This window comes from Halalkalibacter sp. HAAS-P013, from assembly GCF_056619925.1.
The window spans coordinates 113,439-228,781 of the sequence record NZ_JBWQTU010000011.1 but is presented as its reverse complement, the minus strand read 5'-3'; the positions used below and the strand labels follow the sequence as shown (position 1 = coordinate 228,781).

Sequence of the window (115,343 nt, the reverse complement as noted above, 5' to 3'; positions counted from 1 at the left end):
GAACTTTCTAATGAGCAAGATGTAACGGTCGAAACGAAGCGTCGCTTAGCTGCAAAAGTATATAGACATACAGCAGCTTATGATGCATTAATAGCCGAATATTTAACGGAAGCTGTAGGTGAAGAGGAGCCTGAAACATTTACAGTGACATATGAGCGTAAGCAAGGTTTACGTTATGGAGAGAACCCTCATCAAAAGGCAACATTCTTTAAGAAGCCTTTAGCTGATGAAAGCTCGATTGCTAGTGCGGTTCAACTTCACGGAAAGGAACTTTCATATAACAACATTCATGATGCTGATGCAGCTCTTGCTATTGTAAAAGAGTTTGATGAGCCTGCTGTTGTGGCAGTTAAGCATATGAATCCATGTGGAGTTGGTACAGGGCAGTCCATTGAACAAGCTTATGGGCGTGCATATGAAGCTGATCCTGTTTCAATTTTTGGTGGTATTGTCGCTGCAAACCGTGAAATCGACGAGGCAACTGCAGTAAAAATGAAGGACATTTTCCTTGAGATTATTATCGCTCCTGCTTTTACACAAGAAGCACTTGATGTTTTAACAGCAAAGAAAAATTTACGTCTTTTAACTGTTCCAATGACTAAGCAAGAGCAACCTGAAGCGATGCTGACATCGATTCATGGTGGTCTTTTAGTTCAAGATGAGGATCATTATGGAATCGACGAAGCAACGATTTCAATCCCAACAGATCGCAAGCCAACCGATGCAGAGTGGGAAGCTCTTAAATTAGCATGGAAAGTTGTTAAACATGTGAAGTCAAATGCAATTGTATTAACAAATGGACAAATGACTGTCGGTGTTGGAGCAGGACAAATGAACCGTGTTGGTGCTGCTGATATTGCTATTACGCAAGCTAGTGAGCGAATTGAAGGAGCTGTAATGGGTTCAGATGCCTTTTTCCCAATGGGGGACACTGTAGAGCTTGCCGGTAAAGCAGGTGTAACAGCTATTATTCAACCAGGTGGTTCAATCCGTGACGAAGAATCCATTGAAATGGCTAATAAATACGGAATTGCAATGGTTATGACAGGAGTAAGACACTTTAAACATTAAAGGAGTGTTCAAATGAAAGTTCTTATTATTGGTAGTGGCGGTCGCGAACATGCCATTGCTTGGAAAGTTGCTCAAAGCAATCAGGTTTCAGAAGTGTTTGTCGCACCAGGAAATGATGGAATGATTGATGTGGCGAAACCAGTTCAGATTAATGAAAATGATTTTGACGGACTTATTGCTTTTGCAAAAGAACAAGAAATTGGATTAACGATCGTAGGTCCAGAGGTTCCTTTACTTGGAGGAGTCGTTGACAGGTTCCAAGAAGAAGGATTGCGTATTTTTGGCCCGAAAAAAGAGGCTGCTATGTTAGAGGGTAGTAAATCTTTCGCCAAATCGATTATGAAAAAATACAATATTCCAACTGGCAGCTATGAAACATTCACGAATTATGATGAGGCCGTTGCTTATGTGAAAAAGCAAGGGGCACCAATCGTGATAAAAGCTGATGGATTAGCAGCTGGAAAAGGCGTTGTTGTAGCGATGACGGAAGAGGAAGCTATCAATGCTCTATCTTCCATGTTAAAGGATCTTGTGTTTGGAGAAGCAAGTGCACAAGTTGTGATTGAAGAGTATTTAGAAGGTGAAGAGCTTTCGCTTATGGCATTCGTTCATCATGACACAGTTATCCCTATGGTAGGCGCTCAAGATCATAAGAGAGCGCTTGACGGTGATCAAGGTCCAAATACAGGGGGAATGGGAGCATACTCACCAGTGCCGCAATTTTCTAGTGAGGATGTGGCTGAAGCGGTAGAAAAAGTCCTTCAACCAACAGCCGATGCTTTAATTAAAGAAGGTACTCCATTTACAGGAATATTATACGCTGGATTAATGATGACGTCAGCTGGGCCAAAAGTGATTGAGTTTAATACTCGATTTGGTGACCCGGAAACACAAGTGGTCTTGCCACGTTTAAATTCGGACCTTGTAGAAGTGTATACTTCTTTATTAGATGGAAAAACACCTACATTAGAATGGTCAGAAGATGAAGTTGTTGGAATTGTTTTAGCGAGTGAAGGATATCCTGGGTCCTATAAAAAAGGGACAGTTATTAAAGGATTAGAGGAACTTGATGAAGATATGCTAGTCTTCCATGCTGGTACAAAGAAAGAAGAAGACGAATGGAAGACAAATGGCGGAAGAGTTTTGTTAATTGCAACAAAAAAAGCGTCATTGCTAAAAGCGCAACAACGTGTGTATGATCAAGTGAAGAAAGTAAGTAAAGACGGCTTATTTTATCGTAAAGATATCGCACATAGAGCTATTTCGCGCGTCTCTTCCTCATAAACAAATAAATAAGAGCAACGATACTTCCAATGACCATAATATAAATAAAAAGAGTATCAGTTGCATATTCCTGAATATTAAACATAGAGATTTCCTCCTAAAAAGATTGAATCATAAGCCGTATAAGATCACGTATGATGATCTTATACGGCTTCTTTTTGTGTTACATATTACTCACTCTGACTGTGACTATCATGGTCTTGTATCGTTTCCATTTTCTGCTCTGCCAAGTAAGTTAGAGGACAGAACCTTGTAATCCCTTCCGCGGCTTTCATACTTCCGCATATCGCAGCAATTAGGGGTATGTTGTCGTTTGGTCTCTTAACAAGTTTAGAGGTAGACCAAGCAAGGATAGTGAAACCCATTGTGATTCGACATAATGCATCTACACGCCCGATGTTTGGTTTCATAGACTAGATCCACCTTTCACATGTTTGTCAATCTTCCAATTATTTTTGTTAAAAGATTTAACAATGTAGTGAGTTATTTACCATATTTGTGGTACTATTAAAAAAATAGTAATTGATGAAATGGGTGATGACAGGATGACTGAGAGACTTTACCGCTGGACAAAACAACGCTTACGACAGCAATTAGCTGTAGTAAAAGGAGAAAAATCTCCTTCACTTGTCCTCCGAAATGCAACATATTTAAATTTTGCACGCCGTAAATGGCTTACGGCTAATATATGGATATCCGAAGACCGAATCGTATACGTTGGAAATGAAATGCCAACGACGATAACTGATACAGAGGTTGTTGATTGTGATAACAAATTAGTTGTACCAGGATATATTGAGCACCATGCTCACCCGTTTCAACTTTATAATCCCCATAGCTTCGCTAAGTATGCGTCAGGAAGAGGGACAACAACACTGATTAATGATAATCTTATGTTCTTTTTGCACCTCGAAAAAAAGAAAGCGCTTACTTTGATTGAGGCTCTTGATGAGTTGCCGGCTTCTATGTATTGGTGGTCGCGCTATGATGCACAAACGGAACTTCGGGATGAAGAGCCATTAACGAATTCAAAAATGAAGGAATGGTTAGAGCATCCACTTGTTTTACAAGGGGGAGAATTAACTTCTTGGCCTAAAGTGTTAGAAGGTGATGATTCTACTCTGCACTTAATGCAAGAAACAACAAGACTTCGTAAGCCGATTGAAGGGCATTTGCCAGGTGCCTCAGAGCGAACGTTAGCGCAGATGGCGCTTTTAGGTGTCACGTGTGATCACGAAGCTATGACTGGTGAAGAGGCTGTAAGACGTCTAGACTTAGGATATACAACTTCGTTACGACACTCCTCAATTCGTCCAGATTTACCTAAGCTGCTTAAGGAAATGCAAGAGTTGGGGGTTGATTATTTCGAAAGATGTCTTATGACTACGGACGGCTCTCCACCTGCTTTTTATGAAAAAGGAGTTATGGATCAATTAATTAAAATCGCATTAGATAGTGGATTAGATCCAATTGATGCATATTCAATGGCTAGTTATAACGTGGCAAAATATTACCATATTGATCATAAGCTTGGAATGATTGCTCCAGGAAGGATTGCTCATCTAAATATCCTTGATGATATTAACGATCCATTACCAATCTCTGTTTTAGCAAAAGGGAAATGGATAGTAAGAGACGGAGAACATATTGATCAATTTGGCGATTTTCCTTGGGAAGATTACGGAATAGAACCATTCAAGATTGATTGGGATTTATCAGAAGATGATCTCCATTTTTCGATGGCAATGGGAATTGAAATGGCAAATTCCGTTATTTTGAAACCGTATCAAATCCCGATTGAAAGTACAGAGAAAGTATTAAGTACTGATCATGATGAAAGCTTCTTTGTGATGATTGATAAATATGGAAAATGGCATATTGCTACAATGATTAAAGGATTTGCCACACATGTATCAGGCTTTGCTAGTTCATTTTCCAATACAGGAGACGTAATCCTTATTGGAAAAAATGTTTCAGACATGGTTGCTGCTTTTAATGCTTTAAAAGAGCAAGGTGGAGGAATGACCTTGGTCGAAAATAGGAAAGTTATCGGCCGATTGCAATTAGAAATATTTGGAACGTTATCTACAAAATCAATGGAAGGCGTTATGGAAGATGAAAAGAAATTTGTTACGTTATTACGTGATCTCGGCTACAAGTTTGAGGACCCAATTTATAGCCTGCTATTCTTCTCGTCTACACATCTTCCATATATCCGTGTAACACAAAGAGGAATTTATGATGTGAAAAAGAAAACGGTACTCTTTCCTGCGATTATGCGTTAAACTGAGAAAGGACACTTTTTTAGTTTAATGAGTTAATTGATAAAAAGGTCGTGTAATAATGAAGAAAGCATGGAAATTCCCCCTTTTGTTATCTACGTTTTTAATCGTAGGGGGATGCAGTAGTAATGATCAAATAAATGAAGAGACAGAATCTGTGGAAGAAGTATTTGAGGAAGAGGAGCTAGCTGAAGCTTCTTCCTATACATATCCACTTAGTGGCATGGAAGCAGAGGAAGAGGTTAATCACCGTATCATTAGCGTTTTGATTAACAATGACCCTGCCGCACGTCCACAAACGGGTTTAAGCCAAGCAGATATTGTTTATGAGTTATTAGCTGAAGGGACGGTTACTCGCTTAGTTGCTCTTTATCAGAGTCAATTTCCAAACAACGTTGGTCCTGTTCGAAGTGCTAGAGAGTACCATGTTGATTTAGTTCACGGATTTGATGGCATGCTTGTTGCTCACGGTTATAGTCCTACGGCAAAGAAGCTCCTTAGTGAAGAGAAAGTTGATAATATTAATGGTATTTCCTATGATGGGTCACTTTTTAAGCGCTCCTCTGAGCGAAGGGCTCCTCATAATTCATACATTACGTATGAGGATATGCTACAAGGCTTTGTAAATGAAAAAGGCTATGATATAACGGGAGAAGTTCCAGCCTTACACTTTTATGAAAGTGAAGATATTCACATCGTAGGCAATAAAGCGAGTGAAATTGAAGTGAATTACTTAGGGAAAAATCATATTCAATATGTCTATAACGAAGTCTCAGGGTATTACGAGCGATTTAATGGTGAACTAAAGACTGTTGAATACGAAACAAATAATCCCGTTCTCCTGTCTAATGTCCTTGTCTTAGAAACGGAACATCGTGTATTAGATGATCAAGGACGACGGTCCATCGATTTAACATCAGGTGGAAGAGCGATTCTTTTTCAAAGTGGCATCATGAACGAAGTGTCTTGGGAAAACCGTAATGGACAGCTTATTCCAGTTCAAAATGGTGAACCTGTAAAACTCAAACCAGGTCAAACGTGGATTAATGTAGTGCCGTCAAATCCAGGGGTTGAAGAGGCACTTTCGTATGAATAATGTATTGTTAAGAGAGGTAGTGTTCAAATGCAAATAGATAAACTACGTGGCAAAGAACTAGATCAACTATTTAAAGCCATTTTGTCACTTAAAGATCTTGAAGAGTGTTATGAGTTTTTTGATGATCTATGTACAATTAATGAGATTCAATCATTAGCGCAACGTTTAGAAGTAGCTAGAATGTTACAAAATGGCTATACGTATCATAAAATTGAGACAGAAACAGGGGCGAGTACAGCGACTATTTCACGTGTCAAACGTTGCTTGAATTATGGAAATGATGGCTACAAAATGACCTTAGATCGTGTGAGTGCACAAGAGGTTGAAGTGAAAGAATAAAAATCACAGGGCTCCTGTGGTTTTTTCTTTTTGTTTATTAGATGAAATATACATAGAATAAAAAACTTATAATTAAGAGTATTATGAATGTAAGAAAACCTTGCTGAGTACGTGTATTTCGGTACGATTCGTACTACAATAAATAAACCATGATGTAAAGAGCGGGGTGTAATAGCATGAGTCAAGTACTGAAAAAACGAATCGCTGCAGCAACTAAAAGAGAGAAAGCGGAAGTGGTTGTAAAAAATGCAAAAATAATTGATGTCTTTACCTTAACAACGTATGAAGCAGATGTTGCTATTACAGATGGAATGATCGTCGGTATTGGTGAGTATGAAGGCTTTAGCGAAATTGATGCTAATGGAGCTTTCATGTCTCCAACATTTGTGGATGGACATGTTCATATCGAGTCTGCAATGGTCCCACCTGAGGAATTCACAAAAATTGTTGTTCCCCGTGGTGTCACAACAGTAATGGCAGACCCACATGAAATTGCTAATGTCGGTGGATTTGAAGCTGTGAAATATATGATTAAAGCATCTAAAGACCTGCCTCTAGATATTAAGATAATGGTCCCTTCGTGTGTACCAGCAACAAACTTTGAACATAATGGGGCAGATTTAACTACAACAGAGATTGAGAAGTTATTTGATGAGCATGAGGCCTATGGACTTGCAGAGGTGATGGATTATCCGGCTGTTTTGTCTGGAGAAGGGACGATGATGGATAAACTTACAGCGGCATGGAGACGCAAAAAGACGATTGATGGTCATGCTGCAGGGTTAGATAACGTCGGTTTAAATGCTTACCGTGTTGCGGGGATAAGTAATGATCATGAAGCTGTTACAGCAAAAGAGGGCCTTGATCGTCTTCGCCTAGGAATGTATTTGCTCATGCGTGAGGGAACTGCAGCAAAGGATATTGAGGCATTACTTCCAATTTTAACTGCGCAAAATGCACGGCGCTGTGTGTTCGCTACCGATGATAAGCATCTTGACGACTTAATAAATGAAGGTTCGATTGATGCTAGCGTAAGAAAGGCGATCAAGCTTGGGGTTGACCCCATGCAAGCTATTCAGATGGCTAGTCTAAACGCAGCTGAGTGTTTCAAATTGGAAGGTAAAGGAGCGATTGCACCTGGATATGAAGCTAATTTTCTTCTTATTCGAGATTTAGAGGCAATAGACATAGAAGCAGTCTATGTTAAGGGAGAGTGTGTTGCTGAAAATGGGGAAATGACTTATGCGGTACGGGAGCCTGTGACCCCGCCTGCATACCTTCTAGAGAGTATTCAGTTAGAACCATTAACGTCTACGAAGTTAGAGTTACCGATTAAGAGTAATAAAGCGCATATGATTGGTGTAACACCAGGGTCAATTGTCACAAGCCATTTAATTGAAGAAGTAGAAGTGGAAAATGGTTTGTTTCAGCCTTCGGTGGCGAAGAATCAACTAAAGTTAGTCGTTGCTGAGAGACATCACAAACTTGGGCATGTCGGTGTAGGGGTCGTTAAAGGGATAACGATAAAAGAAGGCGCGATTGTTGCTACAGTTGCTCACGACTCTCATAATATTGTGGCCTGTGGAACAGATGATGAGAGTATTCTGGGTGCTGTTGAACAAGTTGCTAATCAACAAGGTGGAATTGCCGTTGTAAGAGGAAAAGACGTGTTAGCTAATTTGCCCCTGCCATTAGCTGGTTTAATGTCGCTTCAGCCATTTGAACAAATTAACCATTCATTAAAAGAGCTAGAAGAAGCATTAAAGGCAATCGGATTCAAAGAAAATTGGAATCCATTTTTAACGCTTTCGTTTCTTGCTTTGCCAGTCATTCCTTCATTAAAGTTAACAGATACAGGATTGTTTGATGTGAAAACATTTACACATATTGACGTTTCAGCGAGCGAATAATAATGAGAGCCATCAAGCGAAAAGTTATTTATTCGTTTGATGGCTTAGTAATTTCATATCTAAATAAAGACCGATTCGTTGTATCGGATCTTTAAGATCGGTATTTGCAATTTCCTGAATCCTTTTTAGACGATAGCTAAGAGTATTGACATGAATATGCAGCTCCTTTGCTGCTTCATTCATATTTCCATCTCTGTTTAGAAAAACATCAAGCGTTTTATATAGCGAGGTCGCATGTTGTTGATCATAGACCTGTAAAAGAGTTACAGCTGGGTTCATGACAAGGTCCTTATTGTAGTGCAACACGTCGAGATGCCGATAAACTCCTAGTTCATGATAAAAAAATGCTTTTTGTAACTCGGTTAATCCATTAGATTTGATTTGGATAACTTTTTGAGCTTCCTGATAACTTTGTGTTAGCTTAGAGTAGTCAGTATATAAATACCCACATCCAATAGACAGATTATGAATATTAAATCGCTCACTCATTTGACGTTGAATGGTCTCCATGAACAGAGTGAGTTCTGTTTGATTTTTTGTTGTTTCAGTAACAGGACTAATTAAACAAATAAGCTGGTTGTCATCAATTGTATCAATTAACATGCTCACTTTACTCGTCGTTTTCACTATATACAAGACATTCCGATACAGAACATCTGTCATTTCTTGAAAGTGTATGAGCATGAAAGCTAAAGGCTTCGAATCAATAATTCCGATCTTATCTAATAGTAGAGCCGTTTCTTCATGCGAATTCGTATCACCAGTAATGATTTGCCATAAGATCTCTTGGTCGTTTTTTTCTCGGCGTTTCTTTTGTAAATTTAACTGTAATAAGAGGTTTTTTGCTTTTGTAGCAGCAACCTTTAATAGTTGTTTCTCTTCTTCCGATAATTTCGTATTGACTTCGATAACCCAAATATATCCAAGTACTTCTTGATTCTTTCGTATGGAGATTGCCACTCGATTACGTAAACCCATATCCACAATACTGCTAATCTCAATAGGATCATCACTTTGGTTTAAAGTGGGGATGACTCCTTCTTTCCAAAAGCGATTAACGAGCTTTTCTGGAACACGTCTTCCAATAATCGTTGAAATTCGGGCAGCATCTGTTCCGTCATCATGGGAGCTATAGGCTAGTAATTGATGATTGGCGTCCTCAAGTGTGACAGGACAAGCTAAAACGTCACTTATCGTATCAACAAAATCTTCAAGTGAATCGAAGACACGATTAAATTTATTTGAATTCATCAATGACCCCCTAATTTTTTGTTTTCGTAGTGATACTATAGCATAATTTAAGAGAAACTGAGTATACTGTACTTGCTTATTATAGAATAGTTTCGACGTAAATTTGGTCGATTTGTCCGAATGTTTGCTACTTTATTTATCAAATATAAAGGGGTGGCTCTGATGACGGAAAAAGAGATTCAGTTTGGTGAAAAGGGGCAATTAGCTGGTTCGCTCTCCTTTCCAGAAACATCACCTGTCGCGTTACCTGCTATTCTTATTATTGCTGGTTCAGGCCCGCTTGACCGAAATGGGAATGGAACAAAAAAAGGCCAAACGTTACATCTATACAACCAGCTTGCTGCGTTTTTAACGGAAAGTGGATTTGTCGTATTGCGTTATGATAAACGGGGTACGGGGAAGAGTAGGGGGGAGTTCATAAAAACAGGGTTTTGGGATTTAATTGACGATGCCAAGGCTGCACTTCGTTTTCTACAAGGCCAACCAATTGTTGATCAAAATAAGATATTTATACTTGGACATAGTGAAGGATGTATGTTAGCTCCTGAAGTAGCGAAGGGAGAGGGTTTAGCAGGATTAATTTTTGTTGCAGGCGCCGTTCAGTCACTATCCCAAGCTCAAAATTATCAAAGGGAGTTAATTGTAGATTCATTTCAAAATAAAAAAGGGTTAAAAGGAAAACTAATTAGCCTGCTAAAAGTAACTGATAAAGTGAAAAAACAAGGTTTGAAATTTGATCGGAAAGTATCAATGACTAAAAGAGATGTTATTCGTTATCAGGGGGTTAAAATCAATGCAAAATGGTTTAGAGAGCACTATGAGCATGACGCTTATCAAAGCCTAGCAGAAGTAAATTGTCCGATCCTTGCTGTTACAGGCTCTAAAGATGTGCAAGCGACACCTGAACAAGTGTATGAGGTCAAGAAGTATACAACCGTCGAGACGGAAACCCATATTATTAAAGGAATGAATCACATGCTTCGAGATCAAGTTGAGGACGCAGATATTTTGCAGTTGAAAAAAGTATACAAAAATGTCGGAGAAAAGCCATTATCAAAAGAGTTGCTTACGGTTGTGAAAAGTTGGTTAGATCGACGTGTCTGAACGTTGGAAGTATATGGTGATCGTCATTATTGTAGTCAACTTGGTGGAATAGCTCTTTTATTTGTTAATCTAACAGGCTCTAATTGCATTTTGTGTTTATGCTGTTGCCTTAGTTGGGTTACTTGTAATTTTTAAAATTGAACGGAGATAAGAAAAAAAGGAGGAAATGGATTATGATGATAGTGACTACTGAACAAGTAGCAGGCTATGACATAAAAGAGGTATTGGGATATGTCAAAGGTAGCACGATTCAAACGAAGCATATTGGCCGTGATATTACAGCAGGATTAAAAGGAATTGTCGGAGGAGAGATTAAAGGCTACAACGAAATGATGACGGAAGCACGTAAGTTGGCGGTACATCGAATGGTGAAAGAAGCAGAAGAGAAAGGCGGCAATGCAATCATTGGGATGAGAATGCAAACTTCAACCGTTATGACAAATGCAGCGGAGATTATTGCATATGGTACAGCCGTTGTAATCGAGAAAAAGTAATTTCTTTCAAAATGTTCCGCGCATCTAAAGAGAATGGGTGGGGCATTTTTTATTGAAAAATAGTCAAAATTCGGCAACGTGTCGTAGAAAACGATAGAATATCGCCTTTTTTTCTCGTAATTTTAAACAATTATTATGCTGAAGTACAATCAGCTTATAAGATCAGGGCAGATTGCTCAATATGCGTTCATATCATTTTTAATTTTTTTTCGATTTTATGATTTAATAAATAAGTATTTATTGGTAAGTGTTTCTGCAATGAATGTAAATTAGAAAAAGGAAGTGTTTATTATTTCTGATAAAGGTGAAAGTGATAGGTCGATTTTTAAGGTGTCAGTAGGGATTGCGGTCATTTTTGTATTAATTGGAGTTTTGATCCCGAATCAACTAGGGGCAGCAATGACCGTAGCGCAAAGCTTTGTTCTTGAGTCATTTGGTTGGTTTTATCAATTAGTTGCTACATTCTTTCTGTTGTTTGCAATATTCATGATCTTTAGTAAATACGGGAAAATCAAACTTGGAAAACCAGATTCAGAGCCTGAATATAGTCGTCCAGCTTGGTTTGCAATGTTGTTTTCAGCTGGGATGGGTATTGGTCTTCTATTTTATGGCGTATCTGAGCCAATTGCACACTTTTATTCGCCACCTACAGGAGAAGGAAGTACGGAACAGTCAGCAATTGTTGGAATGCGTTATACATGGCTTCATTGGGGATTACATGCTTGGGCCATTTATGCGATTGTCGCATTAGCACTTGCATATCAAAGATTCAGAAAAGACGCGCCAGGTTTAATGAGTGCGACACTTTATCCTGTACTTGGTGAAAAGGTGAAAGGTCCGATTGGACAAACGATTGATGTTGTTGCTGTATTTGCAACTTTGTTTGGGGTAGCAGCGTCACTTGGGTTAGGGTCACAGCAAATAAATGCAGGTCTAGAATATTTGGTGGGGATTCCAAATAATTTTATGGTACAAATGATTATCATGGGTATCATAACTGTTCTTTTCATCATTTCAGCGAATACAGGTATATCTAGAGGGATTAAGTATTTAAGTCTTGCAAACATGTCAATTGCAACGGTATTGTTTTTTGCCATGTTAATTCTCGGTCCGACGTTATTTTTGCTTAATATGTTTACAACGAGTTTAGGAAGTTACTTACAAAATCTCATTCCAATGGGCTTGCGTTTAGCACCTTTTGATGCTGACGAGGCAGCATGGACACAAGGGTGGACGGTCTTTTACTGGGCCTGGTGGGTTTCATGGACTCCATTTGTTGGAATGTTCATAGCTCGAGTGTCTAAAGGGAGAACGATTCGTGAATTTACGGTAGCTGTTCTTCTTGTTCCTTCAGTAGTATGCGCGATCTGGTTTACGGTTTTCGGTGGTACAGGAATTTTTCTTGAGGTCACACAAGGATTAAACGTCTCAGGGCAACCACTTGAAACAGCCCTTTTCTTTGTTTATCAGCAGCTGCCACTTGGGATTATCTTGTCGATCTTAACGGTTGCTTTAATTACAACGTTCTTTGTTACATCAGCAGATTCGGCAACCTTTGTACTAGGAATGCAGACAACGGGAGGAAAGTTAAACCCATCAAACCGAGTGAAGGTCACGTGGGGATTAATATTAGTTGCATCAACGGCTGTATTAATGGCATCAGGTGGATTAGCTGGTCTACAAACAGCAATCATTGTTAGTGCTCTTCCATTATCGTTCATTGTTCTTGCAATGTGTTACGGACTGGTTAAAGAATTAAATCAAGAACTTAAAGGGCAAAGTAAGGAGCCTGAAAAAGAAAGAACACATAAAAGGAAAATAGCTGGTTAGAGTAATGTATTATGTTAAATTACTAGGTTCATCCCGCATGTAATAGATTTGAGGGATGAACCTAGTTTATTATTTAGGAAGATTAAACGGATCTTTTTCCTTGCAACAGGATGAATATTCCTTTAGTATATACAATATATCGTATTAATGATGTGTTCTTACAACTATATATTGATTGCGAAAAATGAACGGTGTCAAATAGACTTAATAGGGAATCTGGTAGAAAGCCAGAACTGCCCCCGCAACTGTAAGTGTCGACGAAATGAGGTACCCACTGTGCTTTTGGTTAGATTTAGCTAACTTGCATGGGAAGGCTCAAAGTAGGGTGAAGCACGAGTCAGGAGACCTGCCGTCATTTTAAAGTCAGCTATCTTCGGGGTGTAAGAAGTGAGACGGCAAAGAAGACCAAAGTGTATTTTGGTCAGATAAGTCTTACTCTTTACGCCGTTTTACGCTCTTTCTCAACTCTCGAGAAAGGGCGTTTTTTATTATCATTAAGGAGGAAGACTAATGAAGAGTACGACAACGACAACGTTATTTGATTATGCATCATCTCAGATTGGCGAATTAATAAGTTTATTTCCAACGCTCGATTTTACGGCTTATAAGGATAAGATTGAACAATCTATCTTCGCTAAAGAAGACATGTCAGAAGACCAGCTTAGTCATTTGCAAGTTTTATCTTCAGTAGAGAGGATTTCGATGGAAGAGCCAGATTGGACGTTTGTCGCAGCGAATGTCCTTTTAAAGCAACTATACAAAAGAGCAGCTCATTCAAGAAGCTATGATGCTAGCTTGAGGTATGGATCTTTTTATCAACTAGTCCAAAAGTTAACGAGGATGGGGATATATTCAGATCAGATCTTGCAGGAGTATTCGAAAGAAGAATTAGAAGAACTTGAACAAGAGATTGTCCCTGAGCGCGATTCGCTGTTTACATACATTGGCTTATTAACATTAGCAGATCGTTATTTAGCTAGATCGCATAGTGGAGAACTGTACGAACTTCCTCAGGAGCGTTTTATGATCATTGCAGCTACGTTAATGGTTAAAGAACCGAAGGAAAAACGATTAGTTCTAATAAAAGAAGCTTACTGGGCCATTTCTAATTTATATATGACGGTGGCAACTCCGACTCTATCAAATGCTGGGAAAAGCTATGGTCAATTATCGAGCTGTTTTATTGATACTGTAGATGATAGTCTCAGAGGAATTTATGACAGTAACACCGATATTGCAACACTGAGTAAGAGCGGTGGGGGGATTGGTGCCTACTTAGGAAAACTACGAAGTCGCGGAAGTGATATTAGAGGCTTTAAAGGAGTATCATCCGGTGTTATCCCATGGATGAAACAACTAAATAACACTGCGGTAAGTGTCGACCAGTTAGGTCAAAGACAGGGGGCAATCAGTGTTTATTTAGATATATGGCACCGCGACATTTTTCATTTCTTGGCTGTCAAATTAAATAATGGCGATGAGAGGCAGCGTACCCATGATTTGTTTACAGGTGTCTGCTTGCCAGATTTATTTATGGAAAAAGTTGAAGCCAGACAAGAGTGGTATTTATTCGATCCTCATACGATACGCCAAACATTAGGTTTTAGTTTAGAAGATTATTATGATGAAGAAAGAGGAAAAGGAAGTTTTCGAGATAAGTACAAAGAGTGTATGGAAGCGGCAAACAACGGATTACTAGGTGAGAAAGGATTCTTGTGGGAAGTTGTTCCAGCCATTGATATTTTCAAAGAAATCTTGAAGAGTCAGCTTGAGACAGGTACGCCATATATGTTCTATAGAGATACTGTGAATCGGACGAACTCCAACCGCCATCAAGGTATGGTTTATTGTAGTAATCTGTGTACAGAGATCACCCAAAACATGAAAGCAACAACAGTGGTCGAGGAAAAAACAGAGGATGGCAAGATTATTGTCGTCAAAGAACCTGGGGATTTTGTTGTATGTAATTTATCATCTATTAATCTAGCAAAAGCAGTAACTGAAGACGTCCTTGAAAGGCTAATCCCAATTCAAGTGCGAATGCTCGATAATGTCATTGATTTAAATAATATTCCAGTTCCGCAAGCCCAAATAACCAATCAAAAGTATCGTTCTATTGGGTTAGGTACATTTGGCTGGCATCACTTACTAGCTCTTAAAGGGATCAAATGGGAATCCGACGAAGCGGTTGAATACGCAGATAACTTATATGAAAGTATTGCCTATCTGACGATTAGTGCAAGTAATGAGCTGGCAAAGGAAAAAGGAGCCTATCCACTTTTTGAAGGGTCTGATTGGGAGACAGGTGACTATTTTATTAATCGCCAATATACAAGTGAAGAGTGGACAGAGCTTCGTCACAGTGTAAGGGAAAAAGGGATTCGAAATGCGTATTTAATGGCTGTGGCGCCGAATTCAACAACAGCGATTATTGCAGGGACGACGGCCTCGATCGATCCTATTTTTAAGAAAGAATACTCAGAGGAGAAAAAAAATTATAAAATTCCAGTCACAGCTCCAGACCTATCGCCGCAAACGACATGGTATTACAAGTCCGCATATGAAATCGATCAATTATGGAGCATTAAACAAAATGAAGCACGACAACGCCATATTGACCAATCCATTTCATTTAACTTTTATGTTAAAAATACAATTAAAGCAAAAGATTTACTGAATTTGCATATTGAGGCTTGGAAGTCAAACTTGAAAACGACTTATTATACAAGGTCGACTTCGATGGTTGAAATTGAAGAGTGTGAAAGCTGTTCTTCTTAATCTATTATTAGTGAGGTTTAGAAAATGAATCAAAATACATTACAATCTCGTAAATTATATGACCCAGCGGCACCAAATGCCTCGACAGGGATTATTAATGGGAGGAGTTCTAATATTTTAAACTGGGATGATGTTCGCTTTACATGGGCGTATCCTATGTACAAAAATATGCTCGCAAACTTCTGGACACCATTTGAAATTAATATGTCTAATGATATTAAGCAGTGGCTTCAACTTTCTGAAGATGAAAGGTATGCATTCAAAAAAATTATTGGTTTGCTTGCTTTTTTAGATAGTGTCCAAACAGACTATTCAGGAAAAGTCGCTGGGTATTTAACAGATTCCAGTCTTGCTGCATTAATGCAAGTCCTTTCGTTTCAAGAAGTCGTTCACAATCAGTCGTATTCTTACGTCTTATCAAGTCTCGTACCTAAACAGGAACAAGATGAAATCTTTGAGTATTGGAAGCACGACTCTATCTTGAGGGAGAGAAACGATTTTATCGCAGAAGGTTACCAACGCTTTGTTGATAACCCAACACCGCAAACGTTTCTAGAATCAATTGTATTTGACGTCATTCTTGAGGGACTTAATTTTTATTCAGGATTTGCATTCTTTTACAACTTGGCAAGAAACCAGAAGATGGTGTCATCAAGTACGATGATTAATTATATTAATCGGGATGAACAATTACACGTGAATTTGTTTTCTCATATTTTTAAAGAGTTATTACATGAGAACCCAGAACTTAACACACCTCGGAATCACAAATTTGTTCAAGATACATTTAGACGAGCTGCCGAATTAGAAATACAATGGGGCAGGTCGATTATTGGAGATAAGTTAGAAGGTATTAATATGAATGAACTTGAGAGCTACATTAAGTTCATAGCTAATAAACGTGTTAATCAACTTGGGATCGAACGCCCTTACGAAGGCTATCGTCAAAATCCGATGAAATGGATAAAGGCTTATGAAGATGTCGATAGCGGCAAAAGTGATTTCTTTGAACAAAAATCACGTCAATATGTGAAAGTATCAGATGTGAATGGGTTTGATGAGTTGTAATAGTCCCTATTCAAATTAAATAAACGTTTATTTAAGGAGAAGAGCATCTTTCAGTTTGAAATTGGAAGAACTCTTCTTTTTTTTTATTGGAAAAGACCTTCGGGTGACCACGAAAGTATTGGAAAAGGAAAAACTGGAGCCGCTGAAAAACCTTTTGAAAGTTACTCAGTGAAGCCGCAATGACTTCACTCATAGCAGGCTTTAAAAAACTGAAAATGGTTCCGTTCATTGCTTCGAGAGCACTGATAAAGGAAAAAAAGCCCTTTTTCAGTACTCTCGGCGACAACCATACTTTTCTTTGATATAATGTCTGTTCAGATAGGTACTTACTTGGAAATAATGATAAGCAGGAGTGATAATGATGCTAGAGTACAAAGAGTGGCGACATGTATTTAAGCTCGATCCGAACAAAGATATATCAGACGAAGCGTTAGAGGCGATTTGTGAGTCTGGTACGGATGGACTTATTATCGGAGGAACGGATGGAGTAACGCTTGATAATACATTGCAGTTACTTGCAAGAGTCAGACGCTACACGGTGTCATGTGCACTAGAGGTATCGAATATAGAGGCGATTACTCCTGGATTTGATTATTTCTTTATTCCATCTGTATTAAATAGTGGGGATGTAAAGTGGATATGCGGTTACCATCATGAGGCGATCAAAGAATATGGCGCGATTATGAATTGGGATGAGATTGTCGTTGAGGGTTATTGTATTCTGAACCCTGAGGCAAAAGCGGCTAAGCTTACGGAAGCGAAAACGAACCTTTCGCATGAAGATGTCGTTGCCTATGCCCGAATGGCGGAGAAGATCTACCACTTTCCGATTTTTTATGTAGAATACAGTGGAACTTATGGCGATGTCGATATTGTAAAAGCTGTTTCTGACGTTTTAAATGAAACAAAGTTGTTTTACGGTGGCGGAATTCACTCAGTAGAGCAGGCAAGGGAAATGGCGCAATACGCCGATACGGTGATCGTTGGAAATATTATTTATGAAGACTTACAAGCAGCTTTGAAAACTGTTCATGCAGTAAAACAAGCATTGAAATAAAGCAGCATTCAAAGTAAAATAAAATGAGAACAAACGTTTGGTGGTGAGGGTGTGCAAGCAAAAATCATTGAAAAAATGTTAGCAGGATTAAACCCTGAACAAAGGCAAGCAGTCACTCATACGGAAGGACCGCTATTGTTAATGGCTGGGGCTGGAAGTGGAAAGACGCGTGTACTTACGCATCGGATTGCTTACTTATTAAGAGAAAAAGAAGTAGCGCCTTGGAGTGTCCTTGCGATTACGTTTACAAATAAAGCAGCTCGTGAAATGAAAGACCGTGTCGCAGGCCTTGTTGGACCGGTCGCTGAGGATATTTGGATTTCGACGTTCCACTCCATGTGTGTGCGAGTGTTGCGTAGAGATATTGACAGAATTGGCTATAATCGTAACTTTACGATACTGGATTCTGGAGATCAGTTAACAGTCATTAAGCAAATATTAAAGAATAAAAACATCGATCCGAAGAAATTTGAAGCACGAAGCATTCTTGGGACGATAAGTAGTGCAAAAAATGAACTGAAAAAGCCTGATCAGTTTGCAAAAACAGCAACAGGTCCTTATGAGCAAACGGCGGCTGAAGTTTACGTAGAATATCAAAAGCAATTAAAGAAAAACCATGCGTTAGACTTTGATGACCTTATCATGAAGACAATTGAGTTATTTAAACTCGTTCCGGAAGTGTTGGAATTCTACCAACGGAAATTCCAGTATATCCTTGTCGATGAGTATCAGGATACAAATCGGGCTCAATATATGCTAGTAAATATGATTGCTGATCGATTTAAAAATCTTTGTGTAGTCGGTGATTCGGATCAATCGATCTACCGCTGGCGTGGTGCTGACATTGCAAACATCCTCTCATTTGAAGAAGATTACCCGAATGCAAAAGTGATCTTGCTCGAACAAAATTATCGCTCAACGAAAACCATTCTGCAAGCTGCCAACCGTGTTATTGAAAACAACCCCAACCGTAAGAAGAAAAATCTTTGGACAGAAAATGATGCAGGTTGTGGAATTGGTTATTTTGCAGCGGATACAGAGCAATCAGAGGCTCAATTTGTTGTAGAGCGAATTAGAGAAGCGATGCAAAGCGATAACTACACTTATTCTGATATTGCAATTTTATACCGTACGAATGCACAATCGCGTGTAATTGAGGAATTCTTTGTGAAGTCTAATATTGACTATAACATTGTTGGCGGCACGAAATTCTACGATCGTAAAGAGATTAAAGACGTTTTAGCTTATTTACGTTTAATTGCTAACCCTGATGATGATATTAGTTTGCAGCGAATTATCAATGTTCCTAAGCGTGGAATTGGTGCGACTACGGTAGATAAGATTGGTGCCTTTGCAATTGAACAAGGAATCTCTATGTTTGCTGCTCTTCAGGAAGTAGAGCAAGTTGGATTAACTGGTCGTACAGTTACAAAGTTGAGAGATTTCTCGGATCAACTAGGACATTGGATACAAATGCAAGAATATTTATCTGTCACAGAATTAGTGGAAGAGTTACTAGAACGGACTGGCTATCGTGACATGTTGAAAAATGAAAATTCGATTGAAGCGCAAAGCCGTTTAGAAAATATCGATGAATTTATAACCGTAACGAATGAATTTGAAAAACAAAATGAAGATAGGTCACTTGTAGCCTTTTTAACAGATCTTGCATTAGTAGCTGATATTGATAAATTAGACGATGACAATGAAGGCAAACCAAAAGACGCTATTACATTAATGACACTTCACTCAGCGAAAGGTCTTGAGTTTCCACTTGTGTTTCTAATTGGAATGGAAGAAGGGATCTTCCCTCATAGTCGCTCTTTATTTGAGGAAGAAGAGATGGAAGAAGAGCGAAGGCTTGCTTATGTTGGGATTACTAGAGCAGAGAAACAGCTTTATTTAACGAATGCAAGACTCAGGACGTTATACGGTCGGACAAATTCGAATCCACCTTCCCGTTTCATTGCTGAAATTCCGGATGAGTGCTTAGAGTCGTTAAATGAAGTAAAGCAAACGCCAGATTGGATGAAGACTTCACGGAAGAGCTCAGGACAGGCGTCCGCCCCGCAACGTTCAAGAACAATTGAAAGACCAAGAACAGTCCAGACAGGTGGAGAAAGCTTTTCGTGGAGTGTTGGTGATAAAGCGGCACATAAGAAGTGGGGAGTTGGAACGGTTGTCAGTCTAAAAGGAGAAGGCGAATCTCTTGAGTTAGATATCGCATTTCCCAATCCAACAGGTGTGAAGCGATTATTTGCCAAATTTGCCCCGATTACAAAGCAGTAATTTTGTTCAGGAGTGACTGAGGAGCGATTCAGTCACTCTTGATTGTGAAAGAAAGGACGAAAGCTATGGAGCGATTACAGGCTGAGAAACGAATAGAAGAACTCAGGAAGTTATTAGAAGAGTATGGCTATCATTATTATGTTCTCGATAAGCCGCTAGTTTCTGATGAGGAATACGATACCCTTATGCAAGAACTATTGAAACTTGAAGGAGAATACCCTGAATTTTTCAGTGAGGATTCTCCTTCAGTACGTGTGGGTGGAGAACCGCTGCCATTCTTTGAAAAGGTAGAGCACCGTATTCCGATGCTTAGCTTAGGCAATGCTTTTTCAGACAGTGATTTACGTGACTTTGACCGTCGTGTAAAACAATTAGTTGGTGAAGACATTACTTATAGCTGTGAACTGAAAATAGATGGCTTGGCTGTATCACTAACGTATGAAAATGGGAAATTTGTTCGTGGAGCTACACGTGGCGATGGTCAAATAGGTGAGGATATAACGGCAAACCTTAAGACGATCCCAGCGATCCCTCTTCGCTTGAGTAAACCTGTAACGATAGAAGTGCGAGGCGAGGCCTATATGCCTAAAGGTTCGTTTGAAGCGTTGAATCAACTAAAAGAACAAGCGTTGGAAGAAAAGTTTGCTAACCCACGTAATGCTGCAGCTGGGTCACTCAGGCAGTTGAATCCGAAGCTTGCTGCTAAGCGCAATTTATCTATTTTTATCTATGCAATTGGTCATTTAGAAGGACGTGAAATGGAGTCGCACATTAAAGGGCTTACGTATTTACAAGAGCTTGGCTTTCGTGTTAATCGAGAGAGTAAGCATTGTGATAATATTGATGAAGTCATCGCTTATACAGAAGAGTGGGTTGAAAAAAGAGCCGCTCTCCCATATGACATTGATGGAATTGTTATTAAAGTAGATCGTCTAGATCAGCAGAAAGAATTAGGCTTTACTGCGAAAAGCCCAAGATGGGCAACGGCTTACAAATTCCCGGCAGAAGAAGTTGTGACAAAGCTTGAAGATATTGAATTGAGCATAGGACGCACAGGAGTTGTGACACCGACTGCTCTTTTAACACCAGTTACCGTTGCAGGTACAACAGTAAAACGAGCTTCGCTTCATAATGAAGATTTAATTCGAGAAAAGGATTTGAAGCTAGGGGATTCTGTCGTCATAAAGAAAGCAGGAGATATTATCCCTGAAGTGGTGAATGTGTTACCTGAATTACGAGATGGAAGTGAACGCGATTTCCATATGCCGACACATTGCCCGGCTTGTGAAAGTGAACTCGTTAGGTTAGAAGGAGAAGTGGCACTGAGGTGTATTAACCCGCAATGTCCCGCTCAAATTCGGGAAGGTCTAATTCACTTTGTCTCAAGAAATGCAATGAACATTGATGGTTTAGGTGAAAAGGTCATAAGTCAACTGTTTGAGAATGATCTTGTTCGCGATGTCGCTGACATTTATAAATTGAACCGAGATGAACTGTTGCAATTAGAAAGAATGGGTGAAAAATCTGTAGACAATCTGCTTGAAGCAATTGAAAAAACAAAGGATAATTCACTTGAGCGGCTTTTGTTCGGTCTTGGAATTCGTTTTGTTGGAGCGAAAGCGGCAAAGACGCTAGCGATGGAATTTGAAACGGTCCATAAAATAGTAGAGGCAACAAAAGAAGAGTTAGTAGCTGTAAATGAAATCGGTGAAAAAATGGCTGCGTCGATTAGGCGTTATTTTTCCACACAGGAAGTGTTGGAGTTAATTGACGAGCTAGAGTCATTGGGAGTTAATATGACTTATAAAGGGCCTAAAGCTCCTGTTGAATCAGAAGTCTCCGATAGTCTGTTTGCAGGAAAAACAGTTGTCTTAACAGGAAAGCTTGAGCAGCTCACACGTGGTGAAGCGAAGGAGAAGATTGAAGCACTTGGAGGAAAAGTAACAGGAAGTGTGAGTAAGAAAACGGATCTTGTCATTGCAGGTGAGGATGCCGGGTCAAAACGGACGAAAGCTGAAGAATTAAATATTGAGATTTGGGATGAAGAGAAGCTTATTGAAGCGGTCAATAAGTAAACGAGAGTAAGAGAGAGGAGGGAGATTGTATGTTAAAGAAGTGGGGAATTTCATGTTTGCTCCTTGTACTATTGTCTGGGTGCTTTCCTATAACTCCTCAAGAAGAGGATCAGATTTTAGAGGAAACAGATGAAAATCAAGATGAGCAAATAGTAGAGGTTGTGCCGCAAATTATTACTCCTGATAACTATTATCAAAGTGTATTATATGATGGAGCTTATAAGCATGGGGAATCGCGTGGGTTTGGGAACGCAGTTGTATACAATCGGCTTGATTTAGGGCAGCTCGAGATCGGATTAACGAGAATCGCCCAAGAATATTTTGACCAAGAGAACTATTTCTTTAGAGAAGGTCAGTTCATTAAAAGAAATACATTGAATAGCTGGCTTATGAGGTATCATGAGGAGGACAATCCCCAAGGTATTAATCCAGCCCTTGGTGAGGGCGCAACGATGCGAGAGCGTGAAGAAAGCCAACCTCGTTATTTATCCCATATTTTAGAACATAACTATCTTGTTGAAAATGAAAATGGTCAATTGAACCTCGGTGGAATTGTGATCGGGCTCTCAATGAATAGTATTTATAACTTTCGGGTGGAGACTGACCAAGGGGGTTATCTCTTTTATGAACTTCCGATACCAGATGATGTAATTGAACGAGAGGGACAAAAAATTGCAAATGAAATCTTAGCAAGACTTCGTTCAGATGCGATGGAAGAAGGAGCTTTTCGGGATATCCCGATTGTATTTGCTCTTTTTAGAGAACAACCTCGTGACTCTGTGATCCCTGGTCATTTTATTGCAAGGTCTAAAGCTGAGCCAAGAAGTGATCTTGAAAGATGGCAACGTATCAATGAACGCTATTATTTGTTCCCATCAAGTGAAGCAAACCAAGAAGCTCGGAATGAAGCTGACCAATTCCAACGGTTTAAAGACGATGTACAGTCGTTTTTTGACAACTTTATCGGTGTAGTCGGAAAAGGCCGTTATGTTGATAATCAAATTCAAGAATTGCAAATTGAAATACCGCTTAGGTTCCAAGGAAAAGCGGAAATTGTTGCATTGTCTCAGTATGTAGCAAGTCAAATGCAGCAAAGATTTCAAGGGAATTATAAAGTGAGTGTTACGATTACTTCTGTCTCAGGAAATACGGAGGCAGTTGTGGTTCAAAATCCAAATGATGAACCATTTATCCATGTGTTTAATTAAGTGTTAGGGACTTTGTTGAATCCTTTTAGGGACTAACAAAGTCCTTTTCCTTGTTTAAGAGAAAAAACACCATTATAATGGAGCTCGCTTTGCCTGTAAATGGATTTGGAAGGTTTCATACCATTATGAAAAAAATGTCGAATAACAAAGAATTTTACCTTAAAAAACTATTTATTAATTGTAATGTACATGATATATTTATTTCGGTTGACACATAACTTGTAAGATGTCAGATGTCTGACGAACGAATGCCTTGGTTATTTTTTGGACTATACATAACAACATGAATATACGATAAGGCAAACAGATTTTAGCAAAATCGGAATAGAACTTAAGGTTCGTGAAAACCTATGCAAAGAACTATTTGTCTATTTTGGGTGTGTGTCCGTATCAATGAAGGCGTTCGCACGATAGAAAAAAAGGGGGATTTTAACATGAAAAAGTGGTTACGTACGTTAACGATGACGGCTGCTGCCGTTGTAGCACTATCTGCGTGTGGAGCAGCTGACGAGCCAGCACCTGAAACAGGAGATGTTGCTGGAGAAGAAGCAACCGAAGCTGCTGATTTTACAGTAGCGATGGTTACGGATGTTGGGGGAATTGATGACAAATCATTTAACCAATCTGCTTGGGAAGGTCTTGTTGAGTTTGGTCAAGATATGGGCTTAGAAGAAGGTACAGGTTATCGTTACCTACAATCTGGAGATATGGCAGACTTTGAACCGAATCTTCGTAATTTAGTACGTGAAGATGTTGATCTTGCTTGGGGTATTGGTTTTTTAATGGAAGATGCAATTCGTACAATTGCCCAACAAGCTGAAGATGCGCAGTTAGCAATTGTTGACTCTGTTGTTACAGATGCAGAAGGACAAACGATCTCTAATATTGCAAATGTAACATTCAAAGAGCATGAAGGTTCTTTCCTTGTAGGTGTAGCAGCTGGTCTTCAAACAGCTGGAAATAAAGTTGGCTTTATCGGTGGAGTGGAAGGTGCTCTAATTAAAAAGTTTGAAAATGGATTTAAAGCTGGTGTGAAAGCAGTAAATCCAGACGCAGAAATTGAAGTCCAATATGCAGAAAGCTTTAATGATGAGCAACGTGGAGCGCAAATTGCTAACACGATGTACAGCCAAGGTGTAGATATTATTTATCAAGCGGCTGGTGGTACAGGGAATGGTGTCTTTACTGAAGCGATTAACCGTGCTCGTAATGGTGAGCCAGTTTGGGTTATTGGCGTAGACCGTGACCAACACGAAGAAGGCGAATATGGCGATGAAGGTCAATCAGTTACATTAACTTCTATGGTTAAACGTGTTGATAGAGCGGTATATTTAGTTTCTGAACGTACAATGGCTGGAGACTTCCCAGGTGGAGAAATTCTTGAATATGGACTTGAGGATGAAGCAGTAGGGATTGCCCCATCGACAGATAATATGTCCGAAGAAGCACTGGAAGCAGTTGTTGACTTCTTAAATCAAATTCAAGCTGGTGAAATTTCAGTACCGCAAACAGATGAGGAATATGAAGAATATCTTTCATCCCTTTAATTATGAAAACAAAGGGGGTATCCCAAAAGGTCCGTATTTTGACCTTTTGGGATACCCCCGAACTGGCTTTTGGGACAGCTCTTTTGTTATAAGTATGAAATGTACCAGCAGGCAGAAGGGACAATGAAGGATTGCTGTTTGCCCAATCCTTCATTGTCTCTTTTTGTATGTAGAAGAGCCTGCAATAGGCCGTTATGCGTTATTAAGTACATAAAAGTAAGGAGTGGTTACAAGTGAGTTATGTCATCGAGATGAATAACATCCGTAAAGAGTTTCCTGGAATTGTGGCCAATGATAACATAACGCTCCAAGTAAAGAAGGGTGAGATCCATGCGCTATTAGGTGAAAATGGGGCAGGGAAATCAACATTGATGAATGTCCTTTTTGGTCTTTATCAACCTGAAAAGGGCGAAATTGTTCTACGTGGAGAAAAAGTAAAGATCACAGATCCGAACGTTGCAAATAAACTTGGAATTGGAATGGTTCATCAGCATTTTATGCTAGTTGAGAAGTTTACCGTAACTGAGAATATCATTTTAGGAAATGAGCCGAAAAAAGGCGGCAAAATTAATATTAAAAAAGCCGCAAAAGAAGTAGAGGAAATTTCTAATCAATATGGGTTACGTGTCGATCCCCATGCTAAGATTGAAAACATTTCTGTTGGGATGCAGCAAAGGGTAGAAATCTTAAAAACGTTATATCGCGGTGCCGATATTTTGATTTTTGATGAACCGACTGCTGTATTAACTCCTCAAGAGATTCAAGAGCTAATCGGAATTATGAAAAAGTTAGTAAAAGAGGGCAAGTCAATCATATTAATTACTCATAAGCTGAAAGAGATTATGGCTGTTTGTGACCGTTGTACGGTAATAAGGCGTGGAAAGGGTATTGGAACAGTTGATGTCAGTGAAACGAATCCAGATAAGCTTGCTGCAATGATGGTAGGTAGGGAAGTTAATTTTGGAGTAGAGAAGGACCCGGCACAACCGAAAGATGTTGTTGTAAGTGTGAAGAATCTAGTCGTAAAGGATTCTCGTGGTGTAAATGCTGTTAAAGAATTAAACTTGGATATGAGAGCGGGAGAGATCCTTGGACTAGCAGGAATTGAAGGCAATGGACAATCTGAACTCATTGAGGCCATTACTGGGTTGAAAAAAGCTGAGTCTGGTTCGATTTTGTTAAATGGAACAGAAATAACGAATATGAAACCACGAAGAGTAACGGAAGCCGGTATTGGTCATATTCCTGAAGATCGTCATAAACATGGTCTAGTCCTTGATTTTACAATCGGCGAGAACATTGTGTTACAAACGTATTATCAGAAACCATACTCTAGAAGTGGTGTACTAAGTTATCCTCAAATTTATCAAAAAGCAAGAACATTGATAGAAGATTTTGATGTGAGAACTCCTAGCGAATATACACCAGCAAGAGCGTTATCTGGAGGGAACCAACAAAAGGCGATTATTGCGCGTGAAGTAGATCGCTCACCCGACTTTTTAATTGCCGCGCAACCAACTCGAGGATTAGATGTTGGAGCGATTGAATCCATCCATCGACGTCTCGTCGTTGAACGTGATAAAGGTAGAGCTGTCCTATTAATGTCGCTTGAATTAGATGAAATCTTAAATGTAAGTGACCGTATTGCTGTTATGTATGAAGGTGAAATAGTAGCAATTGTCGATGCTGATCAGACGAATGAACGAGAGCTTGGTTTGCTTATGGCTGGCGGGAAGAAAGAGAAAGAAGGTGAGCCACATGGTGAATAAATTGTTTCCTAAAGGACGATTAGTATCATTGGCCGTACCTTTAATAGCTGTATCTCTAGGAATATTAATTGGTGCGATCGTCATGCTTGTTAGTGGCTATAATCCTGTTTTAGGTTATTCAGCGTTATTAAGCGGAATCTTCAGTGAAACTTATTACATTGGTGAAACGATTCGCTCCATGACACCGTTAATTTTAGCCGGACTGGCTGTTGCATTTGCCTTTCGGACGGGTCTCTTTAATATTGGAGTAGAGGGACAGGTAATTGTTGGTTGGCTTGCTTCTGTCTATGTCGGAATCATATTTGATCTACCGGCAATTATTCACCTGCCACTGGCTATTTTAGTTGGGGCATTAGCTGGGGCAATGTGGGGCTTCATTCCAGGTTTTTTAAAAGCTCGTTTCCAAGTTCATGAAGTAATTGTTACGATCATGATGAACTATATTGCTTTGTATACAGTTAATTACCTTATTCGAGCGTATTTATTAGTTCCGGGGGAGCGGACGGAGACGATCTCTCCATCAGCATCACTTGCTTCGCCATTCTTGCAGTCGTTAACAGATTTTTCAAGATTACATTACGGATTTATCGTTGCTTTACTTGGTTGTGTAATTATGTGGTTCATGCTTTGGAGAACATCAAAAGGATACGAGCTTCGCGCAGTTGGGTTTAACCAACATGCTTCCTTGTATGCTGGGATGAATGTACAAAGAAATATTGTTCTTTCTATGGTGATCTCTGGGGGGGTTGCCGGTGTGGCTGGAGCTATGGAAGGGTTAGGTACGTATGGCTACATGAGTATTCTCTCTGGTTTCTCAGGTGTTGGATTTGACGGGATTGCTGTAGCATTATTAGGTGCAAATACAGCCGTTGGGGTTTTACTTGCCTCTTTCTTATTCGGTGGGTTACAGGTTGGGGCTATTACGATGCAATCAAGAGCAGGTGTGCCAACCGAACTAGTTGATATAGTTATAGCGTTGATCATTTTCTTTGTTGCATCAAGCTATCTTATTCGCTGGATCATGAACCGTATCAAGAAGGAGGGGATTTAAATGGATCTAATGCAGGTTTTAGCACTTGTTATTCCAGCTGCTATTTATGCCGCAGCTCCTCTTATCTTAACTGGATTAGGTGGATTGTTTAGTGAGCGGGCAGGGGTAGTTAATATCGGCCTTGAAGGATTAATGGTCGTAGGGGCATTTACAGGAATTGTTATGACATTAACACTTGAAGGTATGGGAGTTGGTCCTGCTTCTACCTGGATTGCGTTACTCGCTGCCGTATTAATAGGGGCAATTTTCTCGTTATTTCATGCCGTTGCCTCAATTACATTTCGAGCTGATCAAATTGTTAGTGGTGTTGCTCTAAACTTCTTAGCTGTTGGATTAACTGTTTTCTTAGTACGAATGTTGTATAACAAAGGTCAAACAGATGCGATTCGAAATCGTATCTATCGTTTCGATGTACCCGTGCTAAGCGACATTCCGATTATTGGTCCATTGCTTTTTGCAAATGCCTATATTACATCATATATTGCACTAGCATTGGTCGCTATTGTTTATTATGTCGTCTATAACACGCCATTTGGATTACGACTCAGGTCGGTCGGAGAGCATCCAATGGCAGCTGATACAATGGGGATTAATGTAAACAAAATGAGATACATCGGAGTTATGCTAAGTGGCGCTTTTGCTGGTTTGGGAGGAGCGATTTTCGCTGTAACAGTAGCAGGGAACTTCTCTGGAACAACCATTGTGGGCCAAGGATTTATGGCATTAGCCGCATTGATTTTCGGAAAATGGAATCCGCTTGGTGTGATGGGGGCAGCTCTTTTCTTTGGATTAGCTCAAGCGTTGAGTATTACAGGAGCACAAATACCGGGATTAGCTAATATTCCTTCTGTCTTTTTGTTGACTGCACCATACGTGTTAACGATTTTAGCGTTAGCTGGTTTCGTTGGACGTGCGGATGCACCAAAAGCGATCGGAAAGCCATATGTAAAAGGGTCTAGATAAATAAAAGGGGAGATTTGAAAAAGGTGCCTTCAAAGTTATTTTTTAACTTTGAAGGCACCTTTTTTTTATGTGTTTTATGTAATAATTTAAAGTGCTAAAGAAATTAATGAAGATAACCGAATATGTATATACTATTACTATATGTCAAAAAAAACGATTACAATAAACATAACATTGAATAATTATACAAAAACAAACAAAGTAAATATATGAAAGAATGTTCTGAATCTAATTTCGTGTTATGGTATATAGCGTGTCCTAAATATTAAACAAGCGTTTGTTTATGTCATGTGGGGATATGTACGTGCATAGTCCTTGCATATAGCGTGAAAAAGGAGGTGGAAAGATGGAATATGGGTTAACGACAGCAACGTGGCTGTTGCTATTTATTCCAATGCCATTATTAATTATCTTATCGTTCGTGTCGTTATTTATGAGAAGGAGTGAGTAAATTTGGAATTAGCCACAATTATAACGTTTATTATTTATTTAGTAGGGATGCTTGTTATTGGGATAGCAGCCTATAGGCTAACAAGTAATTTGTCAGATTATGTACTAGGTGGAAGGCGATTAGGAGGAAGTGTAGCGGCGTTAAGTGCTGGTGCCTCAGATATGAGTAGTTGGTTGCTACTTGGATTGCCAGGAGCTATGTACATTGGTGGTATGGGTGAAATTTGGATTGCTGTTGGGTTAGCAATTGGTGCGTATTTAAATTGGCAGTTTGTTGCAGCGCGTCTTCGTAAGTATACGAAGGTAGCGAATGATTCGATAACACTGCCAGATTTTCTGGAAAACCGATTTCATGATAAGTCAAAAATATTGCGGATTATATCAGCACTTGTAATATTAGTATTCTTTGCTTTTTATACTTCTTCAGGACTTGTCGGTGGTGCTCTTCTTTTTGAAGCATCATTTGGAATGACATACACGCAAGCTCTTTGGATTGGTGCGATCGTTATTATATCGTACACATTCTTAGGTGGTTTTCTAGCGGTAAGTTGGACGGACTTTTTCCAAGGAATCCTTATGTTCCTAGCACTAATTATTGTTCCACTTGTTGCGATCTCTGAAATGGGAGGCTGGAGTGAGACTGTAAATGCTGTTGGAGCAATTGATCCTGCCTATTTAGATGCGTTCCAAGGAGCAACGTTTATTGGTGTCGTTTCGTTGCTTGCATGGGGCTTAGGTTATTTTGGTCAACCACATATCGTGACACGCTTTATGGCTGTGAAATCAGTCAATGAAATTCCAAAAGCACGTGCTGTTGGGATGACTTGGATGGTGCTTGCGTTATTTGGGGCTATTTTTACTGGGTTTGTAGGGATTGCTTATTTTTCTGCAAATGGTCCAGGAGGCCAAGCGTTGCCAGACGGGGCACATGAAACTTTGTTTATTATGTTTACACAAGTTCTCTTTAATCCATGGGTCGCTGGATTCTTATTAGCTGCGATTTTATCAGCGATCATGAGTACGATTGATTCACAGCTTCTCGTATCTTCAAGTGCTCTTGCTGAAGATGTGTATAAAGGATTTATTCGCAAAGAAGCTAGTCAAAAAGAGTTAGTTTGGGTAGGACGTATTGGTGTTGTTGTTATAGCCCTTGTTGCAATTGCGCTAGCTTATAATCCAGAAAGTTCAGTATTAGATTTGGTAGGTTATGCGTGGGCTGGTTTTGGAGCAGCCTTTGGTCCAGTCTTAATTTTAGCGTTGTTTTGGAAACGAATGACGACAAATGGAGCCTTAGCAGGGATGATTGTCGGTGGTGTTACGGTGATCATTTGGGCAGAGCTTGAAAGCTGGTTTGGTTTATCACCTGAACAGTTTCCGATTTTAGGTCTTTACGAGATTATTCCTGGTTTTATTTTAGCGTGGATTGCAGTAATGGTATTCAGTTTTGTTGGTGAGGAGCCTACAAATAAGATGAAAGAAGAATTTGAGCAATCAAAAACAAGCATATTGTAATTAGTGTCAACCCCTTGCTTTAGAGAGACCTAAAGTGAGGGGCTTTTAACGTATTGAATGGGTGTTTAGAATGGTGAGCTTTGTTGCCTATAGAAGGGTTATTTGGTATTATTAATCATATTGTCAAAATGATCGAATTTTTTCGGGGGTGAAAGATTATGTCACGAATCCAAGAGGAGCAAGTGAAGCATGTAGCGAACTTAGCCAGACTTGCTATTACGGAAGATGAAGCAAAAATGTTTACAGAACAACTTGATGCGATTATTACTTTTGCAGAACAGTTAAATGAGATTGATACAACGGGTGTGGAGCCAACAACGCATGTCCTTGATATGAAGAATGTACTTAGAGAAGACAAGTCAGAAAAGGGCTTGCCTGTTGAAGACGTATTAAAAAATGCACCAGATCATGAAGACGGACAAATCCGTGTGCCGTCAATTATAGAGTAATAGGGGAGGACAAGCTTCATGTCGTTATTTGACCATAAGATGTCAGAGCTACATACAATGATACAAAAAAGAGAAGTAAAAGTCTCTGATCTTGTTGATGAATCATACAAGCGTATTGCTGAAGTTGATGATAAAGTTAAAGCGTTTGTTACACTTAATGAAGAAAAGGCACGTGCCTATGCAAGAGAGCTAGATGATGCACTTAGCACAAGCAGTGACCGTGGCCTTTTATTTGGTATGCCAATCGGTGTGAAAGATAATATTGTTACAAAAGGATTGCGTACGACTTGTTCAAGCCGCATCCTTGAAAACTTTGATCCGATTTATGATGCGACTGTCGTTCAGAAGTTAACAGACGCACAGGCTATCACAATTGGAAAGGTAAATATGGATGAATTTGCAATGGGTTCATCGACGGAAAATTCCGCTTTTCAAGAAACGAAAAACCCGTGGAATCTAGAAACCGTTCCTGGCGGGTCTAGTGGGGGTTCGGCTGCGGCTGTAGCAGCAGGTGAAGTACCGTTCTCACTAGGTTCAGATACAGGTGGTTCGATTCGTCAACCAGCTGCCTTTTGTGGAGTTGTTGGACTAAAACCTACATATGGAAGAGTATCCCGCTTTGGTCTTGTTGCGTTTGCTTCCTCGCTCGATCAAATTGGACCAATTACACGTAATGTAGAAGATAATGCGTACCTTCTTCAGACGATTACAGGAGTTGACCCAATGGACTCAACATCCGCGAATGTTGAAGTGCCTGATTTCTTATCAGCTTTAACGGGTGATGTAAAAGGATTAAAGATTGCTGTTCCGAAAGAGTACCTTGGAGAAGGTGTCGAGGAGGATGTGAAGCAATCTGTGCTGGATGCTTTAAAGGTGCTTGAAGCGCAAGGAGCTACATGGGAAGAAGTATCGCTTCCGCATTCCAAATATGCACTTGCAACTTATTATTTACTTTCTTCATCTGAAGCATCAGCGAACCTTGCTCGCTTTGACGGCGTTCGTTACGGTTATCGTACTGATAATGCAGAGAGCCTTATTGAAATGTATAAGCAAACACGTGCAGAAGGTTTCGGGGATGAAGTGAAACGTCGTATTATGCTTGGGACGTTTGCATTAAGCTCTGGTTATTATGATGCTTACTATAAAAAAGCCCAACAAGTACGCACATTGATTAAGCAAGACTTTGAAAAAGTATTTGAAAACTATGATGTGATTATTGGACCAACAACACCGACACCAGCGTTTAAAATTGGTGAAAATACAAAAGATCCGTTAACGATGTATGCAAATGATATTTTAACCATTCCAGTTAACTTAGCTGGGGTTCCAGGAATCTCTGTTCCTTGTGGATTCAAGGATGGCTTGCCACTTGGACTTCAGATTATTGGGAAACATTTTGATGAAAGCACTGTTTATCGTGTGGCTCATGCATTTGAGCAAGCAACAGACTATCACACGCAAAAACCGGCGTTGTAGGGGGGAGACGAGCGATGAGTTTCGAAACAGTTATTGGGCTTGAAGTCCACGTAGAATTAAAGACAGAATCGAAAATATTCTCAGCAAGTCCGAACCACTTCGGATCTGAGCCAAATGCAAACACGAGTGTCATTGACCTTGGATATCCAGGTGTATTGCCAGTCTTAAACAAAAAAGCTGTTGAATTTGCTATGAAGGCGGCTATGGCATTGAACTGTGAAGTAAGAACTGATACGAAGTTTGATCGTAAGAACTACTTTTATCCAGATAACCCGAAGGCATATCAAATCTCTCAGTTTGATAAACCAATTGGTGAAAATGGCTGGATTGAAATTGAAGTAGAAGGTAAGAAGAAACGCATAGGGATTACTCGTATACACATGGAGGAAGATGCAGGGAAATTAACACACTCTGGCGGTGGATACTCACTCGTAGATTACAACCGTCAAGGAACACCGTTAGTTGAAATTGTGTCTGAGCCAGATATTCGTACACCTGAAGAAGCTTATGCGTATTTAGAGAAACTTAAGGCGATCATTCAATACACAGGTGTATCTGATTGTAAAATGGAAGAGGGATCGCTTCGTTGTGATGCAAATATCTCTTTACGCCCTGTAGGACAAGAGGAATTTGGAACAAAGACAGAGTTAAAGAACTTAAACTCATTTAACTTTGTTCGTAAAGGGCTTGAGTATGAGGAGAAGCGTCAAGAGCAAGTGCTTCTATCTGGTGGTGTGATTGAACAAGAAACACGTCGTTACGATGAAGCAGCTAACAAGACGTTATTAATGCGTGTAAAAGAAGGTTCCGATGATTATCGTTACTTCCCAGAGCCTGACCTTGTGGACTTGTATATTGATGAAGATTGGAAAGCTCGTGTTCGTGCTGACATTCCTGAGCTTCCTGATGCTCGTAAAAAGCGTTATGTAGAAGAGTTAGGCTTGCCAGCGTATGATGCAGCTGTTCTGACATTAACGAAAGAAATGTCTGACTTCTTTGAAGAAACCGTTGGCCAAGGTGCAGGAGCAAAACAAGCGTCTAACTGGCTGATGGGAGAAGTGTCAGGTTATTTAAATGCCGAGCAAAAAGAGCTTCAAGATGTTGCTCTTACTGCTGAAGGGCTTGCAAAAATGATTCAACTGATTGAAAAGGGGACCATCTCATCTAAGATTGCTAAAACGGTATTCAAAGAGTTGATTGAATCAGGTGGAGATCCTGAGCAAATTGTAAAAGATAAGGGGCTCGTGCAAATTTCTGATGAAGGCGCGCTTTTGAAGATGGTAACGGAAGTCCTAGATAACAATCCTAATATTGTTGAGGATTATAAAAATGGGAAAGAGAAAGCGATTGGTTTCCTTGTAGGGCAAATCATGAAAGCTTCAAAAGGGAAAGCGAATCCTCCTATGGTAAATAAATTGTTACTAGAAGAAATTAAGAAGCGCTAAAACGTTTAAATAATCTGGGCAATAAAGTCCTATAGAGGGTGCTGAAAAGGTAGTGAATACCTTTTTTAGTACCCTTCTTTCTATGTGTCATGTATTTTCGTATGCAAGTTTAGCTATTTGCTGAATAGGCTTTAAGTAATGTACAATACAAGCAGTGAATTTGCCAAAGAGTAGCAATGACTAAGATAAAAAAGTAGGGGATCTGCAATGAAAAGAGCTCGACTTATCTACAATCCATCATCTGGGCGTGAACAAATCCGGAAAAGTTTAGCTTATATTTTGGAGCGACTTGAAAAAACAGGGTACGAAACTTCGGCTCATGCAACGACAGGAGAAGGTTGTGCAACTAGAGCAGCAAAAAAGGCTGGAGAGAATGGGTATGATTTGGTCATCGCTGCAGGAGGAGATGGGACCATTTTTGAAGTAGTAAATGGACTAGCTGCTCTAGAGAAAAGACCGAAGCTAGGAATTATTCCAGCAGGTACGACGAATGATTTTGCACGTGCATTACGAATTCCAAGAGATATTGAAAGAGCATGCGATATTTTGTGTGGAGAACATTTTGAGCCAATCGATATTGGTCGTGTAAATGATCGTTATTTTGTAAATATTGCTGCTGGCGGCTCGTTAACTGAGTTAACGTATGAAGTACCAAGTAAAATGAAAACAGCTGTTGGTCAATTAGCTTATTATATTAAAGGACTAGAAAAGCTTCCGCAAGTGGCACCGCAAATGGTTCAAATTGAATATGATGGAAAGCTATTTGAAGGTGAGATTATGATGTTTCTAGTCTCCAATACGAATTCAGTAGGAGGATTTGAAAAATTAGCTCCAAAAGCTTCGCTGCAGGATGGAATGTTTGATTTCATCGTCGTAAAAAAGCTTTCCTTCCCTGAGTTTCTCCATTTAGCTACGTTAGCACTTCGAGGAGAGCATATTAACCATCCTAAAGTCATGTATGTTCACGCGAACCGTATTAAAGTACAAGTGAAAGGTGATATGCAACTGAACTTAGATGGTGAGTACGGAGGAGTCTTACCAGCTGAGTTTGTAAATATGTATCAACATTTTCAAATGCTGACTCCAAAGGATAGGAAACAGCGAAGATAATAATGATAATCGCTATGAACTCAAAACTCTCAATATGAGGGTTTTTCTTTTTGGTCAAAGGATCCATTGTGTTAGGTAGCAAGTCATGCTACAATCAAATAAACACTTAACTAAAATATTTACTTATTATTTTACTAAAGGGGAAAGGGAGTAGAGGATGGCGACGATAAAGGATATCGCTGAGCTTGCGAAGGTTTCGACAGCGACCGTTTCAAGAGTGTTAAACAATGATAAAAACCTCTCTGTTACGGTTGAAACGAGAGACCGAATTATGGAGATTGCCAAAGAATTGAAATATGTTCCTGTTAGGAAGCGTTATACAGATAATAAGGTTTCATCTGTTGTTGGTGAAACAGAAATAGGTATTGTTATGTTTTGTTCACCTGAGTATGAGTGGGAGGATACGTACTTTTTATCTATCCGTAAAGGAATAGAGAGTGAATGTTCGGAGAAAGGGTTGCTAGTAAAGAAAATTAGTCATTATTCAGGTGGTATGACTGATGTGCAGACGAATCATCTTGATGGAGTTATTGTGGTAGGAATGATAAGTGAAGAGGATGAGAAGGAATTAAGCCAGAGGGTTAACCGTAACATTGTGTTTATTAATTATGTTTCTAAAAGTGAACAGTTTGATGCTGTGATTATTGATCACGAAAAAGCGACCAAAGATGCATTGGAACATCTTTTTTCTCTAGGGCATTCTAAAATCGGATTCATAGGTGGCCAAGAAAGGGATCAAAGCAATAATAAAATTATGGATGTGCGGCATAGGACATTTGAAGAGGTTATGAAAAAAAGAGGTCTCTATAATCCTAAGTATATGTATATTTCTAGCCAATTCCTAATTAGTGATGGATACGCTTCTATGAAAAAAGCGGGTGAGACAGAAGATTTGCCAAGTGCTTTTTTTGTTGCAAGTGATACAATGGCAATAGGTGCAATGAGGGCTTGTCATGAACTAGGGATAAAGATCCCAGGGGATGTTAGTATAGTGAGTTTTAATGATGTTGAGATGGCGAGCTTTACTCAGCCGGCGCTAACGACGGTAAAAGTGTATACAGAGGAGATGGGGAAGGCTGCTGTTAAACTCCTGATGGATAGATTGGAAGGTAGAGAGATCCCCTTTAAGCTCGAGATCCCAACTAAATTAATTGTACGTGAAAGTAGCTCACGTATAGAGTGATAGAACAATTAAATAAGTAATGTTTACTGGAGCTTTTTACTAAAAAGGCTCTTTTTTTGTATAAAAGTCTAAAAATTTCTGAAAAAACTATTGAATAAGTAAATGATATAAGTTATTATTTTACTTAATAAATAGATTATATTTAGTAAATAAATTCGAAGCGCGAAACAAATGCTGGTTTTAATTTTTTTACACAATGCTGAAAGCGCTTTATAAGTTTGGGGGGATTACAGTAGATAACTCTTAGTTGTATTGCAGAGTAGAACAAACCAAAAAATTCTAGGGGGATCATTATGAAAAAAATATTTAGAACGTTCACTGGTATTTTGATGGGTGCAATGGTTTTAACAGCTTGTGGAGGAGAATCTACTGGGTCGGGTAGTTCTAGTAATGCCTTGTCGCTTTACTCCGGTGTATCTGAGGGTGCTGAAAAAGAGGCGATTGAAGAAATAGCGTTAGCCTTTACAGAGGAAACAGGAATTTCAGTTGATGTGAATTTTCCAGGTACAGGGTATGAGGATCAGCTCCGTGTAAGGATGGCCTCAAATGACCTTCCTGATTTATTTGACACTCATGGTTGGGCGATCAATCGATATGGTGAGTACACCGCTGACTTAAGTGATATGGATTGGGTGGAGCATTTCGACGAAGCGATGGCTCCGATCTTGAGAGACGAAGAGGGCAAAGTCTATGCATTTCCGATCAACCAGGCAAAAGATGGCATTATGTATAATGCAACTTTATTAGATGAATATGGAATTGACCTTCCGACGACGTTCGACGAGTGGGTTGATGCAATGGGAACAGTTAAAGAAAAAAGTGATGGTGAAGTAACCCCACTTTGGATTCCTGGTAGTAATCAATATACAATCGCACAAGTACTTGATCAATTATCTACTCCTCTCTTAGTAACAGATGAGAATAATAATTTTGAAGAAGAGTTATTAGATGGCTCGTTTGATTGGTCGAATTATACGCCGCTTGCTGAATTTTTAAAAGGGTTACAAGAACAGGGTTTACTAAATACAGACGTATTAACTGCTAGTGAAGCTCAGAGAATTGAGTTAATGGCGCAAAATAAAATTGCATTTGCATTTGCTGGAGGCGCTTTCGGACCTGCGGTAACAGAACTTAATCCGGATATTCAGGTTGGAACGTTTCCGGTGCCGGCTTACTGGGATGGTGATGAGCCAAGTTGGATTGGGGGAGAGCGTAATACTTTTGCTGCCTTTAAAGATTCAGAAAAGCTAGATGAAGCAAAACAATTTATTGCGTTTCTTGCTCAACCAGACAATGCGAAAAAGTTAGCGGAAGCAGCATCATTACCAGCTGGGATAACGAATGTCGAAACAGAAAACTATTATACTGAATTTTATGATAAATGGGCTCATATTCAAATTCAACCTTACTTTGATCGTGTTTATTTACCGAGTGGAATGTGGGATGTGTACGCGACGACTGGACAAGAGCTACTAGCAGATACACTGACAGCTGAACAAGTATCAGCTGAAATGGAATCTGAATACCTCCGCTTGAGAAATCAGTAGGAATAGAAACGTAGGCAGGGACGTAATTACGATCCCTGCTTGCAAAAGCTAATCCAAGGTACCTTCGGATAAGAATGGTATAAAAAGGAGTTGAGAATATGAGTCAAACTGTAGCGGAAAAGAAAGTCGTGGTTGCCAAGGAAGCTCCAAAAGCGAAACAGAGGAAACAATCTTCACTTATGTGGATGTATATTCCGGCCTTATGTTTTGTGAGCTTGTTTATTATCTATCCATTTTTCAATGGGATTAAAATAACGTTTACAGATTGGAATGGGTTTTCGCAGAATTATAATTGGGTTGGCTTGGAGCAATATAAAAGGATGTTTTCTGACCCTACAACTTGGCTTGTTGTAAAAAATACGCTGCTATATGGAATTGGTAGTACTGTATTTCAAACAGTCATTGGGCTATTGTATGCTTTGCTATTAAACCAGAGTATTAAATTAAAAGCTTTTACTCGGACGATTGTGTATTTGCCTGTTATTATTAGCCCGTTAATTATGGGGTATATTTGGTACTTTTTCTTTGCTTACCAAGGAGGAGCATTAAATGACCTTTTAATGTTTCTAGGATTTGAACCAATTAACGCTCTAGGGAACGCATCGTTTAATCCATGGATTATTGTGTTAGTTAACACATATCAGTTTGTTGGGATTGCGATGATTATCTATTTAGCAGGATTGCAAAGTATCTCTAAAGACTATTATGAAGCGGCTGTTATTGATGGGGCATCAGCTTTCGCTCAGTTTAAAAAGATTACTCTACCATTACTAGCGCCGGCAATTACGATTAATGTCGTTTTAAATGTAATAGGCGGATTAAAACTATTTGATGTCATTATTTCATTGACGGGTGGAGGACCTGGTAATGCTTCGCAATCAATGTCGACGTTTATGTATTCTCTTTATTTTAGAAGACAAGACGCTGGATATGCAGCGACTCAAGGGGTATTAATGGCAACAATTATTTTAATTATTAGCTTAGTAGCTCTCATTTACTTTAAACGTAAGGAGGTAGAGGCGTAAATGGATCGAATGAGTCAATCTAAAAAAACGATCTTAACCATTGTGGCGTTTGTGATCTGTATTATTCATATCATCCCATTCTATATTCTCGCTACAACCTCTTTAAAAGTAAGTAATGACTTTAGCTCGAGATGGTTATTTCCTGATTACTTCACATTAGAAAATTTCGCTCGTGCGTGGGAGCGTGCGAATTTAACGAATGCTTTTATGAATTCAATCATTATTACAGTAGGCGCGGCAATTCTACTAATTCTTGTAGGATCAATGGCGGCTTATCCGTTAGCTCGAGTTAAAACGAGGCTAAACAAGGTTGTTTATTATATCTTTATCTCGATCATGGTTATTCCTCCGTTAACTGCTCTAGTACCGTTGTATCAACTTGTCGTTAATATGGGCATGGTCAATACGCATGAAATTGCGATATTCAATAACGTAGCTGCCTACTTGCCATTAACAATCTTTCTTTATGCGGGGTTCATTCGTTCGACGATACCGAAAGAATTAGAAGAAGCAGCGAAAATCGATGGAGCGAGTACACTTGGAATCTTTTTTAGAATTATATTTCCATTATTAAAACCAGTAACAGCAACTGTTTTAATTATATCTTGTGTATTCATATGGAACGATTACCAGTTTGCTATTTTCTTCTTACAAGATAAGAGTGTACACACATTAACCGTAACGTTAGCGAGTTTCTTTGGTGAAAATCAAAACAATCTTAACTTAGTAGCGGCTGCTGCACTTATGGCTTCGTTGCCAATGATTGTGTTATTTCTTATCTTACAAAAATATTTTATTGCGGGGCTGTCATCAGGATCCGTAAAAGGATAAAACAAACAAAAAACTATTATTCTACTATTAATATATTATGAGGAGGACATCACATGTCTAAAATTACGTTCATCGGAGCTGGAAGTACGATATTTGCTAAAAATGTATTAGGAGATTGTATGTTTGTTCCTGCGTTAAGCGGATTTGAATTTGCTCTACATGATATTGATGAAACAAAATTAAAAGATTCAGAGCAAATGCTACTGAACTTAGCTCGTAAATATAATCCATCTATTAAGGTTAAGGCTTATTTAGATCGAAAAGAAGCTTTAACTGGTGCCAAATATGTAATAAATGCCGTTCAGATTGGAGGGTATGAGCCAAGTACAGTAATTGATTTTGAAATTCCTAAGAAATATGGCTTACGTCAAACGATTGCTGACACAATTGGAATTGGAGGCTTATTCCGCAGCTTGCGCACCATTCCTGTCCTATTTGATTTTGCAAAAGATATGGAAGAAGTTTGTCCTGATGCTTGGTTCTTGAACTATACGAACCCGATGTCTTCGTTAACGGGTGCTATGTTACGCCATACAAACATTAAAACAATCGGCTTGTGTCACAGTGTTCAAGTTTGTACGGACCATTTATTCAAATCACTTGATATGGATCCAACAGGAGTAGAAGAAAGAATTGCTGGAATTAACCATATGGCATGGCTGTTAGAAGTGAAAAAGGATGGCAAAGATCTTTATCCAGAAATTAAAAAACGTGCAAAAGAAATGCAAAAAACAAAACATGATGATATGGTTCGTTATGAGTTAATGGATAAGTTTGGCTACTACGTAACGGAATCATCGGAGCATAATGCTGAATATCACCCATACTTTATTAAAGATCGTTACCCAGAGTTGATCGATCGCTTCAATATCCCGTTGGATGAATACCCGCGTCGTTGTGTGAATCAGATTAAAGAGTGGGAAGAAATGCGTGAGGACCTGGTTGGGAATACACAATTAACTCACGAGAGATCCCATGAATATGGTTCCTATATCATTGAAGCGATGGAAACGAATGTACCATTTAAATTTGGAGGCAATGTGTTAAATACAGGTCGATTAATCTCGAATTTACCTGAAAATGCATGTGTCGAAGTACCGTGTGTAGCAGATCGAAACGGAATCATACCTTGCTATATTGGGGATCTTCCAGAACAATTAGCCGCATTGAACCGCACAAATATTAATACGCAGTTACTTACGATTGAAGCTGCTACAACATTGAAAAAAGAACATATTTATCAAGCTGCTCTCCTAGATCCACATACGAACTCTGAATTGTCGATGGACGACATCATTGCTATGTGTGATGACTTGATCGGAGCTCACGGTGATTGGTTGCCGAAATATCGTTAATACTTTTAATGGAAAGGGTGTCTCAAAGCTCACAATAGTGAGTAAATGAGATACCCTTTTTGCATGAAACTAACCAAAAACCACTGAATTTCGAGTAATCCTTTGTCTATGGTACAATAACTACCATGAATAGAGGAAGAAGGACGGGAAGAGATGAAAAGAGAGACATTACCTGTGCGAAAAAATGACCAGCTGCAAGTGACGATAGAAGATTTAACGCATGAAGGAGCTGGTGTGGCAAAAGTAGACGGTTACACATTATTTGTGCCAAACACTCTACCAGGCGAACTCGTTGAGATAAAAGTAATTAAAACAAATAAAGGCTACGGTTTTGCGCGTCTCCTTGAAATTAAAGAAGAGAGTGAGCACCGATCAGAACCACTATGCCCGATCTACCACCAATGCGGTGGTTGTCAATTTCAACACTTAAGCTATGAGGCTCAGCTTACTTCCAAACAAAAGCAAGTGAAAGACGTGCTTGAAAGAATTGGCGGGCTAAAGGACGTAACAGTACACCCCACACTTGGGATGGAAAATCCTTGGCGCTATCGAAATAAGGCGCAAGTACCCGTAGGAGAAGAAGGAGGCCTTGTCATTGCGGGTTTTTATCAAAAGAGAAGCCACCGCATTATCAACATGGATGAGTGCTTAATCCAGCATGAAGAGAATGATCAAATCATCCGTGTAGTTAAAAACATTGCCAATAAATATGGGATTCGCGCTTATGATGAGGAAAAGCACCGTGGGACATTGCGCCATGTCGTTGCTAGAAAAGGGAAAGCGACAAATGAAGTCATGGTCGTCTTCGTAACTAGAGGGAAGGAGCTTCCGAATAAGAAGAATATCATTGAAGAAATTCAAGCTGAAATTCCTAATGTGAAATCAATCGTTCAAAATATTAACCTAAAACGGACCAACGTCATCTTTGGTGATGAAACGAATGTCCTTTGGGGAGAAGAATATATTCACGATTATATCGGTGACATTAAATTTGCGATTTCAGCTCGCTCATTCTACCAAGTTAATCCGGAACAAACGAAGGTCCTTTATGATAAAGCGCTTGAGTATGCCAATTTGACCGGACAAGAAACCGTGATCGATGCGTATTGTGGGATTGGAACAATCTCATTGTTCCTTGCTCAAAAGGCGAAGTATGTTTACGGGGTAGAAATTGTTCCAGACGCTATTGCAGACGCAAAAAGAAATGCCGAATTAAATGGAATTACGAATGTAGATTTTGCAGTTGGAGAAGCTGAAAAAATTATGCCGTGGTGGTATGCGCAAGGCATACGTGCAGATGTCATTGTTGTCGATCCTCCGAGAAAAGGGTGTGACGCGGAGCTATTAGAAACGATTCAATCGATGAAGCCAAAACGCGTTGTGTATGTATCCTGTAATCCAGCTACTCTTGCAAGAGATTTGAAGGTGCTTGAAGAGGGTGGCTATGTGACGAAGGAAGTGCAGCCGGTGGATATGTTTCCGCATTCGAGTCATATAGAAAATGTTGCGGTACTTGAAATGAAGAATTGATAAAATGAGCCCAAATTGGGCTCATTTTTGAATTTGTGAAATAGTATTTCTAGTTTACAGCTAATAGGTTAGAATGTTTATTAAAAATAAAAACACACTTGCTTTAGTTGAACAAGAGACGTCATTTATAACATGATCTTTTACTTCGCGGTACTTCCTCAGTCGGACTGCTTCACACTAAGTACGGTGATCGTAAGCAGAATTATTACCATTCCCAAAAGTTGAATGGTGGTCAAATGATCTCCGATAAGCAGAACGCCAAATAATGAAGCTGTCACCGGTTCTACCATAGCGACCATCGAAGCAGTTGTCGGGGCAGTCCGCCGAATGCCAATCACATAAAATATAAATGAAATTCCAGCCCCCACGATCCCTAATAGAATAAACCATCCTATGTCGCTTGACGTTACCACAGTAGCTGCCTCATCAATGTCCGTAAAAAGAAAAAGGATGAGACAAAATGAAAAAAAGGCGATGGTTAAGGTGGTCTGAGGATTTCCGATTGAAGAGGCATTTTTAAACCCAAATATAAACAATGCATAGGAAAGGCCAGCAGCAAACCCCGCTGCCGCCCCCAGAAAACTCACTGAAATCGTATCGGAACTGTAGGCACCTGTAAGCAGGATAATACCCATAATCACACCGGAAATGCAACCCCATTTAAACCAAGTCGAACGTTCTATTCGTAATAAAAAGGAGAATAAAAGGACGAAGACAGGTGCGGTGTACATTAAAGTAGCAGCAACAGCAATACTTGATGCCTGGATACTGAGAAAATAAAAAGTGAAATTTCCAGCAACACCAATACCTGCCAATAGGGACCATATGTATAAACGAGTAGACAAGATCCGATTTTGTCTAAAGCGAAAGAGAAACCACGCAAAAAAACATATAAAAGCAACAGCCCCTCGATAAAAGGAAATCACAATAGGATCCCAGCCCTTGTTCATTAAAATATCGCCAATTCCACCACTAATGCCCCAGCATATAGCGGCTAGCATAACTAAGCCTACACCTGAAAATCTCATCGTGTTCCTCCTAAAGATAAGTAATGGTAAGAATTTTGATCACGCTATTAGAAACCTAACGTGGACTTAATAATGTAAATTCAAGGGTCAAACAATCCTCTTTACGTTCCTAATCAAACATATGTTTTTTAAAAGGTATAAATGATAATTCCATTAATTTCTCATACCTAAACCTAACTCAGACCGACCTCCAATATTAAAGGACGGTATCCTCTAAAAGATTAAATGAAACAACAATAGGTATTGTCTAAGTTAAACGAATCAAATCATGAATAATAAGAGGTATAACAATCTATGAATCATAAACATTACGGTAAGGGGATATGGGTAGAAGAGGAGGTCAATATTACTGACAGTTATTGAATTAAGAGTTATTACCATTACTTCTCTATTATGAAAATGTCGAATTACATGGTTGTTGTTTTAGTCATGCTTCTTTTGGGGTGCGATAATCCTTCTTTTGGGAAAACCCTATGAATAAAGAGGGGTGGGACAAGGATGGATAGTCGTACATAAGGTTCTATCTGCAGTAAGTAAATACAAGGACTGTGCTGTTTATGGTATTCTCTTAAAAAGATTATGTTAAAAATAATGTCAGTACCTGAACCTGTATCCTTAACTTTGAGTGAATTACATACCATACTCTTATAGATCTTGCTCAACTGAAAGATGGATGGGTAGTTTGAAAGAGAGGTATTGATTATTCTCTTGAGATCGTTTTTTAGTTTCTAAGAGTTCTAGATTGGTTGCTTGCGTTTGCCATCTTCGTATAGTCGAACCCAACGAATAACTATGCTTGGATTGAATTCGAAGCGTCGAGAAACATTCGATTGTTTCCCTGTTTTAAGTACTTCTCTTATAAAAACTTCCGAGTGGCTAGTAGTGTTAGGTAAGAAGCGATTGCAAAATAAAGGGCAATCGCTTTAGAGCGAAAGGAGCTTTATTTTTGTGAAAAGCATTCAAAGTCGCCTATTGATCATGCTTATTATTTTTATTATCTTCCCGTATTTTTTATCAGTGCTTTTGATTTATGGGTATACGAAGAAGAATGTGGAGCGGCATGAGCTTGCAAGCAGTCAAGATCAAATGCAAGAAGTGTCTGATCATCTGGAACAATACTTTCATGACATGATCCACCTTCCGTATATTTTGTATCGAAATCCCGATTTATTTCGAATGTCAGAAAATGAGGTTGGAAATTCAACTTATTCTAACCCATTGGTTATTGAAAAAGCCCTGAAAACTTTTTATTTGATGCGAAGAGAAATTCGTCAAATTCGGTATTATATTACGGATGAAAAAAACTCATTTTCTGTTTATAATGCGATGATCAGTGCCCGTAAGCACCAACCGGATTTAATGAAGCAAGTCTCTTTTCAGGATCTCATTAACTCTGACCAGAATTTCGTGATTGAGCCGCCACATCAAATTGAGAATTATACCGATGCCGCGATCATTCCCCAGTCGGATAAATCGATGGTTTTGACGGTTCATCATAAAATCATAGATGTCCTATCAAACGAACTTCTTGGCATCCTCACGATTGATATCGATATGGATGAATATATCCGTATAAGCGACCGTCTCATTCAGGGCGGAGATGAATCGGCATTTTTAATTGATTCCGATGGTTTTATCATTTATGCAAGTGATCAAGACTTGATCGGCAAACCTATACCTGCCGATTTACAGTCGCAGATCAATCAGGAGGAAATCTATTCTGATGATGGGGATATTCTTTTGTCTAGAACGTTGTCGTGGCCGTTAGAACAATGGAAATTAGTTAAGATAACCCCGAGCGATTTTCTATTCAATGAGGTGAGGCAAACTGCCCAGACAAATATCATTGTTGGTGTGGGAGTGGTGTTTTTGGGCTTATTAATGGTTGTCATTATTTCTCACAAAATTACTCGTCCAATCAAACGCCTTAGCCGGAAAGTGCGGAGAATTGAGGGCGAGAATATGGACAAGGACGTGTCGTTTGATGATCAACGAGAAGATGAAATTGGCCATCTGGAAAAGCATATAAAGGGGATGATGGACCGGATTAATCTTCATATTGAACGTGAATATAAACTGGAGATCGAGAATAGAAAAAACCAATTTAAGGCTCTAAAGTCTCAGGTGAATCCGCACTTCTTATATAATTCACTACAGTCTATTGGTGCGGTTGCTCTAAGGTCCAATTCTCCGGATGTGTACAAATATGTGACGTCTCTCTCTAGAATGATGCGATACTCGCTTCGGGCAGATCAATGGGTGTCGGTTCAAAGTGAAGTGGATTATATTAATGCTTATTTGGAACTTCAAATGGAACGTTTTCGAACGAGTTTAAGCTACTCGATTGATATCCACGAGACTCTTCGTGATATTAGAGTTCCAAGTATGATTCTGCAACCGCTTGTCGAAAATTTCTTTAAACACTGTTATGAAGAGGGTGTTTATGATGCGCATTTGCACATTGATGGAGAAATACGAGAAGAATATTTATATCTGGTTGTAGAAAATGATGGACCGAGTTTAACGGATGTAGAGTTAGATACGTTAAGGAAAAAAATTTACACGCCGGGTGATAAAGGAACGGATTCACACGAGCATATCGGTCTGAAAAATATTCATGAGCGATTGGTTCTAAATTATGGACCGAGAGCAGGAATGGAACTAGATACGAAGGATGGACAAGGGTTTTCAGTAAGACTTAAGATTCCATTACGTGCAAAGGAGGATGAGATACATGAAAGCTCTGTTGGTGGATGATGAATTCAATGTACGGGACGTCATTCGTTCTTTGGGACAGTGGGAAACATACGGGATTACGACTGTGTTGGAAGCAAACAATGGCAAAGAGGCAAAAAGATTGATTGAACGGGAAACCCCGGAAGTCATTTTTACAGACGTGAAAATGCCCGAAATGAGCGGAATTGAATTAATCGAGTGGCTAGATGCGATCTCTTATCCGGGTAAAGTGATTATGGTTACGGTGTGTGACGACTATTCATTCATGCGTAAAGCGATTCAGTACAGCAGCTTCGATTATTTGTTGAAGCCGATTGAACCTGAAGCGCTCAATCAAGCATTGTTCGGTGCTGTGAATGCTTGGAAAAGCGAAGAGGAGGAACGCCATAATAAAGAAATGGGTCTCTATGAAGATGTTAAAAGTTTACGTATGAACCGGGTAGTGACGACAGCTTGTAACGGTGAGCCTTTTGATGCTGGACAAATTGTCGCTTGTCTTCCGCAAGCTGATGGATACGATCTTGCTTTACTTTCCTTTTACCAAATGCACGATGCCGATTCGTATATTCAATTGCTGGCTAATGAGCTTTGTGATCGGAAGTGGGGGAATGCATTTGCTCTTCTGAACGACCATCATCTCTGTGTCGTTATGACTGTTCAGGGACGATGGTTAGCGGTAGAAGAATGGATTAGTCATCACTTTGATATCCCTATACGTTTTGTTAGTGAAATTCCATTGAAAGCATTGGAAGATCTCCCTGCGTCTTTTCAAGCTGCGCAAAGAGAAATGACCGATCAAAATTTTAGATCCATACACCGATTGACCAATGTGGATGATGCTATGCGCATCCATGACATTGTCGCATATGTAGACAAGTATTATACAGAAGAGTTGAGTCTAGAAAAACTGTCCAACCGGTTTTTCCTGAGTCGCGAGCATATCTCAAGAAAATTCAAACAAGAAAAAGGAGTGACCTTGTCTGAATACGTCACCCAACTTAGAATTGAACAAGCGAAACAGTGGTTAATCCAAACGGATGAGAAGGTATACTCGATTTCAATTAAGCTTGGATACCAGGACGGAAACTTCTTTTCGAAGCTATTCAAAAAAATGGTTGGTATGACACCGATTGAGTACCGGAATCACGGGGAGAAATGGCAAAGCAGAAAAATTAAAAACAAGCGAGTAATCATAAATAGTTAAGTTATTGAGGGGGAAACAATGAATAAAAAGATTTTGCAATTGTTTTGGACTGGTAACCTCATCCTATCACTTTTCGCGTGTGAAGCTGACACTGAATCAGTGAAATCGGAAACGCTAAGTGAAGATCAGAAGATTACGTTGGAAGTGTGGAATCGGAAAGTCGAAATTTCCACAAAATTTGAAGAGATGATTCTGGCTTATGAAAAGGAAAACAAGGGTGTGGATATTATCGTTCGTACCGTAGGCGGAGGGGTCGATGACCGTAGTGATCTAATCGCACAGTTAGCTGCCGGAAAAGGTCCTGATATCTTTACGAACGGTGGATATGAAGAGGCAAAAATGTGGAGTGAATATTTGGAGGACCTTTCTGATCAACCCTGGGTAGAGAATGCGTTTGAAGATGCTCTGGCATCAATGAAAATCGATGACAAACTATACGGTATGCCTATAAGCATTGAAGGGTACGGATTCATTTATAATAAAGATTTATTTAAAGAGGCAGGTATTGAAACGTTGCCAAAAACGAATACGGAATTAATAGCGGCAGCAGAAAAATTGGAAGTGGCAGGCATCACGCCTTTTGCAATCGGATATTATGAAAAGTGGAAATTGGGTCATCTTTTAAATATTGCCTTTGCGCAACAGGAAGATCCGGATGCTTTTATTAAAGGCCTGAACGACGGAACGCAAGACATCGAACACAATCAAACATTCAAAGACCTGGTTGGATTGTTGGATGTAACGATTAAATACGGGAACGAGAGTCCATTGACTACGGATTACAACATGGAAGTAAACCTGTTTACCACTGGGGAAGTAGCAATGATTCAGCAAGGTAACTGGATTCAACCGATGATCGATCAACAAACGCCAAATATGAACATCGGATTTCTACCAATCGCGATTAATGACGATCCTAAAAACGATGCCTTAGCGGTCGGTGTCCCCAATTACTGGGTTGTGAATAAACAATCGACACCGGAGAAGAAGAAAGAAGCAAAGAAATTTTTAAACTGGATGGTTTCTTCTGAACAAGGAAAACAATTTATGATGGAACAATTCAAATTTATTCCGGCGTTTAAACATATTGAGACAAATGATTTAGGACCGCTTGCAGACGATATTATTCGTTACGCCAAGGATGGGAAGACGTTGTCCTTCAACTGGTTTAAATACCCTGGAGGAGCAAGAGATGAGTTCGACCATGAGTTCGGGCTTGCCATGCAAGCTTATATCAATAAACAGCTTAACCATGATCAATTGCTGCAAGAGCTTCAGAAGTCGTGGGAGAAGGCTGCGAGGCAATGATCGATCGTCTTGAAAAGGGGATCCGTGAGAGAATTTGTTTTGTAGTAAACCAAACAAACATGATTTTTTAATAGATCGGTAGAATGAAAAGCAGGATGGGGGAGATGAGAACCCATCTTTTTTTGTTTTCAAGGATCGAGTGGCAAAGTTGATCTAATGCTTTTCTTGATGATAATTTGAATTAATGTTTTCAACTTCTGAACCGATGGAGATACTCTTGCAATCCCCACTTTTTTACAGACTCTCAACACATCAATGTGAATGAAATAAACCAAAGCCCTTCCATAAGAGATCATCCATATCAATTTAAGACTAAATTATCCTCAATTTAAACCGTATTTCCAAAAGGTAGATTTATTTATAATCCAATATATAACCGAAACATGGTGGGATTGCTATTGTTTTTCTACAGGGAAGCCTAAAACTATTACGGGAATCTATGAACCTTTTACATCTGTTATCCCACCAAACAAAATGAAGGGAGGTAATAATGAAAAAATAGTTGTTTGTAAAAGAAAAAAATATTAATCAATTAAAGAGAGGGAAAAAAAATGAAAATCAAAACTCGTAAAAAAGTAGGAAAATTAGTTTTGTGTGCTGCGATTTTAGCAAGCGGTCTGACAAGCATTAGCGTTGCTGCGAGCTCTAACTGGAGTATTGAGGATGATTACACGTCGGCTTGGTCCAGACAGCAAGCTGAGAAAGTGGCTCTGACGGAAGAGACGACAGCCCCAATCATCGATATGGACTTTGAAGACGTAGCTCCGGATGTGTGGGTTTGGGATACGTGGCCCCTTCAGAACAGAGACGGTTCACTTGCGAACGTGAGAGGCTACAGAATTGCATTCGCATTGGTTGCACCGCGTACTTATACTTGGCATGACCGTCATACTGAAGCAAGAATCGGCATGTTCTACTCTAAAAACGGCAAGGATTGGACTTACGCCGGGATTCCATACGATTATGACAACGCGTTAGGGCACATGCAATGGGCTGGTTCTGCTATGTTGGACGAGAAAGGAAAAGTACATTTCTTCTATACGGCAACCACTGATATGAATGCCAATGGCGGTAAAGAATTTAATAAAGACGGATGGGTGCAAAGAGCTGAGCAACGTCTCGCCAAGACGACATTTGATATCAGTGCAGACAAAAATGGAGTGCATTTGACGAATGAAGGTGCTCATCAGATCCTTCTTGAAGCAGACGGCCATCATTATGAAACGATCGAACAGTTCCAAGAGCACGGAAATATCATCACTGGGTTCCGCGATCCATTTTTCTTTAAAGATCCGAATACAGGCGAAGAATACATTATTTGGGAAGGTCAGGCAGGAACCAACAGAAGTGATTTAAAACCAGAAAATATCGGTGATGAAAAATATCGTGAAACTCATAACGTTCCCGATGGCGTGGAATTTTACAACGGCAATATAGGGATTGCGAAAGTGCTTGACAACGACGTAACTGAACTGGAAATGTTGCCGCCGCTTCTCGAGTCAGTTGGGGTTAACCATCAGTTGGAACGTCCACATGTCGTGGTAAAAGGCGACACTTACTACTTGCTTACGATCAGTCATGAATTTACGTTTGCACCAGGCTTAAGCGGTCCGGATGGATTGTACGGATTTGTCGGCGAGGGAGGCTTGCGTACAGATTATAAGCCGGTCAACGGCACTGGTCTGGTTGTTGCCAATCCGGCGGAAAAACCGTTTCAAGCTTATTCTTGGTGGGCGGCACCGGATGGTCAGGTTATCAGCTTCATTAATGAACCTCTAGACGAGAATGGTCAGGTCCAATTTGGTGGAACTTTTGCACCGACGCTGAAGGTATCCTTTGACGGTGACACAACAAAGATCGTAAAAGAAATGGAAGCTGGAGAAATCAAACCTTTTGGTCCTTACGGTAGATCCTTACGGTAAATCTTAGTACGAGGAAATAAAGGTTGCTCCAACTCTTAAACTAGCAATATCCAATGATACAAAGAAAGTAACAGAATTAGCAGAAGGTCAAATCATTCCTTCACGTTAATCAGCTTAGCGAAATATTAAAAACCTAGGAGGTAAGAAAATGAAAAAGAAGAAAAGAAGTTTGTTATTAGCGACAACGATTATCGGACTTTCTGCCATCCTTTCCCCCCTTGCAACAGTAGGTGCAGCAAACGATTATACGGCATCCAATTGGACACGAGAACACGTTACGAAAATCGAACTGAATGATCGTAATACAGCTCCGGTTATTAACATGGATGAATTAGAAAAATTAGATGAAGGGTATCACACTTGGGATACATGGCCTCTTAAAAATAAAGATGGTTCAGTTGCTGTTGTAAATGGGTATAAAATCATTTTTGCTCTTTCAGCTCCAAGTCATGTACTACCTGGTCAAGTCCATGATATTGCCGAAGTTCGTTATTTTTACTCAAGAAACGGCAAGGACTGGATTAGTGGAGGTCCTGTTTTTGAAAAAGGTGACGCATTAGGTTCAAGACAATGGGCAGGATCAGCTATGATCGATGAGGATGATCAACTTCACTTTTTCTATACTGCTACTGGACGTAAAGGAGAAGAGCGTATTACTTATGAGCAGCGCTTTGCCAAAGCTTCTGCTGATGTGGTTGCATCTAAAAATGGAATATCGTTTAAAAATTGGTCCGATCATCAAATAATCCTTGAAGCAGACGGAGAATACTATCAAACTCAAGAACAAGGAAATCAAGGGGATATTGCTTATGCTTTCCGTGACCCTGAATACTTTCAAGATCCTAAGTCTGGTGAAGAGTACATTGTCTTTGAAGGAAACTCTAGTGGAGCGCCTGCTGACCGTTCTTGCTTGCCCGAACACAGTGGATCACCAGAATTTGCTGAAAGTCATGATGTTCCAGAAGTATCCGTATTATTTAATGGAAACATTGGAATTGCCAAGGTAACTAATGACGATTATACGGAATTTGAATTGCTTCCTCCTTTACTAGAAGCGAATTGTGTCAATCAAGAACTTGAGAGACCGCATATTATTGTGAAGGGGAATAACTATTACCTATTCACAGATACACACTTTGATAAATTTGCTCCTGGAATTACAGGTCCAGAAGGATTATACGGATTTGTTTCAGATGATTTATTTGGAGATTATGAGCCACTAAATGGAAGTGGCCTAGTCATCGCTAACCCTGAAGATAATCCATATCAAGCTTATTCTTGGTTGGTTCTGCCTAATGGAACAGTCATTAGCTTTGTTCATTTTACTGATCTAGGTGATTTAACGATTGCAGATGTTGGTCACCAATCACATGAGTTTCAATTTGAACATTTTGGCGGAATGCCCGCACCATCTTTAAAAATTGCATTGAATCGTGACCGTTCGCATATTGTGACTGAGTTAGGACAGGGTGTAATCAGATAATGATAATGAGTCAGCCTCTCATGATTAAAGTGAGAGGCTGTTTCATCAAAGGCGATACTACAAGAATATGGGGGGATATAAATGGAAAGTAAAAGAGATAAGAAGGTCCCATTTTTTTTAGCAGCGATGATAGGCCTTTCTGCTATATTCGCTCCTATTGTAAGTACTGGTGTATATGCCAAAGAAAATATTGATACTTATAATTGGACTCGTGAAGATGTTAGTAATCTTTCAATGAATGCTCATAATACTGCACCTACTATTAATAAAGACGAACTTATTCAAATCACATCAGACTTTTATATTTGGGATACTTGGCCATTACAAGAAAAGAATGGTCATCCAGCTGTCGTAAACGGCTTTAAAATTATTTTTGCTTTGTCAGTGCCTAATGATGTCCTTCCTGGTAAGCGACATGATACAGCTGAAATTCATTATTTCTATTCAAAGGATGGTAAGAGTTGGGAATCCGGTGGCCCTGTTTTTAAAGATGGAGAAGCATTAGGCTCAAGACAATGGGCTGGATCTTCGATTGTTCACAAAGATGGGAAATTACAAATTTTCTACACCGCAACAGGTAAAAAAGGTGAAACTCAACTAAGCTATGATCAACGAATCGCAACCGCAACGGCAAATATAAAAACAACGAACACAAGTGTGACATTTGAAGGTTGGTCGACACATGAAATTATTCTTGAGGCAGATGGAGAATACTATCAAACAAATGAACAAACAGGTCCAGTAGAAACTTCCTATGCATTTCGTGACCCGTATTTTTTCCAGGATCCAAAGACTGGGAAAGAATATCTTTTGTTTGAAGGAAACTCTGCAGGGAAGCTTGAAGACAGATCATATAAACAAGAATACATTGGTTCGGCAGCATTTCGTCAAAACCATGTTATCCCTGATGGATCAAAAGCGTTTAATGGCAGTGTTGGTATTGCCAAAGCAGCAAATCAAGGTTTGACTAACTTTAATTTGCTACCACCATTGTTGGAAGCGAACTATGTAAATGATGAACTGGAGAGACCAAGTGTCATGGTAAAAGGAAACAAATATTATCTTTTTGTAAAAACGCACAATGAGAAATTCGCCTCAGGCCTTAAGGCACCGGAAGGGTTATATGGGTTTACTTCAGATTCACTTTTTGGAGGCTATCAACCCTTGAATGAAAGTGGGCTAGTTATCGCAAACCCAACCGATAATCCGTATCAAGCTTATTCTTGGATGGTTATGTCGAATGGCACTGTCATTAGTTTTGTGAATTATGTTGATGTGGATGGTAAAGATATTTATGAAATTGGCGAGCAATCACCTGAATATCAATTCGACCATTTCGGTGGAATGCTGGCACCTTCTTTAAAAATATCTATCACACGCAATGAAACTAAGATCCTTCATGAAAAGAAGCAAGGGGTTTTTAAATAAAGTGACTTTCATTAGTGGGTTATTTTTCATCCACATTGATAGATAACAAGACTTATCGGATTTTGACTGTCAGTTAGGAATAAACGAGAAGGACAAGCAATGGCGTTCAGTTTTTTTACTGAGCGCCATTGTGCATGGTTACCTTTTAGTTATAATTATAAGTCAACTTCTTATGGTTAAAGTGAGAGTCTACTTTCATTGATTTTTCATATAGGGGAGTGAAGAGCATCATGAAACGAAATCTAGTAATCTTTTTTATGATTGTTATAGCACTGATCATCTGGTTTGCTATAAGTGATTCAGATGTCGAGCAAGAGCAAGTTGAAGAGGAGCCTCTTGAACTTCAACAAGAAGATGAATCTTTAGAGGGTGTGGCTGCCTTATGGAAATTTGATGAAGGAACACGTACGACAACCGTTGAAGCACATTCCAATCAAGAACATCACATCCATTATGTATTTAATGAAGCAGTAGATAAACCGAGCAGCGATCCCCTTTGGAAACAAGGGGTTTCTGGGCACGCTTTGCTGTTTGATGGCTACTCAACTTGGGTATCAGCTGATGCATCGACACTGGATATCCCGGAAGATGCGATGACACTAGAAGCTTGGGTCGCGCCTCGTGCGTTTGAGTGGGGAAATGAGGGGAAACTCTCTTCAATTGTTAGTTATCACAATCAAGAGGAGAATGAAGGCTTTCAATTAGGTGTGTTTCGTCATGGAACATGGTCTTTCCAAATTGGGACAGGTGAGGAATGGTTAGAAGTGTGGGCAGATGAGGAATTTAGACTTCCTCGAAATGAATGGTCCCATCTTGTTGCTGTTTTTTCCAAAGAACGAAACGAAGTCGTTCTTTATCGGAATGGCGAACAAGCAGGCTATCTAGAGATTCCGCCTCATACTACGATCGCCTTCCCTGATCAAGAACTTCGAATCGGAAAAAATAATGACCCTGCTAAAATAAGTGATACTTTTGATGCGAGTATGTTTAATGGGTTAATTGATGAGGTAGTAATTTATCAAAAAGCACTTGAACCGTCTTTTGTTAAGGAACGCTTTGATCAATTTATTGATGGTGAGCTTCCTGATCCTAGTTCGGAACTTGCCTGGGATAGAAGCAGATATGAGGGGGATCGTCATCGGCCTCAGTATCATTTTACTCCCCCAGAGCATTGGATGAACGAGCCGCATGCTCCGCTTCACTTTAACGGACAGTACCATTTATTTTATCAGTTTAATCCAGCGGGCCCTTATTGGGGCGGTATTCACTGGGGACATGCAGTCAGTGATGATCTGATTCACTGGAGAGATTTACCCATTGCCTTAGCCCCTGAAGCAGATCAAGTCGACCCTGATGGTGTATGGTCTGGGGATTCGATTATCGATGATGAAGGCAACCCAGCTCTATTTTTTACCGCAGGAAATGATAGCATGATGCCAAATCAAATGACGGGGCTCGCAAGAAGTACGTTTTTAGATGACCAAAATCCTGATTTAGTTAATTGGATCAAGCATCCAGACCCCGTCACCATTCAAGAAGAAGAGATTCAAACGGAAAAAGGAACTGTTTGGCATGGTCAATTTAGAGATCCGTTTGTCTTTAAATCTGGAGATAAATGGGTCCAGCTTGTTGGTTCAGGAATAAAAGACGGCGAGGAGTCAGTTGGAGGAACAGCGCTTGTTTACACATCAGATAACTTAATCGATTGGCATTATGAGCATCCTCTTATGATTGGGAATGTCCTTAACTATCCGGAAACGGGTGATGTGTGGGAGCTTCCCGTTCTATTACCGATTGGGGAAAACGGTAGCGGTGAAGAAAAATATGTTTTTCTCATTAATCCATGGTTTGACGGCGATAGTGAATATGCGGTGAAATATGTCTGGTATTGGATCGGCTCGTGGGATGATAAAACCTATCAGTTTATCCCTGATCAAGAGGATCCGCAGTTGCTAGATGTCGGCGAACACTTTACAGGACCAAGTGGAATGGTCGATGATGAAGGCCGAGCCATTGTTTTTTCGATTACACAGGATAGAAGAACCGAAGAAAGTCGGTACAATGCCGGATGGGCTCACAATGCTGGTTTACCAATCGTCCTTTCGCTTCGTGACGATCACCGTTTAGGAGTAGAACCTGTTCAGGAAGTAGAACGTTTAAGAGAAGAACACCTTTATGCTCTCGACACCCCTTCTACCATAGAAGACGTGAACCAACAAATAGCAGACCTCAGTGGAGACATGCTTGAAATTGAATTAGAAATTGAAAGAAAAGAGGCTCAAAAAGTCGGGATAAAAGTTCGTCAATCACCAGATCAAGAGGAAGAAACACTCCTATTCTATGATTTTGACGAACAAATGATGAATGTCGATCGGGAGCACTCTAGTCTTTCAGATAATGTGGAAAAAGGAATTCAAGGAGGAAAGGTTGAGTTTCAAGACGACCTTTTACGCCTCCGTATCTTTCTTGACCGCTCCATGGTTGAAGCCTATATTAATGGAGTAAACAGTTTAACGACACGCGTATATCCATCAAGAGACGATTCTCTCTTTCTAGAATTATTTACAGAGGGAGAGTCTGAAGTGAAGAAAATGAATGTATGGAGAATGGGAAGCGCCTATTAATAAGAATTAAAAAAGGGTCAGACCCCAATTGCGAAAGTACGGTGGGCTGACCCTTTTTTCATGAAAAGGTGCCCGATCAAAGCGCCTGATTATTACGTCGTTTCTCCTTTTATCAGTTTGACATCAACAATCGTGTTATTCGGCTTGTCGTCTTCCTTGTCCTCAATCACCTTTACTAAAGTTGAGCATAACTCCCGTTCAAGGCGATCTGCTGGCTGCTTGATTGTTGTGAGCTTTGGATTTTGAAGAATTCGTGTAAAGGACTAAAAGTGTAGTACAAATGTGGTAACGTATTCTTATTTTTATCGATATCTTCACTTTTAATAGTGAAGATATGAATTGGAAAAATAATTTTTTTTAATAAAACACCGTAAACACAAAGATTATCACGTATATAGTTGTGAATTAATATGAATGAATCATATGGAAACGTTTGACATATATATGTTTATGTCTATATAATTTATGTAAACCCTTTCAAAAAAGGGATGTAAATATTCACTTTGCTTTGTAAGGTTGCTAGTTTTACAGAGACTTTGAAAAAATGAAAAGTAGGGGGAATTAGAGTGAGTAGAGCAAAACTGATCTTTGGCATTAATTTTCCAAGATATTGGTTCGATCAGGGCGTTTTTTCCGCTGCGTCATTTTTGGCTGGCTGTCATCATTGCGACATTGATTATTCCGTCTGAAGGTATTTTCCTCCCACTTTATGTTCTTGTTTATAACCTTGGTTGGGTTAACACCTATACGGGCTAAATTGTTCCGTTTGTTGCCAATGACTTTAGTATCTTTTTGTTTCGACAGTTCTTTTTAGATTTTCCAAAGGAAATTGAGGAAGAGGTGAAAATTGACGGATGTTCACAAATCGGGATCTTTTTTAAGATCATTGTGTCCACCGGACTAAGGTGTCTTATGAGGGTAATAGGTATGTTTTCTTTTTCCTTTTACGTAATCGCTTGCGTAAGCGCTTACGAATGAGGATAGAAAAAAATTGTTTCTAAATAAATTTTTTTAGGAGGAAGAGGGTATGAGAGAAAGGAAGTTCCTAAAATGGATCCTATTGTTTCTAGTTATTTTACTAGTTAGTCAACCATTTTTGTTGTATCCAGTTTCAGCTGAAACACCTGCTGGTGATCAGTATCCAGCAACAGAAGCACCTGAAGAGGAAGGAGCTGAAGACGCAGTGTCTGAAGAGGAAGAAGCACCAGAAGAACCAGGAACACCAAAAGAAAAGGAAACGAATGAAAATATCCCTAGAGAATATTATGATGAAGTGTTTCGGCCACAGTTTCATTTCACGCCAGAAAAAAACTGGATGAATGATCCTAATGGAATGGTGTATGTGGATGGAGAATATCATTTGTTTTATCAACATAACCCGACCGATAAAGTATGGGGACCGATGTATTGGGGTCATGCGATTAGTACAGACCTCGTTAATTGGGAGCATATGCCGACCGCTCTATATCCAGATGAAAATGGTTTTATTTGGTCAGGAAGTGCAGTGGTCGATGAGAACAATACGAGCGGATTTGGCGATGGCAGCGGGCCGCCGTTAGTCGCAATCTTTTCGTATGAATTTGGCAATGATCATCAAACAGTTGGTTTAGCATACAGCAACGATAAAGGAAGAACATGGGATAAATATGAAGGCAATCCTGTCATCGATATGCCGGAAGAAACGAAAGTGAGTAATGGCGGAGACGGTGTATTCAGAGACCCGAAAGTATTTTGGCATGATGATCATAATGAATGGGTTTTTGTCATAGCGAGCGGCAAACAAGTGGACTTCTATACCTCTCCCAACTTAAAAGAGTGGACAAAGGTAAGCCGCTTTGAAAACCCAGCGGTGAATGGAGATCTTGGCATTTGGGAATGCTCGGATTTGTTGAAGTTGCCGGTTGAAACAGAGAAAGGACTACAGGAAAAATGGGTACTTTTAACAAGTGTGGCAAATGGTCCAACGGGTGGACAAGGAATCGGCTATTTTATTGGCGAGTTTGATGGAGAGAACTTCATCCCAGATGAGGAAGAAATCAAGTGGTTCGACTATGGGGCGGACATTTATGCAGGTGTGACATGGAGCAACACACCAAATGACCGTCCAATCTTGCTTGGATGGATGAGTCCGCCAAAGTATGCGGGTGATACCCCAACCGACCCGTGGAGAAGTGCGATGACACTGCCTCGAGAGCTACGATTAGAAACAACGAGTGCAGGAATTCGTTTAGCTCAAGCTCCCGTGAACGAATTAGAATCGTTGCGTGGAGAAAGCGTGAGCTGGACGAATGAGACGGTAGAAAGTACAAACACTCTGTTATCTGAGATTGAAGGGGATACGCTAGAAATTATTGCTGAAATTGACCTTGAGCAATCGACAGCCAATGAGATCGGCTTTCATGTAAGAAAAAGCGATGCGGAGTATACCGCAATTGGCTATCAACAGGATAGGGAAGAAGCCTATGTCGATCGACGACAATCAGGAATCATCGATTTCCATCCTGATTTTGCCGCTAAGCATACGGCTTCGTTAGAATCGAATCAAGAGACGTTCAAGCTGCATATATTTGTGGATCGTTCATCTGTTGAAGTGTTTATAAACGACGGTGAAGTCGTTTTTACGGAGCAAATTTTCCCTGATCCAAACAGCAAAGGGTTAGAATTGTTTGCTGATGACGGCATGATTCACCTGAAAAATCTTGAAATCTTTCAAGTAAATCGGGCTCATTTTACACCGGGTTATAAAAATGATTTTAAACGAAGTTATGGCTATGATCCTAGTGAAATAGATGTCGGGAGTTTACCGACAGACATTGAAAATGCCAGTTTTGAAACAGGTGAACTAACGGGCTGGATTACACATGGAAGTGCCTTTGATGGAGTGGTATCGGATGAAACTCAATTTTGGGGTGGACCGTTTAATCAAGAAGGTACGTACCATGTGTGGGGATTTGCAGGTGCCGAACGTGATGATCGTTCTGACCTTCGTACAGGTGTGATGAAATCAAGCTTATTTAAGTTAGATGGAAATGGAACGATTAGCTTCCTAGTAGGGGGCGGCCAAGATGAAAACAATCTCTACGTTTCATTGGTGAAGGCGAAAACGGGAGAAGAGTTATTTAGAACGACTGGCCGCAATACAGAGCAGTACCGGAGAGTGTCATGGAATGCGTCTGAATACGTAGGTGAAGCGGTGTTTATTAAAGTCGTGGATCAGCACTCCGGCGGCTTTGGGCATATTAATGTCGATGACTTTCAAGTGCTTCATTCCAATGAGGATGTCATATCGAACGAGATTGAAAATCCAGGTTTTGAAACCGGAGATTTAACTGGATGGACAGTATTAGAAGGAACGTATGATAACGATGATGTAACATCAGAAGTTGATTACTGGCATCCTGAACCGATTAATAAAGAAGGCGAATATCACCTTTGGGGGAAAGATGATAAGACGGCCAAAATAAAATCTAGTCACTTTGCTCTAGCTGGTAAGGGGAAGATTACGTTTTTAATTGGTGGAGGAAACGACATTGAAAATCAATACGTTGCCTTAATGAGAGCGTCTGATGATCAAGAATTAATGCGTCAAACGAATGAGTGGTTTGATGATTCCGAGAATTACCACCGCGTAACGTGGGATGCCTCTGAGTACATCGGAGAAGAGCTGTATCTGTTAATCGTTGATAACGATGATTCTGGCGGCTGGTCGCACATTAATGTCGATGATTTTAACGTCTTGCATCATGGTCCTGTCTCCTATTGGTCTTTTGATGAAGGAGCCGGAACGACTGCCAAAGACGAAATTAGTGAAACCAAGGACTATATTGACTATGTGTTTAATGATGCGATTGATAAACCGTCTTCCGATCCGCTTTGGAGAGAGGGGATTGTTGGCAGCGGTTTGCTGTTTGATGGCTATTCTACTTATATTGAAAGGGAAGCAAGTGAGTTCACTAAAATCTCCGATGCCCTTACCATTGAAGCTTGGGTAGCCCCAAGAGCTTATGAATGGGGAAATGAAGGTAAAAAGTCAATCATTGTGAACCAGCATGATAAAAGCAAAAATGAAGGTTTTGCGTTAGGAATGGGCCGACATGGAAGCTGGTCCTTTGAGGTCGGCATGAACGGTGAATGGATTGAACTTTGGGCAGATAAAGATAAGCCGCTAGAAAAGTTTAAATGGTCCCATATTGTCGCCACATATGATAAAGAAAAGAGCGAGCTCACGTTGTATGTAAATGGTGAGGCAGCAGGAACGACGAAAACGCCGTTACATGCCAATATAACCCCGTCCAATGAGCCACTTATCATTGGGAAACATAATCATCCAGCCATTATTAATGGGACGTTTTCCGCGAATATGTTTAATGGCTTAATGGATGAAGTGAAAATTCATAATGCTTCCTATAGTTCGGAAAAGGTAAGCGAGATTTACAACAAATATGTGGACACGTTTGAAAACGGCGAGCATCCAACGCCGAATTTAGCAATGGACCGCAGCCGCTTTGACGGAGACCGTCATCGTCCGCAGTATCACTTTATTTCACCTGAACATTGGATGAATGAGCCGCATGCTCCGTTTTATTTTAATGGCAAATACCATATCTTTTATCAGCATAACCCGCAAGGACCATATTGGAACCATATTCACTGGGGACACGCAGTTAGTGATGACATGATCCACTGGAAAGATATGCCGGTTGCCCTAGCGCCAGAAGGAGGATCTGTGACACCGGATGGAGTATGGTCAGGGGATGCAACGTTTGATCAAGATGGCCTGCCGGTTCTATTGTTTACCGCAGGTGATGATAGTAAAGTTCCGAACCAAATGACAGGTCTTGCAAGAAGTACATTTGCAAAAGACGGAGATGTTAACTTGCCATATTGGGAAATGAATGATGAGCCTATAACGGTTCAAGCACCAAATTTACATGCCGATGAAGGTGAAGTATGGTACGGACAATTTAGAGACCCATATGTGTGGCAAGAGGGAGATACATGGTATCAATTAGTCGGTTCTGGGATTCGAAATGGTGACAAAAGCGTAGGTGGAACAGCTCTTCTTTATACATCAACCGACTTAGAAAATTGGAAATATGAAAAGCCGTTTTTTGTTGGGGATTACGAGAACTACCCTGAGACCGGTCAAGTTTGGGAGCTGCCTGTATTCTTGCCGTTAAAAGACGATGAAGGAAATAACACAGGCAAACATGTGTTACTAATTAATCCGTGGTATGAAAGCTACAGCCCGCACAACATTAAATATGTCTGGCATTGGATCGGAACGTGGAATAAGGAAACCTTAGAGTTTACTCCTGATCACACAGAGCCGAGAATATTCGATAAGGGTGAGCACTTCACCGGTCCAAGTGGATTTGTCAATCACGATGGACGTTCGATTTTGTTTAGCATTGCTCAAGGCAGACGATCAGAGCAAGCGCAGCATGACGCAGGTTGGGCACATAATGCTGGACTGCCATTAAGCCTGACATTACGAGATAACAATCAACTTGGAATCGTACCTATTAAAGAGCTGCAAGCGCTGCGAATGGAACAAGTAGCTTCTTTTAAAAATACGAAGATCTCAAAAGCAAATAAGCTCTTATCAGATGTTCAGGGAGATCTATTAGAGATTATTTTAGAAGTAGACAATCAAAATGCGAGTGAATTTGGAATCAAAGTAAGACGCAGTGAAAATGGAGAAGAGGAAACGCTGATCTATTATGACTACGAGAATTCCATGTATTCGATTGATCGAAATAAATCTAGTTTAGATCCCGATGTTCGGAAAGGAATCCAAGGAGATGTCATGGATTTAGATGGAGAAAATTTGAAACTCCATATTTACTTAGACCGGTCAATGGTTGAAGCGTATGCAAATGGCTATAAGAGTTTAACATCAAGAGTGTACCCGACTCGTTCTGATGCGCTTGGATTAGAGTTATGGAGTGAAAATGGAGAAGTGACGATTAAGTCAATGGAAGTATGGGAGCTAGGTTCTGCTTATGGAGAGACGGTTCCAGCTTATTGGCCTGATGCCGAACAAGCTCCAGAATCGATTGACTTGCCCAATCACGATTTCCAGACAGGAGATTTAACGGGCTGGATTACTGAAGGCAATGCGTTTACAGATGATCATATTACCGATCGTTACGATTGGGGCTGGGGCGGTCCGTTCAATCAAGCTCATACAGATCTTGATGTGAACCATTATCATTATTGGGGCTTCCATCCTGATCAGGGAGGGGATGAGGCAACAGGGGTTATGAAGTCGCAAAACTTTGTTTTAGGCGGCAATGGCCAAATTGACTTCTTAGTAGCAGGAGGAAACATTCCAGGCCAGCTTTATGTCGCATTAGTGAGAGCCTCAGATGATGAATATATCATGAAGGCAACTGGTCACAACTCGGAACAATATCGCCGAGTGAGGTGGGATGCATCTGAGTATATCGGTGAGGAATTGTATTTGAAAGTGGTGGACCAAGCAACAGGCGGCTGGGGCCATATCAACCTTGATAACGTAAATGTTCCAGTTGACCCGAGTACTCAATTTGATTTAACTGGTTTAGAGGAAAAGCAAGATGAAGAGCAAGGAAAAGGAAAGAATGAAAAGAAAGGAAAGGGAAAAGGGATTTTTCAAAACATACTAGAACGTATTCCATTGCCGTTTTGACGTGCCAAAAGGAATAAGCAGAAAGCAGAATATAAAGCTGGAGAAGTAGCGGTACCTTGCCTGTTTCTAAAGCGCAGCTCAGCAATCCGACTGAGCTGCGTTTTCATGATGTGAAATGGTTGATCGGGGATGAGAAATAACCATGTGTGACTTGGATAGAAGGGAAAGAATCTTAATTATTTCATGTTACAGACATCTATTGATTTTGTAGATTAAAAAAAACTATTGAAACCGATTCCAATAATGTTTATAATTTGTTTTATAAGCGTTGTATCTTTTTCGCTCTCCTTGTGAGGGTAATTTTTATAAATGAATTTGAAACCGATACCATACTGAAGTGGAAGGTTAATCAGTTCATATTCACATTTGAGGAGGTGGTTTTATCGACTTTCTTTTGAAACCGATACCACATTAGACGAATTTCTACTTAAAAATACGTATCACACATTATAAGTATCCAAGGGGGAGAGTTTATGAAAAAGAAATTACTATCTTTATTTCTAGGTTCTATGGTAATGGGATCTTTGCTAGTAGGCTGTGGCGGTGATACAGGCAATGAAACGACAGAATCTCCGGAAGTTGCTGCTGGAGAAGAGCAGATTTCAATCGATATTTTTCAGGGGAAGGTTGAGTTTAGAGATCAGTTTATGGAGTTAGCTCGTCAGTATGAGGAAGAAAATCCAAATGTCAGCATTAATTTTGCTGCAGTAGGTGGGGGAAGTGATTATTTTACTTCCTTACGTTCAAGGTTCTCGGCAGGAGATGAACCTGAAATTTTCAGTCTTGCAGGGCCTTCTGAATTAGCTGATTACCAACAGTATTTGGCGGATGTATCGGATACAAAAGCTGCTTCTTTAGCATTAGAAGGGACATTAGATGGGATTACAACTGAAGAAGGAGTATTTGGTCTACCTTTTAACCTAGAGGGTTACGGGTTGATCTATAACAAACGTATTTTTGAAGAAGCTGGCATCAATGCGGAAGAAATACTTACTATTGAAGATCTAGAAGCAGCTGTACAGGTAATCGACGAGCAAAAAGAGGAGCTCGATATCGATGCTGTTTTCGCACTAGCGGGAAGTGAATTATGGGTAACTGGAAACCACTTGGCAAATGTGTATATTGCTCCAGAGTTTGATAATGATGTATTACAAACCTATGAAAGCGGGTCACTAGAATTTGAGAGAAGTGATGAATTACAACGAATGGTCGATCTTCAAAGTGACTATTCTGTTCAACCTGTCTTGAGTGTTGACTATTCACAGCAAGTAGAAAGATATTTCTCATTAGAGCGAGTGGCGATGATTCAACAAGGAAACTGGATTTATCCATCCGTGAATGAAATGGATCCTGACTTTGCCCAAAATGGAATAGGGATTCTGCCAATTCCGCTGGAAGGGTATGAAGGACATTTACCAGTTGGAGTACCAAACTATTGGGTAGTTAATAACAACAAGGATCCTGAAGTGGTTCAAGCTTCTAAAGACTTCTTAGATTGGCTGTATACATCGGATGTAGGGAAAGAGGCTGTTTTAACACAATTGAACTTTATTCCAGCGTATGAAGGCTTTGATGAGAGTAAGATTGCAGACCCATTGTCTCAAACTATTTATGAATATTCGTCTGAAGGAAAAACCATTGGGTGGGTATTCATGGGGTATCCGAATCCATGGGGAGACATTTTAGGTGCTAACATTCAAGAGTATATTGCTGAACAAATCTCTTGGGATCAAGTTGTAGATAATTCTGTTAATGAATGGGAAAGCAAGAGGAAATAGTCGAACTTTTAAACCTAAACAGCTAACGATTAGGAGTTGTTAGCTGTTTTTACATCAAGGGAGTGATGTCCCATTGATATTAGAGGAGGTAACAGAATGAGGAACCGTGATGTATCTTTTTGGCTATTTTTAACGCCTGTTATTTTAAGCTTAAGCCTTGTCGTAATCATTCCTTTGCTCATTGGATTGTATTATTCCTTAACAGATTGGAATGGGCTGACCTATAACCAGTTTGTTGGCCTAGATCATTATATAAGACTGTTTCAAGATGCCCGTTTTACTAGTTCTATTTGGTTCACATTTCGTTTTTCGGTTGTAACGGTCATCATGCTTAATGTGATTGGATTAGGGTTAGCTTTACTTGTGACTAGAAAATTCAAGTCAAGTAATCTCCTTCGTACGATCTTTTTCATGCCTAACTTAATTGGTGGGTTAATCTTAGGTTTTATTTGGCAGTTTATTTTTATTAGTGTATTTGCAGACATTGGTCATTCTCTTGGTATACCGGGATTAACTGGTTGGTTATCAACACCAGGTACCGGTTTTTGGGGTCTTGTTATTTTGACTTGTTGGCAAATGGGTGGGTATATCATGATCATTTATATTGCTTATTTACAAAGCATACCGAATGAGTTACTTGAGGCTGCTGAAGTGGATGGTGCGAACGCGTTCCAACGTTTTCGTAACGTCACATTCCCTTTAGTGGCGCCAGCTTTTACTATAAGTATGTTCCTAACTCTTTCTACCTCCTTTAAAATTTATGACCAAAATTTATCTTTAACTAATGGTGGTCCATTCAACTCAACAGAGATGGTAGCAATGAATATCGTAAATACAGCATTTACCAGCAATCAAATGGCGTATGGCCAGGCAAAGGCCATCATCTTTTTTATCATTGTAGCGGCAATTGCTGTCACTCAAGTCTACTACAATAAGAAACGAGAGGTGGACTTATAATGAAGAGGAAAAAAGGAAATTTATTTTGGCTTCAAATTGTGAGTCTTTTATTAGGTTTCATTTGGCTTTCTCCTTTCTATTTAATGGTTGTAAACGCATTTAAATCAAAACGTGATATGTTTGCTGATGTAATAGGATTACCAAAAGAGTTAGTGTTCGATAACTTTGTTCAAGCTTTTATTGATTTAAGATTTGTTCAATCTTTCTTTAACTCACTACTTATAACAGTTATTAGCATTGCTGTTATTGTCTTCTTTTCATCTATGGCTGGATACGCCTTATCTCGAAATAAGAGTAAAACAAGTGGGGTTATTCTACTCGTTTTTGTAGCGGCTATGCTTATTCCTTTCCAAGCTGTTATGATTCCTTTGATTTCATTATTTGGTCAGGCGGATATGCTAAATCGCTTTGGATTAATTTTTATGTATTTAGGATTTGGTTCAAGCCTCGCTATTTTCCTATATCACGGTGCTATGACTGGAATTTCCAAATCGTTGGATGAGGCAGCAACGATTGATGGTGCTACAAAGTTTCAAACATTTTGGCATGTTATTTTTCCGTTACTCAAGCCTATATCTGTTACGGTAGGGATTTTGAATGTAATTTGGATTTGGAATGACTTCTTACTGCCATCTCTTATTTTAAGTGATGCCGAATCAACCATTCCGCTTAGAATGTTTATGTTTTTTGGCCAATATACACGTCAGTGGCACTTAGCATTAGCAGGTTTGACAATCGCGATCATACCTGTCATTATCTTTTATTTCTTTGCGCAAAAACAAATTATTAAAGGTGTTTCTGAAGGTGCAGTAAAGTAATGGTGTAACAAGGGGGAGTAAGTGATGGGAAAGTTGATAAGTGGTTTCTACTTGGTCAGTGAGTGGATCTCTCGATTTGCTGTTGCTAATTTATTATGGCTGTCATTCACGTTTCCAGTCTGGATTGTTGTGCTTAATACGATCATGCTAGAATCCTATGATCTCTCGATACTGACCGTTTTATACGTAACCGTAACTGCTCCTCTTGTTGTATTCCCTGCGACTTCTGCATTATTTGCAGTGAGTCGAGATTGGGCGATGGAAAAAGAACAGGATACTGTAATAAGTGACTATTGGAACTATTACAAAGAGAATTATAAAAGTAGTTTGAAAATAGGAATTGTCCTGACAACGGCATGGGTGGTTACAGTCGGGGATATATTTTATTTCAGTGATATTACCCCCTTTGTCACGTATGTTTTTGTTGGGATTGGATTGTTCTTGTTTGTTGTAACGATTCATTCTTTTTCTGTTATGGTGCATTATGACATAAGAGTATCGGATGTACTAAGAAAAGCGCTCTTTTTTACAGTAGCTAAACCGTTAATAAGTTTCATTATTATTATGACAACGGCTATCAATTTGTTTGTTAGTGTAAATCAACTAAGGTTTTTGCTTATATTTTTTAGCTTTTCCATTATTTCATTTATTTCGGTATCGTTATTTTTAAAAATGTATTCAATGCTTATAGAGAAAAAGTGATAGGAGTTTTAGGAGGGGGAAATATGCAAGAAAAATGGTGGCATGATTCAGTCGTTTACCAGGTATATCCAAGGAGCTTTAAGGATACGAACGGAGATGGAATTGGTGATATAAATGGTATTATCGAAAAACTTGATTATTTAAAGGAATTGGGGATTAACGTTATATGGCTAAGTCCTGTGTATGAATCACCAATGGACGATAACGGATATGATATTTCTAATTATGAAGATATTGCTAAAGAATTTGGGACAATGGAAGAGATGGACCGATTAATTCATGAAGCCGGTGTACGAGGGATTAAGATCATAATGGACTTAGTTATTAATCATTCATCAGATGAGCATGCTTGGTTTATTGAGTCTAAAAGCAGCCTAACAAACCGTAAGAGAGATTGGTATATTTGGCGTGATCCAAATGAAGATGGCACCCCTCCGAATAATCTACGATCGATTTTTGGGGGCTCTTGCTGGGAATATGATGAAATAACGGGACAATATTACTTCCATTCCTTTTCGAAAAAGCAACCAGACTTAAACTGGGAAAATCGAGAGCTTCGGGAAGAGCTTTATCGCATGATTCGTTGGTGGTTAGATAAGGAGATTGGCGGATTTCGTGTTGATGCAATTACGTTTATTAAAAAACCAGAAAAGTTTCATTCTGAAGTTCCAGATGGTAAGGATGGCTTGAGGGTTGTTAAACCGAATTATCCGGGTGTTGGTGAATTATTAACTGAACTAAAGGGAGAGTCCTTTGTAAAATACGATATTTTTACGGTAGCAGAGGCACCAGGAGTGGATCTTGACCAGTTATCTGAGTACAGTGGTGATGATGGATACTTTGATATGCTGATTCGTTTTGATCATGTGGATATGGACATGGACGAAAGTGGAAAATGGCACGCGAAGAAGGATTGGACACTTTTGGATTTTAAAAGTGCTTTAACGAAAAACCAAGAAGCCATCAAAAAGAATGGCTGGACCGCTTTATATTTAGAAAACCACGATCAGCCGCGGTCATTAAATCGCTTTATTCCAAAAGAAGATATCAACGACCGATCAGCTAAGATGCTAGCTGCATCCTACTTTTTCTTAAAAGGAATGCCATATATTTATCAAGGCCAGGAAATCGGCATGACGAACATTCAATATGAAACAATTGTTTCTTATAACGATATTTCCTCGATTGATCAGTATAATGTTGCCCTTGATGCGGGTTACTCAAAAGAAGAAGCGCTTGAAGTTGTTTACCGAAGAAGTAGAGACAATGCCAGAACTCCAATGCAATGGAGTGACGATGCTAATGGCGGATTTTCTTATGTAGAGCCTTGGTTACAAGTCAATGAAAATTATAATCAAATCAATGTAAAAAAAGCTTTAGAGGATAAAGATTCATTGTTTTACTTTTATCAAAAGCTAATTCAAATCCGTAGAGATTCATCGTATAGTGAATTATTGAAATTTGGGATGTACGAGGAGCTATTTAATGACCATTTAGATGTTTATGTCTATTCGCGCAGCTTTCAGGATCAAAGGTTACTGGTGATCACCAATTTCTCAAATAAAGAAGTACAGTTGAATATTGGGGAAAGGTCAAAGAAAATTGTACTTGGAAACTATGAAGATACTTCATTATTGGATGGAAATGTTACGGTTCGGCCGTATGAGTGTATGGTTTATGAACTGGATTAATAGGAAAATTTCATCATTGAATTAAAGGTTGGATCATACAATCGGCTCGTTGATAGAAAAAGTAAGAGTAATGACAGCCACTATCCATTGCAATATGTTTCTATGTTAAAGTAAAATAATTATATGAAAATGATTTCATGTTCTAAAAACAGTGGAGTGATCGACAAGTGGCTAATATATCAGATGTTGCAAAATTATCAGGATTATCAAAAACGACGGTTTCACGTGTGATAAATAACCATCCGTACGTTTCGGACAAAAAGAGAGAACAAGTACTAAAGGCGATGAAAGAGCTTGGTTATATACCAAACCCTTCCGCTCGAAGGCTAAGGGGGCAGTTAACTACAACGATAGGTGTAATTGTACCTAGAATTGTGAATCTGTTTTTTGCGCATTTAATAAATTCTATTGAACAAGCTGCGTCCAAAAAGGGATATCAAGTGTTGATTGGCCAAAGTTATGAAGATAAAGAAAAGGAAATAGCCTTTTTAAATTTATTAAAAACAAAGCAAGTTGATGGAATTATCATGACTTCGACTGAAAATGATTGGAACGTTATTGAGTCATATAACGAATATGGCCCAATTATGTTATGTAATGATTATGTTAACCAAAAGGTAGCTCCTATGATTCGATTGAACCAAGCAAAAGGGGCCTATATAGGTGCGAATCATTTAATAGAACGTGGACATCAAAAGATTGCATACTGTACAGGAGGCTTGTTTGATGAGCAGGGAAAAGGGAAAGATCGTAATCAGGGGTTTCAAAAAGCGCTAAGTGAGGCAGGAATTAAGATTAATCCAAAATGGATTTTCATTGATCAACATACGATTGAAGATGGTAAACACGTGCTAAGACAAATTTTAGAGATGGAGGACCGCCCAACTGCTATTTTTACCGGGAGTGATGAAGTGGCAGGTGGGATTGTCATTGAAGCAAAAGAGAAAGGCCTATCAATTCCTAATGACCTAGCTGTTATTGGATTCGATGATCAACCGATTGCGGAAATACTAGATCCAAAACTAACGACCATTCGCCAACCTGTTGATCTGATGGGGGAAAGGTCAATTGAAGTAATGATTGAAATGCTAGAGAATCCAGAAAGGGAGATAAGAAATTACGAGCTTCCAATAGAATTGATTGTACGACAATCGACATAATGTGCAACTTAATCTGCAATTAAGAAAACAAGGGGGGTGTCTCAAAAGGTCTGTTTTTGACCTTTTGAGACACCCCTTTGTATTTTTTTTACGAAAGAATCTTGGGAAAAGTGTATTACGGAGTAGTGCTTGTATCGTATGTATAATTTTGGAATAGAATGATTTTAAAAGAAAGCGTTGACAGGGTTTTAGAATAAAAAGTATAATAGAAATAGAAATCGGTTCCACAACCAAAATGGATTTTTTACAGTGTGGTTTATAGTTGAAACTAGACATATTTTTTACTTGTATGTGGAACCGATACCATATAGTTGTTAGTGGTTTCCGTTGTCCTGTTTGTATAAACGTAATAAAAAAACATTGAATTAATTAACAATTTATAACTTCACTTTTTTTGGAGTTTTATGGAACCGATACCACAACTAGAACTTTATCTAATGGAGGAAACAACATGGAAAAGAAATGGTGGCAAAAAGAAGTAATCTATCAAATTTATCCGAAGAGTTTCTATGACTCAAATAATGATGGGATAGGGGATATTAAAGGCATTACACAAAAACTAGATTATTTACAGTCTTTAGGAATTACGATGGTATGGATTTGTCCAATTTACAAATCACCTATGGCTGATAACGGTTACGATATCTCAGATTATTATCAATTAAATCCAGAGTTTGGAGAAATGAGAGATTTGGATGAGTTAATTGATAAGGCAAAAGAAAAAGGGATAAAGGTTGTCCTTGATCTTGTTATCAATCACACATCAGATGAACATCCATGGTTCCAAGATTTACTTCAAAATCCAAAGACTAGCAAGTATAGAGACTATTATATTTTAAAAACAGGAGAAAATGGTCAACCTCCTACTAACTGGCGCTCTGTATTTGGTGGAAGTGTATGGGAGCCTTTGCAAGGTACAGATGAGTACTATTTCCATTCATTTGATGTGAAACAACCTGATTTAAATTGGGAAAACAAAGAAGTTAGAGAAGAGCTATATAAAATGGTGAATTACTGGCTTGATAAAGGCATTGCTGGATTTAGGGTAGATGCCATTACGTTTATTAAGAAAGATCAAAACTATGATAATATTCCTGCTGATGGAGTTGATGGACTTGTCAAATGTACAAAAAAGGCCCGTAATCAACCAGGGATTGAGGATTTTTTACATGAATTAAACGACGAGACATTTTCAAAATATAACTGTGTAACGATTGGCGAAGCTCCTGGAGTACCTTATGAGCAATATGGGGATTACATCGGAGACAACGGCTACTTTTCAATGATTTTTGATTTTAGATATGCAGACCTTGATGTTGCTTCTGGAAGTGAGTGGTTTAGAAGAATTGATTGGAATGTCTTAGATTTAAAGAATTTAATTTTCACGAGTCAAAAGGAAATCCAAAAAGCTGGTTGGGGAGCGAACTTTTTAGAGAATCATGATCAGAACAGATCGATCAGCAAGTATATAAAAGAAGAAGAGAACCGAAACTTTTATTCAGCGTCCATGCTGGGTGCAATGTTTTTCTATCTTCGCGGGACTCCATTTATCTATCAAGGTCAAGAAATTGGCATGACGAACTTTGAACGTAAAAGTATTGAAGAGTTTGATGATATCTCTAGCATCGACCAATATTATCGTTCTATGAAAGAAGGCTATAGTGAAGAAGAAGCACTTCACTTTATTAATTTACGAAGCCGTGACAATTCTAGAACGCCATTTCACTGGAGTAACAAGGAATATGGTGGGTTCTCAGAAGTGAAGCCTTGGTTAGGGATGAACGAGAATTACACAGTGATCAATGTGGAACAGCAAGAGCAAGATCCGAATTCGATTTTGCGGTTTTATAAAGAAATGATTCAAGTTAGACAGTCGAGTGAGGCAAGTGAATGCTTAATTTATGGAGAGATTGAACCTATTTTAGAAGATCATCTGACGATTGTGGCCTATAAACGAAAGTTTGGGACTGAAGAAGTTGTTTGCTATTTCAACTTTTCGTCTGAGGATCAAAAAGTTGAATTAGAATATAGCAAGTATGATGTTCTTTTAAATAATTACGAAGAAGAGACCGTATCTGAACAAAAATGTTCATTAAAACCTTACCAAGCACTAATACTCCAAAAGAAAGAAGAGGGTTATGATGAGTGAAAATAAATACGAACGTATAGGAAAAGAACTTATTCAAGTCATCGGTGAAGATAATATTGAATCGTATGTTCATTGTGCAACAAGGCTACGATTCTCCGTTAAAGACCGGAAAAAGATTGATGATGAGGCCATTGAAAAAATTGATGAAGTAAAAGGCGTATTTTATAATGCAGGTCAATATCAGGTCATTTTAGGTACTGGAACAGTCAATAAAGTTTATTCTGCTTTAAGAGGAGGCAGGCCCGATGAAGAGGATGACCAAGCAAAAGAGGAGTCCTCATCTCAAAATAAGGAAAAGGGAATCAGGAGAGCGGTACGAACGTTAGCCGATATCTTTATTCCGATCATCCCAATAATTGCGGCAACGGGTTTATTCCTTGGTCTAAGAGGTGTTTTGACTAGTGATGCATTCTTAGGATTAATTGGCATGAGTATTGGTGATATTCCTGAGTACCTTTTAACGCTAACAGCAGTCCTAACAGATACAGCATTTGCTTTTTTACCAGCTTTAATCTGTTGGTCTGCCTTTAGGAAATTTGGTGGTATGCCTATCATTGGTTTTGTGCTGGGGCTAATGCTAGTTTCTCCTGCTCTGCCAAATGCATATGCAGTCGCAGACATTAATAGTGGGGTAGAACCTATTATCGCTTTTGGTTTCATACCGATTGTTGGTTATCAAGGTAGTGTGTTAACAGCTTTAGTTGTAGGGTTTCTTGGAGCGAAACTTGAGAGGAAGTTACGTGCTGTCATGCCGAATGCATTAGATTTGATTTTTACTCCATTCTTTGTTTTGTTGTCTATGATGATTACAGGATTACTTATTTTAGGACCGTTATTACATTTTGTAGAAGCGGGATTAGTAACAGTAGTAACACAACTTATCGATATTCCACTTGGTATTGGCGGATTAATGATTGGCTTTATTTACCCGTTAGCGGTTATGACGGGAATGCACCATTTATTTATTATGATTGAAACTACCATGCTTGCTAATACTGGATTTAACCCTTTAATTACTCTTTGTGCAATGTATGGTTTTGCGAATGCTGGTACTTGTTTAGGAATTACAGTGAAAGCCAAAAAAAGCACAGTGAAGGTTACAGGAGCGAGTGCGACGGCGACTCAATTGCTTGGTGTTAGTGAACCGGCCTTGTTTGGGGTAGTAATGAGGTATAGTACGAAACCGCTTTATGTTATGATTGCTTGTTCCGCTGTAGGAGGTGCCATTCTCTCTTTATTGAATGTACAAGCAAATTCATATGGTTTAGCAGTCGTTCTTTCGCCTTTAATGTACATTTATGATTGGAGTCAACTTCTTGCTTACCTAGTTGTATCCGTAATCATTTTTGTTGCTGCATTTTTCATTACTTATTTATTTGCAGTACCAAAAGAAGTTATGGTCGAAGATGAAGAGGTGAAAGTTAGAAATGTGGGTTGATTACTAATCAACGGTTGAATCTTTATGATAAAAATGAGTTGCGACGGCAGTTCATTTTTATCTTTTTTTTTTTTCTTTAAATTAAAAGAAGTTCCTCGTAAAGAAGGATTACTTTTAATATAGGTGCTCAATGGTGTTATTATAGGATTCTATTACTTTTTGGTAATTATTATCGTGTTGTTTTTGAAGCTTGCATCCTTCCGCTTGAGGGCGACTAACTCTCCTACCGTGATTCCAGGAAGAAATATATTTGTTTTGGTGGGATTTAGGGAACTAAATAAGTTAAGACGTCTTTATCGGCGAAAGAATTAATATCTATTGGTTGAAGATGATAGTGTTGAAGTTTTGGTATTTTTAAAGGTACTGCAAAATTAGGGAATATTCTAATTTGCTAGGTTTTTTATGAAAGCGCTAACTATTTTTATTGACATATAGATTGGTATAATATATTATGAAAACATAATTAGTAAATTGAGTTAACCAATTCGGGTTTTAATATAATAGAGCCTGCTGCAATCGGTTATAAAGAGTCAAAAGTATTAGTTAAGGGAATGAATAAATGAGATAATTAGGTGTTGTTATATTTATTGGTTTATTTAGTTAACTAATATTCAAAGGAGGGGAGTAGATTGCTTGAATTAGGGCTAAGCCAGAAAAACGTGAAATTTCAGAATCGAAGCAAGGTTCTGAAAGTGTTGAGGAAACAACCAGGGATCTCTCGTAAAGATATATCTGATCAAATAGGATTGACGAAAGCAGCTATTTCATCAATCACCTCTGAAATGATTGATGAAAAAATAATCGTCGAAACAGGAAATCAAGAAACAGGTGTTGTCGGAAGAAAAAAGGTTTTGCTAGAGTTAAACAAAAATTTTGGTTATGTTTTAGGTCTAACTATTTCTGAAACTTTCATAACAGTCCTCATAACAAACTTATTAGGCGAAACTGTTGAAAGTTATATTCATGAATTTTCTAGTGGTGACGGTTGTGACAAAGATGAGGTCATAGATCTTATTGTTGAAAAAGCTTTATATCTCCTTTGGATGAATGGTATAGATAAAAAATCGGTTCTCGGAATTGGTATAAGCTACATAGGTGAATTGGAAAACGTAGATATCGATTACATAAAAGTCCAAATGGCTAAAAAGCTGAGGTTGAAGGTAGTTTTAAGCAATAATGTGAAAGCGCTTGCTATGATGCAGGTGGACTTTAGTATTAAAGAGACTAGTGAAAACTTTCTATTTGTTAAATACGGACCAGGACTAGGGATGGCGATCGTTGAAAGCGGAACCATTATTGAAGGTGTTGATAATAAAGCTGGAGAGATTGGTCACACCATTGTAGATGCAGATGCTAATAGTACTTGTCGCTGTGGGAGGACAGGTTGCCTTGAAGCCCTCATCTCGGAAAAGGGGATTATCGAAGACATCAAAAAGCTTGGTCCTAATTATAGTTATCTGATTATTAATGAAAATCTCTCGATAATCGATTATAAAAGTGTCAATGAACTGCTAGAAATGAAAGATCCATCGATTACTTCAATTTTTGAGCAACGATATGATCTTTTCGCCAAATCTCTCGCAAACAGTATTATATTGTTTAATCCGGAATACGTTTGTGTTTACGGATTGATATTTAGTCAACCGAGCATTTTTGAAATGATTAACACAAAGGTTAATGAGTATTTGGGGTTCAACACTACGGCGCTCATAAAACTTTCTGACTTAGATCCTACTAGCGATGCTATCGGAGTCGCAGAGCTAGTACTAAGAGAGTTATTTTATGATATGGGTGGATTTAGAGAAATCTAAAGCATTATTATGTGGGTGGTAAGGGCTAATTTGCCATAATAATATAAGAAATGGGGCTATGTTATCATGAGAAGTAATTTTAAAATGGGGTTATTTTTACTAATGTCAATCCTTATGATGTTTGTTGCTGTGGGTTGTCAGCAAAGCGGGTCAAGCGAAGGCGCAGAAACAAAAACTTCAGGTTCTGGTTCTAGAGAATTGGTAAAAATCATTGTTCCTTATGGTGTTGGTGGGACAGCTGATGCGATTGGTAGAAAGTATGCAAAAATTGCTGGAGAATTGTATCCTGAATATAATTTTGTCGTGGAACAAAAAACCGGTGGCGATGGGTTTGTAGGGGCTGCATACTTTGAAAGTATTGATGTAAATGCTAAAGAACTTCTTTTACTCGGGTATGGTAACGCTTACAGACATGAATTTGGGAAAAGATATGGTACTGAACAAGTTCCTTTCGATTTAGAAAACATGAAACCATTAGCAGCGGTTGATGATAGAACTTGGATTTTATACGGAAAGCCTGGTGACACACTTGAAGAAGTGCTTGAAAAGGCGAAAGCTGGAGATTTAAGAATGTCAGGCGGTAATCCTTTATCTGATCCTCACCTGGCGATTGGTTCTCTTGTAGCTGTTGAAGGTGGTAGTGTGACGGTAGTTGGTTATGATGGTGGTGCAGCGCAAAAGTTAGGTCTTATAAATGGTGAAGTTGACGTATTTGTTGGAACAACACAAGCAGCTATGGGAGAAGTTGAAGCAGGCGATTTAATTCCAATGCTAGCTTTTTCTGAAGATAGTTTCGATGGTTTGGTAGGCCCTGATGGACCTATCAGTGTACAAGGATTGGTTAATGACAAACACCCTGCGCTAGATTCAAACAAAGATTATTCTGGTTCAATTCTTCCAGCAGGCGGGTTCATTACGGCTCGAACTGGAACAGATCAGGAATGGGCAGACAAAGTTATTGAAGTAAGTAAAGCAGTTTGGGCTACAGACGAATTTAGGGACTGGAAGGAAGAAATCGGCCTGAATCATTTTGAAGTTTATGGTGATGATGCCCAAGCTCATCTGGATGATGCAGTAGAAAAGGCAATCAATGCTTATGAGTTGCTTAATTAGTTAATAGTATTTGCAAAAAAATAGGGAATTCCAAATTTTAAGGAGGCATTCCCTATTTTTTTTAAAATATGGAGGGCTTTAAATGAAAATTCGTACAAATCTATTAAGTGGGATTATTTTTGGCATATTTAGTATTGTTTTTATTTTGCTTGTTCCTTCACAGGTAGCTGTTCCAGCTATTGATAACGGTGGTCCGAGTCCGCGTATTATCCCGTATATCGTCTTATATGGAATATTAATCTGTTCTATTGCTCTCATAATTCAAAGCCTTGTTTTTAAAAAAGAACATATCATTGTTTTTGACTTTAAAATCGAAAAAGCCTCGCTGATCACCCTTGTGATAATGATTTTGTTTGGGATTGTCATGCTTAATTTTGGCTTTATCATAAGTGTTATCGTTGTTTTACCTATTTTGCTTTTTATACTTCGTGAAAGAAAACCGTTTATATACGGATATACGATATTTGGAGGAATAGGAGTCTATTACCTGTTTACTAAGGTTTTTAATATTACACTCCCTGTATTTGGAGGTTAAATCATGGAAGTAGTTTTAAGTGGTCTACAAGAAGTTTTAACACTACACAATATTTTAATTATATTAGCATCGCTAATTTTAGGAATGATTGTGGGTTGTATACCCGGTCTTACAGTTACGCTTGGAATTATATTGTTGTTACCTCTAACATATTCATTTACTTCAGCATCAACGGCAATTATAGCCTTGCTGGCTGTTTATGTAGGTGGCATGTATGGTGGATCTATTAGTGCAATCCTCTTGAATACACCTGGAACTAATGCCGCTATTGCTACTACATTTGATGGATATCCGTTAGCGAAAAAAGGGAAGGTTAAAAAGGCTTTAGATGTTTCTTTATTTGCTTCAGTAGTGGGTGGTTTATTAGCAGCTTTTCTCCTACTGTTTGCGTCAGGATTTATTGCAAAAATGGTTTCTGGCTTTACGTCTACAGAGTATTTTGCACTTGCTATTTTAGGTCTTTCATTAATTGCAGGGGTAAGTGGAGACAATCTTTTTAAAGGAATTTTAGGTGGTTTGCTAGGTCTTTTTATTTCGGTAATTGGACTTGACCTTGTTACTGGGGTATCAAGATTTTCTTTTGATACTATGCTTTTATATCAAGGGCTGACTATCATGCCTGCAATGATCGCCTTTATAGCTCTAGCACAGGTTATGATTAAATCAGCAGACTACATTAATTCAAAGGATAACAACGGTAATATCACAAAAATTGATAATGAAGGTATAACAAAAAAAGAAAGAAAAAAGATTTTACCGGCTATTTTAAGATCAACTGGGATTTCATCAATAATAGGAGTAATGCCAGGAGTTGGTGGGGGTGTTTCTCAGTTTCTTTCTTATAACGAAGCTAAACGAACGTCGAAGAATCCAGAGGAATTCGGAAAAGGTAGCCTAGAAGGAGTTGCAGCTGCGGAATCTAGTAATAATACCGTCGTTGGTACATCAATGATGCCGTTACTAACATTAGGAATTCCAGGCGATGGTGTAACAGCTATTTTACTTGGGGCATTTATTTTACACGGAATTGTTCCCGGTCCTACAATGTTCACCAATCAGGGGACGGTAGCCTATGCTATTATCTTCGGTATTATAATTGCAAACATCTTACTCTTTGTTGTCGGTTTGATTTTTACTAGACAAGTGGCAAAAATTGTCCAAGTGAGATATAGCTATTTAGGACCACTGATTATTACGTTCTGTTTTGCAGGAGCTTTTGCTGCAAATGGTTCTCGAAACGAAGTAATCCTAATGATGGGTTTATTAGCAATAACCTATCTTTTAATTAAACTAGATATTTCGGTAATTCCAATAATGTTGGGGATGATCTTAGCACCGATTTTGGAACAGAATTTTGTTAACAGTATGATTATATATAATGGCGATCTTTTGATTTTCTTCAAACGTCCTATAAGTCTTTGTATCTTAATTTTGACAGTTATTCTTGTATGGTCATTTATGAGGGTTAACAAAAGAGTTGCAAAAATGAGCAAAGAACAAGAGGAACAGGTCACAAAAGTATCATGATAAGTGTGTTAAATAGATCTTAAAAGAATTCTATCGCGAGGTGTATTATGGAGCTTGTAAAAAAAGATAACTACTTCTCAGTTTATAATAATGGTGTAGCAATCATTGAGCATAATGAAAATTGCCCTTTTATATATGTTGGTATCGGAAAAGAAACTGTTAAACAGCATTACGGCGATTTTGATATCAAAGATAAAATAATTGAAAAAGTTGCTCTGAAAAACGTTGACTTTAACGGGGACCTTGTAACTTTCAGTAATTGCGATTATAAAGTTACATTACAAATGAGGATCCAAGAAAATCGCATTGTTGTTGATAATATAGATACCGATGAGAGAATTAACCGAATTTTCTTTATGCTGAAATCTAATAAAGAAGAAAGATTTTTTGGATGTGGTGAACAATTTTCTTACTTAAATCTGAAAGGTCGTAATTTCCCAATTTGGACATCTGAACCTGGAGTTGGTCGTGACCGAACATCTTTAATCAGTTTCCAAGCTGATCAAATGGGTATTGGTGGCGGTGACTATTATAATACTAATTTTCCACAGCCTACTTTTATATCAGACCAGAAATATATTTTTCACATGGATACTTCATACTATAGTGATTTTGATTTTTCTGAGGATGAAATTGTACAAATTTCTGTCTGGGGCAAACCAAACAGCATATTTATTGAATCGGACACTTCTTTTCTAAATATTATGGATATTGTTACTGAGCACTTTGGTACTCAACCGATGTTACCTGATTGGTTACTAGACGGTGTGACAATTGGTATGCAAGGTGGTACCGATACAGTCTATGAAAAAGTGAAACAAGCAAAACAGTATGGTATTAATGTTAACGCTGTATGGTGTCAGGATTGGGTTGGAAAGAAAATAACTTCGTTTGGAAAGCGTTTGTTTTGGAAATGGGAGAAGAGCGACGAAACTTACCCTGAATTAGAAAAGCTTATAAAGGAATTAAGAGAGGATAATATCCGCTTTCTTGCATACATAAATCCATACTTGTTAGAAGGAACTGATATGTTTAATTATGCTTTAGAGCATGAATACTTTATCAAAAATTCAGAGGGAGAAGCTTATATTGCTGATTTCGGAGAATTCTTCTGCGGGACAATCGATTTCACAAATCCTGATGCAATGGAATGGTATAAGAAGATTATAAGAACGAACATGATTGACTTAGGTATCAGTGGTTGGATGGCAGACTTTGGTGAGTATATCCCAGTAGACTCAGTGTTTTACAATGGAAAAACTGGATTAGAAATGCACAATCAGTATCCTGCTCTCTGGGCTAAATGCAATTATGAAGCAGTTGAAGAAAGTGGAAAACTTGGTGAAGTTGTATACTTTATGCGTTCTGGCGGCGTTGGAAATGCCAAGCATTGTACATTGATGTGGGCTGGTGACCAAAGCGTGGACTTCACCATCCATGACGGCTTGGCGTCAACGATCCCTGCTGCTATATCATTGGGTTTGCTAGGAAACGGGCTGACACATGTTGATATAGGCGGATATACTTCTTTATTTGGCAACGTACGTACAGAGGAACTATTGCTAAGATATGTTGAGTATTCAGTGTTTACACCGTATATGAGAACTCATGAGGGCAACAGGCCTGATGAGAACTTTCAATACGATCAAAGTGAAGAGAGCTTAAAGCAATTTGCAATTTTTTCGAAATTGAGAAAAGAATTACTCCCATATATAAGGCATGTAGTTGAAGAAAATGCAACGAAAGGCATCGGAGCTATGCGTCCATTGTTCATGCATTATGATGAGCAGGCTTGCTTGGATATAGCTTATCAATACTTATTTGGAAGAGACTTACTTGTTGCACCAGTTTATAAAGACAATGTTACTGAATGGGAAGTATATTTACCAGAAGATGAGTGGGTTCACCTATTTAGCAAACAAACTTATCGTGGTGGAACAGTAAATATTCCGGCTGAACTCGGAAACATTCCTGTCTTTTATAGAAAAAATTCATCCTTTAGTTCATTGTTTGACTCAATAGTAAAATGAATTAATAAAAATTAGTACAACTTTGAAACTGAAACCATTGTTGCTGCATTAAGAAATGGAAAGCAAATCAAAGCTGCTGCAGTAGCAGGGGCTGATATTGTTACATGTGGTCTTGAGATCTATAAGGAAGCTATGGAACACCCATTTACTACACACGGTTTGTCTGTATTTAGAAATGCTTGGGGCAAAACAGCAAAGGAGTAGAATTATGAAAACTTTTAAAGCTTTATATTTACCGATTGGTGTACCTACATTTCATCAAGAAAGTATCAATCAACAATTTGAATTGTCAGTACAACTAATGAATGAAATTTCTGAGGACATCGAGTGCCCATCCGCTCCGTTGTTAACAATTCCAGATTTGGTAGAATTCATAGATGATAAGCAATGTGATTTAATCATTCTTCAGAACAATGCATTTGCTAACTCTGAATATACAGCTGAAATCTTAAGAAGAATTGATGCTGATGTTTTACTTTGGACATTACAGGAGCCTGTAATTGATGGTGGTCGTTTGAGACTAAACTCGCTGACAGGGGCATATTCGGCTGGAAACTTGATGCATCATTTAGGAAAGGAGCGGTTCGAATATATTTGGGGTTCTCCATCAGATGAAGAAGTGCATAATAAAATCAAAGCAGTTGTGGCAGCGGCAAGTCTTAAAAAGGAATTGAGATCAACGACATTAGCCTCAATTGGTCATACACCTCAAGGGTTTGGTTTTGGAAGAGGCATTGATGCAGAAATTTCTCGTTACTTTGGTATGAAGCATGTTGCTATAGAAGTTAGGGAGTTGTTGCAACGCGCAAAAAATCTAACTCTTGAAGAATGTGCAGACCAATCGAATGAAGCTGAAGGTAAGATGGTCAACCTAGATCATACACCCCAGCAGAATAGAGATGATTTCGTTCGCTTGTATAAAGCCTACTCTGACTTTGTAAAAGAGAACAATATCTCAGCTATTTCTTCAAGATGTTGGCCAGATCTTTTTGTAGATTACGGAACTCCCGTTTGTTCGGTACTTGGACTATTAAATGATAATTTAGTTGCGGCTTCTTGTGAAGCGGATGCCTACGGTGCGATTTCAATGTTAATTGGCATTAAGTTGTCAAATGAAAGTGTTTTCTTCGGAGATCCCGTTTCGTTAGATAAAAACGAAAATACGGTTACTTTTTGGCATTGTGGAACCTCTGCTTGTAGTCTAGCTCATCCAAGTAAAGGTGCCCAAGTTGGCGTTCATCCGAATAGAAAAATTGGCCCTACTATGGAATTTGGCTTGAAACCTTCTAAAGAAGCTACTGTTTTTAGAGTTGGAAGAAAACCAGACGGTTCAATTCGTTTCTTTATTGCAAATGGAGAGATTTTAGATAAAGAACAGCAATTTTTAGGGACGTCTCTAGTATTAAAAACTGAAACACCTTCTATTGATCTAGTAAATCAAAGTGTAAGAGATGGTTGGGAACCACATTTTACCGTAGTGTATAAAGACATAAAAGAAGAACTACTCGTTTTAGGGAATTTCTTAAATGCTGAAATATGCGAATATTAAGGAGGAAATAAAGTGAGTATTTTAAAAGAGACGGATCGGGACGCTCTGAGAAGAGAAGGGGATTTCTTAAATAAAATAGACGCGGTTAGATGTATTCTAAAAGAAAAGGGCTTTGACGGGGTAGAAATTAAATCTCAAGCTAATTTTAGTTACCTCACTCGAGGAAGAGGGTTTATCGGACTTGCGTCAACTGCTGCATGTGGTAGCCTCTTTATTACACTTGATCGCATTTACTTAGTTAGTGAAAACATTGAGATCATGCGTTTATATAAGGAACAGTTAGATTCGCATCCATCTGTAGAACCTATTGGATATCCGTGGGATGAGGCTAAAAAGAGAGAGTTGATTATAAAGGAAATTACTGAAGGATTAAAACTTGTAACAGAAGAAGAGTTAGAATCGGAAATCTTTAAATTGCGCTCGATTATGACACCTTATGACCGTGAGGAGTATAATAAGCTTTGTTATGAAACGGCTGTTTTGATTGAAGAAACTTGTATGAACATTCAGAAGGGTGTTAGTGATTATGAACTAGCAGGAGAAATTTCTAACAAACTTTGGAGTCATAATATTGAACCTATAACCATTCTAATTGCTTTTGATGAAAGAGCTTATAACTATAGACATCCGGTTATGGCGGGTAAACGACTGGAAAATTATGCACTTGTAGGAATTTGTGGCAGAAGAAATGGATTAATTGTGTCTATTTCTAGGGACGTTCTTCTTAAAAATGATGCCGAAATGATACATAAGCACGAAAAATGCGCGATGGTCAATGCAGCGTTTTTAAGTGGCCTTAAAGTTGGTAATACGCTTGAAAAGGTATTCGAAAGAGGTTTAATGGAATACAAAAAACAAGGATATCCTCTTGAGTACAAAGAACATCATCAGGGTGGATTGACTGGTTTTATCCCTAGAGAACTGAGAGCAAATTATGGTTGTACACATGTGGTAAGGCAGAATGAGGTTTATGCTTTTAATCCTACAATTCAAGGATCTAAATGTGAAGATACCGTGTTAGTTACAGAAGAAGGAATTAATATTATGACTTATACCGGTAATTATGCCTATGTTACATGTGACATTAATGGCGAAAAGTTTCTGGTGCCATCGGTATATGTAGTAAACAATTAAGAGATAAAAAAGAACTCTAACTTTCATATGCCCACATAAGTGGTTTTTGAAAGTGGTCTAGTACAAATATCGGCAATTTGCCGTTGGAGATTTTCTCCGTGAGCTCGGAATAAAAAAATAAACATACCTTTACGGCACGCATGACAAGTAACCGTATATCATGATTTTTTAATCAGATATACGGTTACTTCTATTTAGCAGTCACTTCTGTTTAGAACATTTTGGTTCAGTTGAAGCTATGTCATTTACCAAATGAATTTATTTATTATTGAAAAACTTCCATAAAATATGTTGAAATCGCCTTCATTTAATGTATAATAATTTTATAAGGTAATGACCTTTGGTTAAACATCATTATCTATAGGTGGGTGGTGTTAATTTGGGTGAGGTAATATCAAAAGGAGTTTTGGAAGTATAGAACAGTGTTAAATTCTGAACTCAATGTAAATTATCAACAATTCTGGTGGGGAATTAAAGTGCAAGATTCAGGGACCAAATATTTCGTCTCTGTTGGTTCTCTTTAAGAAACTGAGTTTAAAAGAATAAAATGTAATTTGGAGAATGGAAGTACAGATTGGTTATTGTTGTAGAGATAGAATAATTATTCTTCCAAGAGTAACCAATCGAGGAGGTAGAGATATGCGCAAAAAAATATTGATTGGTCAAGCGGGGGGGCCGACAGCGGTAATAAATGCCTCACTTGCTGCTTTTGTTGAGGAACTCTCCCACCTTCATCACATATCTTACATCGTTAATGGGTACGAAGGGTTAGCGAATAATAACATCGTTAATGGGACAAATGCGCTTCATGGTCAAATCATTCAACATAGGAAAATTCCAGGAGCATGCTTAGGATCAGGTAGGTATCCTTCTGATGAAACAGTAATAAAAAAGTCTCTTAAAACTATAATGGATCTTAACGTGGATGTTCTTGTGATGATAGGTGGAAATGGGACGATGGCGGCTCTTGCTCAAATTGAACAATTAGCGCGAGAAAGTAAGCATAAGCTTCAAGCCATAGGGATACCTAAAACTGTAGATAATGACTTAGGTGGAACAGATCATGCTCCTGGGTTTGCGAGTGCAGCATCATATGTTGCCCAATCTTGTGTAGATAACAGCCGTGATTTAATGGCCATGAATAATTTTGAGCAAGTAAGAATAATAGAAACAATGGGACGAAACTCAGGCTGGCTTGCTGCCGCGTCTGGATTTTTTACACATCATGTGTCAGAAGGACCACATTATATCGGTTTACCTGAAAAATCTTTCGACTTAGAAGAGTTTCTTGGGGTGGTTAAATCATCAATCGATAAATATGGTTATTGTTTAGCAGTTGTAAGTGAAGGGGTTAGGCTACCTAACGGACTGAGTAGATCAAAAGAAGTGAATGGTCGAGAAGTGTTAGGAGGTGTAGCTGAAACACTTAAGTGTATTATTGAAGAGGAAATGGGTGTAAATGTTCGAGCTGAAACTCTTGGAATAAATCAACGCTGTTTATCTCTTAGTAGCTCTAGTATTGACTTTCAAGAAGCCGAACAATGTGGTGCCTTTGCTGCAAAGCTTCTTCAGAACAATATATCTGGAGTTATGGTAAGCTTTAATAGAGGAGAAGATTCACTAAACCATATGAATTTAATAGATGTCCCACTTAGAGACGTCATTGCTGCAGGTGAGAGAAAGCTCCCAGATGAGTTTATTAAGGACCTGCCTAAATATTACAAGTGGTTAAGCCCTTTGATAGCAAAGAATCATATGGTCTATCCTACACCAATAATTAAGGGTGATGTTTATGCAGAAACATAAGTTTGAGCCTAATAAAGATAGTGCGCTTTACTTGCAGATCAAAGACATTTTAATTGAACGTATTCGAAGTGGGGTATGGAAAGAGCATGTGCTAATTCCAACGGAGAAGGAATTGATGGATGAATTTAACGTCAGTCGTACAACAATTAGAGAAGCGATATCAATTCTTGTCCAAACTGGACTACTAGAAAAAAAGCAGGGAAAAGGAACGATTGTAAAACCCCAAAAATTAGCTGGTAATTTAGGTAGACTGAAAGGTTTTGCAGAAGAAGTGATAGAAATGGGGCAAGTAATTTTTTCGAAATTATTGCGTGCGGAGTTCCGAAGTGACCTCTATCATGAACAATCTATGCTGAATGTAGGAGATGAGGAAATCTTACTCATTGAACGAATTCGCTTTGCTGATTCAGTTCCAGTTGCTTTAGAGAGAACTTGTTGGCCAAAAGAAATTGGTGAAATCTTAATGAAGTATGATCTTAATGAAGCAAGATACTACGACATTTTAGAAAAACATAATTACTATCTTAATGAAGCTTCAGAGAGCATTACAGCGATTAATGCTACGATTATAGAGGCCGATCTGCTATCGAGTCGACCTGGAGAAGCCATGTTACAGATGACTAGATTGAGTTACGGACTAAACAAAAAGCCTATTGAATATACAATAACTAAATATAGAAGTGACCAATATCAATATGATATTCAGTTAAAAAGATAAATTTTAGGGGGAATTTTGATGGGATTTATTAGTGGTAAAGTAATGTTAGAGCATGCGTATGAAAACCAATATGGTGTTGGGGCTTTTAGTGCTCATAACGCCGAAACAATTATGGCAATTATCGAAGCGGCAGAAGAAATGAATGCGCCAATTATGATTCAAGTTGGCCAGAAGGTCATTCAAACGATAGGTATGGAACCCATGAAACAATTAATAGACTATTACGCGGGAGAGGTTCAAGTTCCGGTTGCCATTCACTTAGATCACAGTCGATCTTTAGAACAAACATCCCGAGCGATTCAACTAGGTTTCCAATCAGTGATGTTTGATGGTTCAGCCCTTGAGTTTGATGAGAATTCAAGAATTATGAGGATTGTTAGCGAAACTGCAAAATCTCTTGGTATAGGTTCTGAAGGGGAAATTGGAAAGATTGGTGGAACCGAAGATGATATTACAGTTGACGAAAAAGATGCCCTTATCACAAGTGTCGAAGAAGCAGTGTCATTTGTAGAGGCTACAGATGTTGATTATTTAGCTATTTCAATTGGAACAGCGCATGGTATTTATAAGGCAACACCTAACCTTCGTTTGGATCGACTTGATGAGATTTCAAAAGCAGTTCGACGCCCAATCGTACTTCACGGTGGTTCTGATGTACCCGATGAGCAAGTTCAGCGTGCTATAGAACTTGGCGTTGCGAAAATTAATGTAGACACAGAACTTCGTCAAGCATTTACAAGAGGTGTTCAAGAGTACTGGGCAGAAAATCCAGAAGGAATTGTCGTTGCTGATTCCCTTGGTGCAGGGAAGAATAAGATGAAAGAAAAAGTAAAAGAAAAGATTCGTGTGTTTGGTAGTGAAGGTAAAGCTAATAGTTTTTCTGAAAGTAAAAACATCGTGATGTTATGATGTATTGTTATAATCTTTTGGGTGGCTCTATATAACAATGTTAGGTCGGACTTCTATCCTTGTGCGTGAAGAGATCTAAGAGACAACTAGAGTTTACTATTACAAAATTCTGTAGTGAAAAATAAAACTATACTATCGAACTTATGAGATAGAATAAATTTGAGGAGTGAGAATATGGCAATAACAGTCGCTGGGAAACAATATGGATTATATATTAACGGGAAATGGGAAAAAACGATTGAAACGATGGAAGTTTTAAATAAATATAACCAAGAATCAATCGCTAGCATTTCAGTAGCGGAAAAAGATCACATTGATAAAGCCGTACAAGGTGCTAAAGGTGCATTGAAAATTTCATTTTCACCATATGAAAGATATGAAGTATTAATGAAAGCAGCAAATTTATTATTAGAACGTCGTGAAGAATTTGCGCAGGTACTAGCTTTAGAAGTAGGAAAACCAATTCGTGAATCTCGAGGAGAAATCGAACGCGCAGCTCAAACATTGGTTATTTCAGCTGAAGAAGCTAAGAGAATTCATGGAGAAGGGGTTCCAGTAGAATCCGCACCGGGTTCTGAAAACAGAATGGCTTTTACCATTCGTGTACCAGTTGGAGTTATTGCTGCGATTACACCGTTTAATGTTCCGGTAAATTTGGTTTGTCATAAAATTGGACCTGCATTAGCAGCAGGGAATAGCGTTATATTAAAACCGGCTGAAGTAACGCCAATTTGTGCCCTAATGTTAGCAAATTTAATGGAAGAGGCAGGCTTACCAAAAGGGCGTTTACAAGTATTAACAGGAGAAGGTGCTCAGATAGGAGAATGGCTGTTAGAAAACAAGGATGTAAATATGTTCACTTTTACTGGAAGCCCTCGTGTAGGTGAATACCTTCGTTCAAAAGCTGGGTTACGAAAAGTGGCATTAGAATTAGGAAATAACTCTGCGACAATCGTACACAATGATGCGAATTTAGAACAAGCAGCATCATTAATTGCTCAAAAAAGCTTTAATAATGCCGGTCAAGTTTGTATTTCTGTACAACGTGTATATGTTCAAGAAGATATTCTTGAACAATTTATTGGACTATTAAAGAAAAACACTGAAAAACTTGTAGTAGGTGATCCTTCAGACGAATCAACAGATATTGGACCTATGATCCGTATTAGTGAAGCTGAGCGTGTTGAAAGTTGGGTAAACGAAGCTGTTGAACAAGGAGCTACTATTGCTTTAGGTGGAAAACGTAATGGAGCGCTTTATGAGCCTACTATTCTTGTTAATGTAAATGATAATATGAAAGTCTGTCGTCAAGAAGTATTTGGTCCAGTGGTTTCAGTAGCAACGTATAAGGAAACCGATGAAGTTATTGCTAAGGTAAACGATTCAGACTATGGGTTACAAGCAGGTCTATTTACGAATAATTTACAATTTGCAATGAAAGCAGCACGTGAAACAGAAGTAGGAGGATTAATTGTAAACGATGCTTCTGCTTACCGTGTAGACCACATGCCATATGGTGGAGTGAAAAACAGTGGGAATGGTAAGGAAGGTCCTAGGTATGCGATTGAGGAAATGACAGAAGAACGAATTATTGTAATGAATTTATAAAAAATGTTATTAAAAAGATATTTTTAGAATGAAGGTGGATAAGTGAATTTCTTCCTTTATCTTATACCGATTTTTGGTATATTTACTCTCGGTTTTTTGGGTCAAAAAAAATTTGGGTTCGATACTAAGTCAATTTCAGCAATGGCTCTATACTTAATGTCTCCTGTACTAGTATTTCGGACCTTTTATACAACAGAATTTGATTTGACTTATTTATATATGACATTATACACATTTGTACTTTGTTTTGCTTTAATAGTGGTTGTATATATTATTGCGTTTTTTCGTAAATACTGCGTTAAAGAAACATGTGGGATGATTTTAGCATCTTCATTTATGAATAATGGAAATTACGGTACTCCAGTAGTGCTATTGTTGTTTGGAGCAGCTGGTCTTGATTATGCAATTATTCTAATGGTCATTCAACAGATTGTTATGTGTACAGTAGGTGTATATTATGCAGCGAAAGGTAGCGATGAAGGAGATGGTATTCGGTCTGCAATTAGGGCAGTGCAACGAATGCCGATGATTTATGGAGGAATCTTAGGATTCATACTTCAAGCGCTAAACGTTAGAATGAGTCATTCTCTAACCCAAGCAGTCGACATGATTGCCAATGCAGCAATTCCTACTGTAATGCTTGTATTAGGAATGCAGTTAGCCAAAATTTCAGTTGAAAAACTTGAGAGAGAAAAAGTTTCTCTCTCACTTATTACTAAATTAGCCATTTCGCCAATTATTGCATATTTCATTACATTATTTTTACCTGTCGATGAAATGGTAAAGCAAATAATGATCATCATGGCTGCTATGCCTACAGCAGCCAATACTACGATGTATGCTTTACAGTTCAATACAGAACCAGATTTTGTCTCTAGTGCAACACTGGTGAGTACAACGTTAAGTTTAGCTACTTTACCTATCATTTTTTTCATCGTTTTATAGTTATAGAACTTATTTTGGTATTTTAAGAGTCTCATTAATGAAATTAGTTAATGAGACTTTTTTTCATTGTTAAAAGTGGAGTGGAAAAGATCTAGTTTGATCAACAGCAGGTATTTCCAGCATTCAGAGTAAAAATGGGAAATATAGTAAAGAGTAATTATCAATATGGCGTTTTATTAGACAGTTAATCTGTTTTAACAGATACAGCATTTGCCTTTTTACCAGCACTGATCTGTTGGTCGGTATTTAGGAAATTTGGTGGGCCTAGTAACTCGGCTATTTAGAGTGAGCTCAATTGATTGACCATTTTATTTTTATTAAATACTTGCAAGAAAACACCTTTGATACTATATAAAAGGTGTTTTCTGCAATGTATTGTACTTATTTGTTAGAAGAAAAGGGGCTGTCCCAAAAGTCCGGAACAGAGGTGGCAATGGCTCCATTCGCTACGCGCCGTGAGTGTGTAACCCACTCCTCTCAAGGCTATTAAAAGATGTAGCGATTCCGCTCATTGCTTCGGGGGTGTCTCAAGGTCAAAAATAGACCTTTTGAGACACTTCCTTTTAGCAGTTATTTATAGTTTAAATGAACTCTTCAATGAAACAATTAAGTTAAACACAAGGTTATCTTTGGTTGTTTCCTTTGGATCGACATTAAAGTACCCATGTCTAAAAAATTGAAACTTATCTTGTGCAGAAACATCCTTCATGTTTGGCTCAACAAATCCTTTTAATATTTCTAAAGAGTTAGGATTAACTTGATCTAGGAATGTTTTTTCTGTTTCCTCTTCTAACTCTTCTGGGTCATCAGTGGAAAGTAATGGTTCATATAACCGGAACTCAGCTGGTACAGCTTGTGTTGCGTCCACCCAGTGTAAGGTTCCTTTTACTTTACGACCAGTGAAACCTGTACCGCTCTTCGTTTCCGGATCATACGTACAATGGATTTCTACGACATTACCGTCTTCATCTTTAATGACATCTTCACATTTGATGAAGTAAGCATGTTTTAGGCGAACCTCGTTACCAGGGAAGAGACGGAAGTATTTCTTTGGTGGATTTTCCATGAAATCCTCTTGTTCAATATAAATTTCTCTTGAGAATGGAATTTGCCTTGTGCCCATTTCTGGATTCTCAGGGTTGATTTCCGCATCAAGCATTTCTACTTGGCCCTCTGGATAGTTTGTAATCACTACTTTTAATGGACGAAGGATCCCCATTGTACGAGGTGCTTTCATTTTTAAATCTTCTCGTACAAAGTAGTCCAACATTTGAGAGTCTACATGACCAGACCCTTTTGATACACCTGTTTCACGTACAAACGTACGGACGGCCTCTGGTGTGTATCCTCTTCTTCGTAAACCTGAAATCGTTGGCATGCGTGGATCATCCCATCCATCAACAAACCCTTCATCGACTAGCTGTTTTAACTTACGCTTACTCATAACAGCATTTGTGATGTTTAAACGACCGAACTCAATTTGTTGTGGTGTGTTCTCCATTTCACATTCTTCTACAATCCAGTTATAAAGTGGCCGTTGGTCTTCAAATTCCGTTGTACAAATAGAATGGGTGACATCCTCAATGGCATCCTCTAATGGATGTGCAAATGCATACATCGGATAAATACACCATTGGTCTCCCGTGTTATGATGTGCTGCGTGAGAGATCCGGTAAATAACTGGATCACGTAAGTTAATATTAGGAGAACTCATATCAATCTTTGCTCGTAATACTTTTTCACCGTTTCCAAACTCACCTTTACGCATACGTTCGAATAAGTCTAAGTTTTCCTCAATAGAACGATCGCGATAAGGGCTATCCTTACCTGGCTCTGTTAACGTACCACGGTATTCTCGGATTTCCTCTGGGGATAAATCGTCGACATATGCTTTTCTCTTCTTTATAAGAAGGACAGCTCTTTCGTACATTTCTTGAAAATAATCAGAAGCAAAGAATAATCCATCCCAATCATAGCCAAGCCATGTAACATCCTCTTTAATTGCATGAACATACTCTGAGTCTTCCTTCAACGGGTTGGTATCATCAAAGCGTAAGTTCGTTTTTCCATTGAATTCATCTGCTAAATCAAAGTTAATAACGATCGATTTGGCATGGCCGATATGTAAGTATCCATTAGGTTCTGGTGGAAAACGAGTAATCACATGGTTTCGCTTACCTGAATCTAAGTCTTCTTTTATGATATTTCTAATAAAGTTAGAAGAATTATGTTCCATATTTATCACCCTTTCGTGTAAGTATTGTGTATTATATTTTTTCCATAATACACATGTAATAGACAATATTGTATCACAAGTCATTGTTTGAACAAACGATCGTTTATTAGAGCTTGTTTAATGGGGGAGTTAAGCAGGTAAGACAAATAAAACATGAAATTTAATGGAGTGACCTATGGAGTTCTTTAGCTGAGAGGAAAAGGACCTGAAAGAAGTTAGCAGGAGAATTCGTGTAGTTATCGAGAAGTAAAAGGACATAAAATACGGAAACAGTGGATTTTGTGTCCTTTACTAAGGGAAATAGAACATAAAAAGCAGTTAAAGTGATCTGACTATATTGTCACGAAAATTGGCAAGTCTTTCATCTTTGATAAAGATTATATCCGATAACGCCGACTTCGTTTATACTAGAATAGTAGAAATGAATATTGGAAAAGAGGTATTTGAATGATGTTGTTTCTAATGTTCTGTGTGATCGCTTACGTTATTGGTTCAATTCCAACTGGAAAAATAGTAGCTAAACTTAATGGCATAGACATTCAAGCAGTAGGTACAAAAAATATAGGCGCAAGCAATGTCTATTTAAATTTAGGCAAGAAAATGGCTTTCTTAGTCTTAATTGGTGACGTGAGTAAAGCGTTCTTGATGGTTGCGTTTGCTGCACAATTTTTTAATGGTGGTCAAACGATGGTCATTGCTTTATGTGTCATTATTGGAAATCTGAAATCTATCTTTTTAAATTTCACGGGCGGCAAAGGCATTGCTACTAGCTTAGGAATCTTTTTAGCGACAGAACCGGTGGCTTTGCTTTTTATTGGCGTACTTTGGTTACTAGGATTAGCGTTTAAAAAGTACATCTTATTAACGGGAGTTGCTGCGATTCTGGTTGTTCCGTACCAATATATAGGCTATGAGGAAAAAATGGCAGTTGTCTCAGCTTTTCTAATTGTCTTGTTTATGCTTTTAAAACATAATGAAAACATGAAATGGGCTCGAGGGAGTAAAGCGTGAATATAGATGCTTGAAAAAGGGAGACAATAGAATAGGAACGTTACGGGTATTTGAAGGAGATAATAAATGAATAATTACAAGTTAACCGTCCAATATGATGGAGCTAGGTATAAAGGCTGGCAGCGTCTTGGTAATACGGAAAATACGATACAAGGAAAAATCGAAAATGTCTTATCTGAAATGGTAGGGAGAAACATCGAAATTATTGGTTCTAGTAGAACAGATGCAGGTGTACATGCACTCGCTCAAGTAGCAAATGTTAAGCTAATTGAAAAGATGGCAGAATCTGAAATCCAAAATTATTTGAACCGCTATTTGCCGCAGGATATAAGTGTTACAGACGTTTCTTCTGTCCATGACCGTTTTCACGCTAGATACAATGCTAAGGATAAAACGTATTTGTATAAAATTTGGAATGAAAGCTATCCAAATCCTTTTATGCGAAAACATAGTTTGCATGTTGAAAAGAAGCTTGATGTAGAAAAAGTGAGGAAAGCAGCTCATTATTTTGTCGGTGAACATGATTTCACAGCTTTTTCTAATGCTAAGTCAAAGAAAAAATCGATGGTACGACATATTTATTCCATTACGATTGAGGAAGAGGCTGGGTTCATCAATATTAGAATTCGAGGGAACGGCTTTCTTTATAATATGGTTAGAAAAATGGTAGGAACGTTGATCCATGTTGGATTAGGCGAAGTGCAGCCTGAAGAGGTAAAAACGATTTTGGAGTCGAATGATCGGAGCTTAGCGGGCTTTGCTGATGCAAATGGGTTGTATTTAGAGAATATTGGGTATTAATTATGTATGAAGGAGAAATAAAGGAAAAACGGTGCAGCGCTTATATCTTCGCACCGTTTTTCTCTTTTGTAGACAGTCTTAGAAATCTCTCAAAATAGCATAGTTTTCGGCGCTAAGTATAAAACAAAGCAATAACGTACAAGTTATTAGTAGAAAAACGTAAAGGAGAGCATAGATGAGTAGGTTAATAGGCTTTCTAATCGGCGTATTATATACAGACTGGCTCTTTCATACAGACAATGTGAATGCTTTTGGCTTTGCGGCTACGACAACTGGAGAACGCATCGGTGCCTTGCTATTTGCCGGGGGAGTGACAGTTGTCTTTTATATTGTATGTGCAAAAATATTTTCGTCCTCTTTCTTTCATGGTGTAATAGCTGCCTCAGGATTTTTTGCTAGTTTTGATATTGTCGTTATTCATTGGATTTTCGAACTTCATCGATTGACACATGGACCAGAAGCTGACATTATTGAACCGATTTTAGTTGTCGTCGGGATAATTCTATTAGTATACGGTATAAAAAAAGAGAAGAAAGAGTATTCGGCAAGCTAGCTAGTAAAAGTCCGTAAGAACAACCTTAAGATCCAGGTCTTAAGGTTGTTTTCTATGCTCCGGTACGTAATTGTCAAAAATTCATCACTCTTCTGTAACGAAATTGTTCAATTTGTGATGTAGTTCACATACATTTTGCTTATACAATAACAATATCTTCACATTAGAGAAGAGGAGGAGAAAGATGGATTCAGTTGAATTTAGTCGATATTTAACGATGCTGACATTGTCTGTGCATGTTATTTTTGCCACACTCGGTGTCGGTGTTCCGATTATGATAACTATTGCTCATTGGCTAGGTTTAAAAAAGCAGGATGAGCATTATCTTTTATTAGCAAAACGTTGGGCTCGTGGTTATGTCATAACTGTTGCTGTAGGTGTCGTAACAGGGACAGCGATTGCTTTGCAATTAGCTCTATTATGGCCACGGTTTATGGAGTTTGCGGGGCAGCTTGTCGCGCTCCCACTATTTATGGAGACATTCGCGTTTTTCTTTGAAGCGATCTTCCTCGGGATTTATTTGTATACATGGGATCGATTCAAAAACCCGAAGCGTCATTTTTATTTACTAGCTCCAGTAGTATTAGGGTCGGCCATGTCGGCACTATTTATTACGTCAGTGAATGCTTTTATGAATACACCACAAGGGTTCACGTTAGTTGATGGACAATTAACTAATATTCAGCCGCTTGTTGCGATGTTTAATCCAGCGATGCCTACGAAAGTGGCACATGTGTTGACATCAGCGTATATGACAACAGCGTTTGTCTTAGCCTCTATTGCAGCGTATCACTTGTTGAAAGGAAACCGTCATGAGTATCACCGTAAAGCCTTAGCTTTAACGATGAAAGTTGCCCTTATCTTTTCCATAGCAACAGCACTTGTCGGTGATTTATCAGGGAAGTTTTTAGCTGAGTATCAGCCAGAAAAACTAGCTGCTGCTGAATGGCATTTTGAAACAGAGGGAGAGGCTCCTCTCGTTCTATACGGTGTATTAACAGAAACAAATGAAGTAAAATATGCGATTCGAATTCCGTATGCTCTCAGTATTCTTGTCCACAGTAATCCTTTTGGAGTCGTTACAGGGTTAAATGATATTCCCGAAGAATATCACCCGCCATTAGTCGTCCATTATTTCTTTGACATTATGGTGACGATTGGAATTTGGTTAACGGTATTATCACTGTTTTATTGGCTAGCTCTCTGGCGTGGATGGGCTGTTATTAAGACGCGTTTATTCCGCATCCTTCTTGTTGCATCCGGTCCTCTAGCGATGATTGCGATTGAAGCAGGCTGGTGGTTCACTGAAGTTGGACGTCAGCCTTGGATTATGCGTGGATTTATGACTACGGCAGAAGGAGCAACTGATTCGCCATATGTATGGGTAATGTTTATTGCGTTTGCGATTCTTTATATTATTCTTATGGTTGGTACAGCTGTTGTGTTAACACGGATGTTTAAAAAGAATCCAGTAGAGCGAGAACTCGAAAAGCTTACAGATGAACAAAGGAGTGTTGCGAAATGACAATTGAGGTGATAGGAATATCGGTATTATGGTTGTTCCTATTTGGCTATGTCATCGTAGCATCGATTGATTTCGGTGCTGGATTCTTTAATGCCTCGACGATCGTTACAAGGAAACATCATATTGTTAATACAGTCATCCAGCGATATTTATCGCCTGTTTGGGAAATTACGAATGTCTTTCTTGTATTCTTCTTTGTTGGGATGATAGGATTTTTCCCACAGACAGCTTATTACTTTGGTACAGTGCTTTTAATTCCGATAAGCATTTCGATCATTTTGCTTGCACTTCGTGGAAGTTATTATGCATTCGGAACATATGGGACAAAAGGACATGTCGGTTACACACTTATGTACGGAGTGACCGGTGTCCTAATCCCGGCATCACTTTCGACGGCATTAATTGTCTCACAAGGAGGATTCATTCGTGAAACGGCAACTGGACGAATTGAACTAGATTATATTGCCTTATTTACTAGTCCGTTTGCTTGGTCAATTGTTGTATTGAGCCTTGTAAGTGTGTTGTTTATTTCAGCTAGTTTCTTAGCTTACTATTCATCTGTTGCTCAGGATAAAAAGGCTTTGAAGCTATTTAAGAAGTACACATGGATTTGGAGCTTCCCGACGATTGTGACGGCTTTAGGGATTATTATTGAGATGAGATGGCATAACCCAGCTCACTTTGAAGGACTCGTTTCACTTTGGTGGCTTTTTGCTTTGTCGTTTATTTGTTTCTTGCTCAGTTTATGGCTCTTAAAGACGAGAAACTACGGATGGTCATTTATTTTCGTTGTGCTTCAGTTTGCGTTAGCCTTTTATGCTTATGGCGTATCAAGGTATCCGTATTTACTGTATCCACACTTAACGATCTATGATAGCTTTACAAACGAAACGATGGCATATGCGCTTATCACAGTGTTTATTTTAGGTTTGATGCTTTTAATACCGTCGCTCTATCTAGTGTTTAAATTGTTTATTATGAATAAGCCATATATTCAAAGTGGCAAATAAGGAGGAAGTAAAAAATGCACAACTTTTTGTTGTTTTACGCACCGCTTCTTGTTGCTGTGCTAGCCATGGTTATTTCCTTTTTCGTAGCAAATAAAAGCACGAAGTATGAGGACTAATCGATGAAGTCACTTCAGAAGCTAGCATCAGCTGAGAAAGGGCGCTATTACGCATTGTATATCATTGCGGTGTCTCTGGGGATCGTTGTGATATCTCAAGCGTACTTGATTGTTTCCATTGTTGATGACCTATTTATAAATAAACAAACGTTTGATCAAACTCTACCGTTGTTATTTGTGTTATTAGGTGTCCTACTTGTTAGGGCATCTTTATCTTATTTAAGTGGCAAGATCGGGGTGGAAATGGCAGCGAGAATAAAGCAAAAATATCGAGAACGTCTGTTACAGTCATATGGGAGTCGCTCGATTATGGCATCCACGCGAGGGCAGTCGGGCTCAAAAATGAGTGTGATGTTGGATGCGGTTGATGAATTAGACAGTTTTTTTAGCAAGTATGTTCCGCAAAAGATCCTAACGACGATGGTCCCACTTATGATCTTAATCGTGGTGTTTAGCCAACACTTTTATTCTGGTCTTATTATTTTGGTGACCGCCCCGTTTATTCCGCTATTTATGGCTATTGTTGGCGGTATGACACAACGAAAGTCAGAAGAAAAGCTTGATAGCCTAAAAGCTTTTTCTGGACGTTTTCTTGATACGATTCAAGGACTCGAAAGCTTAAAGCTATATGGTCGATCAAAGCACTACAAAGAAGTCATTCGAAAAAGCAGTCTCGATTTTCGTGATACGACGATGGGGATTTTAAAAGTAGCGTTTACTTCTTCTTTAATGCTTGAGTTTATTTCAATGTTGAGCATTGGACTTGTAGCACTAGAGCTTGGCTTACGTCTCGTTGTTTTTAATCAAATTAACTTTTTTACAGCCTTTTTCATTTTGTTGTTAGTTCCTGAATTCTTTAATTCGCTTAAGGAATTAGGAAGTGCCTTTCATTCGGGGCGAAGTAGTACAGGAGCAGCAGAAAAGATTGAGCAGGAATTAAAAAGTGAAGAGAACGAAACGAAGTGGGGGACTAAGTCATTAGAGAAGCCGCTAGCAATTAAGTTGAACAATTTAGAAGTTAAATACGAGTCTACTGACTTTAGGCTAAAAGGGATACAGGCAGAGCTTTCAACAAAAGGTCAAATAGCGATAGTTGGAAAGAGTGGATCAGGCAAGACGACGCTATTAAACGTGATTGCTGGACTGCTGCCTACTGTATCTGGTGGTCTAGTGGTCAATGAGCATAACCTAACTGAATATAAAGAGCAGGACTGGTTTTCGCATATCAGCTATATAACCCAACACCCTTACTTGTTTGCAGGAACGATTGCCGAAAACATTTCTCTTGGAGTTGAGGCAACGAAAGAAGAGATAGAAAAGGCAAAGGCCGAAGCTGGGCTCACTGATTTAATAGATTCTCTGCCTAACGGGTATGATACGGCCATTGGTGAAGGAGGAAGAGGACTTTCAGGAGGCGAGAAGCAGCGAATTGCTCTTGCTCGTGCCTTTTTAAAAAAGCCATCTGTTATCTTATTTGATGAGCCAACGTCAGGTTTAGATTTACGGACAGAGCAACATCTTCAAGATTCGATTCAGGAATTGACAAAAGTGTCACTCGTTATTACTGTCGCGCACCGAGTACAGACGATTAAGCATGCAGATCATATTTTGTTGCTAGATCAAGGGAAGATGGTTGCAGAGGGGACACATGACGAACTTTTGGCTGCATCTGAGTATTATCGTAACTTATTTAGTATGCAAGGGAAGGAGGAGCAGAAATGAGTGAGCTTACCCATATCGTTAAACACATGATCCAGGAAAAGAAAGACGTCGTTCTCTCCATTTTATTTGGATTTTTAGCTGGTATAACAGCAGTTGGATTATTTGCGGCGAACGGGTATTTAATCTCGCAAGCTGCTCTAGAGCCCCCAATGTATGTCCTAATTGCCATGGTCGCTGTGGTCAAAATTGGAAGCTTTATACGAGCACTTAGCCGTTATGCCGAACGCTATTACTCACATAGGGCAACATTTACGATGCTGAGTGATTTGCGAGTATATTTTTATGAAAAACTTGAGCAAATCGGTTCGCCTTTGTATCAGAAATATCGCAGTGGTGATTTGCTAGCGCGTGTTGTAGGAGATGTGGAAAGTCTCCAAAACTTCTTCTTGCGTGTCCTATACCCACCGATTGTGATGGCATTAGTGTTCTTAAGTACCATCTTGTTCGTTTCTTTTTACTCGATCTGGGTCGCTCTTTGTTTAATTGTTGGTCTTATTTTGACCGCGCTTGTAATCCCGTTATTGTTTGCACAGAAGCAAAAAAAAGTAAGCAACCGAATTCTCGAAGAACGAGCACAGTTATCTACGGATGTCGCTGAATGGTTTTATGGTTTCCGAGAGTTAAAAATTCACCAAAAGCTTCAAGAGAAAGAACAACATCTTGTAAGTACTTCGAATCGTTATATTAACGAGCAAGAACGAGCGGGGATTCAGTCCATTTCCTATCAGTCAATGAATATGGCTGTTTCTTTACTTGTCTCTTGGTTTGTGCTTGCAGTTAGCGCGTTTTTAGTTGCCAGGGGCGAGTTAGATGGTCTTTTTTTAGCGATGCTTGTCATGATTAGTTTTATTGTCTTTGAGCATTCGGTGCCAATGGCGTTGTTTCCCGTACATTATGATGAAAGTGAGAGAGCGGCTAGTAGGTTATATTCGGTTGCCGCTCAGGGTAATCAAAAAGGCTTACGATCTACGGAAGGGAATCAAGGTTTTCAAACTGTTCCTTCCATTAAATGTAAGGGGGTAAGCTTTTCCTTTCCTGGAGACCATCGCAATACGTTAACGGACGTCACGCTAAGCTTTCCTTCTGGTTCAAAGACAGCGATTGTTGGACCGAGTGGATCGGGAAAATCAACATTACTGAAGCTTATCCTTAAGCAGTATGAGTCAGCGGGAGAGATATTACTGAGTGATACCCCTATAAGTCAGGTTGAACAAGAAATGATCTGGGAGAAGGCAAAAGTGATCCTTCAGGAAAATCATTTTTTTTATGGTACGGTTAAAGACAACTTATTATTATCCAATAGTGATTGGACAGATAAACAATTACAACAATTATTAGCTGATGTTCAATTACCTCATCTGAAGCTTACAGATGAGGTGATGGAAAAAGGCCAAAACTTATCTGGCGGTGAAAAGCAGAGACTGGCAATGGCTCGTGCCGTTGCAAAGAAGGGCAATTTATGGCTTCTTGACGAACCAACTTCTTCCTTAGATTCATGGACGGAACATTATCTATATGAGCTTCTTTTTAATCAGGCGAAAAAGGACACAGTCATCTTAGTTAGTCACCGCCTCAGTGGACTAGAGAAGATGAATCAAATTATTGTCATGGACCAAGGGAAAGTCATTGAAGTGGGGAGCTTTTCAGAACTAATGAAGTCCAAAGGGTATTTTCATCAATTGAAGCAGATTGAAAATAGCGTATTGCAGTAAAAGTATAAGAGAAGCAGAATCTGTAACAGGATTTTCTGCTTCTCTTTTTGTTTATGTAAAAATGAAACATATTTTACATAAAGAACGCGAAAGCTAAAAAAACCAACTCAATTAAATTATGGGTGATGAAATGGAAGAAATTGTAGATGGAATTTTTGATTTTATGCCTCAAAGAGGAGTACTTTTGACAGCGATAGGAATGATGGTGTTTATTTATGCTTTTCAATATGGAATTACAAAGATCAATGAACTATTAAAGCTTCCTTGGATGAAAGAAGAGAATCAGAAGCAAAGGAAGAAGATTTTAACAAAAGAGAAGAATCAAAATCAAAACTAGGAGAGGGGGTGGACGGAATGATCAATCAAGATCATTATCGTATTTCTCCAGTAGAAATGTCAGTCACATTAATTGCTATGTTATTAGCGATAGGGGTGCTAACACTACCTCGGACATTAGCTGAAATTCTTGATACAGCAGATGGATGGATTTCCGTTTTGATTAGCGGCGGGATTATTATGGGGATCGTTTATCTCATTGTCCAGCTTCAGAAACAGTTTCCTGGTCAAAATCTATTGGAATTTATCGGTGAAAAAGGAATAGGAAAATGGATTGCAAAACTGTTAGCAGTCCTATTTGTTCTCTATTTTATTCCTTACTTAGCTTATGAAGCGCGTGTGCTTACACTTATTGTAAGAATGCATTTGCTTGATCGAACACCACCGGAGATCACACAAGCTATTATATTGCTAACAACCACATATGCCGTTTCAAAGGGATTACAAGGCATTATCCATTTAAACTTAATGTTTGTCCCTTTTATTATTGTTGTGTACTTTATCTTAATTATTTTTAACCTGGAGAATATGACCTTTAACGAACTGCTTCCAGTCCTGCCAAAAGGAATTATACCGTTACTATCATCTTTAGAACCGACGATGTTCTCTTTTTTAGGGATTGAGTTACTGTTTTTTTGGCTTGCCTATATGAAAGTGAATAATTTGCGTGCGTGGCCATTAAATATGGGAATCCTTACTGTCACCATTTTGTATACTCTAATCGTAATTGTGTCTTATATGACCTTATCTGTCACTGGTTCAATGGCTACAGTGTTTCCTACCGTTGCGTTAGCGAAAGAGGTTGAAATTGTAGAGGGATTAATTGAACGTTTTGAACCTATTATGATTGTCATATGGATCATGGCTATCTTTAATACGATGACGATTATTCAGCTTTTGGCTGTTCAAATCATCAAAAAAGATATCTTTCAAGTAAAGAAAGGGACATGGGTACCGGGTGTTGTGACGTTTTTTGCTTATCTCACTGCTTTTATACCAAACTCCATTCAAGGAGTTTTCGCGATGGGTGATCTAGTGAGCTATGCGGGTACAACGCTTATAGTAGTTTCGCTAATAATCGGGTACATGAAAGTTGGTATCAAGAAATTTGGGGAAAGGAATCAACAGCAACGTAAGGGGATCGCGAAATGAAGGCAAAGAGAGCAATAGTCCTTTTTATTTATTTAAGTCTTCTAACTGGTTGTTGGGACTTACAAGAGATTGAAGAGCTAGGCTTCGTCCTTGCTGTTGCATTGGACCCTGTAGATGATAGTGAAATAAAAGAAACGTATCTTAAGGAGACAGGCAGGCCTTTGCCTAAAGAAATGTTTCAAATGACCTATCATGTCGTCATACCTGGACAAATTGAGACTGGGGGAGAAGAGGCTGGTGGACAAGCTGAAGGCCCTTTTTTTAATATCCGCTCTGTTGGGATGACAAGCTTCAAGATAAATCGAAATTTCACAACGAGAAGAAGTAGAGCGATGAACTTAGAACATTTGAAAGTGATCATTATTAATGAGGAGTTAGCCCGTGAAGGGATCATTAAGCATCTTATCGATTTTTTTGTTCGGGACCATGTAATGAGAAGAGATAAACTTGTGTTAATTGCAGAAGGCAAAGGCTATGAAATTTTGGAAGAGAAATTACCTTTAGAGATGGTGCCGGCATTATCGATTGACATGATAAGTGAGAATGCTAATAGAGGCTACGCTATTCCAGCTCCAAAAGAAATAGGAGAGTTAGTAAATAATGTGATCGGTCATAACAGCTACATTATTCCAAAAATAATTAAGACGGAAAATGAATTCAAAGTTGAGGGTGCCGCTGTGTTTCGTGGAATAGATAATAAAATGATTGGCTGGCTTGGACCGTTTGATGTACAAGGATATGACTGGGTGAGCGGCAATATAGAAAATGAAGTAATAGAAGCATTCTATGGACCAGAACAAATCCCGTTTGTATTTGAGAACGACTCTGCAGATATAGAAGTAGATTATCAACATGAAAATGGGAAAGATATTTTTCGCATTACGATTAAATCAGAGGGGTTTTTTGTTGAAAACTGGATTAGTGGGATTGAGCTATCTTCTGTTGATACATTACAAAAACTTGAGGAAGAGGTGGCTGCTGAGATAGAGCGGCAGGCAGCGAAAATAATAGAAAAAATGCAGACCGAATTTTATACAGATATTTTTGGACTGCATGAAAACATTCGAATTAATAATTTTTCTTATTGGGAAAAGGTGAAAGATAATTGGGACGGAGCAGAAGGTGTATTCCGAGATGCTGAAATTCAAGTAGAGGCAAAAGTGAAAATACGCCACCATATGACGCATGAAGAGTTAGAACAGAATTGAGGTGAGTACATGTATAGAAGGCTTTTACGAAAGTTAAATGAACAGAAGGTGCGTACAAAAGATGAATATTCAATTAAACTCTCGAAGGATCTTGGGTCGATGGTTGAAACGATTAATAATACCGTTGGTGAAAGTGACGATATAGTTCAACGAGATTTTAAAATTAGTTCACGCTTAAAAGCGAGTTTGTTTTTTGTTGATGGCCTGGCCTTTGATTCTGGAATAGAAGATCGGATTATTAGACCACTCATTTACTTTGCTAAGGTGGAAGAAGAGTACACACCGAAAAAAATGGTAGAGTATATCTTAACCGAAGTGGTGACGTTTATTGAAGTTAAGGAAGCTTCTACGTTTGATGAAGCGATCCTAGGGCTTATGTCAGGTGAAACGCTTCTTGTGATCGATGGCATCGATAAATTAATTTTGTTTGACACGAGGCAATTTAATCAACGAGCGATTGAGGAACCAGAGAGTGAAGTCATTGTTCGTGGACCGCGTGATGGGTTTAATGAAGTTCTTCATACGAATGTGATGTTAATACGAAGACGATTACGTGATCCCAATTTAACTGTCCAATTTGGTCAACTTGGCAGAAGATCGAAAACTGATTTTGCCATTGTGTATTTAAAGGGAGTGACAAATCAAGACCTTGTTGAGGAAATTCGTTATCGGCTTTCCTGTATAGACTTAGATCTTCTTTCGGAGACAGGGGTAATTGAGCAGTATATAGAGGAAAACGTACTGTCACCCTTCCCCCAAGTATTACGGACAGAAAGACCAGATAAGACAATTCACGCTTTGACTAATGGAAAAGTTATTGTAGTAGTAGATGGAACACCTTTTGTCCTCATGGCACCTATCACGTTTAATGATTTAATGAAAGCAACCGAAGATAATTATGATCGTTGGCATATTAGCAGTTTTATTCGGTTACTACGTTATTTTGCAGCTTTTATGGCTGTTTTTTTGCCGGGCTTGTATATCGCGATGGTTTCCTATCATCAAGGGATGATTCCAACTGTATTTGCCTTGTCGATTGCAGGAACTCGTGAGGGGGTTCCTTTTCCTGGGTTTATTGAAGCATTCTTAATGGAACTAACATTTGAGTTGTTAAGAGAAGCGGGGATTCGCTTACCCCGTCCAATTGGTCAAACGATTGGTATTGTAGGAGGTCTAGTTATTGGAGATGCAGCTGTAAGAGCGGGGATTGTCAGTCCCGTTATGGTCATTGTTGTGGCTATTACTGCGATCGCCTCCTTTGCGATTCCGGCTTACAACGTAAGTATTACGTTTCGGTTATTGCGTTTTACCGTTATGATTGCAGCAGCTGTCTTTGGTTTATTCGGGATTGTTATCGTTTATATTTTAATAAATATTCATTTAGTCGGATTGAGAAGCTTTGGGAGTTATTATACGGCTCCATTTGCACCATACAAATTTGGTGAGTGGTTAGATCTTATGATCCGCGGACCGCTTGTTCTTATGAAAAACCGTCCTTCAGAACCACGTACGCTTGATAAGAAGAGAAAAGATATCTAGTTTAAGATTTTAAATAAACGTTTATATAACATGTATGGAGGTGTTTTTATGGCTCAAATGCTTGATATTGCCTATTCTAATTTGTTATCCCCAATGATTTTATTTTTTCTTATGGGAATCATTGCTGTTGTCGTTAACTCAGATTTAAAAGTACCAACAGCGTTTTATACGGGGTATACAATGATTATCTTATTTACAATTGGGATTAAAGGAGGTGCTGAGCTAAGGTATGTCTCCTTACTGGAGATGGTCCCTACTATTATTGCAGCGGTTATTTTAAGTATTTTAATGTTGTATATTACCTATTTCATTGTCCATAAACTTTTTTCCTATTCGGTATTTGATTCATGGGCAGTATCAGCTCATTACGGATCGGTTAGTGCGGTTACCTTTATTGCTGGATTAGCCTTTTTAGACAAGATGGGAATTTTCTATGAAGCCTATATGTCAGCCATTTTAGTTATAATGGAAGGTCCGGCTATCATTTTGGCTATCATCATGTACAAGCTCTACCTTCAAAAGCAAGGTACAGAGAAAAATAACCCAAATGCAAGCATTAAACACGTCGTGAAAGAAGCCTTCTTTGGAAAAAGTATTTTCTTGCTCCTAGGTGGTATTTTTATTGGTTTTGTCGCTCATGAAGATGGTCTTCTGCTAATCAAACCACTATTTGGAGATCTATTTTATGGGGTGCTATGTATATTCTTATTACATATGGGGATGATTGCTACACAAAGTATACAACAGATGAAAAATGTAAAAATTGTTTCTTTTTTGTTTGCGTTTATTTTGCCTGTTATTGGAGGGACGATTGGAATAGTGACAGGACAGTTTATCGGACTATCCATGGGAGGAGCTTTCATATTAGCTGTCTTAACAGGAAGCGCCTCCTATATCGCGGCACCAGCTGCGATTGCACAAGCAATTCCAGAGGCCAATTCAGGTATTTACTTAGGGTCAGCACTAGGTTTAACATTGCCATTTAATTTAGTTTTTGGGATACCTTATTTTTATTGGGTTGCAACTCTTTTATATTAAATTCAGAAGAAAGGGGATCTTACATGCCGGAGTTACCAGAAATGGAAACATACAAACGCCTCCTAAGTGAACAGTTGGCTGGGCAAACAGTTACAACTGTTGAAGTAACAAGAGAAAAAACGGTCAATATTCCTGTTAAGCAGTTTATAAGAGAAGTACAAAACAAGGCTATTGTTGCCATTGAAAGGCGTGCTAAGTTTCTTATATTCAAACTTGATTCTGGAAAAAGCTTATTGCTGCATCTTATGCTTGGTGGATTAATGTACATTGGAGGAAAGGGCGATGATTTAGATCGAACGAAACAAGTTACCCTTTCCTTTGGCGAAAAGAAGTTGTACTTTATTGGGTTGCGTCTCGGTTACTTGCACTTGCTTACAGCAGGGCAGATAGAAGAAACGTTAAGTGATTTAGGGCCAGAACCGTTAGACACTTCTTTTACGCTAGAAACATTTCTAGCGCTAATGGATAAGAAAAGAGGTGCTTTGAAGACATCATTAGTAAACCAAAAGTTCATAGCAGGTATTGGCAACCTTTATTCAGACGAAATTTGTTATCATGCTCAATTGCTACCAAAAAGGCAAGCAAATGATTTAACTGATCAGGATAAAAGTAAGCTTTATCAAAGTATCCAAGCTGTATTAAGGAGAGGTATTGAATTAGGTGGGTATATGGAGGTTCCTGTATACAAGGAAGACCAATTGACTGGCAGCTATAATCAGCATTGTTATGTGTATGACCTTGAAGGGAAGCCTTGCAAACGCTGTGGAAAGGCAATTATCCAAGATGAGATCTCTTCTCGTAAAACGTTTTACTGTGACCAGTGTCAAAGTTGAATCAATAAAAAACATGCTCAGGTGCTTTTATACCTAGCATGTTTTTCTTTTCTTCTATAATGATGAAGTTGATGTTTTTCAGGTTGTCAGAAGAAACAGCAAGATGTTCAGCGGCTTGGTTAATTTCTGAAAAGATCTCTGTAACATTTTACATTTCATCTGCAATCATTGTTTTTTGACCTTAGTCGCTACTCGTTTTTACCTAGTTCCTGTTTTAATAATTTCAACTATGTAAATAGGGAAAATGGTCATTCATTAATAATTGAGTTGTCTGAGAAGTTTCCCGTTATAAAATCTGACCAATTAGCTGTTTCTATTGGTTATATCATACAAAATAAAAAATACACAACTGTGTGCTACCTGTTCTATAAATAAGAATTTGCTCACCAATGTATAAAGGTTACAGAAGTTTTTTTAGTAGAAGTAAGCAAATGTAACAACGATAAATTTCCTTAAACGTAAACCTAAACTACGGAAATTTTTCATGTTTAGCAGAAGTAATCGTTGTTTTTAGTTAACAATCGTATTAGTGTTTTTTAGTTAGTGTAAACAGTGACTAATCATGTGCGTAATATTATGATTTTTAAAGATTGAATATTTAAATATTTTCGTAGGTTAATTATAGAAAGAGGTGTCTAGTCATGATTGAGACTAAAGAAATCTGGAGACCAAACAATGTGAAAGACGCATGGGAGATTCAAAATAATCTAAAACCAAGTGAGTATTGTTTTGTGTCTGGAGGAACGTGGCTTAGGACACAGTGGGAAGCAGATTTAAAGGAGATGCCTCCAAATTTGATCAGTTTAGAGCAAATACATGAAATGAAAGAGGTAAAAGAGAGGCTTTCTTTTGGAAAAAGGGAAATTCTCATTGGTTCACAGGTAACTTTAGCTACTTGCATCAAACATCCTCTTCTTACTAAGTTTCTTTCTCCTCTTGTGAAAGCTTGTCGTAACATTGCGGCTCCGTCCATTCGAAACGTAGCAACCATTGGTGGCAATATCTATACGGCTGCAGGAGATACCATACCTGTATTTTTAATCCATAATGCAAAGATGCGTTGGTTTAATGGGAAAGAGATGGAGACAGAGCTAATGGAAGAGTGGTTGATTGGGTTACAGGCAAACGGAATGAAAAGAGATCAACGTATTTTAGTTGAGGTTGCCGTAGAAATTGATGATCGATCTTACGAGGATTTTTCTTTTTTTCATAAAGTAGGTAGACGAGAAACGTTTACAGCTTCGCTTGTCACAGTTGCCGGTAAAGGAAAGATCAACAAGGAAGGGTCATTTCAAGAGGTTTCATTAGCCGCTGGTGGGGGGCTTATACCATTAAGGCTCTCGGATACGGAGAATGAGCTTCAGAGTACAGAGGGCTCTAAGCATTTATTTAAAACGATCTTTCCAATGATTACGAAAGAATTTAATGCAACATCAGATCCTTTTGCATCGAGTAATTACAAAAAAACAACGGTTGCAAATCTTATTATTAGCGAATTGTTTGAACAATGGGATGGAAATGGAGGTGTTTCGAATGTGGCTGAATCGTAGGTCGAGCGGCGAAAAGTGGAAAGTAAGACCAGATGGAGAAGAGAAGGTCACAGGGAAACTTCGCTATTTAACAGATATGACATTTCCGGATTTGCTTTATGGCAGAGTGTTAAGAAGTGATGTTCCTCATGCACGAATAATTTCAATTAATACATCTATCGCGCTTAAGTACCCAGGGGTTATCGCCGTCCTGACATATCGCGATATCCCAGGTTTAAATGGGTTTGGAATTAGTACGCCAGATCAGCCAGTATTTTGTGAAGACCTTGTTCGTTTTGAGGGAGACGCCATCGCAGCTGTAGCAGCAATAACAGAAGAAATTGCAGAAAAGGCTTTATCTCTTATTAAAGTTGAATATGAACCACTCCTTACATTAGACACTCCAGAATTAGCACTTCAATCTAAAGCTCCAAAATTGCACAAAGACGGCAACATTCTACATCAAACAGACTATCAGCGAGGCGATATAAATCAAGGGTTTAGGCAATGTAATTTTGTTATTGAAGAGACTTATATAACACCAAGGCAAATGCACACGTACCTAGAAACAGAGGGTGGTATTTTTGTTCCAAGTCAGGAGGGGAAATTAACAGTTTATGCTCCGACACAACATGGGTACAAAGATAGAATGCAGCTTGCGAGAATATTAGCTTGTCAGGAAGAGCAGATTCGTGTGATTTCAAGTCCGATAGGAGGATCATTTGGAGGAAAAGATGAATTGAATGTACAGCCGTATGGGGCATTACTAGCTCTTTATTGTCATCAGCCAGTGAAGATGCATTATTCAAGATGGGAATCTGTAAAAGCTGGGTTAAAACGGCACCCAATGAAAATCAAAATGAAAACGGGAGTGAATGAAGATGGCAAGTTAATCGCCCATCAAGTTCAAATTCTCTCTGATACGGGTGCTTACTCTACATTAGGAGGTCCTGTACTTAATTTTGCCACTGAACATGCGGTAGGTCCTTATCAAATTCCACATGTAGAGGTAAAGGGTAAGGCTGTTTATACAAATAACGGAATATCAGGCGAGTTTCGTGGATTTGGGGGGAACCAAGTTATTTTTGCTCTAGAAGGTCAGCTTGATCGGTTAGCTGAAAAAATGAAAGTGGACCCTTGGGAATTGCGAAAAAAGAACTTAAGAAAATTGAATGATCTTGGTCCAATGGGACAGCGGATTGTACCGACAAATGGACCAGAACAAGTATGGGAAGCAGTTAAACATTCACCTCTTTGGGAAAAGAAGACACAATCGAATTTCTCAAAGCCTTGGATAAAACGCGGCATTGGAGCAGCGCTAGCAATGCATGGTTCAGGATTAGGGTATGGAATTCCTGATCACGCAGGTGGACTTATTCGGTTAAACAAAGAGGGAAAAATTGAGGTTGCTTTCGGTCATGAGGAGTTTGGTCAAGGTTTATTAGGAACATTGGAGATCTTGTTACAAGATCATTTTCAGTGCAATAAGGATGATCTTAGTATTGTGATTGGAGACACCGATCTTGTTCCTCCAAGTGGGTCATCAACTGCTTCGAGAACAACCAATATGGTTTGGCAAGCTTTGAACCGTCTAAAAGGCCCTTTTCTAGAAGTGTTGTTTACAAAAGTGAACGAATTAACAGGTCGCCCAGTGGAAACATTGAAAACAGGTCCAGGGGGGATTTGGGCAGAAGTTGATGGAGAAGCGGATCTAGTCATTACCTATAGTGAACTAGTTAAAAATGGAGCCGATGAACTCGAATGTTCAACTGATTTTCACTTTCCTGTTACACCGGATCCATTCATGGGTGGGCACTATCTTTATACGAGTACGTCTGTTATTGCGGAGGTTGAAGTAAATCTACTAACGGGAACGGTTAAAGTAACTAGGATGGATCACTCTGTCGCGGCTGGTCCAGTAATTAATCCTATGGGGTATGTAGGACAAATTGAAGGCGGTAGCGTCATGGCCCTTGGGTTTACTCTATCGGAGGACGCTGTGATGAATGATGGTAAATACGTGACGAAGAACTTAGATTCGTATTTAGTTCCAACTATTTTTGACGTGCCGGAAAAACAGTATGTTCATGCGATTGAGGAGTTACCGGATGGAGATTCTTTTGGCCCTCGAGGTGTAGGGGAGGTTGGTTCAGTTGCTTTAGCTCCTGCTATTGTTGCAGCAATAAAAGAGGCGACAGGTATTTGGGTAACAGAACTACCAGTTAATCGGGAACAGCTACAAAAAACACCTTTTCTAACCAGATTTGAAGAGGGAATAGAGGAGGGAACACAATGAGTCAAAAGGGGAATCTGGTTGGTGTTGAGAAAGAAACCGAGTATTTGCTATCTTTCGAATTAAATGGAGAGCCAGTAGAAATTCAAGTTGATCCCTCCCGTCGCTTGGTAGATATTATCAGGACAGATTTAGATTTAACAGGGACAAAAATTTCGTGTGAAATTGGTAGATGCGGAGCGTGTATGGTGCTTGTTGATGGAAAGCAACAAAATTCATGTTTAACAATGGCTTATCAGTGTGAAGGAAAGAAAATAGAGACCATTGAAGGTATTAGCGCAGATAGAATTGATCCTGTTCAACAAGCATTTTTAGAAGAGGGTGGATTTCAATGTGGCTATTGTACCCCAGGAATGATCGTTTCTATTAAAGCATTATTAAAGGAGAATCCGGAAGCGACAATGGAAGACCTAAAGGAAGGATTATCAGGAAACCTTTGTCGATGTACAGGATACGGAGGTATTTACAGAGTGTTACGAAGATTAACAGATAAATAATAAAACAAGTATGAAAGGGTGTTTGTAATGAAGGAACTATATGAGTATCTTACAATTATAAAACAACATCCTAATAAAACTTGTGCATTAGCTACTGTTATCCAAGTCGAGGGTTCTAGCTATCGTCATGAAGGGGCTAAAATGCTGTTTTTAGAAGATGGCATACAATATGGGTTGATTAGTGGTGGTTGCCTGGAAGAGGACTTGCGCGTTCGTGCTAATGGTGTAATGGCAGAAAAGAAACCAGAAACGATCACGTACGATCTGCAATCAGAGGATGACTTAGGCTGGGGACAAGGCGCTGGATGTAACGGTAAGATAAAGGTGTTATTAGAGCCAATTGATTGGAAAGGGACAGGTACAAATGGAGAAGGTTCTTGGGGTTCTGTTCTTGAAGCTTTTGAAATGGGGGAAGATGTCATTTCTGTACGTGAGATTACCGGAGAAAGAATAGGAGGTCGGCTTTTTTTTACTAAAGAAGGAAAGAAATTAGGGCTTCAAACTCCTTTAGAAACAGAACGTTTCTTATGTAGAGATGCTATTCGTTTTTATCAAGAGGAGCGTATTTTTGACTATCAGATGAACCTTGAGTTAAATACACAATTTTTATTTGAATTACACGAGTCAAAGGATATGATTTATATTTTTGGTGCAGGACCTGATGTTGAACCCGTTGTGAAAAGAGCGGCTGAATTTGGGTTTTTACCAATTGTTATAGACCCTAGGGAAAGTAGATGTCAGCCTAGATTTTTCCCTGACGCTGCCCAATGCATTCAAGCCCACCCTGAACACTTTTTAGCAAGTCATTCAATACCATTAAATAGCTATGTATTAATTATGACCCACAGCTTTGCTAGAGATAAAGCCATCCTCTCTTTCTTTAACAGATATCAACCAAAATATGTAGGGATTTTAGGCCCTAAAAGACGGACGGAGCGACTCCTACATCCAATGCAAGTGCCCCAATGGATACACTCACCAATTGGAGTAGATATTGATGCTGAGGGTGCAGAAGAAATTAGTCTTAGTATAGTCAGTGAGTTAGTTAAAGTGAGGAATAAAAAGCGGGTGTTGAATAAACATCGTAAGTTGAAAGCGCAGGAAACCAAGTTTTAAAGAGGTCAAAAAAATCAGGGGCGATTTAGTGTGGTTGATCATAAAGTATGTGCTGTTATTTTAGCAGCAGGAACTTCTTCTCGAATGGGAACTACGAAACAGCTATTAAAAATTAACGATAAAATTTTGTTAGAGCACGTCCTTGAACTTGTTTTAGAGCATTCGTTTGAAAAGGTCATCGTTGTTCTTGGACATAAGGCCAAAGAAATTAAAGAGAGTATTGTCTGTGCATCAACACGAGTATGTTGGATCTATAATCCAGAATATCGACTTGGCCAAAGTACATCTTTTTTTAAAGCACTCGACCATGTTGATTCGCCGTTTCAATCAGTATTGTTTTTTCTAGGTGATCAGCCTTTTATTAAGTATGAAACGGTTTCTAACGTTTTAGAAGAGGGGAGGAGGCGAGCAACAGAGGAATCTGTTTCTTTTGTCATCCGGCCTTTCTATGACGAGAAGCCAGGGCACCCTATTTTTTGGGGGAACTTTAAGAAAATTGATTTTTCAACACTTACAGGTGATACAGGAGGGAGAGGGGTGTTGCAATTTGTTAAAAAAGTAAAATTAGTTGTGAAGGATACAGGCATTCTCTTTGATATTGACACTCTAGAAGATTATCAAAGAGCGTTAAAAGAAAGATGACACTACCTTTTTAGCTTAGGAAGGTAGTGTCATCTTTTACTATGAAGAAATTAACACATTAAAGTACTTGTCTCTCAATTTTATTATTAAAAAAAGAGCGAATAAATAAGGCAATTCTTAAAGTGAGTGTTTCGTCAGACCCTTTTACCTCAAGTCCTAGTATTTCTTCACACTTTTTAATTCGATAAATGACTGTGTTTCGATGGATAAACATAATCTTAGCTGTCTCTGAAATTTGGCAATTGTGATTTAAGAAGACGGCAAGGGTTTGGACTAGATCTTCTTTTTCTTTATCTTTCGGATAGGCTAATTCCCGTAAAGTGGATCGATAAAACTCCTTTAATTTTTGAGAGGGTATTGTTTTAAATATTTCTGCTAGCTCTTTAATGCGATACGTTTTTATAAATCTTTTTTTGTTTTCGCGGTAACCTGCCCGTAGTGCATCGACTGCTTCTTGGAAAGCTGTTGATATATCAGTAATATTTTCTGTGTAATTACTAATTCCAAATGACATAGAAGAGCCGATCGCTTGATATAAATCAGATTGTAAGTCACTAATCGATTCTAATACATTTTTTTCGATATCGTCATTATAGAATTCAAAGCCTAATAATGTTGTAAATAAATCGCCTTTTGTAAAAACAATACAGTTTTCAAATTTCTTCGTTAATACGGATTCAAAAAACTCGTAAATGCGATCTCTACGTAAACTAATTTCTTTTTCTGTTTGTAAAGGGTGAGAATCTTGGTAGAGGTCAGAAGCGTCATCCATCTTACAAGTAATACAAATGTACTGTAATGATTTATTTAATTGATAGGTTTTTCCTCGATTAATGATTTCCTCTTCATTTGGGATAGCACCTTCTACTAAGTCGGAAAAAAATTCATTCTTTAACCTGCGCGAATGTTGTTCGAGAGCATGTAGTTTCATAAATTCAAAGGAAATGACATTGGCTGCTTGTTCTACAGCGAGTGTAAAAGAAGATTCATTTGATAACGTTGTGCCAAAAATAATAATATATCCTTTTTGTTGGTTGGTTGTATTAATTGGGTAAATTGAAACCTCTGTAAATTCATTATTTCCATCTTCGCTTGGAAGGGTTAATACTTTGTACGTATCAAGATTCTCATGATGGATTTTTTCGTGAATGTGCCAATAAATATCAAAGAAGACATCCTTATCAATATCGTGCGAATAGGCCATAATATCTAGTCGGTAATTCAGTAGAATAACAGGTAAGCTTAAGATTGTTGCTAAACTTTCGATGATATTAGAAAAACCTCCACCTGACACAACGATATCTGTAAATTCTCGATGGATATTAAGCGCGTAATTTAGTTCATGTGTTCGCTCTTTTAGTATGCAACCTAACGCCTCATTTAACATCTCACCTAAAGAGTAATTAAGAGGAATTTCGATAATGGGAAAGTTCAATGCATTTGCTTGTTCAATTACTTCATTAGGGATTTCATCAATGAAGCGTTTTGTCTTTAGGCCGAGTCCTGCGCAACCTTGTTCAGCCATTTGCGTAACTAATTCTATTAGTGCATTAGGGTTGTTTTTTATCGAATAGGCTGTTGTCAGTAGTAGCTGCTCATCATTTAAATAATCAATAATATCCGGAGCATCCATAAGGTTGACGGATTGAACGGTTTTTGTTAAACCTTCCTCTCCTGCTACAACCGTAGCTTCTTTAAAAGTTGGTAAGTTTAATATGTCTAATAACCTCATTGTAGTCCCTCCTCGCATAAAAAACTTTCATTGTGAACAATGTACAAGAAAATCAGTAGTTTCGAAACTTGTTCGTTAGGTTTTCTAACGGAAATTATCTTTTAGTTAGTTATTTCATACAAAATAAGTGTAAGTTACATTTGAATAGTGTTGAACAGTAACTAAGTCTGAAAAAATAAGTTAAATAAGATTTAAGATTAGTGATTTTAACAGTCACTTTTTCTGACACGCTGATTGGATAGAGGAAATTCAGTAAAGTGCAGCTTCAGTCAAATTGAAAAAGTGGCGAAATACAAGTTTTTTATACTTCTTCTTTTAGTAAGTAGTGAACATTCGGTTTGAAATTTTTGGTCGTTTTTGTCGTTTGGATTGGGTTGTTTAAACAAAGTTACTGCAGGTTTTAGGTTAAGGTGAATAATGACTATGACACTTTAACGTCTTATGATGTGGCTATAACTAAGTGACGTCAAAACTAGGCTAGAAATAGGAAAGCAGGTGTTGAACATTAAAATCTCAATGGAAAAGGTTAAAAAAATGGATCAATCAGAATTTATTAAAACTGTAGGTGCTGTTTTTGAACATTCACCTTGGGTTGCTGAAAAGTCGTGGGATGCCCATCCGTTTATTAATCTCGAGCAGATGTACAATCATATGATTGAGGAAATGTATGGAGCTACTACTGTTTTGAAATTGTCTCTTTTGAGAGCTCATCCAGATTTAGGTACGAGGTTAGAGGTTTCTGGATCCTCTAGAGATGAACAAAAGAACGCTGGACTAAGTCAATTATCAGAACAAGAGTTTGAAGAGTTTTCTATGTTAAACAAAGAGTATATTAATAAATTTGGATTTCCCTTTATTATGGCTGTAAAAGGCCAAGATAAGGAAGCAATAAAAAGCAATATGAAAGCTCGAATTCATAATAGCTATGAAGAGGAATTTGAAACAGCTCTTGAACAAGTAAGTAAAATCGCTAAATTTAGACTGTGGGATTTAATTGTAGAAGGGGAGATTGGCAAGCTTACAACACATGTCTTGGATATAAGTACCGGAAAGCCTGCTGAAAATGTTGAGATTGAGCTTTGGAAAAGGAATCATGACAATCAATTTGTAAAAATAGGACAATCTCGAACAAATTCAGATGGTAGAGTATCTGAGCCGCTCTTAGAAGCAAATGAGATGAAAAAGGGAACCTACCAGATTCAGTTTAATGTCGGTGGTTACTTTCGTTCCAACAAGCTAGAGCAGGAGCCTTATTTTTTAGAAATTGTACCGATTCAGTTTGTTATTACAAAAGAAAATGAACATTACCACGTTCCATTACTGATAGCACCAGGAGGATATAGTACATATAGAGGCAGCTAGCAGCCTCTACTATGAAAAAGGTTTTAAAAAAATATAAATTGAGAGGGGTTAAATTATGAAGATTTTGAAGAGAGCGTACAAAGCAAAGTTGGTAATGGTAACTACAATCATTCTCTTAGTTCTTGCAGCTTGTGGCGGGCAAGAGTCAGGCGGAGGAAGCACGGATGGAGAAGATTCTGACTCAGCTGAATCAGTAAAGCTAGTACTAAACTGGTTT

At 38.7% G+C, this 115,343-nt stretch carries 85 protein-coding genes and 1 riboswitch (2 of these 86 cut by a window edge); of the genes, 79 read left to right on the top strand and 6 right to left on the bottom strand.

Annotated elements, in window-relative coordinates; translation table 11 throughout:
• Positions 1-1,071 carry the 3' portion of a bifunctional phosphoribosylaminoimidazolecarboxamide formyltransferase/IMP cyclohydrolase gene (gene purH / locus AC1FXP_RS15735; RefSeq protein ID WP_480062960.1) on the top strand. 468 nt of this gene lie to the left of the window's left edge, so only the last 1,071 of its 1,539 coding nucleotides appear in the window; the start codon falls outside the window, past its left edge; it ends in the stop codon at positions 1,069-1,071.
• A gap of 12 nt (positions 1,072-1,083) precedes the next feature.
• A complete protein-coding gene (purD, locus tag AC1FXP_RS15730; RefSeq protein WP_480062959.1) occupies positions 1,084-2,355 on the top strand; it encodes a phosphoribosylamine--glycine ligase in 1,272 nt (423 codons plus the stop codon).
• Here the strand turns inward: purD and AC1FXP_RS15725 are convergent.
• On the bottom strand, positions 2,330-2,440 hold the full coding sequence (locus AC1FXP_RS15725; RefSeq protein ID WP_338035491.1) for an EYxxD motif small membrane protein: 111 nt from the start codon (positions 2,438-2,440) through the stop codon (positions 2,330-2,332). The genes purD and AC1FXP_RS15725 overlap by 26 nt on opposite strands.
• 85 nt (positions 2,441-2,525) lie before the next feature.
• Positions 2,526-2,765 carry a YgaP family membrane protein gene (locus AC1FXP_RS15720; RefSeq protein WP_480062958.1) on the bottom strand — a complete coding sequence of 80 codons (240 nt, stop codon included), beginning with the start codon at positions 2,763-2,765 and terminating at the stop codon, positions 2,526-2,528.
• Between the two features lie 135 nt (positions 2,766-2,900).
• Between AC1FXP_RS15720 and AC1FXP_RS15715 the strand changes: the two genes are divergently transcribed.
• The 4 genes from AC1FXP_RS15715 (at position 2,901) to ade (ending at position 7,982) form a co-directional block, all read left to right on the top strand.
• Positions 2,901-4,640: an adenine deaminase C-terminal domain-containing protein gene (locus AC1FXP_RS15715; RefSeq protein ID WP_480062957.1), complete on the top strand. Its 1,740-nt coding sequence runs from the start codon at positions 2,901-2,903 to the stop codon at positions 4,638-4,640.
• Between the two features lie 58 nt (positions 4,641-4,698).
• The gene (locus tag AC1FXP_RS15710; RefSeq protein WP_480062956.1) at positions 4,699-5,733 is read left to right on the top strand and encodes a DUF3048 domain-containing protein; all 1,035 of its coding nucleotides are present in this window, start codon (positions 4,699-4,701) and stop codon (positions 5,731-5,733) included.
• Positions 5,734-5,760: 27 nt separating this feature from the next.
• Positions 5,761-6,072 (top strand): YerC/YecD family TrpR-related protein, encoded by a 312-nt coding sequence (locus AC1FXP_RS15705; RefSeq protein ID WP_480062955.1) that lies wholly within the window; start codon positions 5,761-5,763, stop codon positions 6,070-6,072.
• 176 nt (positions 6,073-6,248) lie between these two features.
• Complete coding sequence (gene ade, locus AC1FXP_RS15700) at positions 6,249-7,982, top strand: adenine deaminase (protein WP_480062954.1); 1,734 nt, start codon at positions 6,249-6,251, stop codon at positions 7,980-7,982.
• 24 nt (positions 7,983-8,006) lie between these two features.
• Here ade and AC1FXP_RS15695 read toward each other — a convergent pair whose 3' ends face one another.
• Positions 8,007-9,233, bottom strand: a complete 1,227-nt coding sequence (locus AC1FXP_RS15695; protein WP_480062953.1) for a PucR family transcriptional regulator — start codon at positions 9,231-9,233, stop codon at positions 8,007-8,009.
• 162 nt (positions 9,234-9,395) lie between these two features.
• Here AC1FXP_RS15695 and AC1FXP_RS15690 point away from each other — a divergent pair, with 162 nt between their 5' ends.
• The 24 genes from AC1FXP_RS15690 to rlmD all read left to right on the top strand — a co-directional run bounded on the left by AC1FXP_RS15690 (position 9,396) and on the right by rlmD (position 42,379).
• Positions 9,396-10,337: an alpha/beta hydrolase gene (locus AC1FXP_RS15690; protein WP_480062952.1), complete on the top strand. Its 942-nt coding sequence runs from the start codon at positions 9,396-9,398 to the stop codon at positions 10,335-10,337.
• Between the two features lie 173 nt (positions 10,338-10,510).
• Positions 10,511-10,831 (top strand): YbjQ family protein, encoded by a 321-nt coding sequence (locus tag AC1FXP_RS15685; protein WP_480062951.1) that lies wholly within the window; start codon positions 10,511-10,513, stop codon positions 10,829-10,831.
• 321 nt (positions 10,832-11,152) lie between these two features.
• Positions 11,153-12,661, top strand: coding sequence for a glycine betaine uptake BCCT transporter (locus tag AC1FXP_RS15680; RefSeq protein ID WP_480062984.1), 1,509 nt, complete (start codon positions 11,153-11,155; stop codon positions 12,659-12,661).
• 171 nt (positions 12,662-12,832) lie between these two features.
• A riboswitch (cobalamin riboswitch) is annotated at positions 12,833-13,029 on the top strand.
• A 142-nt stretch (positions 13,030-13,171) separates the two neighbouring features.
• On the top strand, positions 13,172-15,439 hold the full coding sequence (locus AC1FXP_RS15675; RefSeq protein WP_480062950.1) for a ribonucleoside-diphosphate reductase subunit alpha: 2,268 nt from the start codon (positions 13,172-13,174) through the stop codon (positions 15,437-15,439).
• A gap of 24 nt (positions 15,440-15,463) precedes the next feature.
• Positions 15,464-16,507 carry a ribonucleotide-diphosphate reductase subunit beta gene (locus tag AC1FXP_RS15670; RefSeq protein ID WP_480062949.1) on the top strand — a complete coding sequence of 348 codons (1,044 nt, stop codon included), beginning with the start codon at positions 15,464-15,466 and terminating at the stop codon, positions 16,505-16,507.
• Between the two features lie 361 nt (positions 16,508-16,868).
• On the top strand, positions 16,869-17,564 hold the full coding sequence (pcrB, locus tag AC1FXP_RS15665; RefSeq protein WP_480062983.1) for a heptaprenylglyceryl phosphate synthase: 696 nt from the start codon (positions 16,869-16,871) through the stop codon (positions 17,562-17,564).
• A 75-nt stretch (positions 17,565-17,639) separates the two neighbouring features.
• Positions 17,640-19,853, top strand: a complete 2,214-nt coding sequence (pcrA, locus tag AC1FXP_RS15660) for a DNA helicase PcrA (RefSeq protein ID WP_480062982.1) — start codon at positions 17,640-17,642, stop codon at positions 19,851-19,853.
• 65 nt (positions 19,854-19,918) lie between these two features.
• Positions 19,919-21,928, top strand: coding sequence for an NAD-dependent DNA ligase LigA (gene ligA, locus AC1FXP_RS15655; protein ID WP_480062948.1), 2,010 nt, complete (start codon positions 19,919-19,921; stop codon positions 21,926-21,928).
• 29 nt (positions 21,929-21,957) lie between these two features.
• Positions 21,958-23,136: a CamS family sex pheromone protein gene (locus AC1FXP_RS15650; protein ID WP_480062947.1), complete on the top strand. Its 1,179-nt coding sequence runs from the start codon at positions 21,958-21,960 to the stop codon at positions 23,134-23,136.
• Positions 23,137-23,570: 434 nt separating this feature from the next.
• Positions 23,571-24,683, top strand: coding sequence for a BMP family lipoprotein (locus tag AC1FXP_RS15645; RefSeq protein WP_480062946.1), 1,113 nt, complete (start codon positions 23,571-23,573; stop codon positions 24,681-24,683).
• A 233-nt stretch (positions 24,684-24,916) separates the two neighbouring features.
• Positions 24,917-26,452 (top strand): ABC transporter ATP-binding protein, encoded by a 1,536-nt coding sequence (locus AC1FXP_RS15640; RefSeq protein ID WP_480062945.1) that lies wholly within the window; start codon positions 24,917-24,919, stop codon positions 26,450-26,452.
• The gene (locus tag AC1FXP_RS15635; RefSeq protein WP_480062944.1) at positions 26,442-27,503 is read left to right on the top strand and encodes an ABC transporter permease; all 1,062 of its coding nucleotides are present in this window, start codon (positions 26,442-26,444) and stop codon (positions 27,501-27,503) included. The genes AC1FXP_RS15640 and AC1FXP_RS15635 overlap by 11 nt, the downstream gene beginning before the upstream one ends.
• Positions 27,504-28,466: an ABC transporter permease gene (locus AC1FXP_RS15630; protein WP_480062943.1), complete on the top strand. Its 963-nt coding sequence runs from the start codon at positions 27,504-27,506 to the stop codon at positions 28,464-28,466.
• Positions 28,467-28,919: 453 nt separating this feature from the next.
• A complete protein-coding gene (gene putP / locus AC1FXP_RS15625) occupies positions 28,920-30,428 on the top strand; it encodes a sodium/proline symporter PutP (protein WP_480062942.1) in 1,509 nt (502 codons plus the stop codon).
• 158 nt (positions 30,429-30,586) lie between these two features.
• Positions 30,587-30,877, top strand: a complete 291-nt coding sequence (gene gatC / locus AC1FXP_RS15620) for an Asp-tRNA(Asn)/Glu-tRNA(Gln) amidotransferase subunit GatC (RefSeq protein WP_480062941.1) — start codon at positions 30,587-30,589, stop codon at positions 30,875-30,877.
• 18 nt (positions 30,878-30,895) lie between these two features.
• Positions 30,896-32,353, top strand: a complete 1,458-nt coding sequence (gatA, locus tag AC1FXP_RS15615; RefSeq protein WP_480062940.1) for an Asp-tRNA(Asn)/Glu-tRNA(Gln) amidotransferase subunit GatA — start codon at positions 30,896-30,898, stop codon at positions 32,351-32,353.
• A 14-nt stretch (positions 32,354-32,367) separates the two neighbouring features.
• Positions 32,368-33,798, top strand: coding sequence for an Asp-tRNA(Asn)/Glu-tRNA(Gln) amidotransferase subunit GatB (gene gatB / locus AC1FXP_RS15610; protein ID WP_480062938.1), 1,431 nt, complete (start codon positions 32,368-32,370; stop codon positions 33,796-33,798).
• Positions 33,799-34,005: 207 nt separating this feature from the next.
• A complete protein-coding gene (locus AC1FXP_RS15605; protein WP_480062936.1) occupies positions 34,006-34,908 on the top strand; it encodes a diacylglycerol kinase in 903 nt (300 codons plus the stop codon).
• Between the two features lie 157 nt (positions 34,909-35,065).
• Complete coding sequence (locus tag AC1FXP_RS15600) at positions 35,066-36,091, top strand: LacI family DNA-binding transcriptional regulator (protein WP_480062934.1); 1,026 nt, start codon at positions 35,066-35,068, stop codon at positions 36,089-36,091.
• Between the two features lie 293 nt (positions 36,092-36,384).
• Positions 36,385-37,638, top strand: a complete 1,254-nt coding sequence (locus tag AC1FXP_RS15595) for an ABC transporter substrate-binding protein (protein WP_480062932.1) — start codon at positions 36,385-36,387, stop codon at positions 37,636-37,638.
• Positions 37,639-37,736: 98 nt separating this feature from the next.
• On the top strand, positions 37,737-38,663 hold the full coding sequence (locus AC1FXP_RS15590; RefSeq protein ID WP_480062930.1) for a carbohydrate ABC transporter permease: 927 nt from the start codon (positions 37,737-37,739) through the stop codon (positions 38,661-38,663).
• Positions 38,664-38,672: 9 nt separating this feature from the next.
• Positions 38,673-39,494, top strand: a complete 822-nt coding sequence (locus AC1FXP_RS15585; protein ID WP_480062981.1) for a carbohydrate ABC transporter permease — start codon at positions 38,673-38,675, stop codon at positions 39,492-39,494.
• Between the two features lie 53 nt (positions 39,495-39,547).
• Positions 39,548-40,849, top strand: coding sequence for an alpha-galactosidase (melA, locus tag AC1FXP_RS15580; RefSeq protein ID WP_480062928.1), 1,302 nt, complete (start codon positions 39,548-39,550; stop codon positions 40,847-40,849).
• 153 nt (positions 40,850-41,002) lie between these two features.
• Positions 41,003-42,379, top strand: coding sequence for a 23S rRNA (uracil(1939)-C(5))-methyltransferase RlmD (gene rlmD, locus AC1FXP_RS15575; protein ID WP_480062926.1), 1,377 nt, complete (start codon positions 41,003-41,005; stop codon positions 42,377-42,379).
• Between the two features lie 158 nt (positions 42,380-42,537).
• Here rlmD and AC1FXP_RS15570 read toward each other — a convergent pair whose 3' ends face one another.
• A complete protein-coding gene (locus tag AC1FXP_RS15570; RefSeq protein WP_480062924.1) occupies positions 42,538-43,407 on the bottom strand; it encodes a DMT family transporter in 870 nt (289 codons plus the stop codon).
• 948 nt (positions 43,408-44,355) lie between these two features.
• Here AC1FXP_RS15570 and AC1FXP_RS15565 point away from each other — a divergent pair.
• From AC1FXP_RS15565 to AC1FXP_RS15430, 28 genes are all read left to right on the top strand, one after another.
• Positions 44,356-46,164 carry a cache domain-containing sensor histidine kinase gene (locus tag AC1FXP_RS15565; RefSeq protein WP_480062922.1) on the top strand — a complete coding sequence of 603 codons (1,809 nt, stop codon included), beginning with the start codon at positions 44,356-44,358 and terminating at the stop codon, positions 46,162-46,164.
• The gene (locus tag AC1FXP_RS15560; protein WP_480062920.1) at positions 46,142-47,347 is read left to right on the top strand and encodes a response regulator; all 1,206 of its coding nucleotides are present in this window, start codon (positions 46,142-46,144) and stop codon (positions 47,345-47,347) included. Before AC1FXP_RS15565 ends, AC1FXP_RS15560 begins: the two co-directional genes overlap by 23 nt.
• Positions 47,348-47,365: 18 nt before the next feature.
• Complete coding sequence (locus tag AC1FXP_RS15555; RefSeq protein WP_480062918.1) at positions 47,366-48,655, top strand: ABC transporter substrate-binding protein; 1,290 nt, start codon at positions 47,366-47,368, stop codon at positions 48,653-48,655.
• A 551-nt stretch (positions 48,656-49,206) separates the two neighbouring features.
• A complete protein-coding gene (locus AC1FXP_RS15550; RefSeq protein ID WP_480062916.1) occupies positions 49,207-50,577 on the top strand; it encodes a glycoside hydrolase family 68 protein in 1,371 nt (456 codons plus the stop codon).
• A 148-nt stretch (positions 50,578-50,725) separates the two neighbouring features.
• Positions 50,726-52,060 (top strand): glycoside hydrolase family 68 protein, encoded by a 1,335-nt coding sequence (locus tag AC1FXP_RS15545; protein ID WP_480062914.1) that lies wholly within the window; start codon positions 50,726-50,728, stop codon positions 52,058-52,060.
• Positions 52,061-52,141: 81 nt separating this feature from the next.
• The gene (locus AC1FXP_RS15540; protein WP_480062912.1) at positions 52,142-53,488 is read left to right on the top strand and encodes a glycoside hydrolase family 68 protein; all 1,347 of its coding nucleotides are present in this window, start codon (positions 52,142-52,144) and stop codon (positions 53,486-53,488) included.
• Positions 53,489-53,718: 230 nt separating this feature from the next.
• Complete coding sequence (locus AC1FXP_RS15535; RefSeq protein WP_480062910.1) at positions 53,719-56,112, top strand: GH32 C-terminal domain-containing protein; 2,394 nt, start codon at positions 53,719-53,721, stop codon at positions 56,110-56,112.
• Positions 56,113-57,139: 1,027 nt separating this feature from the next.
• Positions 57,140-62,785, top strand: coding sequence for a GH32 C-terminal domain-containing protein (locus tag AC1FXP_RS15530; RefSeq protein ID WP_480062908.1), 5,646 nt, complete (start codon positions 57,140-57,142; stop codon positions 62,783-62,785).
• 473 nt (positions 62,786-63,258) lie between these two features.
• Positions 63,259-64,563 carry an ABC transporter substrate-binding protein gene (locus tag AC1FXP_RS15525; protein ID WP_480062906.1) on the top strand — a complete coding sequence of 435 codons (1,305 nt, stop codon included), beginning with the start codon at positions 63,259-63,261 and terminating at the stop codon, positions 64,561-64,563.
• A 96-nt stretch (positions 64,564-64,659) separates the two neighbouring features.
• Positions 64,660-65,520, top strand: a complete 861-nt coding sequence (locus tag AC1FXP_RS15520; protein WP_480062904.1) for a carbohydrate ABC transporter permease — start codon at positions 64,660-64,662, stop codon at positions 65,518-65,520.
• On the top strand, positions 65,520-66,338 hold the full coding sequence (locus AC1FXP_RS15515) for a carbohydrate ABC transporter permease (RefSeq protein ID WP_480062902.1): 819 nt from the start codon (positions 65,520-65,522) through the stop codon (positions 66,336-66,338). The genes AC1FXP_RS15520 and AC1FXP_RS15515 overlap by 1 nt, the downstream gene beginning before the upstream one ends.
• 24 nt (positions 66,339-66,362) lie before the next feature.
• On the top strand, positions 66,363-67,040 hold the full coding sequence (locus AC1FXP_RS15510; RefSeq protein WP_480062900.1) for a YesL family protein: 678 nt from the start codon (positions 66,363-66,365) through the stop codon (positions 67,038-67,040).
• A gap of 23 nt (positions 67,041-67,063) precedes the next feature.
• Positions 67,064-68,731 (top strand): glycoside hydrolase family 13 protein, encoded by a 1,668-nt coding sequence (locus AC1FXP_RS15505; protein WP_480062898.1) that lies wholly within the window; start codon positions 67,064-67,066, stop codon positions 68,729-68,731.
• 167 nt (positions 68,732-68,898) lie between these two features.
• Positions 68,899-69,891: a LacI family DNA-binding transcriptional regulator gene (locus AC1FXP_RS15500; RefSeq protein WP_480062896.1), complete on the top strand. Its 993-nt coding sequence runs from the start codon at positions 68,899-68,901 to the stop codon at positions 69,889-69,891.
• Positions 69,892-70,342: 451 nt separating this feature from the next.
• Positions 70,343-72,040: a glycoside hydrolase family 13 protein gene (locus AC1FXP_RS15495; RefSeq protein WP_480062894.1), complete on the top strand. Its 1,698-nt coding sequence runs from the start codon at positions 70,343-70,345 to the stop codon at positions 72,038-72,040.
• Positions 72,033-73,478, top strand: coding sequence for a PTS transporter subunit EIIC (locus tag AC1FXP_RS15490; RefSeq protein WP_480062893.1), 1,446 nt, complete (start codon positions 72,033-72,035; stop codon positions 73,476-73,478). The genes AC1FXP_RS15495 and AC1FXP_RS15490 overlap by 8 nt, the downstream gene beginning before the upstream one ends.
• Before the next feature lie 629 nt (positions 73,479-74,107).
• Positions 74,108-75,289, top strand: a complete 1,182-nt coding sequence (locus tag AC1FXP_RS15485) for an ROK family transcriptional regulator (RefSeq protein ID WP_480062891.1) — start codon at positions 74,108-74,110, stop codon at positions 75,287-75,289.
• Positions 75,290-75,355: 66 nt separating this feature from the next.
• Positions 75,356-76,402, top strand: a complete 1,047-nt coding sequence (locus tag AC1FXP_RS15480) for a type 2 periplasmic-binding domain-containing protein (protein ID WP_480062889.1) — start codon at positions 75,356-75,358, stop codon at positions 76,400-76,402.
• An 82-nt stretch (positions 76,403-76,484) separates the two neighbouring features.
• On the top strand, positions 76,485-76,937 hold the full coding sequence (locus AC1FXP_RS15475) for a tripartite tricarboxylate transporter TctB family protein (RefSeq protein WP_480062887.1): 453 nt from the start codon (positions 76,485-76,487) through the stop codon (positions 76,935-76,937).
• A 3-nt stretch (positions 76,938-76,940) separates the two neighbouring features.
• On the top strand, positions 76,941-78,464 hold the full coding sequence (locus AC1FXP_RS15470) for a tripartite tricarboxylate transporter permease (RefSeq protein WP_480062885.1): 1,524 nt from the start codon (positions 76,941-76,943) through the stop codon (positions 78,462-78,464).
• Between the two features lie 47 nt (positions 78,465-78,511).
• Positions 78,512-80,494: an alpha-glucosidase gene (locus AC1FXP_RS15465; RefSeq protein WP_480062883.1), complete on the top strand. Its 1,983-nt coding sequence runs from the start codon at positions 78,512-78,514 to the stop codon at positions 80,492-80,494.
• Positions 80,495-80,702: 208 nt separating this feature from the next.
• A complete protein-coding gene (locus AC1FXP_RS15460) occupies positions 80,703-82,043 on the top strand; it encodes a hypothetical protein (RefSeq protein ID WP_480062881.1) in 1,341 nt (446 codons plus the stop codon).
• Positions 82,044-82,055: 12 nt separating this feature from the next.
• Positions 82,056-83,177 (top strand): M24 family metallopeptidase, encoded by a 1,122-nt coding sequence (locus tag AC1FXP_RS15455; protein ID WP_480062879.1) that lies wholly within the window; start codon positions 82,056-82,058, stop codon positions 83,175-83,177.
• Between the two features lie 639 nt (positions 83,178-83,816).
• Positions 83,817-84,983 (top strand): diphosphate--fructose-6-phosphate 1-phosphotransferase, encoded by a 1,167-nt coding sequence (locus tag AC1FXP_RS15450; protein ID WP_480062877.1) that lies wholly within the window; start codon positions 83,817-83,819, stop codon positions 84,981-84,983.
• Positions 84,970-85,701, top strand: coding sequence for a GntR family transcriptional regulator (locus AC1FXP_RS15445; RefSeq protein WP_480062875.1), 732 nt, complete (start codon positions 84,970-84,972; stop codon positions 85,699-85,701). Before AC1FXP_RS15450 ends, AC1FXP_RS15445 begins: the two co-directional genes overlap by 14 nt.
• Positions 85,702-85,719: 18 nt before the next feature.
• Positions 85,720-86,610 (top strand): class II fructose-bisphosphate aldolase, encoded by an 891-nt coding sequence (locus tag AC1FXP_RS15440; protein WP_480062873.1) that lies wholly within the window; start codon positions 85,720-85,722, stop codon positions 86,608-86,610.
• A 174-nt stretch (positions 86,611-86,784) separates the two neighbouring features.
• Positions 86,785-88,218 carry an aldehyde dehydrogenase family protein gene (locus AC1FXP_RS15435; RefSeq protein WP_480062871.1) on the top strand — a complete coding sequence of 478 codons (1,434 nt, stop codon included), beginning with the start codon at positions 86,785-86,787 and terminating at the stop codon, positions 88,216-88,218.
• Positions 88,219-88,260: 42 nt separating this feature from the next.
• A complete protein-coding gene (locus AC1FXP_RS15430) occupies positions 88,261-89,163 on the top strand; it encodes an AEC family transporter (RefSeq protein ID WP_480062869.1) in 903 nt (300 codons plus the stop codon).
• A gap of 574 nt (positions 89,164-89,737) precedes the next feature.
• Here AC1FXP_RS15430 and AC1FXP_RS15425 read toward each other — a convergent pair.
• Positions 89,738-91,399: a glutamine--tRNA ligase/YqeY domain fusion protein gene (locus AC1FXP_RS15425; protein ID WP_480062867.1), complete on the bottom strand. Its 1,662-nt coding sequence runs from the start codon at positions 91,397-91,399 to the stop codon at positions 89,738-89,740.
• A 447-nt stretch (positions 91,400-91,846) separates the two neighbouring features.
• Here AC1FXP_RS15425 and AC1FXP_RS15420 point away from each other — a divergent pair, with 447 nt between their 5' ends.
• The 19 genes from AC1FXP_RS15420 to AC1FXP_RS15330 all read left to right on the top strand — a co-directional run bounded on the left by AC1FXP_RS15420 (position 91,847) and on the right by AC1FXP_RS15330 (position 112,032).
• Complete coding sequence (locus AC1FXP_RS15420; protein ID WP_480062865.1) at positions 91,847-92,410, top strand: glycerol-3-phosphate acyltransferase; 564 nt, start codon at positions 91,847-91,849, stop codon at positions 92,408-92,410.
• A gap of 66 nt (positions 92,411-92,476) precedes the next feature.
• Positions 92,477-93,211, top strand: coding sequence for a tRNA pseudouridine(38-40) synthase TruA (gene truA / locus AC1FXP_RS15415; RefSeq protein ID WP_480062863.1), 735 nt, complete (start codon positions 92,477-92,479; stop codon positions 93,209-93,211).
• 175 nt (positions 93,212-93,386) lie between these two features.
• The gene (locus tag AC1FXP_RS15410; protein ID WP_480062861.1) at positions 93,387-93,764 is read left to right on the top strand and encodes a hypothetical protein; all 378 of its coding nucleotides are present in this window, start codon (positions 93,387-93,389) and stop codon (positions 93,762-93,764) included.
• 184 nt (positions 93,765-93,948) lie between these two features.
• Positions 93,949-95,289, top strand: a complete 1,341-nt coding sequence (locus tag AC1FXP_RS15405) for a cytochrome ubiquinol oxidase subunit I (RefSeq protein WP_480062860.1) — start codon at positions 93,949-93,951, stop codon at positions 95,287-95,289.
• Complete coding sequence (locus tag AC1FXP_RS15400; RefSeq protein WP_480062859.1) at positions 95,286-96,299, top strand: cytochrome d ubiquinol oxidase subunit II; 1,014 nt, start codon at positions 95,286-95,288, stop codon at positions 96,297-96,299. The genes AC1FXP_RS15405 and AC1FXP_RS15400 overlap by 4 nt, the downstream gene beginning before the upstream one ends.
• A gap of 14 nt (positions 96,300-96,313) precedes the next feature.
• Positions 96,314-96,415 (top strand): cytochrome bd oxidase small subunit CydS family protein, encoded by a 102-nt coding sequence (gene cydS / locus AC1FXP_RS15395; protein WP_420842499.1) that lies wholly within the window; start codon positions 96,314-96,316, stop codon positions 96,413-96,415.
• Positions 96,416-96,418: 3 nt separating this feature from the next.
• Positions 96,419-98,137, top strand: a complete 1,719-nt coding sequence (cydD, locus tag AC1FXP_RS15390) for a thiol reductant ABC exporter subunit CydD (RefSeq protein ID WP_480062858.1) — start codon at positions 96,419-96,421, stop codon at positions 98,135-98,137.
• Positions 98,134-99,849 carry a thiol reductant ABC exporter subunit CydC gene (gene cydC / locus AC1FXP_RS15385; protein ID WP_480062857.1) on the top strand — a complete coding sequence of 572 codons (1,716 nt, stop codon included), beginning with the start codon at positions 98,134-98,136 and terminating at the stop codon, positions 99,847-99,849. The genes cydD and cydC overlap by 4 nt, the downstream gene beginning before the upstream one ends.
• Positions 99,850-99,979: 130 nt before the next feature.
• On the top strand, positions 99,980-100,186 hold the full coding sequence (locus AC1FXP_RS15380) for a hypothetical protein (RefSeq protein WP_480062856.1): 207 nt from the start codon (positions 99,980-99,982) through the stop codon (positions 100,184-100,186).
• Between the two features lie 17 nt (positions 100,187-100,203).
• Entirely contained in the window at positions 100,204-101,337 is a 1,134-nt protein-coding gene (locus AC1FXP_RS15375; RefSeq protein ID WP_480062855.1) for a GerAB/ArcD/ProY family transporter, read from the top strand.
• A complete protein-coding gene (locus AC1FXP_RS15370) occupies positions 101,334-102,545 on the top strand; it encodes a Ger(x)C family spore germination protein (RefSeq protein WP_480062854.1) in 1,212 nt (403 codons plus the stop codon). Before AC1FXP_RS15375 ends, AC1FXP_RS15370 begins: the two co-directional genes overlap by 4 nt.
• A gap of 9 nt (positions 102,546-102,554) precedes the next feature.
• Entirely contained in the window at positions 102,555-104,084 is a 1,530-nt protein-coding gene (locus AC1FXP_RS15365; RefSeq protein WP_480062853.1) for a spore germination protein, read from the top strand.
• Between the two features lie 48 nt (positions 104,085-104,132).
• Positions 104,133-105,122, top strand: coding sequence for a sodium-dependent bicarbonate transport family permease (locus tag AC1FXP_RS15360; protein ID WP_480062852.1), 990 nt, complete (start codon positions 104,133-104,135; stop codon positions 105,120-105,122).
• Positions 105,123-105,145: 23 nt separating this feature from the next.
• Positions 105,146-105,955, top strand: coding sequence for a bifunctional DNA-formamidopyrimidine glycosylase/DNA-(apurinic or apyrimidinic site) lyase (mutM, locus tag AC1FXP_RS15355; protein ID WP_480062851.1), 810 nt, complete (start codon positions 105,146-105,148; stop codon positions 105,953-105,955).
• Between the two features lie 641 nt (positions 105,956-106,596).
• Positions 106,597-107,505 carry an FAD binding domain-containing protein gene (locus AC1FXP_RS15350; protein WP_480062849.1) on the top strand — a complete coding sequence of 303 codons (909 nt, stop codon included), beginning with the start codon at positions 106,597-106,599 and terminating at the stop codon, positions 107,503-107,505.
• Complete coding sequence (gene pucD, locus AC1FXP_RS15345; RefSeq protein WP_480062847.1) at positions 107,489-109,780, top strand: xanthine dehydrogenase subunit D; 2,292 nt, start codon at positions 107,489-107,491, stop codon at positions 109,778-109,780. The genes AC1FXP_RS15350 and pucD overlap by 17 nt, the downstream gene beginning before the upstream one ends.
• On the top strand, positions 109,777-110,274 hold the full coding sequence (locus AC1FXP_RS15340; RefSeq protein ID WP_480062845.1) for a (2Fe-2S)-binding protein: 498 nt from the start codon (positions 109,777-109,779) through the stop codon (positions 110,272-110,274). Before pucD ends, AC1FXP_RS15340 begins: the two co-directional genes overlap by 4 nt.
• A gap of 27 nt (positions 110,275-110,301) precedes the next feature.
• Entirely contained in the window at positions 110,302-111,390 is a 1,089-nt protein-coding gene (locus tag AC1FXP_RS15335; RefSeq protein ID WP_480062843.1) for an XdhC family protein, read from the top strand.
• A 30-nt stretch (positions 111,391-111,420) separates the two neighbouring features.
• Positions 111,421-112,032: a nucleotidyltransferase family protein gene (locus AC1FXP_RS15330; RefSeq protein WP_480062841.1), complete on the top strand. Its 612-nt coding sequence runs from the start codon at positions 111,421-111,423 to the stop codon at positions 112,030-112,032.
• 58 nt (positions 112,033-112,090) lie between these two features.
• On the opposite strand, the gene AC1FXP_RS15325 is transcribed toward AC1FXP_RS15330, so the two are convergent.
• The gene (locus tag AC1FXP_RS15325; RefSeq protein ID WP_480062839.1) at positions 112,091-113,764 is read right to left on the bottom strand and encodes a PucR family transcriptional regulator; all 1,674 of its coding nucleotides are present in this window, start codon (positions 113,762-113,764) and stop codon (positions 112,091-112,093) included.
• Between the two features lie 498 nt (positions 113,765-114,262).
• On the opposite strand from AC1FXP_RS15325, the gene uraD reads away from it, so the two are divergent.
• A complete protein-coding gene (gene uraD / locus AC1FXP_RS15320) occupies positions 114,263-115,126 on the top strand; it encodes a 2-oxo-4-hydroxy-4-carboxy-5-ureidoimidazoline decarboxylase (RefSeq protein WP_480062837.1) in 864 nt (287 codons plus the stop codon).
• Positions 115,127-115,181: 55 nt separating this feature from the next.
• Positions 115,182-115,343, top strand: the 5' portion of a protein-coding gene (locus AC1FXP_RS15315) for an ABC transporter substrate-binding protein (RefSeq protein ID WP_480062835.1). The gene runs 855 nt beyond the window's last position; only the first 162 of its 1,017 coding nucleotides appear in the window; it begins with the start codon at positions 115,182-115,184; the stop codon falls past the right edge of the window.

Bases quoted from the DNA above. Each gene is read 5' to 3' on its own strand.
- purD (WP_480062959.1), top strand. From the start codon at position 1,084: ATGAAAGTTCTTATTATTGGTAGTGGCGGTCGCGAACATGCCATTGCT.
- AC1FXP_RS15725 (WP_338035491.1), bottom strand. From the start codon at position 2,440: ATGTTTAATATTCAGGAATATGCAACTGATACTCTTTTTATTTATATT.
- AC1FXP_RS15720 (WP_480062958.1), bottom strand. From the start codon at position 2,765: ATGAAACCAAACATCGGGCGTGTAGATGCATTATGTCGAATCACAATG.
- AC1FXP_RS15715 (WP_480062957.1), top strand. From the start codon at position 2,901: ATGACTGAGAGACTTTACCGCTGGACAAAACAACGCTTACGACAGCAA.
- AC1FXP_RS15710 (WP_480062956.1), top strand. From the start codon at position 4,699: ATGAAGAAAGCATGGAAATTCCCCCTTTTGTTATCTACGTTTTTAATC.
- AC1FXP_RS15705 (WP_480062955.1), top strand. From the start codon at position 5,761: ATGCAAATAGATAAACTACGTGGCAAAGAACTAGATCAACTATTTAAA.
- ade (WP_480062954.1), top strand. From the start codon at position 6,249: ATGAGTCAAGTACTGAAAAAACGAATCGCTGCAGCAACTAAAAGAGAG.
- AC1FXP_RS15695 (WP_480062953.1), bottom strand. From the start codon at position 9,233: ATGAATTCAAATAAATTTAATCGTGTCTTCGATTCACTTGAAGATTTT.
- AC1FXP_RS15690 (WP_480062952.1), top strand. From the start codon at position 9,396: ATGACGGAAAAAGAGATTCAGTTTGGTGAAAAGGGGCAATTAGCTGGT.
- AC1FXP_RS15685 (WP_480062951.1), top strand. From the start codon at position 10,511: ATGATGATAGTGACTACTGAACAAGTAGCAGGCTATGACATAAAAGAG.
- AC1FXP_RS15675 (WP_480062950.1), top strand. From the start codon at position 13,172: ATGAAGAGTACGACAACGACAACGTTATTTGATTATGCATCATCTCAG.
- AC1FXP_RS15670 (WP_480062949.1), top strand. From the start codon at position 15,464: ATGAATCAAAATACATTACAATCTCGTAAATTATATGACCCAGCGGCA.
- pcrB (WP_480062983.1), top strand. From the start codon at position 16,869: ATGCTAGAGTACAAAGAGTGGCGACATGTATTTAAGCTCGATCCGAAC.
- pcrA (WP_480062982.1), top strand. From the start codon at position 17,640: ATGTTAGCAGGATTAAACCCTGAACAAAGGCAAGCAGTCACTCATACG.
- ligA (WP_480062948.1), top strand. From the start codon at position 19,919: ATGGAGCGATTACAGGCTGAGAAACGAATAGAAGAACTCAGGAAGTTA.
- AC1FXP_RS15650 (WP_480062947.1), top strand. From the start codon at position 21,958: ATGTTAAAGAAGTGGGGAATTTCATGTTTGCTCCTTGTACTATTGTCT.
- AC1FXP_RS15645 (WP_480062946.1), top strand. From the start codon at position 23,571: ATGAAAAAGTGGTTACGTACGTTAACGATGACGGCTGCTGCCGTTGTA.
- AC1FXP_RS15635 (WP_480062944.1), top strand. From the start codon at position 26,442: ATGGTGAATAAATTGTTTCCTAAAGGACGATTAGTATCATTGGCCGTA.
- AC1FXP_RS15630 (WP_480062943.1), top strand. From the start codon at position 27,504: ATGGATCTAATGCAGGTTTTAGCACTTGTTATTCCAGCTGCTATTTAT.
- gatC (WP_480062941.1), top strand. From the start codon at position 30,587: ATGTCACGAATCCAAGAGGAGCAAGTGAAGCATGTAGCGAACTTAGCC.
- gatA (WP_480062940.1), top strand. From the start codon at position 30,896: ATGTCGTTATTTGACCATAAGATGTCAGAGCTACATACAATGATACAA.
- gatB (WP_480062938.1), top strand. From the start codon at position 32,368: ATGAGTTTCGAAACAGTTATTGGGCTTGAAGTCCACGTAGAATTAAAG.
- AC1FXP_RS15605 (WP_480062936.1), top strand. From the start codon at position 34,006: ATGAAAAGAGCTCGACTTATCTACAATCCATCATCTGGGCGTGAACAA.
- AC1FXP_RS15600 (WP_480062934.1), top strand. From the start codon at position 35,066: ATGGCGACGATAAAGGATATCGCTGAGCTTGCGAAGGTTTCGACAGCG.
- AC1FXP_RS15595 (WP_480062932.1), top strand. From the start codon at position 36,385: ATGAAAAAAATATTTAGAACGTTCACTGGTATTTTGATGGGTGCAATG.
- AC1FXP_RS15590 (WP_480062930.1), top strand. From the start codon at position 37,737: ATGAGTCAAACTGTAGCGGAAAAGAAAGTCGTGGTTGCCAAGGAAGCT.
- AC1FXP_RS15585 (WP_480062981.1), top strand. From the start codon at position 38,673: ATGAGTCAATCTAAAAAAACGATCTTAACCATTGTGGCGTTTGTGATC.
- melA (WP_480062928.1), top strand. From the start codon at position 39,548: ATGTCTAAAATTACGTTCATCGGAGCTGGAAGTACGATATTTGCTAAA.
- rlmD (WP_480062926.1), top strand. From the start codon at position 41,003: ATGAAAAGAGAGACATTACCTGTGCGAAAAAATGACCAGCTGCAAGTG.
- AC1FXP_RS15570 (WP_480062924.1), bottom strand. From the start codon at position 43,407: ATGAGATTTTCAGGTGTAGGCTTAGTTATGCTAGCCGCTATATGCTGG.
- AC1FXP_RS15560 (WP_480062920.1), top strand. From the start codon at position 46,142: ATGAAAGCTCTGTTGGTGGATGATGAATTCAATGTACGGGACGTCATT.
- AC1FXP_RS15555 (WP_480062918.1), top strand. From the start codon at position 47,366: ATGAATAAAAAGATTTTGCAATTGTTTTGGACTGGTAACCTCATCCTA.
- AC1FXP_RS15550 (WP_480062916.1), top strand. From the start codon at position 49,207: ATGAAAATCAAAACTCGTAAAAAAGTAGGAAAATTAGTTTTGTGTGCT.
- AC1FXP_RS15545 (WP_480062914.1), top strand. From the start codon at position 50,726: ATGAAAAAGAAGAAAAGAAGTTTGTTATTAGCGACAACGATTATCGGA.
- AC1FXP_RS15540 (WP_480062912.1), top strand. From the start codon at position 52,142: ATGGAAAGTAAAAGAGATAAGAAGGTCCCATTTTTTTTAGCAGCGATG.
- AC1FXP_RS15535 (WP_480062910.1), top strand. From the start codon at position 53,719: ATGAAACGAAATCTAGTAATCTTTTTTATGATTGTTATAGCACTGATC.
- AC1FXP_RS15530 (WP_480062908.1), top strand. From the start codon at position 57,140: ATGAGAGAAAGGAAGTTCCTAAAATGGATCCTATTGTTTCTAGTTATT.
- AC1FXP_RS15525 (WP_480062906.1), top strand. From the start codon at position 63,259: ATGAAAAAGAAATTACTATCTTTATTTCTAGGTTCTATGGTAATGGGA.
- AC1FXP_RS15520 (WP_480062904.1), top strand. From the start codon at position 64,660: ATGAGGAACCGTGATGTATCTTTTTGGCTATTTTTAACGCCTGTTATT.
- AC1FXP_RS15515 (WP_480062902.1), top strand. From the start codon at position 65,520: ATGAAGAGGAAAAAAGGAAATTTATTTTGGCTTCAAATTGTGAGTCTT.
- AC1FXP_RS15510 (WP_480062900.1), top strand. From the start codon at position 66,363: ATGGGAAAGTTGATAAGTGGTTTCTACTTGGTCAGTGAGTGGATCTCT.
- AC1FXP_RS15505 (WP_480062898.1), top strand. From the start codon at position 67,064: ATGCAAGAAAAATGGTGGCATGATTCAGTCGTTTACCAGGTATATCCA.
- AC1FXP_RS15495 (WP_480062894.1), top strand. From the start codon at position 70,343: ATGGAAAAGAAATGGTGGCAAAAAGAAGTAATCTATCAAATTTATCCG.
- AC1FXP_RS15490 (WP_480062893.1), top strand. From the start codon at position 72,033: ATGAGTGAAAATAAATACGAACGTATAGGAAAAGAACTTATTCAAGTC.
- AC1FXP_RS15480 (WP_480062889.1), top strand. From the start codon at position 75,356: ATGAGAAGTAATTTTAAAATGGGGTTATTTTTACTAATGTCAATCCTT.
- AC1FXP_RS15475 (WP_480062887.1), top strand. From the start codon at position 76,485: ATGAAAATTCGTACAAATCTATTAAGTGGGATTATTTTTGGCATATTT.
- AC1FXP_RS15470 (WP_480062885.1), top strand. From the start codon at position 76,941: ATGGAAGTAGTTTTAAGTGGTCTACAAGAAGTTTTAACACTACACAAT.
- AC1FXP_RS15465 (WP_480062883.1), top strand. From the start codon at position 78,512: ATGGAGCTTGTAAAAAAAGATAACTACTTCTCAGTTTATAATAATGGT.
- AC1FXP_RS15460 (WP_480062881.1), top strand. From the start codon at position 80,703: ATGAAAACTTTTAAAGCTTTATATTTACCGATTGGTGTACCTACATTT.
- AC1FXP_RS15450 (WP_480062877.1), top strand. From the start codon at position 83,817: ATGCGCAAAAAAATATTGATTGGTCAAGCGGGGGGGCCGACAGCGGTA.
- AC1FXP_RS15445 (WP_480062875.1), top strand. From the start codon at position 84,970: ATGCAGAAACATAAGTTTGAGCCTAATAAAGATAGTGCGCTTTACTTG.
- AC1FXP_RS15440 (WP_480062873.1), top strand. From the start codon at position 85,720: ATGGGATTTATTAGTGGTAAAGTAATGTTAGAGCATGCGTATGAAAAC.
- AC1FXP_RS15435 (WP_480062871.1), top strand. From the start codon at position 86,785: ATGGCAATAACAGTCGCTGGGAAACAATATGGATTATATATTAACGGG.
- AC1FXP_RS15425 (WP_480062867.1), bottom strand. From the start codon at position 91,399: ATGGAACATAATTCTTCTAACTTTATTAGAAATATCATAAAAGAAGAC.
- AC1FXP_RS15420 (WP_480062865.1), top strand. From the start codon at position 91,847: ATGATGTTGTTTCTAATGTTCTGTGTGATCGCTTACGTTATTGGTTCA.
- truA (WP_480062863.1), top strand. From the start codon at position 92,477: ATGAATAATTACAAGTTAACCGTCCAATATGATGGAGCTAGGTATAAA.
- AC1FXP_RS15410 (WP_480062861.1), top strand. From the start codon at position 93,387: ATGAGTAGGTTAATAGGCTTTCTAATCGGCGTATTATATACAGACTGG.
- AC1FXP_RS15405 (WP_480062860.1), top strand. From the start codon at position 93,949: ATGGATTCAGTTGAATTTAGTCGATATTTAACGATGCTGACATTGTCT.
- AC1FXP_RS15400 (WP_480062859.1), top strand. From the start codon at position 95,286: ATGACAATTGAGGTGATAGGAATATCGGTATTATGGTTGTTCCTATTT.
- cydS (WP_420842499.1), top strand. From the start codon at position 96,314: ATGCACAACTTTTTGTTGTTTTACGCACCGCTTCTTGTTGCTGTGCTA.
- cydD (WP_480062858.1), top strand. From the start codon at position 96,419: ATGAAGTCACTTCAGAAGCTAGCATCAGCTGAGAAAGGGCGCTATTAC.
- cydC (WP_480062857.1), top strand. From the start codon at position 98,134: ATGAGTGAGCTTACCCATATCGTTAAACACATGATCCAGGAAAAGAAA.
- AC1FXP_RS15380 (WP_480062856.1), top strand. From the start codon at position 99,980: ATGGAAGAAATTGTAGATGGAATTTTTGATTTTATGCCTCAAAGAGGA.
- AC1FXP_RS15375 (WP_480062855.1), top strand. From the start codon at position 100,204: ATGATCAATCAAGATCATTATCGTATTTCTCCAGTAGAAATGTCAGTC.
- AC1FXP_RS15370 (WP_480062854.1), top strand. From the start codon at position 101,334: ATGAAGGCAAAGAGAGCAATAGTCCTTTTTATTTATTTAAGTCTTCTA.
- AC1FXP_RS15365 (WP_480062853.1), top strand. From the start codon at position 102,555: ATGTATAGAAGGCTTTTACGAAAGTTAAATGAACAGAAGGTGCGTACA.
- AC1FXP_RS15360 (WP_480062852.1), top strand. From the start codon at position 104,133: ATGGCTCAAATGCTTGATATTGCCTATTCTAATTTGTTATCCCCAATG.
- mutM (WP_480062851.1), top strand. From the start codon at position 105,146: ATGCCGGAGTTACCAGAAATGGAAACATACAAACGCCTCCTAAGTGAA.
- AC1FXP_RS15350 (WP_480062849.1), top strand. From the start codon at position 106,597: ATGATTGAGACTAAAGAAATCTGGAGACCAAACAATGTGAAAGACGCA.
- pucD (WP_480062847.1), top strand. From the start codon at position 107,489: ATGTGGCTGAATCGTAGGTCGAGCGGCGAAAAGTGGAAAGTAAGACCA.
- AC1FXP_RS15340 (WP_480062845.1), top strand. From the start codon at position 109,777: ATGAGTCAAAAGGGGAATCTGGTTGGTGTTGAGAAAGAAACCGAGTAT.
- AC1FXP_RS15335 (WP_480062843.1), top strand. From the start codon at position 110,302: ATGAAGGAACTATATGAGTATCTTACAATTATAAAACAACATCCTAAT.
- AC1FXP_RS15325 (WP_480062839.1), bottom strand. From the start codon at position 113,764: ATGAGGTTATTAGACATATTAAACTTACCAACTTTTAAAGAAGCTACG.